Below are 115343 nucleotides of genomic sequence, written 5' to 3'. Positions count from 1 at the left end.
CAGGTGCGGTCTACCCCAATTTTCTTGTAGGCTGCATCCCAACGGTCGCCATAAGGCAGATTGAAAATCAGATCCATATCCGACTCACAGATCAGCCAGTCACCGCGGGTAATTTCCTCTTCAAGCTGGTTTTTGCTCCAGCTGGCATAACCCAGGGCAATCTGATAGCGACCCACCCCTTCATTATGCGCGATGGCGTCCAGAATATCCTTACTGGTGGTAATGCAGACGTTTTCGCCCACCGCAATAGACGAATGCCATGTCGGTTGACCGGTATGTAACACAAAACCAGCTTCCGGGCGTAATGGACCACCTTGTAATACCGCATGCGGATGCACATTATCGGCATCAATTTCTAAATCATTGAGCAATTCTTTGATCTGTAATTCAGAAGGGCGATTGATGATAATACCTTGAGCGCCATCTTCGTCATGGCGAGCTACGTAAATGACCGTATTGGCAAAGAAGTCATCGGCCATGTCAGGTGGGGCGATGAGACAACGGTGAGTTAGATATTGTTTCGTCACCTAGGCGGTTCTCCCTCAATGTATGGTGCTGATCTATCTATATAGGTTCTTTTTATCAACATACAAGAGTTAATCGGATTTCGCCAATTATTTTCTCATATTTTATGCCTTGGCTCAGGCCGACTGAAATTTTAGCTGTCGTAACTGTCTGGCATGTTGCAAAGTGGTCTCACTAATTTCAACGCCGCCCGACATGCGCGCCAGCTCTAAAATACGTTGCTCTTCGCCCAGTTCGATAATGGTACTGCTGGCTGGATCGGTTTGTTGTTTCTTCACCAGCAGATGTTGGTCCGACTGTGCTGCAACCTGAGCCTGATGGGTGATACATAATAATTGGACATGCTGGGCGAGATCCGCCAGTAAGCGTCCCACCACTTCAGCCGTACCCCCACTGATCCCGACATCAATTTCATCAAATACCAGCACTTCAGCATCTGTTTTTTCTGCATTCATGACTTGCATGACTAGGGCAATACGTGACAACTCACCTCCGGATGCTACACGCGCCAGTGGTTGTGGCGGAATGCCTTTATTGGCAGTAAATAACAGCTGAATAAAGCTTAAGCCTTCTGCATTGGCAGGTTCTAAGGGTTCAAACTTAAACTCGAAGTGTGCTTCAGGCAGCGCCAATGGTTTGACCTGTTCGGTGAGCTGTTTCGCTAAGGGAATCGCTGCTGCACGACGAATCTCATCTAAATGCCGGGCTTTTTGCATAAAGTCCTGATAGGAGACTTCAACCTGTTCCGCCAGTGTTTCTGGATCTTCCAACTGATGTAGCTGTTCTAATTCCTGTTGCCAGCTTTCATATTCCTGCTTGAGTAATTCGGGTTGGGTGCGATGCTTGCGGGCCAGACGATGGAATACCTCCAACGTCGCATTCAGTTGTTCCATCCGCTCTGGATCGAAGCTTTGACGGTCAATAAACTGACGCAGGCTTGCCGTAGCATCATCGATTTCACTTTGGGCATTTAACAAAGCATTATAGATATTGGCGAGCTGTTCACTACGACCCGCATGAGATTCTAGGCGACGAATGATCGATGCCACTTCCTGGGTAATATTCTGTTCCGCTTCATCTAACACATTCAGGCTATAGCTACAGTCCTGCATGATATGTTCATGATGGCTGAGTCGATCAAACTCCTGTTCAATATCCCGATAATCGGTTTGAACCACGTCTTCGAGTTCTTCAATCTGGGATTCGAGATTTTGTATTTTCTGAATGCGTGTTGCCTGTGCATCCAACGCTGCTTGATGCTGGCGGATATTCTTTTGCCAAGTACTATAGGCTTCACGAACAGCATTCGAGGGTTCAGCAAAATTGTGATAACGGTCTAGCCAGCGTTTTGGATAAGGTGGCTCTAATAACTGTTGCTGACTGTGCTGACTATAAAGTTGCACCAGTAAACGGCCGATTTCCTTGAGTTCGGCTAAACTGCTGGGACGACCATTGATCCAGGCCTTACTACGACCGGTGGCAAAAATCACACGTCTTAAATGGATTTCACCTGAATCATCATCTAGTTCATGTTCGGCGAGCCATTGTGCTTCGGCACTCTCTGCCTGATAGCTAAATACAGCAGTCACATCGGCTTTGTCAGCGCCATAGCGGACATAGTTGGTATCGGTACGTTCACCCAGACATGCAGATAGCGCATCTAACAATAATGATTTGCCCGCGCCAGTTTCACCAGTCAGCACATTGAAGCCTTGTTCAATATCTAAAGCCAAATGGTCGGCGAGTGCAAAATTAATTAAAGTTAAATGGGTGAGCATAAACGCATCCAATGCACAGAATCTTTTGCTTAAAGATAGAGAAGTTTTAAAGTTGCTACAAGAGTTGAATGGTGGAATTTCCTGATTTACTGTGCGGATAGAGGGTTATTTTGTGATGTGTTTGACCTCTTGGCTTTTTCTTCAACATTTATAGCGGGGGAGCTCAGGTTTTGCGTTGAGCAGATCCAATTTGTTTGTCCGACGCTATGTACAGTATATGAGTTATATATGATGCAAGGACTTATGCTCAGGTAAATATTATTAATGTTTGCTGTTCCTCGCCACTCGTAGCATATGAGCCATATATGGCGCAAGGTCTTGCGCTCAGGCAAAGTTTCACTTTGCTTATCTTCGCCACTCACAGCATAGCTGCTCGACTTGCGCCCAGACAAAGCGTTGCTTTACCTTCCTTCACTCACAGCACAGCTGTTCGTCTTGCGCTCAGGCAAAGTTTCACTTTGCTTATCTTCGCTCAGGTATGAAAATTGCTATGTTTAGCCCAGAAAATGGATTGATTAGTTGTCACGGCACAATTAAACTACGTCCAGCATAACCTAATATAAATGCGGCATTATTTGGAGAGTACGCATGAGTTCAGTGCAGTTTGATCATGTAACGGTCATTAAGAAATCGAATGTGTATTTTGGCGGGGCATGTATTAGTCACACCGTACAATTTGAAGATGGTACAAAAAAGACTTTAGGTGTAATTTTACCCACTGAACAGCCTTTAACTTTTGAAACACACGTGCCAGAGCGTATGGAAATTATTTCTGGCGAATGTCGTGTAAAAATCGCAGATAGTACAGAAAGTGAATTATTCCGTGCAGGGCAATCATTCTATGTCCCTGGCAATAGTACCTTCCTGATTGAAGCAGACGATGTCCTCGACTATGTCTGTCATTTAGAAGGCTAACCTATTCCTTTCTAAATCGAGTACACTAGAGCCAATAGAAATCCTGTAAAGTCATTTTGCAGGATTTTTTTATTAGGTAATCTTGCGGAGCTATAATCGCTCCTCACCTGTAAAGTCACTTTGCAGGATTCTTATTTTTCAATATTCCTAACACTCTTTTTTATACAAAAGAGAACGTGCTAAACGAGGTCGTTCATGGCAAAACCTGAATATTATTATGGCGTTCATTCGGTAGAGTCATTGTTGGAGTTAGAGCCTGAACGCGTTTTGACTTTATTTACATTAAAAGGTCGAGATGACCAGCGTTTGCAAAAGATCTTGCAACTGGCCGAACCTTTCGGGATCAGTATTCAAAAAGCCAGTCGCGACAGTCTGGAAAAACTGGCAGGTTTACCCTTCCATCAAGGGGTGGTTGCTGCGGTGCGCCCACATCCGACCTTGAATGAAAAAGATCTGGATGAACTCATGCAGCAGTCTCCAGATGCGTTGTTACTGGCGCTTGATCAGGTGACTGACCCGCACAATCTTGGCGCGTGTATCCGTACCGCGGCAGCGATGGGGGTGCAGGCAGTGATTGTGCCACGTGACCGTTCAGCTAGTCTGACACCGACAGCACGTAAGGTTGCCGCGGGTGGGGCCGAGAAAGTTAAGTTTATTCAAGTGACCAATCTGGCAAGAACTTTGGCACATCTGAAAGACAGCACGCATACCCGTGTAATTGGGACCATGCTGGATGAAAAAGCATTACCGATTCATCAGTGTGATTTTAAAGGTCCTGTGGTGATTGTGATGGGTGCTGAAGATACCGGTTTAAGACCGATTACCCAGTCACAATGTGATCATACCGTGTATATCCCGATGGCGGGTGACTTGCAAAGTTTAAATGTCAGCGTGGCAACAGGTATGGCATTGTATGAAGCCTGCCGTCAACGTGGTGTATAATTTAAGCTCATATTGTTCTATGTAAGCCCAGATGACTGCTCGTACGCAAGGCTATTTCTTTGTTCTGATCACCATGTGTATCTGGGGCGGATTTACCATTTTTTCCCGCCTCAACGCACATTGGCATGTCAGTGTCTGGGATCTGGTGGCCATGCGTTTTGCCATTGCTTCCCTGATTTTATTGCCAGTTTTGATCTATAAAAAAGATCTCGCTTTTTTATGGAATCCGCGACCCGTGATTTTGGCGCTGATTGGCGGACTCGTATATTGCCTTACGGTGTATAGCGCCTTTTTACATGCACCCGCTGCCCATGCAGCCATTTTCCTGAATGGCTGTATTCCGCTGTGTACCGCCGTCGCTGCCTATATCTTGTTTAGACAGCCTTTTGATAAGCATACTTGGGCCAGTCTGATCATCATGATGAGTGCATTGCTGCTGATGAGCTATTTGATGCTGCATGATCAAGCCTCAGGATTAGGTGTCGGGGATCTACTTCTATTTGTCAGTGCAATCTGGTGGGGGATTTTCACGGTTTTGCTGAAACAGTGGAAGCTCTCAGCCTGGCACGCAACCGCAGGTGTGGTGATCTGGTCTGCAATTATCTATCTCCCTATTTATCTTCTATTTATTCCCAAGCATTTCCATGAAGCAACGCCTGTACATTTATTGATTCAGGGGCTTTTTCATGGTGTGCTGGTTGTGATTGTGGCAACCCTGACTTATGTGGCAGCCATTGAGCGATTAGGGGCATTTAAAACAGGCAGTATTGTCACCTTGGCCCCCTTCATTGCTGCGCTTATTGCCGTGCCTTTACTCAATGAGCCGTTGAATGCTGCGATTGTGTGTGGCCTGATCGGGATGGGAATCGGTGCATTGCAGCCATGGCGCTGGTTGCGTAAAGATAGTCTGGCTGCACAATTAGCCCGGCAGAAACAAGGTTAGAAGGCGTGTTCTGCACGTTGTAAATAACTCAAGTGCAATGGTTTCAGTTGCTGATGCAGATGTTCTAATAAACCATCATTGACGACAATATCATTGGCAAGCTGTTGTTTTTGTGCACGGGGCATTTGTGCCGCAATGATTTTACGGATCTGTTCTTCGCTTTGTCCATCACGTTGACTGGCCCGTTGTAGCTGGGTTTGTTCATCAGCATCCACCAGTAAGGTATGGTGTGTGAGTTGATGCTGATTGGTTTCAAAAAGTAAGGGTGAAACCAAAATTACATAAGGACTTTCAGCCTGTTGTAATTGCTGGATGATGGACTGGCGAATGGCGGGGTGGGTGATTTTTTCCAGCGTTTGACGGGCTTCCGGAAACTGGAAAATATGCTCACGTAGTGCTCTGCGATTTAAATTGCCGTCTTCCAATAAGACCCAGTCGCCAAAGGCTTGCTGTATTGCCTGTAATGCAGGCTGGCCTGGCTCAACCACTTCTCTGGCCACGATATCGGCATCGACTACGCTAATACCTTGAGATTCAAACCATTGGGTCGCAGCTGATTTCCCACTACCAATACCGCCTGTAATCCCCAAGATAAAACCCATATTAACCACCTAAATAAACTTTCATGATTTGATCACCCCATAAAAAGGCGATCCAGCCTGCAATTGCAATATAAGGACCAAATGCAAATGGCTGATTTTCACCACGCATTTTCAGCAGAATAATACCAATAATCGCACCGACCATTGAAGAGAGTAGCACGATTAAAGGCAGCAGCATTGGTCCCATCCATGCACCTAAGGCGGCTAACAGTTTAAAGTCGCCATGGCCCATGCCTTCTTTATCTTTGAGTAATTTGTAAATATAGTACACGATCCAGAGACACAGGAAGCCAATGATATAACCCCAGATCGCCAGACTGGCTGAGGTATAAATGGCATAACTATTAATTCCTAAACCTAAGGCAGCGAGGGGAAGGGTAAAGCGATCGGGTAGCAATTGGGTATCAAAATCAATAAAAGTCAGAGTGATCAAAACCCAGGTCAACACTAAACCGAAGAGCATTTGTAGGGTTGGGCCATAGACCGCAACGACCACCAGCGAGCACAGCATGGTCAATAGTTCAATCAGCGGATAACGGATACTGATCGGATTCTGGCAGCTGCCACATTTACCCCGCAGCGCTAACCAGCTAATCACAGGAATATTCTGGTACCAGCGAATAGGAGCGTCACACTTGGGACAAGTCGAAGCGGGTTGACTCAGTGTCAGTTTGCTTTGGTCAATTATCGGCTGTTCAGGATGCAGGAGCATCTGGCATTCCTGCTGCCACTCTTGTTCCATCATCTTGGGTGTGCGGAAGATGACAACATTTAAGAAACTGCCGATACATAAACTCAAAAGCCCAACTGCAAGATACAGTGCAGTCGGGTTTTCGATAAAATAAGAAAGTAACGATTGCATTTAAACCCCAGATTACCCAACCACAGAACCCATTTGGAAGATCGGTAGATACATGGCAACAACCAAGCCACCGACTAAAATACCCAGTATAGCCATGATTAGCGGTTCCATCATAGAGGTTAAACCATCTACGGCATTGTCGACTTCATTTTCATAATGGGTGGCAACCTTATCCAGCATACTGTCTAAGGCACCTGATTCTTCACCAATCGCGACCATTTGAATGGCCATTGAAGGGAAGCGGTTCGAAACACGCATGGCGAACTGCAGTTGCTGACCTGTCGCAACATCTTCGCGAATTTTCATGACCGCTTCTTCATAAATCACGTTATTGGTTGCTCCCGCCGTTGATTCTAATGCATCAATCAGTGGGACACCTGCAGCAAACGTCGTGGCTAAGGTACGGCTATAGCGCGCAATAATGGCTTTATAAACCAGATCGCCAAAAATAGGCGCTTTCAAAGCCATTTTATCGAGCAGATCGCGGAATTTCTTGCTGCGCTTTTTCGCTTCCAGAAAGGCAGCAATAATGGCACCAATCACGATAATCAGGATAAACCAATACTCTTGCATCCATTTGGACATGTTCACCACCATTTTGGTGAAGGCCGGAAGGTCTGCGCCAAAAGAATTGAACAGGTCCTGGAATACGGGTACCACTTTCACCATCAGAATAATGGTCACAATCACAGCCACCACAATCACCGTAGCCGGGTATTTCATGGCCTTTTTAATTTTCTGTTTGAGCAGTTCACTTTTCTCTTTATAGATCGCAACGCGGTCTAACATGGTTTCGAGTGCACCTGATTGTTCACCAGATTCCACCAGCGAGCAGAACAGATTATCAAAATATTGCGGGTATTTTTTTAAGGCGCCAGCAAAAGTATTACCGCCTTCAACTTCGCCTTTGATCCCCAACACCACTTCACGCATAGAGGGATTTTCCAAGCCTTCGGCCACGATTTCAAAGCCCTGTACCAGTGGTACACCTGCTTTCATCATGGTGGCCAATTGACGGGTGAAAATGGTGATATCCAGCGTGGTCACTTTTTTCTTCATCAGGCCTTCAAGAATATTCTTGCGTTTTTCTCGAATATTCTTAATGGTGACCCCTTGTTTACGTAAGGTGACTTTCGCCAAAGCCATATTACGTGCCGGTAATTCCCCTTTAATTTTTGCCCCTTTCCGGTCAACCCCTTCATAAGCAAAAGTTGGCATCATTTGCGCTTTTTTAGCTGCCATGATTATTAATCCTTTTTATTGATTTTATTCACTTGTTACGCGGTTAATTTCTTGCAAAGAGGTAATTCCTTGCATCACTTTTTTTAAACCTGAACGGCGTAAATTATTAAAACCTGCTTGTTCGGATGCCGCTGCAATCTGTAACGCATTGCCGTCTTCCATAATAATTCTGGAAATTTCTGGCGTAACTTTCATGACTTCATAGACGCCGACACGGCCTTTATAACCTTCACGACATTCGGCACAGCCCACCGGTTGAAAAATCCTGAAATCGGGGTCGGCCATATCCTGTTCAGTAAAGCCAAGCTCTAACAGGCTCTGTTTTGGAATATCAATCGGTGCCTTACATTGCGAGCATAAGCGACGTGCCAGACGTTGTGCAATCACCAGATTGACCGAAGTGGCAATGTTGAAGGACGGCACGCCCATATTGCGCAAACGGGTCAAGGTTTCAGGGGCACTGTTGGTATGCAGTGTCGACATCACCATATGACCGGTTTGTGCGGCTTTAATGGCAATTTCTGCGGTTTCCAGATCCCGGATCTCACCGACCATGATGATGTCTGGATCCTGACGTAAGAATGCTTTCAATGCAGCAGAGAAGGTCAGTCCGGTTTTAGGATTGACGTTGACCTGATTAATGCCTTCCAGATTGATTTCGACCGGATCTTCGGCAGTAGAAATGTTGGTGTCTTCAGTATTGAGGATATTCAAACCGGTATACAAAGACACGGTTTTACCAGAACCGGTTGGGCCGGTAATCAGCAGCATGCCTTGAGGCTTATCCAGCGCTTCCATAAATAAGGCTTTTTGCTCGTCCTCGTAACCCAGCGCTTCAATCCCGAGCATGGCACTGGATGGATCAAGAATACGTAGCACCAGCTTCTCGCCAAACAGCGTAGGTAGTGAGTTGACACGGAAGTCGATGGCTTTGGTTTTGGATAGCTTTAATTTAATACGGCCATCTTGAGGCATCCGTTTTTCTGAAATGTCCATTTGCGACATGACCTTTAAACGGGAGGCGAGACGGGTTGCCATTTGTAAGGGCGGCGTGGCAATTTGACGCAGTACTCCATCTACACGGTAACGCACCCGATACATCTTTTCATAAGGCTCAAAATGTAAATCAGATGCACCCATACGAATCGCATCAATGAGGAGCTTGTTGATATATTTAACAATCGGGGATTCGTCGCCTTGTGGTGCATCCTCTTCTTCTTGGTTTGGATCTTGGTTTACGTCGATATCTAAATCAAAATCTTCACTCTCTCCAAAGTCGAAACTGCCTGAATCGCCAAATTGCTGTTCAATCAGTTTTTCGAGTTTGGTGTGCTCAACAATAATCGGTTCGATATTGAGCTTGGTGTTAAAGCGAATGGCATCCAGCGCTTCAATATTGGTTGGATTGCTGGTCGCAACGTATAAAATCTGACCCCGCTGCAGCAGGGGCGCGACTCTGTGTTTCTGAATCAGTTTGTTGTCAGCCAGATCACGCGGTAACAGGGCGGTATCGTAGACTGCCAGATCAAATAGCGGCTCACCAAACTCGGCTGCAATGGTTTCAGCAATGGTGAGTGGTGATAAACGATGATGTTCAATTAAATGTGCGACGATATCTTGTCGTGCTTTTTTAGCTGTATCAATCGCTGTTTGCATGGTTGTTGCAGACAGATGACTGTCTTCAACTAACCGTCGAATAAACCCCGAAAACTTTGGAGACGTATGTAATCCTGACATCTGTCCGCCTTATGACAATAAATGTTTATAATATGTATCCTAAAAATTATACTTTTGTTAGGCAAAAATGCCACTAGCTAAAGTGTCGTTTTTGCCTTGGTTCATCGTTAAACTTTGAACTGATCGAGTTTTTTTACAAATTAATTTTATCTAATACGTTCATTTCTAAACTGATCCGATACTTTTGCCCACCACCAGCCTGTTGTTTTTAAATAAATATAACAAGCTACTAGCGTATAAACAGTAACCAGGCTGAGGTGAAGATAAATTTTAAATTGATTTAGATCTAAACAATAGAAAAAAACTGAATTTTATAAAAATCCGTGTAAAATATGCAGCATTTTTGAAAATTAACAGTAGGCGGGCGAAGGATGTCGAATTCGACCATTACCCCTTGGGTTGTTGGCAATTGGAAGATGAATCCAATGCATGCGAATGCTTTCCAACTAATAGAAGAATTTAAGCAGTTATTACAGCAGGACAATATTGCTGCTGAACAATGCCATATTGGTGTCGCACCAACCAGCATTGCCCTGACTGGAGTTCAGGCTCAGTTAAAAGATGCAGCCAGAGCCGTATATACCGTGGCTCAGGATCTTTCGCGTGTAGCTGGCACGGGTGCCTACACAGGTGAAGTCAGTGCGGAACTGTTAAAAGACAGCCAGATTGAATATGTATTGATTGGACATTCTGAGCGCCGTGAGTTATTCGGTGACAATGTCGAAATATTAAAAGCCAAGCTGCAAAATGCCTTGAGTGCAGGTTTAACCGTGATTTATTGTGTCGGTGAAACTCTGGAACAGCGTGAGCAGGGTTCAGCAGAGCAGGTGGTATTACAACAGATTTGTGACATTGCAGCGGTGGTAAAAGCTGAACAATGGCAAAATATTGTGGTAGCGTATGAACCGATCTGGGCTATCGGGACGGGTAAAACCGCGTCACCCGCAGATGCTCAGGCGATGCATGCAAAAATCCGTGAAGGCTTAAAGCAGATTACGGCATTTGGTGCCACGACCGCGATCTTGTACGGTGGTAGTGTGAAAGCTGAAAATGCGGTCGAATTGGCGGCATGTCCAGATATTAATGGTGCTTTGGTAGGCGGTGCGTCTTTAAATGCACAATCTTTTTACCAAATCGCAAAAGCATTTGCGCAAAGCAAATAACGAGGAAGAGAGATGTATAGTTTTATACTCGTTGTCCACATCATTCTGGCAATTTTGATTATTGCTTTGGTGCTGGTACAACAAGGTAAAGGTGCAGAAGCAGGCGCATCCTTTGGTGGTGGCGGTGCTGCAACCGTATTTGGTGCGTCAGGCGCAGGCAACTTTTTAACTCGTCTGACCGCGATTTTTACTGCACTGTTTTTTGTCACCAGTTTGACACTCGCTGTGTTTGCCAAGAAACAAACCACAGATGCCTATAGTTTGAAATCTGTTCAAACGACAACATCTGCGCCGGCAACATCGCCTGAAACTTCATCAAATGCACCTAAAACGGCTGAATAAGTCGATTTAGGACTTTCCTTTTTGTATTGAAAGGAATAGAATGCGTCCCACAAACTGCGGTGGTGGTGGAATTGGTAGACACGCTACCTTGAGGTGGTAGTGCTTTCGGGCGTGGGGGTTCAAGTCCCCCCTTCCGCACCAAACTTAATAACCAGTTAAGTTCGGTGTATGCAGTGTTTGTGTTGTTGCGGGATGGAGCAGTCTGGTAGCTCGTCGGGCTCATAACCCGAAGGTCGTTGGTTCAAATCCAGCTCCCGCTACCATTTGATTAAGGTGCAACTTAATCAGACGGATATGAAGAAAACTTAGATTGACTTTTTTTCATATTTGTATATAATTTTTGCACGTTGATGCGGGATGGAGCAGTCTGGTAGCTCGTCGGGCTCATAACCCGAAGGTCGTTGGTTCAAATCCAGCTCCCGCTACCAAGTTTCTAAAAAGAGGCTCACAATAAGGTGGGCCTTTTTGCACAGTGGGCTAAGCTTTTCTGTGTAACATAGGGGCGATTTACGCCCTTTTTTATTGGTTGTTTAGCTATCGTGTAGTTGTTCGACATCAATTGGTCAAATAGTCGTGCTTCACTATACGGTTAAGATTGATTGGCTCGTATAAGAGCGACGAGAGTACATGAAATTATCAAATAAATCACAAGCATTGCATGATCTTATTGCGCCAGCTGTAGCTGCGTGTGGTGTAGATCTGTGGGGGATTGAATTCCTGCCACAAGGTAAGCGTTCTTTACTACGTATTTATATCGATAAAGCGGTAGATGAGAGTGCTGAACCTGTCCTCAATGAAGATGGTGAAGTTGAACTCGGGCGTGGTATTGGCGTTCAGGATTGTGTTCTGGTAACACAACAAGTGGGTGCAATGCTTGATGTCCATGATCCAATTTCCGGTGAGTATGCTTTAGAGGTGTCATCACCAGGTTGGGATCGTCCATTTTTCCAACTTAATCAATTACCTGCCTATATCGGGCAACAAGTGGCTTTACGATTAATTGCTGCTGTCGAGAACCGTCGCAAATTTCAGGCGAAATTACTTTCTGTAGACTTGGAAAATGAACTGATTCAGGTTGAAGTTGAAGGTAATCATGTGCTTGAAATTGATAGTAATAATATTGATAAAGCAAATTTAATCTATCAAGACTAATATTAACTTAATTTTATAAGAAATCGGTAGGTGACTTATGGGCCGCGAAATTCTTACCGTTGCAGAAACGGTTAGTAATGAAAAAGGTGTTAGTCGTGAAGCGATCTTCCAAGCGTTAGAGCAAGCACTTGTTGCGGCAACGAAGAAAAAGTTTTACGAAGGCACACATTCTGAAGAAGCTCAACTTCGTGTTGAGATTGATCGTAAAACTGGTGATTACCGTACCTTCCGTCAATGGACGGTAGTTGCGGATGAAGATCATGAAATGCCAGCATGCCAGGACGCAATTTCTGATGTAGACCCTGCGAAATGGTCAATCGGTGATGTGCGTGAACTTGAAGTTGAATCAATCGAGTTCGGTCGTATTGCTGCGCAAATCGCTAAGCAAGTAATCGTACAGAAGATTCGTGAAGCAGAGCGCGCATTGGTTGCGGATGCCTATGAATCGAAAGTCGGTGAGTTGATTTACGGTGAAGTGAAAAAGCAAACCAAAGATGGCTTTATCATTGATCTGGGTGACAACGCTGAAGCTTACTTGGCGCGTGAAGAAACCATTCACAAAGAAATTTTACGTCCTAAACAGCGTATCAATGCGATTTTGTACAACGTCAACCGTGAAGGCCGTGGTGCACAATTATTATTGTCTCGCGCACGCCCTGAAATGCTGATTGCCTTGATGAAGAAAGAAATTCCAGAAATTTCTGAAGAAATCATCGAAATTAAAGCAGCAGCGCGTCAGCCTGGTGTTCGTGCTAAAATTGCAGTGAAAACCAATGACCATCGTATTGACCCAGTAGGTGCATGTATTGGTATGCGTGGTACACGTATCCAGGCGGTACAGCAAGAGTTGAACGGTGAGCGTATTGATGTGGTGGTGTGGTCTGATGATCCGGCACAATATATCGCCAGTGCGTTAGAGCCAGCTGATGTATCAGGTATTGTCCTTGATGAAGATGCACGTAGTGCGGACATCATCTTCGCAACCAATGATCAGTTAGCGCGTGCCATTGGTTCGCAAGGGCAAAATGTTCGTTTAGCATCGGAATTGACGGGTTATAAACTCGACATGATGTTAGAAGAAGAGTATCGTGCTCGTCAGCAAAATGAAGCACAGCAATATTTAGACATGTTTATTACACGTCTTGATATTGAAGAAGACCTGGCAATGGCATTGGTTGAAATGGGCTTCACTTCATTAGAAGAGATTGCTTACGTTCCGGCTGAAACATTTGACGAAATCGAGCTTGAAGCCGATTTGGTTGAATTGCTACAGAGTCGTGCGAAAGAAGCTGCTTTGACGGATGCATTGAAACAGCAAGAAAATATTCAAGAGCCAAGTGCAGAACTTCTCGGTATGGAAGGTATGACAACCGAGATTGCATATGCATTGGCGGCGCGTGGTGTGGTTACTGTTGATGATTTGGCAGACCAGGCAACTGACGATATTTCTGATATCGAAGGTTTAGGTCATGACAAAGCGGGTCAATTAATCATGAAAGCACGTGAATCATGGTTTAACTAGGAGATAATAGATGACGGACAAGTCGATTCAAGAGTTAGCACTCAGCGTAGAACGTCCTGTAGAGAAACTCCTGGAACAGGTTCGCGAAGCAGGCTTACCACAGCGTAAAGCAGATGACATTATTACCACTGAACAGCAAGATACTTTGGTCAATCACTTGAAAAAAGTACATGGTCAGGAAAGTGGTAACACAGGAAAGATTGCGTTGAAACGTAAAACAACGAGTACTGCTAAAGTTACCAGTACTTCTGGTAAAGCAAAAAGCATTAATGTTGAAGTTCGCAAGAAACAGGTTTTTGCCAAGCCAAATCCAGAATTACTTGCAGCTGAAGCAAAAGCGCGTGTAGAAGCAGATGCGAAAGTCCGTGCTGAACAAAAAGTACGTGATGAAGCAGATCAAAAAGCTCGTCATAGCGCTGAACAAAAAGCCAATGCAACATTAGAAGCCATGCGTGCAGCGCATACTTCTGATAGTTCAGGTCAAAACACTGCGAAAGCAGCGGTTGTGGTGAAAAAGCGTAATAGCGACAAGGTGATTAAAGCACCAGTGGTTCGCCCGACTGAAACACCAGAACAGAAAAAAGCACGTGAAGAGCAAACTGCTCAGTTGAAAGCGACTGAAGAAGCAGTACGTCGTAAAGCCGCTGAAGAAGCGCAGCAACGTACGCTTGAGCAAATGCGTCAGATGGCATCAAAATATTCAAATGATGATGCCACTGCAACCATTCGTGTAATTGATGATTCACCTTTAGCTGCCGGTCTTGTTGGTCAGGCTTATGAAGATTCCTTCAACAAGGAAGACCGTGAAATCAAACGCGGTGGCGCGACTGCAAATACACGTGGTGGTAAGAAAGGCGGTCGTGGTGGCGATGCTCAGTCTGAGCAAAGCTTCAGCAAGAGCCATCACAAGCGTGGCTTGAAAACCAGCCAAGCCAACAAGCATGGTTTTGAAAAGCCTGTGAAGAAACAGGTTTATGATGTCGAGATCGGTGAGAAAATCATTGTTGCTGATCTTGCACAGAAAATGGCTGTTAAAGTTCGTGAAGTCATCAAGACCCTTATGAAAATGGGTGAGCTTGTAACTCAGAACCAGGCGATTGATCAAGATACTGCTGTACTTGTGGTTGAAGAATTGGGTCACAACCCGGTATTGGTTTCTGATACGCAAGCAGAAGATAACTTACTGGTTGCAGCTGAAGAAGCACGTGGTGAGCAAACAACTCGTCCGCCAGTGGTGACGATCATGGGTCACGTTGACCATGGTAAAACCTCATTACTGGATCGTATCCGTCGCTCTAAAGTGGCAGCGGGCGAAGCGGGTGGTATTACTCAGCACATTGGTGCTTACCATGTTGAAACTGAGAAAGGCATTATTACTTTCCTAGATACACCGGGACACGCAGCGTTTACGTCTATGCGTGCACGTGGTGCGAAAGCAACTGATATCGTGGTCCTTGTTGTTGCTGCTGATGATGGTGTCATGCCACAAACAGCTGAAGCCATTGACCATGCGCGTGCTGCGGGTACGCCGATCATTGTTGCAATCAACAAAATGGATAAAGAATCAGCTGATCCAGATCGCGTATTAAACGAATTGACCACCAAAGGTATCGTGCCTGAAGAGTGGGGCGGTGATGTTCCAATCGCGAAAGTATCTGCACATTCGGGTGAAGGTATCGATGGTTTACTTGACCTGATCCTGATCCAATCTGAATTGATGGAGCTTAAAGCTTCTGCTGAAGGTGCGGCACAAGGTGTTGTAATTGAAGCACGTGTTGATAAAGGCCGTGGTGCAGTCACTTCGATCCTGGTACAAAACGGTACATTGAACATTGGTGACCTGGTATTGGCTGGTTCATCGTATGGTCGTGTACGTGCCATGTCAGACGAAAATGGTCAACGTATCACGTCTGCAGGTCCATCAATTCCTGTAGAAATCTTAGGTTTACCAGAAGCGCCAATGGCGGGTGATGAAGTTCTTGTGGTGAATGACGAGAAGAAAGCACGTGAAGTTGCTGATGCTCGTGCAGACCGTGAACGTCAAAAACGTCTTGAGCGTGCAAGCTCAATGCGTCTTGAAAACATCATGGCGTCAATGGGCAAGAAAGATGTTCCAACCGTTAACGTGGTACTCAAAACTGATGTACGCGGTACTTTGGAAGCATTGCATGTTGCACTTGATGAGCTTGCAACTGATGAAGTGAAAGTCCGTGTAATCGGTTCTGGTGTCGGTGCAATCACCGAATCAGACGTTACTTTGGCTGAATCTTCAGAAGCAGTATTGTTAGGCTTCAACGTACGTGCGGATAATACAGCACGTCAAAAAGCTGACCAAGATGGTATCGATATTCGTTACTACAGCATCATCTATCAATTGATTGATGATGTAAAAGCTGCAATGAGCGGTAAGCTTGCACCTGAACACCGTGAGACAATCCTGGGTGTTGCTGAAGTGCGTGAAGTGTTCCACTCAAGCAAGTTTGGTGCAGCAGCAGGCTGTATGGTTCTTGAGGGTGTGTTACACCGTAACAAGCCAATTCGCGTATTGCGTGATGACGTGGTTGTGTTCCAGGGCGAGCTTGAATCTCTTCGTCGCTATAAAGAAGTGGTTGAAGAAGTTCGTGCCGGTATGGAATGTGGTCTTGCAGTCAAAGGCTATAAAGACATCAAGGCACAAGACAAGATCGAAGTGTATGATGTTCAATTGATTAAACGGAGTCTTTAATGGCGGGTAGCCAACGCTTAAAGCGCATGGCGGATTCGGTACAGCGTGAGTTGTCCGAGCTGATCCGTCAGGAGCTTAAAGATCCACGTCTGGGTGGTCTGGTGACCATCTCAGCCGTGAAAGTCAGTGCAGATATGGGATATGCTGAAGTATATGTCACTGTAATGGGCCGTGAACTGGGCGATGACCAAAGTGAAGCTGCAAATAAAGAAACCTTGGATGTCTTGAATAAAGCATCGGGTTTCCTGCGTCATGAGTTGAGTCGTCGTATCAAGACACGGATTACGCCAAGATTGCGTTTCCATTACGACAAGACCAATGCCTATGGTAACTATATGTTTGGTCTGATTGCTGAAGCGGTTAAAGATCTGCCTGAACAAGAGCAAGATGAACAGAAGTAAATAGATATAAAAAAGCCACCTTCGGGTGGCTTTTTATATTTTTGATTATCTACATGAAAATATTTAATTTTTTATAAAAATAAATGCTCTTATTTGCTCAAGAAATACTGCTTGTCAGATTGATGTATTGGATTCTTGACTCTATTTGAATGGAGTATTAGTGTTAAGTTGTGATTAAAAAATAAACAAAATATTGCATTATTTTTAGATAAATTTAAATCTGACTTCTATATCAATATTTAGAATCTTGTGTTGGTGGTGACAAATAAGATGAATTGATTGTCTTGTAGAATCTTTGGTTTTCTGACTCGCTACTATTAATAATAAATTCTAATTATTTGACTTAACGGAGATTATGAAATGAATGATACAAGAAAGTGGAAAGAACCAAACCCTAGTCTTGATAAAGATAAAGACATAGATAAGCATAAAGATAAGGTCATTCCAAATGAGACGACACAGGTTGATGCAAAAGCAGTAATCACTCCAAAAAATGCGAAAAGCATCTTTTTGCAGGCCATAGCTACAGATAAGCCATTCTTCACTAATCCGACTCATCCACCTCTGGTGGTTCCACCTGGTCATATCTTCTATTGGGCCTCGGCCACCTCCCCGCTTTGGACTGATAACAAGGATACCTCCTCTAATCGTCCTCTTTATGGTTGGGATTTTGAGCCATATGAACAAGTTGTCACTTGGCTTCGACGTGCGCAACTTATGGGGCTGTGTAGTTTGGGTAATGGAGAGTATTCAGCGGTTGGTTATGAGGAGAAATTTGACCAGTCTAAAGGTGGAACTTGGTATTACATAAACGACAGTGGAACAACGAGATATTATTATTGGTATATGAACGATAACTTTAATTACTACAGCGATAATGCTGGTGTTGCAAACATGACTTTTATCGTCATGCCATATTAGCTAAGTTATAAGTAGGTTTTTATATATCTGCGTAATTTAGCTTTATAAAGAAATACTAATCTGGTTGAAGCCATGAATTTACTGGTGGGGTTTATGATAAGTGGCTCATAGAAATTTAAAATAATAAAAATCATTTGTTATGGTTTTAAAATTATGAATGCATAAAAAAGCCACCTTCGGGTGGCTTTTTTATGCTCGGAATAAAAGAGTTAATCTTTCTTCAATGGATGGCGACGGTAGCGTTGCCAAGGAAGCGGACGATTTAAGGCTTCTGGTACCTCACCACTGGTTGAGCGTAAGCGTAAGTGGATGGCTGCCTGAGCCATCAAATTGGCGGATACGGGTGCAGTGATAAAGGCAAACAGGGTAATCAAAAGCTCGGCAAAACCAAAACGGCCTTGTGTCGCCCAGAAAATCATTGCTGCAATCAGGAAGCTACCAAGCCCTAAGGTACTAGATTTAGTCGGTGCATGGAGACGCATAAACAAGTCTGGCAGGCGGATCATGCCGATCGAACCGACCAGCATAAAGAAGGCGCCAAATACCACGAAGAATGAAATAATAATCTCAATAATCAGTTGCATGATGACGCTCCTTAATCAATCACGTGACCAGTAGTGAAATAGCGGGCGAGGGCAGCGGTCGAAACAAAGCCCAGCATTGCCACCAGAAGTGCACCTTCAAATAGATTGGTGCTGACCCAATAAATGCCCAACACGACGATTAAACAGGTGGCATTCAGGAACAGGGTGTCCAGGGCCAGCAGTCGATCAATGACCGAAGGACCTGCAATCAGACGGATCAGGCACATAAACATCGAGATGGTAATTGCAATTAAGCCAATACCCAATGCATAAGGGAGAATAGTCATTTGGTTGCTCCTTCTGCTGCAATCTTCACGTCAAAGATTTCGATTAAAGGCATTTCATAACGCTTTTTAATGTCCTGAATATCAAGCTCGGCATTATCGGTACTGAGCGCGTGTACCAGAATATCGCCACGCTCCTGATCAATACCAGCGGAAACCGTACCGGGCGTGGTAGTAATGATCATGGCCAGCAAGGTGTTGACCTGCTCGTGTTCGGTTTCCAGAGGAACGCGATACCATTTCGGATGCAGTTGATCCATAGGGCCAAGTACCATTTTAGCAACGCGGAAATTAGAGATCACGATATCCCAAAGCACCACAAAAAACAGTTTAATGGCAGGCATCCACTGAATATGCGGAGTTCTGTCAATAAAGGGACTGACCAGGCGCGCAATCCCGATGGCCAGAATCACCGCAATTAAAAGATCGGTTACATCCAGACTGTGAGCCAGCATCAGCCAGCTCACAAAAATCAGCACAGATACAAAGGGATGCGGAAACCAACGGTCAAGCAAAGATAATTTTTGCATCAGTGTTCCTCCATTGGTTTTAACTGTGTGCTATTCGGAATGGTCGGTGCTTCCAAAACCTGCCCAGCGATTTGACGCTGCTTGTATTCAGAAATATGCTCACCTTGCAGGGTTGGCTTGGAAATAATATCCGGAATCAACAGAGCATTATGATCGTCGACTTCACCACCATATTTGGTTTCAGGTAAATAACTCGGGTCATAAGGCTGGACACTGATCGGACGACCCTGCGCATCATTTTTCAGGATGGTCTGGTTATACAGGGCATGGTTCTGGATTTGCTGTGCCGTGGCTGTGGTATAGCTTTGGATAGGCGCAGCAAAGACTACATAGGCCATCAAGCTGGCCAGTAGAATATAGATGGCCTTGTCATTGCGTTTGGGTGCAACTTCAGGCAAAGCCTGATATTCAGCATAAGCAGCTTCTTTCTGGTCTTGTTCCGGTGGTGTTGCACGCCAGAACAGAATAAAACCCACTCGTGTCAGCGCGATAATGCTGAGCAAGCTGACGATCAGGATCACTGCAATGATCCAGCCCTGATAAGGCGTTTCCGCAGTGGCTTGTAAAATAAACACTTTACCGAGGAAACCACTGAACGGTGGTAAACCTGCCAGCATTAATGCAATGATGAAAAAGCTAAAGGCAGCGGCCTTTTCCTGCTTGATTTTAGGTGCAACTTTCAGATGGTCTTTGAAAGCTCCCCGTTGTGAGGTGATCCAGCCACAGAACAGATAGAATGCTGCCCCGATCAAGGTGCTGTGTACCAGATAATACAGTGCCGCTGCCCATGCTTCGGTATTAAACATGGCAATTGCGATCAGCAGGGTACCGATTGACGATAACACCATAAAGCCGACAAAACGACGTAAGCGTTCTGCGCCAATTGCACCGACTACCCCATACAATGAAGTAATCAAGCCAATAATCAGCAGGCAGTTCTTGAGAATACTCTGGGCCATGACATCATCAAACACGGTCCCGTTGACCCGTAAAATCGCATAGATGCCGACTTTGGTCATGATGGTAAACAATGCGGCAACGGGGGTGCTGGCAACGGCATAGGTTTTTGGCAACCAGAAGCCGACAGGCAGCATGGCAGCTTTAATACCAAACACCACAAACAGTAAAAAACCGCCTGCAATTGCAAGTTTATGCTGATCACCATCCAGAGTCGGAACCAGACGCCCGACATCGGCCATATTCAGGCTACCCACACTGCCATAGATCATGCCTAAGCCGATCAGGAACAGGGCAGAAGCGAGCAGGTTAATGGTGACGTAGTGAATCCCCAGTTGAAACCGTGGACGGCCCTGACCATGTAACAGCAGCACATAAGATGCCATCAACAGGATTTCAAAGAATACGAATAAGTTAAACAAGTCACCAGTGAGGAAAGCGCCCGCGATTCCCATTAGCAGGAAATGCACCATGGTATGGAAATAGCGTCCACGCGTGTCCCAGTTATCACTTGCAAACCAGATCACCGGTACCGCAAGCACATAAGTCAGCACCAGCATAAAGGCAGAAAGTTGGTCCAGTACCAGTACAATGCCAAAAGGTGCAGACCATTCACTGAGTTGATATACCGTGATCTGTCCTGTGCTGGCAATCCCCAGATAGCTCACCGCGGTGATGAGCCCCAGAATTGCTGAGCCCAGACTGATGCCGCGACGCCAAGGCTGGCGCCAATCTTGTTTTAACGAGCCTGAACCCGGGTTGCCGAGTAAGATCAATATAAAACTGGTAAAAGCCGGAATTAAGATACTGATAATCGGAGCATGAGCGTGCCAGAAATTATAAAAATCAAACATTATGGCTCATCCTCACGTGGGTCATAAGTCAAGGTGGGTTCTTCTTTGGAGTCGACATGATCAGTACCTGATTCATAGCGGCTACGTAAGGCAAGTTGCACAATAAATGCTGTGGTTGCAAAGCCAATGACAATGGCAGTCAAGACCAGTGCCTGCGGCAATGGATCAGTGACTTTAGTGGCTTGGGTCAAGACAGCAGGGGCATTGATTTGCAAGCGCCCCATTGCGAACAGGAACAGGTTGACTGCATAACCGATCATGGCAAGGCCAAGCACAACAGGAAAGGTTCTGGCACGGAGAATCAAATAAATACCTGTTGCGGTCAGTAAACCAATCCCTGAAGCGAGTAAAAATTCAATACTAACCATTTTCTTTATCTCCACTTGGGATCGGGCCTGACATACTGGAGTGACGTGAGTCCCCCAAGACCGAGATCAATAACATGGTGGCCCCTACAACGGTGATATAAACCCCTGTATCAAAGGCAACTGCCGATGCAAGATGCATTTTTCCGAGTAACGGTGCTTCTACATAAATATGTGCACTGGTCAGGAATGGACGTGCCCAGAACCAGGCTGCAATACCGGTTAAACCGGCAATGGTTAAGCCTGAGCCAATCCACAATTCATAAAGACGTCCAGATTTGGCTTTGATCATCTGTTCGGTCTGATCTTGTCCCAGCACGATGTACTGGATCACCAAGGCCATTGAGGTAATCAAGCCCGCGATGAAGCCGCCACCCGGTAGGTTGTGACCACGCATGAAAATATACACACTGACGACAAGCGCGAGTGGCAAGATCCATGACGCAGTAATACGTAGCATCAGTGGGGAAGGGTTGAAGCGATAAGTCAGGCCTTGGGTCATAGTAGTGCCATGTGCACGCATGCCATCCATCAAGCACAGTGCACCAATTGCCGCGATGCCCAATACGGTGATTTCACCGAAGGTATCGAATCCACGGAAGTCTACGAGGATAACGTTGACGACATTTGATCCACCGCCAAGTGGAATCGCCTGTTGCATGAAGAACCATGAAATTGAATTATGGTCACGTGTCAGTAACAACCATGCAATCCAGCCAATCCCTAAACCGCCTGCGATTGCCAGACTTGCATCTCTCCAGCGACGTGAACGACTTGATTCATATGGCGTCAGTTGCGGCAATAACGACAGACTCATTAACAGTAAAACCGTCGTAACAACGTCTACGGTAATTTGTGTTAATGCAAGGTCAGGTGCAGACATGGTCACGAAAACCATTGTCACAACTAAACCAACCGCACCACTGATTAGAACCGCTTTGATTCGTTCATGATGGAACCAAAGCATCATCCAGCAACCAGAGAACAAAGTGAGCCATAAAACGATAGCCACCCACGGTGCATGTGTCAGTTCTCGTGTACCTGTGGTGAGTCCCTGATTCAACAGCGGCAGTGCCACCATGACAATACTAAAGAGGACAATCCAGAGCAGATAGCTTTGCAGAGAACCATTTTCGGTGGTCTGCTTCATGCGGCGACTGCTGAGCAGTAAATGTTTCAGGAATAGATCGAATAGGACTCTGCCCTGAAATTTACCCAAATGAGGATCAAGATCAATCTTGCGAATGCGTCCGTCTTTGGCTAGTGCGAAATAGAACAATGCCCCACCAATCAAGGCAATCACACTCATTAGCAACGGTGCATTAACCCCATGCCAAATCGCCAGATGCACACCTTCAAATTCAGGTTGAGCCAGACTTGCACGCGTTACGCTATTCACGAGCGTGCCAGCGAGTAGGGCAGGGAGGATACCGACCAAGATACACAAAGTCGCAAGAATGATTGCAGGCAAGCGCATGCCTAATGGTGGTTCATGCGCATCTTTATTTGGAACCTGTTTACCAAGTGGGCCATCGAAGAAGACACCGTGAACCAGACGAATCGAATAACTCACCGCGAAAATACCTGCCAAGGTCGCAACGATCGCTGAGATCACCATGACGGGGCCAGATAGATTTGCCAGTAATTCAGTAAAGAACATCTCTTTGGAGATGAAACCATTGGTCAGTGGAACGCCTGCCATAGATGCAGCGGTGATCATGGTCAAGGTGGCAGTGAATGGAAGCAGTTGCCAGACGCCACTCAGCTTACGTAAATCACGTGTACCGGTTTCATGGTCGATAATCCCTGCAATCATGAACAATGCCGCTTTAAAGGTGGCATGGTTAATGATGTGGAATACAGCCGCTGCAACTGCGAGCGGTGAACCGATACCGAGTAAGCAGACAATCAGACCTAGATGACTGATGGTCGAATAAGCCAGTAGCCCTTTGAGGTCTTCTTTGAAAATCGCAAAACCTGCGGCCATACACAACGTGAATAAACCGACAAAAGTAACGATGTTGTGGTACAGCGCAGCACCAATAAAAATAGGCGCTAAACGTGCCAGCAGGAAAATCCCTGCCTTAACCATTGTTGCTGAATGCAGGTAGGCCGAAACAGGCGTGGGTGCCGCCATGGCATTAGGTAACCAGAAGTGAAACGGGAACTGCGCACTTTTGGTGAAAGCTCCAAGTAAAATCAGCAGTAAGGTCGGAACAAAAAGCTCATGTTGCTGAATGGTATCTTTCATCAGCACCAGTTGATCAATTTGATAGGTACCTGTGATTTGACCCAGTAAGACAAAGCCCCCCAGCATTGCCAAACCACCCATTCCTGTGATCGTAAGTGCCATACGGGCACCACGCTGGGCAGCATCATACTGACTCCAGTAACCAACCAGCAGGAAAGAGGAAATACTGGTTAACTCCCAAAACACCAATAACAGGATCAGGTTGTTGGAGAGTGAAATCCCGAGCATTGCTGCCATAAACAGCATTAATAATTGATAGAGTTTACTGAGCGAGTTCTTCGGGCTGAGATAATAATAGGCATAAATATAAATGAGTGTGCCGATACCGCTAATCAGCAGACCAAACAATAAACCTAATGCATCTAGGCGAAAACTAAGATTGATTCCAAGCTGCGGAAGCCAGTCCCAGCTTTGTTGCAGGGTATTGCCCTGAAGAACCGTTTCTGCCTGAGTAAGAAGTAAAATAAAACAGCTAAGGCTGATGCCAATCGCCCCAAGTGCCGTCACGCCCCGTGAAATACGTTGCAATTGTGAGACAAGGGTGGTGCCGAGTATGAGCGGTAATAGGATAATAATCGGTAGCACACTGGTATCCATGTCAATGATTTAGGTCGAGACCTAAGGGTGAATTTTTTTCAAGACTTACAGGCACTCAAAGAGAATACCAAAAACTTTAAATCTTGAAGCCCAATCAAGTTAACGGAGGCAGCAAGTTGTATTGCACAACTTGAAAATAAAAAATGAGATTTATTTTACTACAAAACATCAATAAAAATCTGATGTTATTACATGAAAATAACAACACTTTTTGTTTTAAACCACAGAATTATCCAGTTCGGGCAATCGATTAAAGTGGGCTCTCCTGAGGGGTGTCATCTATCTTGAGCAAGTTGATTAAATCGCTCTTTTCTTGTTCATTTAGACCCTGAATTTGATGAAATAAATCATCCACTTTGTTCGATAAAGGATCAGCTTGCAGCAAATTTTGTTGTTCGATTAAGCTCATTTCTTCTGCTTGCGCTAACTCTTGATACAAGGCAGAAAGTTGCTGCTGGGAGGCTTCCAGATCGATTTCATAAACGCCTTTTTGATCCAGTTTCAGGCATTGGTATTGCGCAGCATGCTCCAGCAAAGCATCACGGTTGCCTGTGCTAATAATTTGCAGACGAGGGAATGCTTCATGTAAGCGCGCCAGAATTTCAGCACACATATGCTGGTCGAGCTGATGATCAATCTGATCAATCAGCAAAATGCCTTCACCTTCCAGACAGGGATTAAAACAATGCTGATTCAATAAACACAATCGTCGGCTAATATCTCCCACCAGCGCAATCCATGCTTTCATCGAAGCAGACAGCAGTTGAAATGGCAGCGTCTTTTCCTGATAGCGCACCATCAACTGCAGTTTGGGTACGTATTGAATATAAATATCATTCAGTTCTGGAAAAACGGTTTGCAGACTGCTTTTCAAGGCATACAAATTCGGTGCAGACAGCTGTTTAGGATGATTGACCAGTTCCTGCTGCAATTCTTGCAAAATTTCTGACTGGTTTTGCTGATTAAAATCATTGCCCATTAAACGCCGGACTATGTGAGCCGAATGCGCATTCTCTACATCACTGATTTCACGCAACCATTCAAAAAAACGTGCAAAAGTGGTGTAAGGAATTGCAGTCAGATCATAGGCAGCAATCTCCTGCAAAGTCCCCGGTGTATTCTTACTTTGTAAATTAATATCTTGTACAAAGCGTTCAGCCGGATAGTAGGCAATCAGCGGCAAGCCGAGGAGCGGGTCCTGCTGATTGGTTTTCTGATACAGCGTAACCAGCTGGTCGAGTTGCTGGGTTTCCACCTGACTGATGCCAACACCTTGGGCATTAAAGGTTTTATACAACTTCCACATGCAGGTCTGGGTATCGGCGGTCTGGGCGGTGCTACTTTCCGGTAAGGCCGCATTCAGCTCACTGCTCATGCGCACATGCATCTGGATTTTGGCTTGAAGTCTATTTAACAGGATATCCTGATCGGCAATTACCACCCCTGCAGTACGTATATCTTTATAACGTGCAGAAAACCAGGTCAGGCTTTGGTAGATATTTTTTAAAATGGTGCTTTTACCAGTGGCCTGATCACCCAGAATCAAGGTAATGGGGTGTTGTTCAGGATAGAAATCGAGTTTTAAATCCCGAAACATGCCGATATGTTTAAAAAGAACCGATTCAAGTTGCATAAGCTGACCTCAATCATGAGCGCTTTAACCTGCTGACTGACGAAGACTTGAGGGCGCCCGCTGTTTTAATTGTTGTATTAAGTCGTATAAATGATGAATATTTAAACTTACTTTAGCACGCGTGCAGGCCACGTAAAGTAGTCTTAACTCTTCATCTGTAATTTTATGTTCCATTCCATTTATTTTAAACTGGTAGTCATCTTCGATATGAACACGGTTCCACTCCAGTCCTTTGGCTTTATGGGCCGTCGAGATGACATAATCTGCCTGCTCAATCGGCGTGATTTTTGCCAGTGCCCGTTTTAGTGGATCGGTACCATGATCATCGACCAGCTTGACTAAAGGCTTGATATCACTGCCATCATTGGTTTCACAATACTCATGTACATCATGCCATGAGTTAAACCAGGCCAGTTCAGGCACGTCGGTGATGCGTTTGCCTTGTTTCAGCAAACTGGCAGCATCGACAAAGCGGCTGAGTTTTTGATGATCGGCTTGCAGGCTGACTTTATCCCCATGCACCAGACCAGAAAGCAGTAACTCCATGGCACGGGCATTGGTCCGGCACAGGATCGCATCCCGCATTTTGGTGTGTGGCTTGTTGACGACACTCGATTTAACATTGGGATTGCCGAGTAAGGGCACGGTTTCATTCAATGCGCCCAGCAAGCTATTGGCCACATCGGCAATCGCGTCACCAAAACGGAAAGAAGTCGTGAGACGACTTTCCGGTAAGGGCATTTGCTGCATGGCATTGATTGCACCACGCCATGCATAGATTTGCTGATGCGCATCACCGACATAAATCACTTGGGTACTTTTTTGACGCAGTAAAATCCCTAGCATCAATGGGTCTGCATCCTGTGCTTCATCGAACAGCACATAATCTGCAGGAATATTTGGTTCTGATAAGGCCCATAGTTTCAGGTAAATATCATGCCCGATTCCAGCCTGATGATTCGGATCAATCGATTCCAGCCAACGGCGTTCTACCGCAGGATAAAGGTGCTGCTGTAAGGCTTCAATATCATCCAGATGTAACCAGCTCGGTGCCTGAATATGACGTGGGGCAGGGTATTGGGAACTGGTCGAACAAAAGTAGCTCACCGCATTGGCCACCAGACTGGCTAGACGGCTGGGCATCAATACATATTTTTCATAACGTCCGCCCATTAAGCGACGCAGAGTAATTGGCTCTAAGCGATATTCTTTGGCAATAAAACTTGGGCTGAGACGGGGCAGACGTAACTTGTCGGTGACTCCACGTGGAACACTGCGAAATGCCAGTGAGTGGAAGGTACGACAGTTTACGTTGCCATGAAATTTATTCTGTGCTTCTGAAGCAATCGCCTTGTTAAAGGCCAGATACATACCGCGCCGTTCAGGCATGGCATCACTGATCATTTGCAAAGTGGTGGTTTTACCTGTGCCAGCATACGCAATCACTTTAAAAGATTGACCTAAACGGGCATTGTCTATGGCAATCGCTTGCTCATAGGTGGCTTTTGGTTTTTCTATATTTGACACAGGCTCTATTTACGCTTCTTTACTACGGTTCGCTTTTTCAACTAAACCAGACAAACCTTGGCGACGTGCCAGCTCATCCAGTACCACTTGCGGATCAAGGTCGAAATAACCCAGCATGACAATACTGTGGAACCAGAGATCAGCGACTTCATAAACCAGATCGTGTTTATTTTCCAGTGAGGCATGCACCGCATAATCTTTGGCAGCGATAATGCTTTCGACACTTTCCTCACCGACTTTTTCTAAAATTTTATTGATGCCTTTTTTGTACAGGCTGGCAACATAAGAGTTATCTGCTTCGGCATTTTTGCGTTCTTGCATCAAACGCCCGAGATAAGCAAGCACATCAACCTGTTCACTTTGAACGTGATCATGTGCTTCAACTTTTGCAGATGCGCCGTAAATCGCTGTCGGATCTTTGAGTTGGGCATCTACGATTTCCCAACCTTGTGGGGTGAGCTTGCGATAGAAGCAAGATTCACGACCCGTATGACAGGCAATGCCACCATGCTGTTCAATTTGTAGAATAATGACATCGGCATCGCAATCGAGACGAATTTCATGCACGGTTTGAAAGTGCCCTGACTCTTCACCTTTGTGCCACAACTTTTGACGTGAACGCGAGTAATACACCGCCTGATTTTTTTCAGCAGTGAGTTGCAAAGCCTCACGATTCATCCACGCAACCATTAACACTCGACCAGTTTGATGATGTTGTGCAATGGCAGGAACAAGACCATTGGAATCAAATTTAACTTCATCTAACCAGTTTGACATGAGTGAAAATCCATTGGGTGGAAAGCAGCTAGTGTAGCGTTTGTGGCTGGGGTTGGCTATGCTTGTGGGTTAAAAAATCGTGGATAGGGCATTAAAGAGCGTTTGAGATTTCAATCAAATTCTGATCTGGATCACGAAAATAAATCGAAAGGATTTTGCCCATCGTACCTGTTCTTTGTACAGGACCTTCAATGATTTCAATCTGCTGTGCCTGAAGGTGTGCAATTACTTCATTGAGTGGTGTTTCCGCAATAAAACATAAATCGGCTGAACCTGCGGTTGGTCGAAATGCTTTAGGTTCAAACTCTTTGCCTGCTTGATGCAGATTAATTTTTTGAGTGCCGAATTGTAATGCCTTGCGGTTTTCACCGAAATCAATGACTTTAAAGTTCAGGGCTGATTGATAGAAATTACAAGTTGTCTCAATATCGGCAACGGTCAGAACCAAATGATCTAGATGGCTAATTTTCATATTTCACTGTGCTCATTCATATTCAGGGACAGATGCATTGGTATTTTTCAATGTATGGTTTGATCCAGCATAATGTGCCACTTGCTGATAATCCAGTTGCTGAAATAGTCCAGTTTTTAAACCTGAAATGGTGATTGCCATTTCTTTACGGAAATAGGGGATTTGATACATCCATGGGAAAGTCAGATCGCGTATGCCGCCCGCCCACCAATGATCAGATTGATACAATGGCGTTAATAATCGGCTGAGAAACTGGTAGAACTGGGTCGAAGAACGTCGATGTTGATGGTAGTGTTGCCAGAGCATCGGCCAGTCAGTTTGCTGATGATGGGTTGCAGCCTGTAAGGATTGAGAAAAGGCCCATGCATCCAGTAAAGCCATATTGGCACCTTGCCCCAGTTGTGGGCTCATGGCATGGGCAGCGTCACCGATCACACCGATTCGACCTTGTCCAAATTGTGACATCACCACATCACGATATTGAGCGGAAAGCCATTGGGGTTGATTCTGTTCATTCGTCAAAAGCTGTTTGAGCCATTCTGCAACCTCAGGCCAACGATCGCCGACTTGCTTTAACCATTGCTGTTTCGCTGATTCATCTTTTAGAAAAGTACCCAGTTGCGGGGTAGGCAAACTCCAGAACACGCTAGAAAGGCGTTGCTGTGGAGCGGTCGGGATTGCACCTGTAGGCAGCACACCCATCATGATTTTCGAGCGGTCATAAAATTGATGCAAAGTTTCAGGATTTAAGTTTGGGCATTCTGGCACGATACTCCATGCCGCACCCCACGGATAAGCCTGATCCACTTTTACCCATGCTTTAGGACGTAACTGGCTACGCGCACCATTGGCAACCAGTACAGCATCAAAATGTTCATCAAATTTCTGTTGCTGATACGTACCGAATAGCCGAACTGCATGAGTACTTTCCTGAATCTGGTCGATCGAGTGACTCATTCGCCAAGTGACATGACTAGAATATTCAGCCAGCTTTTGGGTGAGAACGTGACATAAAGTTGCACGATGAATGCCGAGTCCATATAGATTGCTGCCTGCCTCACGATAATGACTATTTACCAACAGTCGTTTATCTGCAAGCTGACCTTCTAATCCTGTGACTCTCGCGCCTAATTTTAGTGCAGATTCAAGTACACCAAGATGTTCAAATACGGCTAAACCTGCGGGTTGTAAAAGTAAACCTGCACCCATAGGGGAAAGTTCATCTACCTGTTCAAATAGCGTGACTTGATTGCCTGCACGTGCAAGTAAAATGGCTGTGGCAAGTCCAGCAGTACCTGCACCGACAATCGCAAAGTGTGGAGTTTTCATTGCTTATTCTTTTAAAGTCTTTATTGGAGCATTCAGTGATGATCTTAACTGATCTGCACGACTTTTTAAAAATGAAAATCTAAGCGCTTTTTTAAATATTAGATGGGTTTATTTAGGTTGATCTTGCCCAGTGGTCATTTTGAGGAGGGTGCGGTCTTTTTTGATAAAGTGGTGATACAGCGCTGCACCTGCATGCCCAAGGATCAACATCCAGATCAGCCATTGTCCAAGAATTTGCTTATGAATAAAATCAATCGGTTGCTCAAATTCTTCAAAGGTTAAGCCCAAGCCTTGTGAAATCCAGCTTTGGAACAGGGCTGTATGCTCAAATTGGGGGATCTCAAACAGGAAAAAGAATTCCGTATTTACACTAGTACCTAAATAGCCTGTTAATGGTGCAATGATCATAATGGCATATAAGGCAAAATGCCCTGCATGCGCTGCAAAAGTCATGAGCGGGCTGGCAGGTTCTAACTTCGGTTGTGGATTGCTGAGACGCCAGATCACGCGAAGGATGACAAGCACTGCAATACTTACGCCGACAGAAAGATGCATTTGTAGAGCAGTCCAGTTTTCAGCTGTACCTTTTTCGGTAAACCAATGGCGGTAATAAACACTGCAATAGGCACATAAAAATAGCAATGCTGTGGTCCAGTGTAGCCATTTTGCAATTGTGCCGTAATTCTCTGCGCTATTCCTTAAACTCAAATTTGCATCCTTTCACATCTGTTTTTAAATTTGATTGCCTTAGTCGTAGCTTCGATGAGCAATCAGCAAAAAAATGATCATCTACTTCTCAAAACAGGAAAAGGGCTTAGGTAAGGATGGCCTAAGTTCAATATAAAATTTTCCTGAAATGATTTTTAAATTGAAAATTGGCTGCGTTTTTGCTGGGTTTTAAGAAAAAATGAGTTTGAGGACAAAAAGAAAGGCCATATCTATCGATACAGCCTTTGTTTGATTTAAAGCAGAATTTATTTCGCAATACGCCAAAGTGCCAACAGGCTACTCAGCACAATCAGGACAATGGAAATAAACCATGGTGTAATAATGGCAATGGTCAGCAAAATCAGCATGGTGCTGCCAAACATCCAGCTGCGACGTTGCTGTTGCTGCATTTGCAAACGCATGTGCTGGATTTCACGGAGTTGCTTGTCATGCCATGCAGACTGGTTTTTTAATCCATTCAGACTATCAATCAACAGGCTTGGAATGTCTTGCGCGCCAAGTAACAGATCTGGGATTTGCTGTCCGAGCTCTTTGACATTCTTGACGGGGTTCATATTGGCTTTCACCCATTCGGTCAGAATCGGTTTTGCCAGTTTCCAGATATCCAGTTGCGGGTAAAGATCTGTTCCCAGACCTTCCACATGCACCAGTGTCTTGAGCAAGAGCATGAGTTGCGGTGGAATTTCCAGATGGAAACGACGCGCAATATCCATGACCTGAATCAGAATCCCGGCGAAATCCAGTTGGTCCATCGGCTTTGAGACCATTGGCCCGACCGTACGGCGCATTTCACGCGATAAGGCATCCTGATCTGTACCTGGCGGAATCCAGCCGGCCTGATGCACGATCTGGATCAGTTGCATAAAGTTGCTGTTCATTACGGCCAGCAACATACGTGCAACGGTCATCTGGTCATGCTTGGACAGCTCACCCATGATGGCACAGTCCAGCGCAATAAAGCGGGGATTGCTTGGGTTAATGGTCTCGACAAAGACATTGCCCGGATGCATGTCCGCATGGAAGAAGTTGTCGCGGAACACCTGGGTGAAGAAAATGGTCAGGCCTTTTTCTGCCAGATCGGCGCGATCCATGCCTAAACGGTCAAAGGTCGCGATGTCCGAGATCGGCACGCCGGTAATCCGTTCCGCCACCATCACATCTTTACTGTCCATATAGACTTCAGGCACGTACATCATGCTTGAACCGGTAAAGTAGTGACGCATACGTCGGGTATTGTCGGCTTCCAGACTCAGGTCCAGTTCATTTAAAATGATCTGGCGATAATCTTGAATGATTTCAGACAAATGTAAGGCACGGGCCGCTTCCAAGCGGTTTTCCAGCCAGTCGCCTAACCAGGCCAGAATTTCAAAATCTTGCAGAATCTGACTGCGAATATCCGGGCGCGTAACTTTCACTACCACTTCGCGACCATCATGCAACGCCGCTGTATGCACTTGTGCAATCGAAGCGGCAGCAAGCGGCTGTTCATCAAAGCGTGAGAACAGGGTGGTGACATCCGCTTTTAGTGATTCCTGAATCCGTTGTTTTGCCAGTTGCGTGTCATAGGGCTTAACCTGATCTTGTAATAACACCAACTGCGATAAGACTTCTGGTGGAATCAGGTCACGGCGTGTAGACAGCAGCTGTCCCAGCTTAATCGCCAGCGGCCCCATGTCTTCAAGTGCTTCTTTCAGTTTAAGCGGATTCTTTTTCTCACGACTCGACCAAGCCGCAGGATGCATTTTAATGATATTTAAGGCATGACGTGCTTTAACCGGTAATTCTTCCGCAGGGAACAGGGTATCAAGGCGATAGTGTGCTGCGATACGCCAGAGTTCATGTAACCGTTTAACATGCGGAATCATATAAAGTCTTACCTAGTCTTATGTGGGTTGCTTTGGTGGATTGAATTGAGTATTGAGCTGTTGAAGCTTGGCTTCCAGACGATCAATTTCCTGATTGAGTTGGCGGGTCTCCCGGTTGAGATCATCCATTTGCCAACGTGGGGCAAATAAACCGCTGTCTTCTTTTAAGGCATCTTCAACAAAAAATAAATGGCTTTGCAGGGAGCGTTTTAACTGTTTCGGTGCAAGTTGCACTTTACCCAATTCATGTGCCAGTTGTGGGCCGATCCACGGGGATAAATGCGCTGCCAGATCAGGCTCGGCCTGCTGCATGATTTTTTGGATATCCTGCAACAGGTGGTAGTCACCTTGCAATGGGATGTTGCCAATCTGATCCATATCACTGAGCAATAATTTAACCAGCTCAACGGTATTTTCAACATGCAAGGTTGCGGTTGCATCCTTGAGGGTCTGATGAGGATCAAAAGGGCGCTGTTCAAAAATAGAAGGGCTTTGACTTTGTCCCGTCACGGTCGGTTCGAGACGAACTCTATTCTCATCAAAAAACACATCAACCGAGAGTTGTGGGCTATCGATCACAACACGTAATAATTGACCTTGTAGCTGATTGAGCTGCATGCGGGTAATCGCATCCAGATCAATCACATGATGAATGATACGTTCGACTGCACCGAGTGCTAAAATCGACCACATATCTTAAACCTTAAAGTTTGAATCCACGATGAACCGCAACAATACCACCAGTTAAGTTGTGATAGTCACAGCTTTGGAATCCGGCATTTTCCATCATCCCTTTCAGGGTACGCTGGTCCGGGTGCATACGGATCGATTCAGCCAGATATTTATAGCTTTCCGAGTCATTGGCCACCAGTTTGCCCATGATCGGCAAGGCAGTGAATGAATACAGGTCATACAGTTTTGAGAATGGCTCAAACACGGGCTTGGAAAACTCAAGAATCAATAAGCGGCCGCTTGGCTTAAGCACGCGGTACATGGCTTGTAATGCAGCATCTTTATCAGTCACATTACGCAGACCAAAGCTGATGGTGACCAAGTCAAAGCTGTTGTCTGCAAATGGCTCTAAAGTTTCAGCATTGGCCAGTACGAAATCAACATTGGTACAGCCGGCATCAATCAGACGGTCACGGCCGACATTGAGCATCGATTCGTTGATGTCTGATAAAACCACATGACCCTGCGGCCCAACTTCACGGCTGAAGACTTTGGCCAAATCACCTGTACCACCGGCAATATCCAGTACGTGCTGACCACGACGAACGCCTGACATGTTAATCGCAAAGCGTTTCCAGAGACGATGAATACCAAATGACATCAAGTCATTCATGATGTCGTATTTGCTGGCAACGGAATGGAACACTTCGGCAACTTTTTGTGCCTTGTCATCACTACTCACGGTTTGATAACCGAAGTGTGTAGTTGCACCAACGTTGCCAGTATTGGCACCACGCGGCAAATTATATTTTGGGATTGAAGCTGTTGAGGTCGGTGCAGCATCTGGTTGTAAAGACTGTTGCTGACCTTGTGGGGTGCCTTGTGGCAGTGGCGTGTTTAAGAAAGGGCTGACTTTGTCTGAACTTGGGTTTTGCTCAACTTCTGGGGTAGGCTGTTGGTTTTCGTTAGACATTGTTTTCTCCTAAACTTTCGCTCTAGCGGCACGAATCAGCAAGCATGATGACAGATTTTGTATCTTTTTACAGGGTTTCGCATGTAATTGATATGAATAATATACAGAAAGTCACTTTCTCAAAAGGGTTTTAATTTTTCTTAAGATTTGAAAAGACTCATTTTTCTATTTCAGCCATAGGCAGGATGGCTGAAATAGAAGCAGACTTATCCTAGTCACGGAATGGATTTGGATGTCCTGCATGAACTTTATCAATAATTTCACGCTCTTTTTCACTGAAGGTGTTGATAAAGGTTGCCGCAGATTTCATGGGTTTCATCGCAGCGAAACCTTCCTGAATAAACTCATACATGCCATCGAACTGGTATTTATGTGCGATGCCTTTGCACATTTTAAAGGCAGCATACATCATGGTTGAACGCATATATTTATCAAGCGTCACGCCTAACTCATCAAGAAGCTGGAGTTGTTGATAACGTGCTTCACCCTGATCGAGTTTAATCAAGGTCTGGCGCATGATCTCATCCGTTAAAGGTGTTTCGAGGGGATAATCTTCTAAAAGTTGCTGGGCAACTTGCTCATCGAGTCGTGTCGCAAGCACGGCTAGGCTGACGGATTTAGTACCTGTTTTGATTGCATTTTCAGGGAGAAGGCTTTCGGCTTTATGTGCATATTTGAGCAGACGTTCGATTTGTTGCGCCATTGCATCAAAGTCTGGTCCGCCATATAAGCGATTTAAAAAGTACGCTGCCATAAGCTGGTTTTTCGGTTCGGCAAAGAATTCGGCATGTGTCTCGGCAATCCGTGCTTTCATCCATGCCTGTACTTCATGCAATCGCTGCGCAACCGCTGGATTCTGGTGGTAATTCAAAGATTGATATTCTAATAAAAGTTGATCAAATGCAGCGAGTTTTGACATGTTCGAACTCAAAGAAAATAAAACGATAAAATCATAGGCATCATCATAACGGAGAACCATGACAGCATAAACTTTAAATGCTTAATCATTGGTCAGTATGGCCGTGTCGTGGCAGTCAACATAAACTGTACACGGGTTTTTGCATGAACATTTATAGTTTGAACGATACCTATTTTAATTTTAATAATGAGCCAGTTAGAGCAGCACATGAGTAAACAACAACCGACATTTGAATTGCGTGATGAAGATGAACTCTCTTTGGACCTGATTGAGGCGCAATATGCCTTAAAAGAAAGCCGCGATAAAAAGAATGCCAAAAGTGTACTGGTTCTGGTCAGTGGTATTGAACTGGCAGGTAAAGGAGAGGCGGTTAAACAGTTACGTGAATGGCTGGATCCACGCTATTTACGGGTCAAGGCAGATGCACCGCAGTTTTTAACCAATAACCAGCCATTTTGGCAGTCCTATAGCCGCTTTATCCCGGCTGAAGGGCAGATCGTGGTGATGTTTGGTAACTGGTATAGCGATTTGCTCACCACGGCGATGCATGTATCCAAGCCCCTGAATGAACAACTGTTTGATGGCTATATTGAACAAATGCGGGCTTTTGAGCATGATTTGCAGAATAATCATGTCCATATTGTCAAAGTCTGGTTTGATTTATCCTGGAAATCACTGCAAAAACGCTTAGACCAGATCGATGCTTCGGAACAGCGCTGGCATAAATTACACGGACTGGATTGGCGTAATAAAAAACAATACGATACCTTGCAGGGCTTGAGCCAGCGCTTTACCGATGACTGGTTTGTGATTGATGGCGAAAACGAAAAGTTGCGCGATCAAAGTTTTGCCCAGTATCTTCTGCAAACCTTGCAGGAGTTGCCTGAACACCAGACCAAAGTGAGCCAGAAGTGGCAACAGGCCGAGATTCCCCAGCACTTGCTGGAACCAGCGCAAGTCAGCCTGGAAAAACAGGACTATAAAGCAGAACTACGTAAACTGAGCAAGAAAGTGGCAGAAAAGCTACGTTTTGATGAACGTAAAGTCGTGATCTGCTTTGAAGGTATGGATGCGGCAGGTAAGGGTGGAGCAATCAAACGCATCGTCAAAAAACTCGATCCGAGAGAATATGAAATCCATACCATTGCAGCGCCGGAACGTTATGAATTGCGCCGACCTTATTTGTGGCGTTTCTGGAATAGATTAAATGATAGCGGCAAGATCACCATTTTTGACCGGACCTGGTATGGGCGGGTACTGGTTGAACGCATTGAAGGTTTTGCCTCTACAGTAGAATGGCAGCGTGCCTATAACGAAATTAACCGTTTTGAAGAAAATCTGGTGGATAGCCAGACCGTGATCGTCAAAATCTGGCTAGCGATTAGTAAAGAGGAGCAGGCGCTCCGCTTCAAGGCACGTGAACAGACACCGCATAAACGTTTTAAGATCACAGAAGAAGACTGGCGTAACCGTGAGAAATGGGATGATTATCTCAAGGCAGCGGCGGATATGTTGGAACGGACCGATACCGATTATGCACCATGGTATGTGATTGCAACGGATAATAAATATTCAGCGCGAATTCAGGTTTTAAAGGCGATTTTGCAACAACTGAAGGCGGATTAATCCGCCTTTCAGCTAACTTCAATTAATTGTTATTTACCAATTGGGCGCTATAGCTGCGATGTTGGCGGAATACGATCAGTGTCGCGATTAAACTGGTGATCGCGGCAAACATCAGCCAGAAAGCAGGCATGCTCTTATTGCCTGAGCTCTGTACCAGATAGGTGGCGATCATGGGCGTAAGCCCGCCAAAAATCGAGGTGGCAAAGCTATAAGCCACCGAGAAACCTGCAATACGGACTGAACTTGGCATCATTTCAGCCAGTGAAACCACCAGTGCGCCATTGTAGAAGCTATACAGCAATGAGAACCACAATAACACCATCAGCATGTGCGACAGGCTAATGGTCTGGGTGAGCCAGCTGAGTAAAGGATAAGCACTGATAAAGATCAACAAGGTGGTTGTGATTAAAAGCGGTTTTCGACCAAATTTATCGGAAAGATGTCCACCAATCGGTAATAAAATAAAGTTACTCAGTCCAACCATAATGGTGGCGATCAAGCTTTCGGTACGGGTCAAATGTAGCACCTCTTTACCGTAAGTCGGGGTATAGACGGTAATGAAGTAGAACATGGTGGTCGTGGTTGCAACCATACACACACCAGCCAGCACGATTTTCCAGTTGGCTGCCAAGGTAGTTAGAATTTGTCGGGTACTTGGATGCTCTTTACGCGAGGCAAAGGCTTCTGTTTCAGCCAGTGACTTCCGTAGCCAGAAAATAAACGGAATGATGGCACAGCCGACAAAGAAGGGGATTCGCCATGCCCAAGCATCGACCTGGGCCTTGGTAAAGACCAGACTGACGATATAACCCAATACGGCGGCAAAAATTACCGCGACTTGCTGACTGGCAGATTGCCAGCTGGTGATAAAACCACGGTTATGCGGCTCGGCAATTTCGGACAGATACACCGAGACCCCACCCAGTTCTACCCCAGCCGAAAAACCTTGCGCAAGGCGTCCGGCAAAAATCAGGACAGTGGCTGCAAAGCCGATACTGGCATAGCTGGGGGTAAAGGCAATGATTAACGAGCCAAATGCCATAATGCTCAAGGTCACCATCAGGCCTTTACGGCGGCCGATCCGGTCGACATAGGGACCCAGTACCAGTGCGCCAATCGGACGCATCAGAAAACTGACCGCAAATACCAGAAAGGTTTTCATCAGTGCGGCATAACTGCTGTCGGAATGGAAGAATGTCTCGCCGATGGCCTGGGCATAAAGACCGAACAGGAAGAAGTCGTATTGTTCAAGGAAGTTCCCGCTGGTCACATTAAAAATGGCACGGACACGAGAGGGGGATTGGCTGGTTTGCACAACGACGCTCCATCATCTAATTATCTTCGAGATGTGGAGATTAAAAATACAATCTTTATGAAAGCTTAAAAAATTAAGTGAATATTAACGTAATTGTGGTGTTTTTTTATGGATCTGTTGGCCTGATGTAACTAAGCGCATCTAGGTGAGCAATAGACATGAAAGCTAATAAGCCGGATTCGGAACATTTTTTAATTCTATTTTGAAGCACTTAATTTCATTCATCAAACAGCAGGTATGCGAACCGCTACCTGCTGCGATAGAACTTACGCTACGATGGTGGTCCGGCTTTTCTGCTGAATCCGCTTGGCAAGGTTATAGCAATCCTGCACATGCGCTTCAGTGATTTTGCGCATCATGAAATAGCCCAGACTGGCCGCGACCAGTTGGCCGCCCAAGGGAATAAATTTAGTCACCTGTTTGGTGGCAATTTTAGTGAAAAAGCCATTAAACGACTTTTTCATCGCGGTGCGTGCTACTACAAAACCTGAAAACTCGAATCCGCGTTTACGTAATTCATCCCAGTGAACTTTTTTGGTTTGAGGGTCATACACACTGATATGTTCGGGTGCCAAACCAAAGCGGGCATTAATATCCGGAATGATCTGGGTCAGCATGCCCAGGTCGACCACCACATCAAAGAATGGAATCGGTACAATTGCTGCACCTGCTGACCAATATGCACGCTTTTTAGCCATTTCTAAACATTCGTCACGGATCTGTTCCAAGTTTAAGCTTGGGTCAATCGAATCAGGAATTTTTTCAATTTTCATAAAGTTATACCTAAAGTCTATCCCTTGATAGTACATTCAATACGATTGAATGGTGAATTTCAAAACAATTTTTTTGTTGGATTGTGTATTTAACGTGACTTCATGATATGAAGTTGAATGTTGTATAGTGAGCATTATGGACGGTTTCGTGCAACAAAATGATCATTTTTTGATGAGGTTATATTAATACATGGGTATTCATGTTATTCAAAGTCAACGCCTTGAAGTGTTATTGCAAGGTGTGATGGCATCAATTACCCAACCCGGCGATTCCCCCTTTCAGGTGTTTAAAACCCAGCATTTTATTGTTCCGAGTCCTGCACAACAACAATGGCTGACGCAGAAAATTGCGGAACAGCAAGGCATGACTGCCAATTACCAGTTTCATCAACGTATTCGTGGTTTCCAATGGTATGCCTATCAGCAGGTGCTTGAAAATAAAGAGCAGGTGCGCAAGGCCAATATTCCACGATTAATTTTAAAATGGCGTATTCATCAAGCCTTACAGCCCTTTATCCGTGCTGATCAGCTCGATCTCGCCACAGATCATCCCCTCTATTCGATAGTGCAGCGCATTTATGACAGCGCAGCCCAATTACCGCAAGGCACAGAAAAACAGTTAAAAAAGCAGAGCATGCTGTATTGGGTAGCGGAACAGGTATCGCACCTGTTTAATAACTACATGATTTATCGTGGTCATTGTCAAAAAGGCTGTCGTAGTGAATGCAGTTGCTCAAGTAACTGGCTCTCCACCTGGGGGCAGAATAAAGCACTGGATATTGAACAGCTGATTGCCAAGACGGATCAACAGACCTCAGCCTTTAGCTTAAACCAGACCGAGCAACTGGAAGCATGGCAGCGCTGGTTATGGCAAAACTATTTCCATGATGACTTTATCGAAATGCAGGGGATTGATGCGGATTTCTGGCAGACCTTAGCGCATGCGCAGACCCGGGAAAAAGCGCTGGCACAGTTACCGAATCAGGTGATCGTTTTTACCGTGCTGGATTTGCCACCCAGCCAGCTGCAGTTTTTACGCCGTTTAGGTCAATATCTGGATGTGGTGATTTTGCACTATAACCCGTCACAGGAATATTGGGCGGATAGCGTCGATCCGCTATGGAAACAACGTTATGATCTGGGGGTGAAAGAGCGGTTTATTGCCAAGCATCCCAAGGCAACCGATGCCGAAATTGCTGCTTTCTTTGAGCGCTTCAGTTTAGGGTTTAATGCCTTGAATCGTGAATCTCGCCATCCTTTACTGACCCGTCTAGGCAAGCAGGCACGCGATCACTTCTCCCTGTTATCGCAACTGGCAACCGGTGAAGAAGGCAAATGGATTGATGCGTTTGAGGATTATTTCCCAGAGACGCTACTGGGTAAAATCCAGTCGGATATTTTCTATCTGGCTGAACCTGTCCCTGAGCAATATGAGCTGGCGGCTGAAGATCATTCTATCCAGTTTCATGTCTGTCATTCCAGTTTAAGACAACTCGAAGTGTTAAAGGAGCAACTGCTACATTGGTTGTCACAAGCAGATCCAACACCGCGCCGTCCAAGTGATATTCTGGTTCTGACCCCGAATCTGACCGAGCTTGAGCCGCTGATTCGTAGCGCATTTCCTTCCGTGCCCAATGATCATGATGTGTTTTTACCGGTTAAGATTGCGGGTGTGGCGCAGCTGGATGCACTCAATGCCTGGCGGGCAGTCTTGGGACGTTTGCAACTGACGCAAACCCGAATGACCCAAGATGATTTTGCGGACTGGCTGAACCTGTCGGCAACCCAACAGCGTTATGGACTAGATTATCATCAGGCCCAACGTATCCTGAGCTTATTAAATGAAGCCGGTTTTAAACGCGGTCTGGATGAAGAACATCTCAAGCATAGTTTAAGTGCCGATGATAAGGACTACCGTTATAGCTTTAAATTTGCTTTAGACCGTCTGGCCTTGGGCATAGCCGTACCTGCTCATGTAATGGTGCAACAAACTTTAAGCTATGCACTGGTCCAGCCAAGTGATTTTGAGCTGATTGGCATCCTGATCCAGATTTATCAGGATTTGTCGTTGCGACGTCACTGGCTGGTGGCGCATGAGCAGGGACAGCGCTTGCCGGTAGTCACCTGGCTCAAACGCCTGAAAGCAGATGTTCAAGAATTTGAGCAGGCCGATATCGTTGCTTTAAAGGCGGTGCGTGAGATTATCCAGAAGCAGGAGCGTATGCTGACGCTGGCCAGTTATTATGAAGAGATGGAAAGCCAGTTACGTCAGATTTCTTTGCCCTTGCCTTATATTATTGAAGAAATTCAACGCACGCTGGAAAGCCAGTCAGCGCAGGTTGAACCTACCGGACAAATTACCTTTAGCCAGATCGGTCAGATTCGTCCGATTCCTTATCGGCTGATTGTGATGCTGAATCTGGATACCGGAAAGTTTCCAAACCGGGATAGTCATATTCCCTTTGACCTGATGGATGCATTACGTCAGCAACTGGGGGACCGTTCCCGTCTGGAAGATGATCAAGGTGCTTTTTTAGATGCGGTGTTGCTGGCACAGGAACAATTATGGCTGTTCTATAATGGCTTTGATGTGAGTGATGGGGAAGTGCGAGAGCCATCCAGTGTGTTACAGCATTTCCGTGAGCATTTGGCACTGATTATAAAGCCACCCCTTTCTAAATCTCTCTCCGAGGGAGAGTCTTCATTGGGTGAGATTTCTCTCAGCCCAGCTTTAAACAAGGGCGATTCTGGGATTGTGGCGGATTTGTCTAAGGAATTTGCAGCCTTGCAACTTCCGACACAGCTTTATCCCTTGTACCATATTCATCGCTTACAGCCCTTTGATCCATTAGGTTTTATGGCAGAACAGCGACATAAGCGTTTTCAGGATCAGTGGTTTAAGGTTGCTGCACAGATACAACAGGACAAAGGTGACCGGGCAGCTTGGGTCAATACGGCTTATCCGGTTGAGAATCATGAAATGCTGATTCTGGATGGCCAGCAATGGATTCAGGATGTCACTTTTCCTGCGCGTTTGTACTTAAAAACTTTGGGTGTAGAAAACCTGAGTGCAACAGAACTTGTTGATCAAAGCGAGCCATTATTGCTGGATGGTTTAGGTAAATATGCCATTCGCCATTTCCTCCAACAGCAGGAGCACAACCCTTCACCTCAGCTATTACAGGATCAGTTACCTGTCGGCAAAGTCCAGCAAAGTGCCTGGCAGCAAAGCTGTCTGGAACAACAGCGTTTACTGGAGCGTTTGCAGCAACATGCCGCAGCGCCCACTGTAACGACCCAGCGCGTTTGGCGTGTATCCAAATATTTACAGATCGGGTGTACCACTCCGAAACAGATCGGTCAGGACTGGATTAGTCTGGATGCCTCCAGTGCCCGAGCCAAGCGTCTTGCCAAAGTCTGGCTAGAATACCTGTTATGGCTGACGGTACTGGATCACGAGACTGCCGCTGAAAAACGCCGTATTGTGGTGTTTAGTGATCAGACCGTGATTTGTGAAGGCTTAAGTTCTCAGCAAGCACGCATTTATCTGCAAGACTGGCTGGAACTGTGGCAGCATGCCCAGCAACAGCCTGTGGTGCTACCTGCAGCCTTGATGTTAAAGCCACTGGAAAAAGGTAAACAGTATGAATGGTTTGAGCTGGATTCGAAACAGATTTTAGTCGAGGACAGTCAAAAGCAGCTACTCAAAGACTGGAATGATACTGGCGACTTTTCCGGCTTTGATATGAGCCAGAATGAAGCCTGCAAGTTACATCGGGACTGGCAGTTTATTTTGCAGGAACAGGATGCCGCAGCATTATTACAATATGCTTGTGATCACTATTCCTATAGTCTGTATCAGCCAGTGTTTGAATTTTTACGAGTGGAGTAAGGCATGAACGCGCGCTATCCTGTGTCTTTTCAACCGATTCGTGATATTCAATTTGAAGGCCTGCACCTGATTGAAGCTTCGGCGGGAACCGGCAAAACCTATACCTTGTCCAGTTTAATGGTACGAATTTTTTTAGAAAAATATCTGCCGAATCAGGTGATTGCCACCACCTTTACCCGTGCTGCTGCTGCCGAATTAAAAAGCCGTATCCGTTTACGTCTGGTCGAGATGCAACAGTATCTGGAACCGTTACGTAGCGTGCTGGAGCAGGATATCCAAGTTTTGGCTGCACAAGAGTCAGACCCGCTTAAACAGCAGGTTTTGCAGACTTTTGCACCGCGTATTGCCTATGCCTGCGAACGCTTGAAACTGGTGATTGACCAGCTGGATGAACTGTTTGTCGGGACGCTGGACAGCTTTAGCCAGAAGCTGCTCAGAGAGTTTGCTTTTGAAAGTGGCAAGATCGAAGCGGCTCAGATTACCGATGATGCAAAAAGCTATACCCGTCAATTGATTCATGATGTGTTGCGTGAGTGGATTCAAGCCCAACCGCAACAGGTGATTGATACACTTTATAGTGTAGGCGGTCTGAAGAGTGTGGATCATTTTGTATCCATGGTCGAAAGCTCCCTGAATTTTAGTTCGGCTCAGTTCAAGTTGCCGGCCATGCCCGAGATTGAGCTGGCGCAACTGCAGCAGTGGCAACAGCAAGCTGAACAGATTCAGCTGGAGACGCTTGCGGATTATTTTGATCTGGATGGTATGCATTATGCGCATATCAATGGCAGCTCTTTCCGTAATCATGCTTTCAACAAGCTGTTTACCGTGCATTGTCCAGCCCTATTAAATGCCTTGAAACAAGCCTCACCGTTACAGGTATTTGATGCTTATTTTGAGGCTGATCGCGATGCCATGTTCAAGTTTTTAGACAAGCTCGACAACCAGAAAATTTTTAAGAAATGTCCTGCAGATATCAGTGACGGTTTTTACCAGCATCCTGCGATCGTACAGCTACAGACACTCTGTCAGGCCCTACAACAGACACAGCAGCAATTTGAGCAGTTGCAGGTGTATCTAAAAGCCTATCTGTGTATTGAAGTCAGAAAAAGGTTGCCTCAGGTTTTACAGCAAAAGGGTGAAACCACATTTTCCCAGCAAATTAAAACCTTGTCCGAAGCTTTAAAAGGCGAGCAGGGACAACATTTCGCGGTATTTGTACAGGCCCGTTATCCATTAATTCTGGTGGATGAGTTTCAGGATACCAATCAGGATCAGGATGATATGCTGGCCAGTATCTGGCGACATCCGCAGCGCTATCAGAAGGGCTGTATGATCATGGTCGGGGACCGTAAACAGGCGATTTATGGTTTCCGTGGTGGGGATATGCTGACTTTCCTGAATGCCCATCAGGATATTATGGCGAAGCAGGGCTGCGTCTATAAACTGATTCATAACCATCGTTCAGTAAAAGAACTGGTAGAAGTGGTGGATGTGCTGTTCCAGCGGCAGACTGACTTTGGTGAGCAGGTACTTTATGACCCGATTCAGGCAGGGTCACGTCCACATCCTGCCCTGATTGAAAATAACCAGATCAATCCTGCACCATTACGCTGGTTACAGCTACAGGATGGCAATGAGCAGGCGACCCAAGTGGCCTGGAAAATCCAGACCCTGCTCAATCAGGCCCATGCCGCGGAATTATATTTGGAGGATGAACATCCTAAAGCCATTTGCGAAGATGATATTGCGGTCCTTTCCCGTAGCCATCGCCAGCTGGATGAAGTGCAATACGTACTGGAGCGTTTGGGCATTCGTGTCAATCGTCCTTCCAAACGCAGTGTGTTTGATTCAGCCATTGCACAAGATGTCGGGGCATTGTTGACTGCCATTCTTCATCCTTATGATGAAGCCAAATTGAAACGTGCCTTACTCAGTCGTTTATTCGGTTTTGACTTAAGCAGATTATTGGCGCTGGAACAGAGCGCAGCAGGCTTGAGTAGTTATATCCAGCAGCTGGATGAAATACGGGAAATGTGGCTCAATCAGGGTTTTCTGGCGGCATGGCAACGTTGTCTCAACCAGTTTGGTATCTGGCAGCAACTGGTGGCAACGCAAAGTAAGGGCAATGAGCGTGCGGTGGTCAATTTACGCCATCTCACCGATATTCTGAGTCAGCACAGCGAACATGTGCAAGGCATACAGAACCTGTATCACTGGTATCTCAAGCAACTACATTCACCCAGTGACCGTGAATGGGAGCTCGAACATAAACTGTCCAGTGAAGCCGGTGTGCAGTTGATGACGATTCACCAGTCCAAGGGACTGGAATATAAAATCGTGTTTCTGCTCGGTGCCAATAAAGCCTTTTCGGAAATGCAGAAAAGTTTAAATTTTTCCACTGCCGAGATTCAGCATCCGGAAACTGGACAGGTCCGCACACAACGGGTGGTTGCAGTCGCCGATAAAAACTTTCTGCAGCAGGCTGAACTCGATCAGCATCAGCAACGCGCGCTGGCGGAGCAAAACCGCTTATGGTATGTGGCGCTGACCCGTGCCAGCCATCGGGTCTATGCGGTATTTGAACCTGAGAAAGGCGATAAAAACAGGTTTTCCGGACTGGCATTCTGGAAGAACCAAGGCGATGCTTTCCAGCACCCTTGCTGCGCAGATGAGGCTTTGGTACTGGAACGACCTTATGCCACCTACCAGCAGCAAGGCAAACAGAAGTTCCCGCTTGCTGCCCAGCCCTTACCGGAGCAACGCTTTTACGCACGTGGCAAGACCAGTTTCAGTTATCTGGCACAGCATCTCAAACATAAGGCCAATCGTGTTGATCGCTTGGCGAATATCAATGCCGACTTTGAACAGGCAGAAGATGAACTGCATCTTGCCAGTAGCCAAGCCTTAGCGAGCTCTCAACCGATCGCCTGGATTAAACAGTATTTTCCGAAAGGTACCCTGGCCGGCAACTTTCTGCATGAAATCTTCGAGCAGATTGATTTTCAGCGTCCAGAAACGTGGATTGAGGAAATTCGCCGCCGTTTTAAAAATACTTATCAAAGTTTATGGGTCGAATTGCTTGAACAGTATCAGCAGCAATTTCCGGAGCAGACGCAGCCAGAACAGCAACTGTATGAATGGATCGCTGACTGGTTGCAAGATGTGCTGGTGACACCCCTCAATCAGGGCTTTCAATTAAAGCAACTGCTTGCGGGACAATATCTGTCGGAATGTCCTTTCTATCTGGCATTGTCGGATCGGGTACTGGCCATGCAGCGTGTACAGCAACTGTTTGAAGAGTACGGCATCCACATGCCCGAACTGCTTGAGGCCCGGTCTGCCCGCTATCTGAATGGTTCCATCGATCTGGTTTACTTTGATGGTCAGCGCTACCATATCGCCGATTATAAAAGTAATTATTTAGGCACGGCCCAAGCCGATTATCAACATGAGCAAATCGCAGAAAGTATGTCGCTTTCCAGCTACTGGCTACAAGCGGCTTTATATCTGGTGGCGTTGCATCGCTATCTCGGAGTGAAGTTGCAGAATTACAGCATTGAGCAGCATTTGGGTGGTGCATCTTACTTGTATTTACGGGGCATGAACGGGCAAGCACAACAGGGCTGTCTGTACTGGAAACCTGAAGACGAATTTATCTTGCGTTTAGACGCCATTCTTGGATACTTCTCTGAGGATAAAGCCGGAAAAACGGTGTAGATAAAATGTGTGAATTTAAACTAAACAAAAGCTTAACTTGTGGATAAGACTGTTTATAACCTTGTGGACAAGCGTGTGGGTAAGTTTGAGGATAACTCTGTGGAAAAGCATGTGGATGATCAGTCTGAGCAAATCACCTGGTTGAATATGTGGAGTCAGTACCTGACACAGGCAACTTTTTCTCAATCTGCCCAATCAGTGGGGGCTGCGCAAATATTACAGCAACTGGTTGAAGCCAGCTTGCAAGGCGACAGTTGTATTGAGGTCGATCCACTACAGCTTGAAGTACTTGGTGACCTTGCCGTTTCGAGTGAGGCTGCTACCAGTCAGGTGGCGCCGTGCGTCTATGATCAGCAGGGCTTGGCATTATACCGATATTGGCAACTAGAGCAACGCCTCGCGGAACAGATTTGTCGATTAAAGCGACAAACGATTCAAACCCTTCAGGCGGCGGATTATCATGACCTGCTCAGTGATGAGCATCAGCAGAATGCCTTGAAAATGGTGTTGCAACAAGGTTTGAGTATTATTACCGGCGGTCCTGGGACAGGTAAAACCTATACCCTGGCACGTATTATTGCAGCCCTGAACCAGATGATTCCTGATATTCGTATTGCCATGGCGGCGCCTACGGGGAAGGCTGCCCAACGCATGCAGGAAGCCTTACAGAACTCGTTTAATGATCCGAAGCTGTTGGCATCGGGGCTGATTAGCGATGAATTACGTCATCAAAATACCCAGACCTTGCATCGACTACTCGGCATGGGCAATCGGCAGATTCCACGTTTTAACCAGAAACAGCCTTTACCCTATGATGTGATTGTGGTCGATGAAGCCTCCATGCTGGATTTAAATCTGGCGACTGCTTTGTTTGAAGCCGTGCCTGATCATTGTCGTCTCATTTTATTGGGAGATGCCAATCAGCTGGCTTCGGTGGATGTGGGTTCGGTCTTGGCTGATTTACAGCAAGTCACTGCATTGGCCGAGAATCGGGTGCAACTGCAAACCAGTCGCCGTTTCTCCGGGGAGGCCAAGATTGGACAACTGGCAAGATTTATTCAGGCCCAGCAACATCAGACCGATGTGGATGCTGTATTGGAAAATCTGGAACGCCAGATCGTCGCTGCAACCGCCTTGCAACCCGTTGCATTGTCTAAAGACATGTCTGACCTGATTCAACTGGAATATCTACCCGAACAGCATGAGACTGATATTAGCAGTGCCCAGCAGAAACTGATGTATGGCTTTCAAGGCTATATAGATGCGCTAAAGCTGTATATAAAGGCAGACGAACCCGAGCAATATATTCAACAGGTGATACAGCGCTTTGATGATTATCGGATTTTAACCGCGATCCGGCACGGACAATTGGGGATTGAACAGTTAAATCGTCATGCCGAACAATGGCTAAACCAGCAACTCAGACAGATTGCTGTAGGGGACTGGTATATCGGGCATCCAGTAATGATGACCTATAATGATTACCAGCTTGGTATTTCCAATGGCGATATCGGGATTTGCTTTAAACACAGATCCCAGCCACAACAATTTGAAGTCTTTTTTCCTAGCCTGAATAAATGGATCGCGGCGCATCGCTTACCGCGTAACATGCAGACTGCTTTTGCCTTGACCATTCATAAATCGCAAGGTTCCGAATTTACCCATACCGCGATTGTACTGGATGCCGGTGCGGAGAAATTGCTGAGTCAGGAATTGATCTATACCGCAGTGACCCGGGCCAAAAAAGTGGTCAGTATTCTGGCTGATCCAAATGCTCTGTTACAGGCGCTTACCACCCGCACAGTACGCCGTAGTGGTTTAGTGCAAAAGATCAATTTGCTCATATTGTGAACTTTTACTTCAAAATATAAGCGTTTGTAAGTAAAAGCTTACAAGGATTCGAGATATTGTCGCTAGAGCAAATGAGTGCTTTTTGAGATTATGTATCCACAAAGAGCCTGGCATGGAATGCGAGGTAAATCGCAAAAATATAATAATAACGTCGTGATGACAGCGAACTTACAGTGAAGTAAGTGATAAGAGAGGAAACTTACAGCCGCTAAGCCTTGTAGTTTTGGGAGAGACTACAGGGCTTTTTTATTTTCGCTATTCAGGCACGACATATTTATCAACCTTCAGATCTGGCCGTCCTATGATTCAAAACGTGAACATTCATGTTTTTGTCACTTTATGCAGGTGTAATTTAGTCTGATAAAAACAAGAAATGAGAATTCTGTTGTAGAACAATTTTTTGTTATTATTAAGTTAAATGTTATACAGACTTGTACGTTTTTTCTTACACAGAGATAAGAAAAATGCTATTTTTCTCCATAATTGATTCTGACAGAATAGTCAGTATAGAAACAACACACATGCGATAACAGAGAACAAGTAAGAACATGATGTGGATAAAACATTCAGAGGGTATGAATGTGAAAGGAGAAGAAGAGTTAATAATAAAAACAAAGCAAAATGATAATAATAAAATCTCAGCGCAAAAGCCCAAGTTGAAACTTGGGCTTTTTTGTTTGGATGTGTTTAGTTTACTAGACCAGATCCGCCTCAGTACGATCTGTCGCAAATAGCGACCGACGCTGGTTTTTCGGAATTTTCGGGCAATTGCTAGAGATCTGGTATAGCGTTTTTGCCAGTGCAGGCAGATGTGTCCCTACGACTGATTTACCGGTGGTAAGCAACGATACGCTAATGTCACGTTCAGGGTCCGCCCAACACAAAATATTGGAGAAACCGATATGACCGAAGGCCTGTCCTGTCATTGGCCCAAATAAGCCAATCGGGTTGCTGCCCAGCATAGGCCCCAGCGCATAGCGCATCGGTGCCAGCAGGGTTCGATCCAGACTGACTCCCGAAGTCGGCAAGGTGGAACGGAATACGGTTTTGGCACTCATGATCTGCCTGCCTTGATACTCACCACCACTCAGCAGCATTTCAAAAAAACGGCCCGCCTGTTCAGCACTGGTATAAATGTTACCTGCAGGACAAATGGTGTCCATAAAGCGACGATCATTGGTGACATCCACGGCCAGTTGCAGACCGCCGCCTAATACGTGATTGAGATAGTAGTCGGTGCCCAGACTTGGATGAATCCCGGTGGCATAGTTGAGGGCAACATCGTCACGATATTCAGGTTTTAGGCCGTAGTTGAAATAGTCCAGTCCCATCGGTTTTTCGATATGCTCGGCGAGAAACTCACGAACACTTTGCCCTGTGACCCGCTGAACAATTTCACCCAGAATATAACCGGCAGTGACAGCATGATAGGCAAGGTGGGTACCAGAAGGGGAAACCGGTTTTGCAGCATACAGCAGCTTTAAGATGTCTTGCTGGTTAAATAGCAATTCTGGGGTGACTTCCTGATCAATACGTGGAATGCCGCCACGATGGGAAAGTAAATGGAAAATGGTGGCGCGGCGTTTGCCATTGACGCCATATTCAGGAATGTAATAGCTAATCGGATCAAGCAAATTCAGCTCGCCACGCTCATCCAGCATATGAATTAACATTGCAGTCACCATTTTCGAGGCAGAAAACAGGCAGACAGGCGTATCGGGTGTGGCAATCTTGGCATCTGCTGCCAAGCCCTCAGCGGAGTTGCCTTGCGCATAACCAATGCTACGATTAAGTAGAATCTGTCCCTGACGGCGTAAACATAAGGTGATGAGTGGGTAATTCCCTGTTTTATATAAAGATTCAACACTGTTCCAGATTTTTTGAAGCTGTCTTTCGGTCATGCCACCCAAGTCCGCTGACACTTCATCTTTGCTGCGAATTACCTGATTAAGGTCATCTGGCACGTAGCAGGTATTGGTCGATAAAATTTTCACGCATCCCTCGCAATTTTCATTTTCTTTTTTGTCTGCCATCAATCTAAACAGAGCAAGGCTAGTGTGCCTATTTTGTACAATGCTGTCAGCTGCCGAAATGCCGGCGAACATAAAACAATTTTGCAATATAGCGATAGATCACTTAAAATAGCGCCTTGCTGTAGTGATGCACGGCAGTCAGTTGGTTCCAACTGATCAATATCATTTTATTTTTTAAGCATCTCGGAGAAATCGAATGGCTTTAACTAACGCAGATCGCGCAGAGATCATTGCTAAATTTGCTCGTGCTGAAAACGACACTGGTTCACCTGAAGTACAAGTTGCTTTATTGTCTGCGCAAATCAACGATTTGCAAGGTCACTTTAAAGAACACAAACACGACCATCACAGCCGTCGTGGTTTGATCCGTATGGTAAACCAACGTCGTAAATTACTTGACTACTTAAACGGTAAAGATCACGGTCGTTATGTTGCTTTGATCGGCGCATTAGGTTTACGTCGTTAATTCGATTTTACTTTGTTTTCGCTATTTCGCATGTTGCAATGCCTTATCGCTGAAAAGAGAGTTTCACCTAATTTCCGTTAGGTGAGTTTAGAAGGGGCGCTTGTTCGCTCCTTCTTTGTGTTTAAATTTATTTAAAAATTTTGATCTAGTGCGATGGCTTCTAAGCTTTGTCATTTATCCACACGCTAGTGGTGGTCTGAATGCCAAACCTTAGGGGTCTCACTAGAATAAAACTAGGAAAATATAATACATGTCAATGTTTAATATCATTCGTAAAGAATTCCAATTCGGTCAACATCAGGTTGTTTTAGAAACGGGTCGTGTTGCACGTCAAGCCAATACCGTGTTAGTGACCATGGGTGGCGTAACTGTTCTTGTTGCAGTGGTTGCCCAACCTAAAGCAAAAGCGGGTCAAGACTTTTTCCCGTTGACTGTTAACTACCAAGAAAAACAATATGCTGCTGGTCGTATCCCGGGTGGTTACGGTAAGCGTGAAGGCCGTGCCTCAGAAGCTGAAACGTTGATTTCACGTCTGATCGACCGTCCAATCCGTCCGTTGTTCCCGGAAGGTTACTTCAACGAAATTCAAGTTACAGCAACTGTTGTTTCTTCTGACAAAACCATGGATGCCGATATTGCTGCAATGCTCGGTACTTCTGCTGCATTGTCAATTGCCGGTACCCCATTCCGTGGCCCAATCGGTGGTGCGCGTGTTGGTTTAATTAACGGTGAATACGTTCTTAACCCGAACTTTGAACAACTTGCACAATCTGACCTTGACCTTGTGGTTGCGGGTACTGAATCTGCAGTATTGATGGTTGAGTCTGAAGCGAAAGAGCTTTCAGAAGACCAGATGCTCGGTGCTGTTCTGTTCGGTCATGACGAAATGCAAATCGCAATTCAAGCGATTAAAGAATTTGCTGCTGCTGCGGGCGCAGTTGAATCAACTTGGGTTGCTCCAAGCAAAAACGAAGTGCTTCTTGAACAATTAAAAGCAGCTTTTGAAGCGAAGATTTCTGAAGCATATACCATTGCAGTCAAACAAGACCGTTATGCGGCACTTGATGCACTTTATGCAGAAGCAGTTGCTCAGTTCGTTCCTGAAAATGATGAAACGGGTATTGCTGACGAAGTTAATGAATTATTTGAAGACCTTAAATACCGTACCGTACGTGACAACATCTTGTCAGGTAAGCCACGTATTGATGGTCGTGATACCAAAACTGTTCGTGGTATCGACGTACAAGTAGGTGTATTAGACCGTGCACACGGTTCTGCATTATTTACACGTGGTGAAACTCAGGCGTTGGTTACAACCACTTTGGGTAACACGCGTGATGCGTTGATGGTAGATACCCTTGCGGGTACCAAAACTGACAACTTCATGTTGCACTATAACTTCCCAGCATATTCTGTCGGTGAAACCGGTCGTGAATCTGGTCCTAAGCGCCGTGAAATCGGTCATGGCCGTTTAGCACGTCGTGGTGTTCAAGCCGTTCTTCCAGCAGCTGACCGCTTCCCGTACGTGATTCGTATCGTTTCTGACATCACTGAATCTAACGGTTCATCTTCAATGGCTTCTGTATGTGGTGCTTCATTATCACTTATGGACGCAGGTGTTCCGCTTAAAGCACCAGTTGCAGGTATTGCAATGGGCTTGGTGAAAGAAGGCGAGCGTTTTGCAGTTCTTTCTGACATTTTGGGTGATGAAGATCACTTAGGTGATATGGACTTTAAAGTTGCCGGTTCTGCAAACGGTATTACTGCACTTCAAATGGATATCAAGATCGAAGGTATCACTGAAGAGATCATGGAAGTTGCATTAAACCAGGCATTTGCGGGCCGTATGCACATCCTCAATGAAATGAATAAAGTCATTTCACGTGCACGTGCTGAAATCAGTGCCAATGCGCCAACATTTGAAGTGATTAACATCAATCCAGACAAGATCCGTGACGTGATTGGTAAAGGTGGCGCTACGATTCGTGCCATCACAGAAGAAACCAAAGCTGCGATTGATATCGAAGACAATGGTACCGTGCGCGTATTTGGTGAAACTAAAGCTGCTGCGCGTGCTGCGATTGCAAAAATCCAGGCGCTTACTGCAGAAGTTGAACCAGGCAAGATCTATGACGGTAAAGTAATCCGTATCGTTGAATTTGGTGCGTTCGTTAATATCATGCCAGGTACTGATGGCTTGCTTCACATTTCGCAAATCTCGAATGAGCGTATTGCGAATGTGACCGACGTATTGAAAGAAGGTCAGGAATTGAAAGTACAGGTTGCTGATGTCGACAACCGTGGTCGTATCAAGTTGACAATGAAAGATATCGAGCAAGCATAAGCTAGCTGAGTCTTTTGACTCAAAAAGCGCATTGTTTACACAATGCGCTTTTTTTATTAACTGGATGATTACTATGAACATAATTTTTAAACATTTTAGGCATAAGCTGTAGAAATTATGAACATAAGTGGCTTTTATATTAGACATTAGTCTAAGGTTTTAATTGTGTGCCCTGCAATTAACGTAGAATTCCCCAAATTTCCGTGCCTGCCGTATTTATGTGGTCTTAGATAGACAGTCGGAAGTCTATTTGTTCATCTCAATATGAAGGAATATTGCACATGCTTGTCGATCATGTAGCCGCAGGTCAAGATGACCAACAGCCTCCCAAAAAACCAAAGTTCTATCAAATTCTCTATGTACAGGTGATCTTCGCAATTGTTGCGGGGATACTACTCGGTCATTTTTTTCCTGAGTTTGGTGAAAGCTTGAAGCCGCTGGGCGAAGCCTTCATTAAAATGGTGAAAATGATTATTGCCCCGGTGATTTTCCTGACCGTTGTCACAGGGATCGCGGGCATGAAAAACATTGGAAGTGTTGGACGGGTGACCGGGAAGGCAATGATTTACTTCCTGACCTTTTCAACCTTAGCTTTGATTGTTGGTCTGATTGTCGGAAATGTGATTGAACCAGGTCATGGTTTAAATATTGATCCAAGTACCTTACACAGTACCAAAGTTGACGAATATGCAGCCAAAGCACATGAGTCTTCAATCACCGGCTTCTTAATGAATATTATTCCAGATACTTTGGTCAGCCCATTCGTATCGGGACAGATTCTTCAAGTGCTATTCGTTGCCGTATTATTTGGTTTGGCTTTGGCAAAATCAGGTGATTTAGGTCGTCCAGTCACAGACTTTCTTCAACAACTGACCAATCCTGTGTTTACCTTGGTGGGAATGTTGATGAAGTTCGCGCCAATTGGTGCATTTGGTGCCATGGCCTTTACCATTGGTGCGTACGGCATTAGTTCGATTGGTAATCTGATGTTACTGATCGCGACCTTCTATATTACCGCATTACTGTTTGTGATTGTCATTCTGGGCGCTGTTGCACGCTATAACGGTTTCTCGATTATTGATCTGATCCGTTATATTAAAGATGAACTCTGGTTGGTACTCGGGACCAGTTCATCGGAAGCCGCATTACCTTCATTGATGGCGAAAATGGAAAAGGCAGGCTGTGAGAAATCAGTGGTCGGTCTGGTGATTCCGACAGGCTATTCCTTCAATCTGGATGGCACCAATATTTACATGACCTTGGCAGCCTTGTTTATCGCGCAGGCCTGTAATATCGAATTGACGCTGACTCAGCAGATCACCATTCTATTGGTGGCGATGTTGAGCTCTAAAGGTGCAGCAGGGATCACCGGTGCAGGCTTTATTACCTTGGCAGCGACACTTTCAGTGGTACCCGCGATTCCAGTCGCAGGGATGGCACTGATTCTAGGAATTGACCGTTTCATGTCTGAATGTCGTGCATTAACCAACCTGGTCGGAAATGCATGTGCAACGATCGTGGTTGCGAAATGGGATAAAGCATTAGATAAAGAACAACTTGATCTGGCGTTAAAGCACGGGATCGTTAAAGAAGATGCATAATCTTTGATCTGTTCAAAAAGCCTCCCTGTGAGGCTTTTTTTATGGCATGGTAAAGCAGTGGTTTGAATAGCGATAGCTTTTTATGACGCTTCATGGCAGCATTTCAATAGCTATCCAAATTCATCTTGTCCTATGCAGCTTTATTATTTTTATCGTCATAACAGCGAAAATACAATTTTTATTAGTACAGAACAACAAGCAGAACATGCGCTGGAATTTTTGTGGGTCGATAGTTTAAGACAGGATCTGGTCAATCATACCGAGACCTGGCAAAGCGATATTGGTCAGTATACCGGATTGGTCTTGAACGAATTTCATATGCGCGATTTACTCAATATCGAGCATCCTTGTGCTTTTGATACGGTAGAAGAATATGACCTGCTGGTGTTCCGTAAACTCATTAGCCCAGATGACCAGATTCTTGAAAGCGAGAATGTGCTGGAATCCCATGAGAGCGTATTTGGACTTGCCACCACACCAATGAGTTTTATCCTGACCCCTACGATTCTGGTCAGTGTCAGGGAGCAGGGCAATCAGGCAGTAGAGAGTTATATTCAGCGTATTCAGACCATTATGGGACGTCCGATCGCCGAGCAGAATAAACCGCGTAAATTACCTGCTACACCCGCAGATCTGTGCTTGCGTTTACTGAATAGCATGATTGATGGTTATCTGAATCTACGGACTCCGCTCACCCGTCGGGTGGAGTATTGGCAACAGCAATTGTTACAGGGCAATCGTCGTTTTAAGCAATGGCATCAGTTATTTCATGAAGACATGGCATTCCAGCAAATCGAAAATTTATGTGAGGAACAGATTGAAACCTTGCAGGAGTTTAGAGATGAGCTGGTGGATAATTATCATCATGTCGTGGGTGAGCATAAGCATAAGGCGCAAGATATCTTGCTGGTACGTTTGAATGATCTGATGAGCCATGTCGAGCGGGTACAGAAACATAGCTTACGCTTGCGTAATGCGATTCAGTCGGCTATCGATTTGCATTTTTCCGCGATTGCCAACCAGACCAATGAAAACATGCGTATCTTGGCGATTATCACCGCCATTTTTGCGCCATTGACCTTGTTAACGGGTATCTATGGGATGAACTTCGAGTTTATTCCCGGGCTGAAATCACCGGTTGGGTTCTGGATCATGCTGGGCGTGATGCTCATGAGTACCGTGTTGCTGCTGTATTATTTCTATCGTCAGCATCTGGTCGGACGCGGTGAACGGAGTGTGATTGATTTGCTGGCACAGCAACATAAGCAGCGTAATCTGAATTTGCTATGGTTTCTGGACTACGAACCGATTAAGCAAACGCTGAAAGAAGTGGAGAAAATGACCAAGTTAAAATAGTTTGAACTTGGTCATACTAAATCCTTTAATGAAAATGTTTGAGCTGTTTACGTAGTTGCTGAACTTCATCGATTAAATCCAGCATCACGGCCACAGCTGACAGGCTTGCATCAAAGTCGCGTTGCAGGCGATAGGCACGTCTGGCACGGCTGACATCTTCACCAATAAACTGATAGTTTTGTGGGTCGACAGAGATCTGCAAAATATCATAATCAATCAGCTTGAGGACCCAGTCGGTACTTTGACCACATGCTTCGGCAAAGTGTTCAAGATCAAGTGCCAATTGTTCATCAATGATTTCAACTTGGCAGTGACCGTCATATTGAATTTCTTTGTATTGAATCGTTGTCATGATCTTACTCCTTATGAGGCACGAGGTTTAAATGCAGCAAAGGCATCGGCAAATTGTTGATAAGCCTGTTGCTCTTGCTCACTGTGCGCTGGCGGTAAAACAATATTGATAATCAGGTACAGATGTCCTGCAGTCTTGTTTGGAATGCCTTTTTCTTTTAAACGTAATTGCTGCCCGTTCTTGGCATTTTTCGGCAAGTTGACCTTGAGCTGTCCAGCAGGGGTATTGACCTCGATACCTTGTCCCAAACCCGCTTCCCAAGGGCTGACGTCAATGGTTTGATAGACGTCAGCGCCTTCAACCCGAATCCGATCAGTATCTTTATACTGAATTTCGATATAAAGATCGCCATTTGCACCGCCATTGATGCCACTCTGGCCTTGACCATTGAGACGGATTTGCTGACCTTCCTTCATGCCTTTTGGAATTTTAACTTCCAGGGTTTTGCGTTGTACTTCAGGTTCACCATAGACGTTATAAGTCGGAATTTGTAGCGTGATTTGCTGGGTTGATCCGTGATAGGCAATCTCTAAATCGACCTGAATGCTGGCATGTTGATCTTCACCACGATAGCTACGCTGTTGGCGTTGAGAGCGTTGTTGCCCGCCGCCAAAGCCTGAGCCGAAACGACCAAACAGGTCTTCAAAGCCACTAAAATCTGCCCCATCTCCTGAACTCTGGCGATAGAACTGCGAACCATCGAAACCGCTTTGGTTAGCTTGACCAAAGTTGGAAAAACCTTGTGGATGATCTAGCATCTGATCATATTCGGCTTTTTTGCTGCTATCGCTTAAGGTGTCATAGGCGACATTAATCGCCTGCATTTTGGCTTCCGCATCCGCTTCTTTACTAATGTCAGGATGATATTTACGCGCCAGTTTTCGATAGGCTTTTTTGATTTCATCTGCTGAGGCATCTCTGGAAACACCTAGCTCTTCATAATAATTTTTTGCCATGATCTTTAAATATAATAATGTTGTGTTTCTTTCATTATGAAACGAATCCAAGAGATTTCAATGGATTCGATTGTATAAGACTTGTTCTGTTTGAATTAGAAAAGAGCGTGTAAATAATTTTATTTGGCTTGGTTGAACGTCTAGATAAAGGTTTCGATCAGACCATACAGTGCAATCAAGACCAGCAAGGCACCGCATAAACCGAGGATTTTTGGATAAACACTGCTTTGCGATAAGCGACGGAAGAACAGATACACCAAAGATAAGGTCAGGAAATCCAGAATAATCCAGGTCACTGTCAACAGACTGAGACTAAAATTGATATTGGGTGAAATTGAAATAAACTGCGGGAAAAATGCCGAAAAGAAAATAATATCTTTGGGATTGGAGATGCCGACCAGAAAGCCTTTGTTAAAACCGCCATTTTGTGCCGATACGGTTTGAATCGCAGTTGGATGCGGCGCCTGAATGACTTCTTTAATAATGCTATAACCGAGATAGGCAATATAAAGGCAACCTAGTACCCGAATGGCTTTCAGATAGTTTTCATCAATAATCAGAAAGCCTTTGAGAATAAGCACTGAGATAAAAATCAGGATTAAAGAGGCAAAGTTGGTTCCAAAGATGGTCTGTAAAGCTTTTTTATAACCGCCTTTGAGTCCGGCACTGGCCACCAGAATCATGACAGGCCCCGGCGTGGCGATCAGTACCACCACACTCACAATAAACAGTACATATTCGAAGTAATTCATAGATTAATCATAAGGTCGGTATTATAAGGAGATTTGAACATTGTTTTATCGGGTAGACCTTAATACAAAATAAAAAAAGACGGAAGCCCGTCTTTTTTTATTTTCAACATTGAATGAATTAACTTAAATGTTCACCAAATAAAGCCAAAGCTTCTTCTGCCGTAAATTCATAGCGTGTATTACAGAACTGGCAATCCATCTGGATCGGATTTTGTGCTTCTAAAGTTTCATGGACTGCATCTACACCAATCTGAATCAGGGCATTGGCACAGCGCTCTTTTGAACAGGTACAACCAAACTTTAACTGCTCAACTTCAGGCAAACGCACTTCTTCTTCGTTATACAAACGATAGAGGATTTCATTGGCTGACAGGTCGGTCAGTTCTTCCGGTTTCAAGGTTTCAGTGAGCATGGTCAGACGAGGCCATAGGTCTTCGTCGACCAGTTTTTGCTCTTCTTCATCATTCCGAGGAAGCAACTGAATCAATAAGCCACCTGAACGTTTGCTGTTGGTCGCCAAGACAATATGCGTCGGAATCTGCGCCGATAAATCGTAATATTGGGTCAAACAGCCAGCCAAGGTCGGTTGATCAAGCGGTACGATCCCTTGATAGCGTTCGCCATGTTCAGGTTCAATATTAATGAACAGAACCGGATTGGTTAAGGCTGCCAGTACCGTACGGCTATCATGGCCTTCGACAAATCTTGGATCTTCTTCATAATCAGCCAAGGCACGGACTTCACCTAAATGGTTACATTCAGCCATGGCCCATTTAAAGGTACCGCTTGCCTGAATCTGTAAGCTAATACGACCACGGATTTTCAGTGTGCTGGCAAGTAATGCAGTCGCACTTAACATTTCGCCCAACAGGCTTTGTACTGCAGGCATATATTCGCGTTGCGCCAAAATGGTTTGTAATGCTTCTTCCAGATGCACCACTTCACCGCGAACAGGGCAGTCCTCAATAAAAAAGCGTTGGCGTAAATCAGACATATTTTTCTCCAGTATCCCGCACAGGGAAAACAAAGCAATGCGCTGCTTTGAAAAGCACTGAGGGCTTTATAAAAAGGTGCATGTATGCAGTCAATAATGGTGTCAGTTTGCTAAAACTCAAGATGTTTCATTGAGTGAATTTGCATCACTTTGTGTGTTTTGATCACTGCGCGTGCGATCTGGCTGCAAAGTTTTTGTGTTTTCAAATAAATACTCAAGTTCTGCAATTGCACTCGGATAATATTCAATAACCTCTTGCTGTTCCTGTACCCAATGTTGCTGGATCAGCAGCAGCTCATCCTGTTGCTTAAAACGCTCTATCTGCATTTGTGCATCAAGATTTGACAGCCCCGTTTCAAGCAACGCCTGCTGGGCCATCTCCAGTGAAGCGGCATAAGTTTCACGCCAGATATATTGAATGCCTAAAGCATTGAGCAAATGCGCATGATGACGGTCGCGTGCCCGCACAAACAGGGTCAGGTCCGGATGATTCAAGCGCAGATAACGTGCCAGATTCATACTGTCTTCAACATCATCAATGGCGAGGATCAGGAGTTTGCAATATTCGATTCCGGCAGCACGTAAGTTCTCAACCTGGGTCACATCGGCATCAAAAAACCGATGTCCATATTGTTCAATAAAATCAGCATCAGGCTGGTTGCTGTCAATCACGCTAAAGTGTTTACCCTGTGCATGTAAAGCGCGAGCAACCACTTGCCCAAAGCGTCCAAAACCGACAATCAGAATCGGGTGTTGCGGCACATCTTCAGGTGCAACAGGTACTTTTTTCTGCAACCGTGGCAAAATTTCTGTATCAAACAGCCAGTACAGCAGCGGCGTCAATAACATCGAGCCGAAGACGATGAGCAAGGCAGGCTGTAATAAAGCCTTGCCAAGTAAATTTTCACTTTCTGCCAGTTTGAGCAAGATAAAGCTCAGTTCACCAATTTGTGCCAAGGTGATGGCAAACAGGGTACTGAGTCGGGCATGACGTTGCTGGTAATAACTGATTGCTGCAATCACACCGGACTTGATCAGGATCAGCCCAAAGATTGAACCCAGGATCAGTAAAGGGGTTTGAGTTATAGGTTCTAATGAAAGGCCTAAACCCATCGCCAGAAAAAATAACCCGATGGCCGCATCTTTAAAAGGTTCAAGAATACGTTCAACTTCAGCTTTAAATTCGGTTTCTGCCAGTAATAAGCCTGCCAAAAATGCACCAATCAAGACATGAATATTCAAAACATCCATAATCAGAATGACCGAGACAATGATCAGAGCGCTCAGTACAGGGATGAGTTGAATACTATTTTTTTGTGCTAAAAAGCGGAAGGCTGGACGCACCAGATAGCGACTGGCGAGAAACAGACCTGAAATCGTGGCAATGATTGCTGCAAAATAAGCAATCCCGTGTCTTGTCGATGCCGTATCTTCCAGCAAAGGAAACAGCGCAATCAGAATCACGGTAATAAAAATCTGAAATTGCAGTGTTGCCAAACAGGCTTGCCCCAACGGGCTATGCAGTTGCTGTTTTTTCTGTAGCAGTTGCTGCACTAAAGTCACTGCGGAGAGTGCCAGTGCAAAGCCAAGAATGAGACTGCTCTGCAACTGGTGAAACAGCAGGAAAGCTGCACCGGCTAAAAGCGGGAGGGTGACTGCAAGTTGTAGTCCCGTACTTTTAAGGATAGGTTTACGTTCCAGCCACAGTTGTACAGGTCGAAAGCTTAGACCTAGAAACAGCATGACCGCCATCATGCCAAGATTGAGCAGTGACTGGATCAGTTGAGGATCTTCAATCAGCCCAGAAACATGTGTACCGAGTACAAGCCCTGCGATGAGATAACCTAAAACTGTTGTGCCCATGTAGCGCTTGGCCAAGGGCACAAAAATTAAAGTCGCAGCCAGTAAAAAAATAATGGGGAGCAGTAAGGACATCGAATGCCTCAATTTTTCTATTCTGTTTAGACGAACCCAAATGAGTAAAGCTTAAAAAGACCAATCCGTGATGGGGCTTTTATAAGGTGCGCCTAAACTAGTTTAACTAAACTCTTGTGGATCAACATCAATGGAAAGCCTGAGTTGATGCTGTCGTGGTAAATGTACCACTTGTTGCCACCATTGACGCAAATAAAAGTGCAGTTTTGCCCGATCGGTAGATAAAATCACCATGTGTGCACGATAACGGCCTGCTTTACGCTCCATCGGTGCAGGGATTGGGCCCCAGATATCGACCAGATCGCCAGCCATGCTCCTGAGTTGCTGGGCAATCTCGGCCAGAAAGTGTTGGCTATAGTCGCGATCTTTCGATTCCACCCGAACCAGTACCGTATAACGATAAGGTGGCAACATGGCAATTTTGCGATCAGCCAGCATTTGTTTGGCGACGGTACGATAATCATGCTCAATCAGCATGGTTAGCATTGGATGGTCAGGACGTAAACTTTGTAAATAGACACTGCCTTTATGCTCACCACGTCCAGCACGTCCGGCCACCTGCACAATCAATTGAGCTGTCCGTTCAGGCGCACGCGGATCAACACTGAGCAGGCCTGCATCAATATCCAGAATCGCAACCAGCGTCACATGCGGAAAATGATGGCCTTTCGCCAGCATTTGCGTCCCCAGCAAGATACTTGGTTTGTTTTGCTGGATCCGGTCATAAATTTTCTGCCAGCTACCGACCCGGCTGGTACTGTCGCGGTCAACCCGTATCACTTCATTGTGCGGGAACAGTTCCTGTAAATGTTCCTCAAGCTTTGCCGTTCCTGCCCCAATGGTTTTCAAACTCTGTTTCTGGCATGCCGGACAATGGTCTGGCAAGCGGTTAATGGTTCCGCAATGATGACAATGCAAATAGTGGTAAGGCTGTGAATGCAGGGTAAAGTGTGCATCACAATGTGGACAGTTGGCTTGCCAGCCGCAGCTTTCACACATCAGGATCGGTGCATAACCGCGTCGGTTTAAAAAGATCAGGACTTGTTCTTTGCGCTCTAATGTAAGCTTAATTTGCTGAATCAAGGTCTGGCTGAGACCATGCTGCTTTTTTGCAATCTTTAAATCCACCACATGCATTTTCGGTAAAACCGCCACACCTGCACGTTGATTCAGTTCAAGCAGTTCCAGCTTTCCAGACTCAACCAGATGATAACTATCGATACTTGGCGTTGCAGAGCCAAGTATCACCGGACAGTTCTGCAAATGTCCGCGATATAAGGCAACATCACGGGTATGGTAACGGAAGCCTTCTTGCTGTTTATACGAGAGGTCATGTTCTTCATCCAGGATGATCAGTCCCAGATTGGGCAATGGAGTATAAATTGCAGAGCGTGTCCCAATTATGATCGAGGCTTTGCCAGTTTGTGCATGTTGCCATGCCTGTAACCGTTTTGAGTCATTCAGCCCTGAATGCAGTAAGGCAATATCACAATGAAAGCGTGACTTAAAACGTGAAACGGTTTGCGGGGTGAGGCCAATTTCTGGCACCAGCACCAGTACTTGCTTGCCTTGTTTTAATACCTCATGCATCACTTGCAGATAAACTTCAGTTTTGCCGCTACCCGTCAAACCATCCAGTAAAAAAGCCTGATAATGATGCTGTGCCTTGAGAACATGTTGAATGGCTTTTTTCTGGTCTTCATTCGGTGTTAAGGGAACTTGCGCCAGTTGCACCGGTGTCGGGGTAAAATCGTGTGGCTCCAGACAGCACTCAACCAGACCTTTCTTTTCCAGCGCTTTCAGGGTCGAGGTTTCCACCCCGCTCAGGTTTAAGACATTTTCAGTGGTGCCATGCGGATGCAGTTTTAATACCTGATAGGCTTCATATTGTTTTTGCGAACGTTTTAATAATGAGGCTGGGTCATCATGGGGGGTGATTTTCCATAGATGAAACAGGATATCTAAGGCACGACCTTGTCTGAGTAAGGTCGGTAAGGCACTTTGCATGACCTCGCCAATCGGAAATTGATAATATTGGGCTGACCATGTCAACAAAGTTAAAACTTGTTGGTCTAAAATCGCTTCCTGATCGAGTAATTCCGTAATGGCTTTAAGTTTGAACTGACCGGTAAAGACTTCGTCCGGATTGACTTTTTCAGTAATGATCCCGACCAGGTTTTGCCGCCCAAATGAAATTGCAACACGCGCGCCAACCTGTGCCTGAGCGTATTGCGCTGCGCTCACCGTATAATCAAAGGTATCATACAGATACACCGGTATGGCAACGCGAATACGGTAAACAACAGTGCTAGAATTTTGGGTCGGCATATCGGCTTCATTCATATAAAGTGTATGTTGATAGTTTCAGCCTTTTAAGTTGTATGATCGCTTAAAACAACTTAAATAAGGCATGACGGCATCTCATAGAATTATGCTAAAGTGCTATGCGTTATGTCGATGAATTTCATGTGGAACCACGTTCCTCAGGCCATACACGGATGCACTTAACAACGACTATTTTGGGACAATTAGAACAGAACCATGCCTGCTTATCAATTTACTGCGCTTGATGCCTCTGGAAAGCAACAAAAAGGTGTGCTGGAAGGGGATTCCGCACGCCAGATTCGCCAACAGTTACGCGATAAAGCCTGGACCCCGATCGCGGTCGATGCGGTCGAGCAAAAAGACAAACAGCAACAGCGTTCGTGGTTTAAAAAAAGCTTTAGTGCCTATGATCTGGCCTTGATGACACGTCAACTCTCGGTATTGGTGGCGGCTGGGATTCCGCTGGAAGAAGCCCTGCGTGCCGTCAGTAAACAAAGTGAAAAAGCGCATGTCCGCAATCTACTGATCGCGGTACGTTCCAAAGTTCTGGAAGGTCATTCACTGGCAAAAGCGATGCAGCAGTCAGGACGCTTTCCCGAACTATATATTGCAACAGTGGCGGCAGGCGAACGTTCAGGCCACCTGGACCTGATTCTGGATCAGTTATCGGACTACACTGAAAACCGTTTTGCCATGCAGAAGAAAGTTCAGGGTGCGATGATTTATCCGATCGTACTGATGTTGATGTCTTTCGGCATTGTGATGGGCTTGATGACCTATGTGGTGCCTGAAATCGTCAAGACCTTTGAACAAAGTAAAGAAGCTTTGCCTTGGATTACGGTTGCCTTGATGAAGGCCAGTGCCTTTATCCGGCATACCTGGATCGGTATGCTCATTCTTACTGTCGTATTCATTATTTTATTTACCCGGTTTTTAAGAACGACGGCAGGGCATTATGCATTTGACCGATTAACGCTCAGATTGCCACTATTTGGTAAACTTTCGCGTGGTATAAATGCAGCACGTTTTGCCAGTACCTTATCCATTTTGACCCGCTCAGGTGTACCTTTGGTGGAAGCCTTACGTATTGGCGCCGAAGTCAGTAATAACTGGGTCATTCGTGATGCCATTGAAGTGGCGATGGAACGTGTAACAGAAGGGGGGAATTTGGCAACACAACTGGAACGTTGCGGTTATTTCCCGCCGATGATGGTACAAATGATCCGAAGTGGAGAAGCTTCTGGTGAACTGGATCGTATGCTGGATCGTGCATCGACCATGCAGGACCGTGAGGTGACCACCTTTATTTCTACGTTACTAGCCTTGCTTGAACCCTTGATGCTGATTTTTATGGCAGCAATTGTATTGGTGATTGTGATTGCGGTAATGTTGCCAATTATTAATATGAACAATATGATCTGATGAGTGACATGAAAGAGATGAATATGAATAATTCAATGAATAAGCACAATGTTGAACAAAGCTTGAATCCTTGCACTCAAAGCACAGTTTCTCGTCTTGCGGAATCGTGTGACTCAGAGCATAGCTCTTCGTCTTGCGCTCGGACAAAGTTCCACTTTGTTAACCCTCGCTCAGGATTTACCCTCATTGAGGTGATGGTGGTTATTGTAATTTTAGGTGTTCTCGCTGCACTGATCGTTCCGAACGTGATGGGGCGTGGTGAAAAGGCTAAAGTCGATACCACCAGCATTACCTTAAAGGGTGTTGCGGGTGCACTGGATCAATATAAGTTAGATAATGGCCGTTACCCATCCATGCAAGATGGCGGTTTAGATGCGTTGGTGAACCAGCCAGCCACAGCGAAAAACTGGTTACCCGGTGGTTATGTGAAAGGTGGTTATCCAAAAGACAGCTGGGAAAATGATTTACAGTATGTGATTCCAGGCCGTGAAGGTCGTCCATTTGATTTATATTCGTTTGGTGCGGATGGTAAAGAAGGTGGTGAAGGCAACGATGCCGATATTTATTATCAGCCTTAATCGTTAGATAAAAATATCACTTCACTTTTGAGTTACTAAATCGAGAGTGAAGTGATAATGTTTCTTAATTCGTAATTAATCTATAAGTTGTTGAAAAATAAAAATAGAATAAAATATTGAATATGTGAGAGTTATAATAAGAATTATTCCCATATTTAATAGTTACAAGAAAAAGAAATTATGCAGAAAAATAGACTGTTTCTTTAGATCAAAGCTTTGCATAATAAATCAGACCTTTGAACACAAGTGTGAGAAATCAGATGAAAGCATTTTTTATGTTGGATGAACTGAATCAGTTTCATTGGGCAATGCTTAAATCTGTATTGCTCATTTTAGCGTTATTGCCGATGAGTGAAGGTGCATTGACCTTATGGCAAGCCACTGAGGGCAGTAGCCAGATTATGATTGGTTTCTTTGCATTAAGCATGTTCAGTGCGTGGTTAGTACTGTGCTTTTTAAGTGCTTTAAAAACCACGCTCTGGCATCGGGCTGACCTGATTTCTAAATATGAGCAATTTTTATTTAAGGCTTATCGTTATATTCCGATGCTATTTTTATCCAGTCTGGTGGCTTATTTAAGCCTGCAATTCTCGATCAGCTTTTAAATCATTTAAAACTGAAGCGTTAAAAACGTAGATTTTAAATCTACGTTTTTTTATTGCCTGAACTTAGCCAGCCTAAACAAACAGAAAGCTAATTTTGCGTATGATGGGTAAGACCAGCAGCAGAACAGGAAAAATAATCAGCCAGAAAAGTCCCCAGACAGAAAGCCAGATGTCAGTCGAAAATTGTTCTAATCCCATGCGATGTATCGTACTCATGCGCGACACCCTCAATGCAATGATGATCGACAGGTACAAAGCTAAAACAACTACGGCATAATAATTTGGAATCTGTTAAAAACCAAAAGAAGACTTTTTGAAGTTTTGTATTTTTTACTTTGTAAAGCGACCAACGCGAATTCCTGATCAAAAGATGAAATATCCTGATTAAATAGTTCCAGGTATTGTTGAAGAGATGTTGGCACGTTAATTGACCTAAACCTATACGGCTTTATAAAGAGCATAATTCATTAAACAGGCAGGGTTAGAATGGAGAGTGAAAAATAAGCATCTTTATTTAAAAATAGAGATCCTCTATATTCCATAGGACTTGGAAAACCGCAGAGAATAACTAGATGCAACAAATTGAATGGAATGATTTTACTAAAGTTGAATTACGTGTCGGCCGGATTATACAGGCTGAGGTATTTAAACAGGCACGAAAACCCGCCTATATCTTGCAGGTCGATTTTGGTGAGGAATTAGGCATCCGGAAATCCAGCGCACAAATTACCAAACTTTATCAGCCTGAAGAGTTGATTGGAAAACTGGTGGTGGCTGTGGTGAACTTTCCGAAGAAACAGATTGGTCCAATTCAATCAGAATGTCTGGTCACAGGATTTTATAATGCGGAAGGAGAGGTGGCGCTTTGCGTCCCAGAGTTTGAGGTTCCCCTGGGCACAAAGTTGTTGTGATTTATCGACGCGATTTAAAGGAAATATCGACTTTACGTGGACGGTAAATCCAGCCAATGATCAATAACAGTACTGAGAAAATCAGGATTGGATAATCACTTAAGCGGTTATACAAGGTTTGTCCCTGCATGGCAGGCAGTTCACCACGCAGCACAGCTTCCTCATCCATGGGCGCCTGTTTCACAATATGACCATTCTGGTCGATAAATGCTGTCACACCGGTATTGGTGGCACGAATAAACCAGCGGCCATTTTCCTTGGCGCGCATTTGTACCATTTGCAAATGTTGCCAAGGTCCAGCAGTGCCTGTAAACCAGGCATCATTGGATACCGTGATGAGAAAGTCACTATCCGATGCATTACGGCGGGTCAGGTTGGGATAAGCCACCTCATAGCAAATGGCGGCTGCCAGTGCATGACCTTTAACGGCTAAGGGCTTCTGATTGGCCTCACCACGAGTAAAACCGCTCATGCTGACATCATTCTGCATTGCAGGCAAAACCCATTTCAGCATGCCAGATAGTGGAATATATTCGCCAAACGGTACCAGACGCTGCTTTTTATACAAACCATGCGAATCGCTGCCTGAGGCCATAATACTGTTGTAATACAACGGCTCACCGACCTGCTGTGACTTGGCCATATCCCAATATGGGATGCCCGTTACCCAGGCGCTGTCTGTTTTTTTGGCTTGAGCAGCCATCGCATCCAGAAATTCCGGAATATCGGTCTGGAACATTGGAATGGAGGATTCCGGCCAGACAATCAGGTCACGGCCCCATTCAGCACGGGTCAGGTTGGCATAAATTTCTAAAGTCTTGATCTGGTATTCAGTCAACCATTTCAGGTCTTGGGGAATATTGCCCTGAATTAAAGACACACTGAGGGGCTTGGCGGCTTTGGGTTGCACGAACTGAATCAATCCAGCACCCCATGCACCTAAAACTAGAACTGCGGAAGGCACCGCCCAAAACCAGCGACGGTTTAAAATCTCCACTAGAGCACAGGCCAGTACAATCACCACGAAAGAAACTGCATACACACCAAACAGTGGTGCATAACCATCTAATAGACGTTCAGTAAAGGCATAACCAGCGAATAACCACGGGAAACCGGTGAACACCCAGGTCTTGGCCCACTCAAACAGCACCCATAGGGGTGCAAATGTAAGCGGTGTCTCGGGGAAAAAGCGACGATACAGCCAGGTTTGAAAGGCTGTAAACAAGCCCATTGCCGCCGCCATAAAGGCAATCATCAACACGCTTAAAAAGGCATTGGTATCGCCATAGGTATGGATAGAGGTATAGAGCCAGAATGCCCCGACAAACCATAAACCAAAGCCATAGGCCCAACCGAGCGCAAAGGCCTGACGGGGACTCCGCTGGCGCAATACGGCATACAGTAATGCAGGCGATAAAATTGCCAGCCACCAGAAATAGTAAGGGGCAAGCGCCAAACTAAAGATTGCACCCGAAATGAGTGCAATCAACAGTGGAAAAATAAAAGGGAGCTGTTTTTGTGGTTGAGACGAATTTAACAGCTTCTCAAAATAGGTTCTCATTGACGGACAGCTCGAATCAGATGAATAGTGCGTGCATCTGCTTCAATAATGGTAAATTGCCAATCGCCAAGCTCAATGGTTTGACCTTGTAAATCGCTCACTAAACCAATTTCTTGCAGCAGTAAACCGCCCATAGTTTCAACTTCATCGTCAGAAAAATCTGCATTTAAAATAGTGTTGAAATGTTCGATTGGTGTAAGTGCCTGCACAATCCACGTATTTGCTGTGGTCGGGTCATTATCTGGAACGATATATAACGCTTCTTCATCGGCAATATCATGTTCATCTTCGATTTCGCCGACAATCTCTTCAAGAATATCTTCAAGGGTGACGAGACCAGAGGTTGAACCATATTCATCAATCACGATGGCAATATGGGTTTGCGTATTTTTCAACATACGCAGCACCTGATCTGAACGTGCACTTTCAGGCACAAACACAGGCTGGCGCATCAGTGAACGAATATCAACTTTGACATTACGCTCAGTTAAAAAGGGTAACAGGTCTTTCGCTAACAGGATGCCCACCACATTATCGCTTTGATCCGCTGAGAATACCGGGAAGCGCGAATGTGCAGAGTCGATCAGTACATGCAGGATATCAAGTAATTGATCGTCTTCCTGCAAGCTGATGATTGCTGTACGCGGTGTCATGACTTCTCGAATCTTTGTTGCTGGCAGGTCAAGAACACCCTCAAGCATGGCAACAGTATCTGGCTCTAAAAAGCGACGTGAGTCTTGAACTAACTTGAGTAATTCATCGCGGGTTTCAGGTGCGGTACCTAACCATTTTCTTAAGCCACGCATACCCCACGACGGACTGGATTCCTCGACCATGATCTTTCCTAAAGACTCTCTATATCAATTAGATGATTTTCATCATACCGAAGATAAAGCGGATATGCATCAACAATACTATGTAAAAAACGTACAGTTTTCCAAAACAGGCCGGATGATTTTTATATGAGCAGTTTATGCTAAAATGTGAAAATTCGAATATTTGAGTTTTATGATGTCTGAACAACCAAAACTTCCCGCTGTTCAAATCAATACGCGAGGTTTACGTTGCCCTGAACCTGTGATGATGTTGCATCAAGCCATTCGCAAAGCCAAGTCAGGTGATGTGGTTGAAGTGCTTGCCACAGATCCGTCAACCTCATGGGATATTCCAAAATTCTGTATGCATCTTGGACATGAGTTATTGCTCAAAGAAGAAAACCTGGATGAAAACAGCAATACTGAATACCGCTATCTGGTGCAGAAAGGCTAAGTTTAATTTTTGTCTTTTAAATTGCATGGCACATAAAAAAATCCGAGTCTAAACTCGGATTTTTTGTTTTGAATTACATATTTGGATATGAGAAGCGACTAAAGCTTCGCAAGGTGAGACCCACCAAGACAGCGTCTTAGTGGGTCGCAAGGAATTACATATTCGGATAGTTCGGACCACCGCCACCTTCTGGCGTTACCCAAGTAATGTTCTGTGATGGGTCTTTAATATCACAGGTCTTACAGTGAACACAGTTGGCAGCATTGATCTGGAAGCGTTTAGAACCGTCATCATTTTCCATGATTTCATAAACACCCGCAGGGCAGTAGCGTTGCGCTGGCTCATCCCATTTTGGTAGGTTAACGTTCACTGGAATTGAAGGATCAGTCAACTTTAAGTGTGCTGGCTGATTTTCTTCATGTACCGTATTGGATACGAATACTGAAGATAAACGGTCAAAGGTAAGCTTGCCATCCGGTTTTGGATAGTTTGGCTTAAACGTTGATGCATCTACCGTTTTCAGTGCAGCAAAGTCTTGTTTAAGATCATGCAAGGTGAACGGTACTTTAAGGATGTTTTGATCGATAAAGTTAAATGCACCACCAATCCACTGACCAAACTTGTGCATGGCAGGACCAAAGTTGCGTGAGTTATATAACTCTTCTTTTAACCAAGAATTGTTATATTTATCGGTATAAGAAGTGAGCTCTTTGTCGAAATGATCGTCGCCTTCAAGCACACGTGCAATCGCCAGATCGCCACCTTTGGCAACACCCGCAGCAATGGCTTCGAATAGTGCTTCACCACACAACATACCTGACTTCATTGCAGTGTGTGAGCCTTTGATTTTTGAGAAGTTCAAGAAACCGGCATCATCACCAATCAAGCAACCGCCTGGGAAAGTGAGTTTAGGCAATGCATTAAAGCCACCTTTTACAACAGCACGTGCACCGTAAGAGATACGTTTTCCGCCTTCAAGGAATTGCTTGATGGTTGGGTGGGTTTTCCAGCGTTGCATTTCCATGAATGGATACATATGCGGATTTTCATAGGATAAATCTACGATCATGCCCAGAGTCACCTGGTTGTTTTCAGCGTGATATAACCACCAGCCACCCGATGAACCGGTTTCAGACAATGGCCAGCCCGCACCGTGCATGACTAAGCCTGGCTTATGTTTAGCAGGGTCGATTTCCCAGAGTTCTTTAATCCCGATACCGTAGTGTTGCGGATCAGCATCTTTATCAAGGTTATATTTTGCAATCAGGCGTTTACCGAGGTGACCACGGCAGCCTTCAGCGAATAAGGTGTATTTGGCATGAAGTTCATAGCCAGGTGTGAAATTATGTGTTGGCTCACCATTTTTGCCAATGCCCATATCACCTGTTTGAATGCCTTTTACGGTACCGTCTTCATGGTACAGAATCTCGGATGCAGCAAAGCCCGGGAAAATTGAAACTTCCAGCTCTTCTGCTTTCTGGCCTAACCAGCGCACGACATTACCGAGGGAAATCACATAGTTTCCTTCGTTATGCATTGATTTTGGAACCATCCAATACGGCATTTTTTGTGCTTTGGTATCAGACAATAAGAAGTAGGTTTCATCACCCGTTACAGGAACATTGAGTGGCGCACCTTCTTCTTTCCAGTTTGGAAATAGTTCATTGATGGCACGTGGTTCAAGTACAGCACCTGAAAGGATATGCGCACCAACTTCGGAGCCTTTTTCAACAACACATACAGAAAGGTCAGGTAGGTTGTTTTCAATCGCTAATTGACGAATTTTAATCGCAGCAGATAAACCAGCAGGTCCTGCGCCTACGATCACTACGTCAAACTCCATCGCTTCACGTTCGATGTGTTCCATGTAGGACTCCTCATATTTTTAAGGGTGGCAACCGTAATATTGCGATTCGGCGCTGCCATGAGTGTTCTTAATTGCCAAACACAAATGATACTATTGTGCTTGCAAACGTTTGGGATAGTATAGTTTTAAACCTTGATCTCGCCAATTGGCTGAGCGGTCATATTTTCTCGTCAGCAAGGCATAAACTATGATAAATGAAAATGATTCTCCACAAAACTCTTTAGAAAATCAGGGAAAAGTCATGTTTTCTGATGATAAAAACTTAATGAACATTGCACAATACTTAAATGATGTACAGCAAAGTCACAAAAGGTCAATTCCGCCTTTAGAGCAGTGGCATCCAAAGCATTGTGGCAAAATGGATTTACGCATAAAAGCCAATGGAGAATGGTGGCACGAAGGTCAATTGATCAAACGTCAGGCGCTGCTGGATCTGTTCAGTAGGGTATTGTGGAAAGAAGACGGCAAATTCTACCTCAAAACCCCGGTGGAACAGATTGAAATCGAAGTTGAAGACGAACCATTACTGATCAATCAGGTGGATCAGGTTGAAATTGAAGGCAAGACCTACCTGCAATTGATAACACCTAATCAGGACGTGGTGATCGTGGATGAGCAGCATCCGATTTTTATGCGTGAATTTGCAGGTGAGTTACGGCCGTATGTGCATGTGCGTTTTGGCATGAATGCCTTGATCCAGCGGCAGAGTTTTTATCATCTCGTCAACTACGGGACTTTGTCTGAAAATGCACAGGGTGACACGGTTTTGACGCTAAAAAGTGGTGATTTGGTCTTGCATTTGAGCCCCTGAGGTTTAAGCTTAAACGAGTAAATAAACCAGTGTCCATGTGCAATATGACAGCCGTTCAATCCATGCCTCTTTTACTTGATCCCATGCCACATGCATCTGCTGATGCACCCATAGGGGTTTTTGACTCAGGTATTGGCGGATTATCGGTTGCACAGGAGATTGCAAGACATTTGCCCAATGAACGCATTCTTTACTATGCCGATACGGCGCATGTGCCCTATGGCGCACGTTCAGATCAGGAAATCCGTCAACTGACGGCTCAGGCAATCGAATGGCTCTACCGTCAGGGCTGTAAAATTGCCGTGGTGGCATGCAATACTGCCTCTGCTTTTAGTCTGGATTATTTACGTGATCACTATGGAGAGCGGTTTCCGATCGTGGGACTGGTGCCTGCATTGAAGCCCGCCGTGATCCAGACCCAATCCAAGGTTGTAGCTGTGCTGGCGACACCTGCCACCTTCCGTGGACAGCTCATAAAAGATGTGATGGCAAACTTTGCCCAGCCTGCGGGCGTCAAAGTGTTGACCGTGACCAGTCTGGAACTGGTGCCATTTGTTGAGGCCGGACAGCAGATGAGTCCGGCATGTCTCGACGTACTACAACAAATTTTACAACCTGTAGTGGAACAGGGGGCTGACTTTCTGGTCTTGGGCTGTACCCATTATCCTTTCCTGAAAGATGCGATTCGTCAGGTTTTTGCTGAAAAATTAAAATTAATTGATTCTGGACAAGCAGTTGCGCGACAAACTGCCTATCTTTTAATTAAAAATGGGTTATTATGTGACAAATTGCGTCATAACATTACCCGTATTCAATGTTATGTCAGTGGTAACAATGCGCAAGAACTGCAACCGGTTCTTCAGCACCTTATACCCGAACAATTAACATGGAAGATTCAAAATCTGGCCGAGATTGAGATAGGAAATCACTAAATCGAGCCATATTGATATATTTATTGGGGTTAGTTGTTAATAAAAATCAAGATAGATACTTGATATTATTGATCAATGAATTGGGGCCTGGCCTATGCAAGATACTCGTTATCAAGTCTTTATTTCTACCTCTGGCAATGAAATGCAGCCAGAGCGAGCGGTTCTGGCACAAACATTAGTTGGAATGGGATTCCTGTCATGGGGGCTGGAACAGCGCACCCCGCTCAGTACCTCGATTGCCCGTCGGCAAATTGACGATTGTGATTATGTGGTGATTCTGCTGGGGAGCCAATATGGCGAGCAATCGGTTTCAGGTGTGGGCTATATGCATCTGGAATATATTTATGCCATGACCAAACAGAAGCCTGTGATTGTATTTATGCATGAAGACCCCGAGTCGCGTGATGTTAAATTGCATGATCACAAGCCAGAACTGAAAGAAAAATTCAAAGAATTTAGAAAACAGCTCCAACACGAAGTGGATCAGGTGTTTTGTTATCGTACCTTAAGAGATCTGGAGCTGGCGGTACGTTCCAGTATGCCGCAGATGCTCGAGCGTTATCCGGTGGTGGGTTGGGTCCGTCCACAAAACACACAGGTATTGCGTGATGAAATTGACGCATTACGTGCCAAGGTGAAACAGCTGGAAACGGAACTGGGTAATCGTGAAGCGGATCCGCTGACCAATGTACCTAAAGTTTCCATGCATGAACTCTATTCATTTGAATACCGTATGCATGCCTATCAGGATGGTAACTTCAAGGAAGTCAAACCCCATCGCAAGATGACCTGGGCGCAATTGCTGAATGTGCTCGGCTCAGCCTTTGTGATTCCGACCCCGGAAGAATATTTTTCCAAGCGCATCAATGAATACCTGAATGAAACCGGTCTGGACGACGCACGTCAGGAAATGCCAAGGGCGCATGCCGTATCTCGTGCCCAAGTCAATATTCGTGCCTTGCATGAAATCAAATTACAAATGCGTCAAAACGAATGGATTATGCCAACAGGGCGAGATGATCGACAACGCATGTTGTGGCAGCTCACTGCAAAAGGACAAAAACTACTGGAAAGTAATATGCTGGATAGCAATCGGGTTTTCCAATTTAAAACCATGCACTAATCCAATTTATAAAACGTGACTAAAACTGCTAAAGTAATTGTATGAACTCAATAAAAAGCGGATACGGTCTATGTTAGCGACACAAAAACCAAAAGTGACTGTGATTCTGGCCAATTTAGGCACGCCCGATGCAGCCACTGTGCCAGCAGTACGACGTTTTCTGAAACAGTTTTTATCTGATAGCCGTGTGATTGAGATCCCCAAATTATTATGGTGGATCATTCTGCACCTCTTTGTTTTGACCTTCCGTCCAAAACGTGTGGCTGAAGCTTATGCTTCGGTCTGGTCCAATGATTCACCGATGCGTGAAATTGTGCTGGAACAAACCCTGCTGGTTAAACAGCGCCTGCAAGAAGAAAATCACCAGTTTGATCTGACGGTTGTGCCGGCCATGACCTATGGCCAGCCGAGTATTCATGATGTGCTGGCGCAGCTGGCAAAGGACCCACAAGAACATGTGATTTTATTGCCATTGTTCCCGCAATATTCAGCGACCTCGACAGCACCACTCTATGATGCCTTTGCCAGATGGATTCCACAGCAACGTCATTTACCCGGCCTGACCATGATCAAGGATTACTATCAACATCCTTTATTTATTCAGGCACTGGCAGATAGCGTACTGCACTATCAGGGACAGCATGGCAAAGCTGAAAAACTGTTGATGTCCTTTCACGGGATTCCCCAACCGTATGCCGATAAAGGTGATCCCTATGCTGACCGCTGCCGAATCACAGCACGTCTGGTGGCAGAAGCCTTACATCTGAAAGAGGATGAATGGGCGATCAGCTTCCAGTCACGTTTCGGCAAGCAGGAATGGGTCAAGCCTTATACCGATCAACTGTTACAGCAATGGGGTGAGCAAAAAGTCCAATCGGTACAGGTGATTAGTCCAGCCTTTTCAGCAGATTGTCTGGAAACCTTAGAAGAGCTGGCGATGCAGAACAAGGAAATTTTCCAGCATGCCGGTGGTGGCGACTATGCCTATATTCCAGCCTTGAATGCGGATCAGGCCCATATAGATTTGCTTGCCGGTCTGGTTCAGGCTAATCTTGATGCACTTACCCATACCTTAGCCCATCGTTAAATCGACGCTTTATTTCGCCAGAGGTTGCTATGCTCCAAGTCAAAATTGTCCCCGTTACTGCATTTGCCCAAAACTGCTCAATCTTGTGGGACAGTGAAAGTAAAGAAGCGATTTTGATTGATGCAGGTGGCGATGCGGCGGTACTGAAAAAAGAAGTCGAGGCTTTGGGACTAAAAGTAAAAGCTTTGTGGTTAACGCATGGGCATCTTGATCATGCAGGTGCAGTTGGCGAACTGGCTGAAACATGGCAGATTCCGGTGATTGGCCCGCATAAGGAAGACCAGTTCTGGCTGGAAATGATTCAGGAGGTCTCAGCGCGTTATGGCTTTCCAATTCCACAGCCAGTCAAGGTCGATCAATGGTTGGAAGGGGGCGAAGTCTTAAAGCTGGGCGATGATGAGTTCGAGGTGCGTTTTGCTCCTGGGCATACCCCCGGTCATGTGATGTTCTATAATGCCAAACATGGCTTATTGTGGACAGGTGACGTGTTGTTTAAAGGCTCGATTGGCCGGACCGATTTTCCAAAAGGCAATCACCAGCAGTTGCTTGATTCGATTCAGCGCGAATGCTTTAGCTTGCCGGATGAGACCCAGTTTATTTCAGGTCATGGCCCCATCAGTACCATTGGTTATGAAAAGCAATTTAATCCTTTTGTGGCCAGTAAAGCAGGCTAATCGGATGTTTCGCTGGTGTATATGAGGGCTTGTACACCAGCTTTTATACTGGGTGTCATCATGACTGCCCCTTTGAGGTGCGTAAAAATAGAATGATCATTACCGAAATTTAGTCAAAACTCACAATTATCGAACAATATCTTAGGCTGGGTAGGTCTACAAAGCGATTATTTTTATTTAGAATCAAATGTGAAACGCTTTATTGATGTTGAATTAATTGTTTAATTTCACCTGATGAATACCAATTGGAGACGATTTCATGCAATGGACTAAACCTGCTTTTACCGATGTACGTATTGGTTTTGAAGTGACGATGTACTTTGAAGTACGTTAATCATTCCGATTCAAATTCAAGATGAGCCCTAGTTATGTCTAGGGCTTATCTTTTTCTAACAAGAAATTAACTTATGTATATTCATGTTCTAGGTTCAGCTGCGGGTGGGGGATTTCCGCAGTGGAATTGTAATTGTCCAAACTGTCATGGCGTACGTAACGGTACCATACAGGCCAAGGCGCGGACCCAATCCTCAATCGCGGTTTCCGAGAATGGCATCGATTGGGTACTGCTGAATGCCTCGCCCGATATCCGTCAGCAATTATTTGATTTCAAGGCGGCTCAGCCGGCGCGCAAGTTGCGTGATACTGGCATTCGTGATGTGATCCTGATGGACAGTCAGCTGGATCACACCACCGGACTGCTGACGTTACGTGAAGGCTGTCCAATCAAGGTTTGGTGTACCGAGATGGTCTATCAGGACCTGACCACAGGTTTCCCGGTATTTAATATGTTGAAGCACTGGAATGGCGGTCTGCAATATCAGCAAATCAATCCGAAAAAGGCCTTTAAGATTACGGGTTTTCAACATCTGGAATTTATGCCTCTGATTATTCAGAGTGCGGCACCGCCGTATTCACCGCATCGTCATGATCCACATGACGGTGACAATATTGCGCTGATCATTCGCGACCATCAAACCCAAAAACAGTTGTTCTATGCCCCTGGACTTGGCAAGATTGATGAACGGGTCATGCAGATTATGCGCGATTCAGATTGTGTCATGATTGATGGTACGCTGTGGACAGATGATGAAATGCAGCAGACGGGTGTCGGCAGCAAAACCGGACGTGAGATGGGACATTTATATATTAGTGGCGAGGGTGGTTCATTGTCTTATCTGAATCAGCTCAGCCGTCCTAAAAAAGTGCTGATTCATATCAACAATACCAACCCGATTTTAGATGAAAACTCGGCTCAGTGTGCTGAACTCAAGGCTCACGGTGTGGAAGTGGCTTTTGATGGCATGCAGATTGAACTTTGAGGTGAATGATGATGCCCACTGATGTATTAAGTGTTGAACAGTTTAAGCAGGCCATTCTGGATAAAGGACAGTACTACCATATTTATCATCCTTTTCATGTGATGATGTATGAGGGTAAAGCGACCCAGCAGCAAATTCAGGCCTGGGTGGCCAACCGTTATTATTACCAAATCAATATTCCGCTGAAAGATGCCGCGATCATGGCCAACTGTCCAGACCAGCGCGTGCGTCAGGAATGGATTCAGCGCATGCTGGATCAGGATGGTGAATATCCTGATGGCGGTGGACGTGAAGCATGGTTACGTTTGGCCGAAGCCGTTGGCCTGACCCGCGAACAGGTGATTTCAGAAGAACTGGTGCTGCCAGGCGTACGTTTTGCCGTAGATGCCTATGTCAATTTTGCCCGCCGTGCCACATGGCGTGAAGCTGCCAGTAGTTCCCTGACCGAACTGTTTGCGCCACAGATTCACCAGTCCCGTCTTGACTCATGGCCCCAGCATTATCCGTGGATCGATGATCAGGGCTATGACTATTTCCGTTCGCGCTTAAGTCAGGCACGTCGTGATGTGGAGCATGGTCTGAGCATTACGCTGGACTCGTTTACTACTTATGAACAGCAGCAGCGTATGCTGGAAATCCTGCAGTTCAAGCTGGATATTCTATGGAGTATTCTGGATGCACTGACTCTGGCCTATGTGCATCAGCAGGCGCCGTATCATACCGTGACCACACAACCAGTCTGGCATAAGGGGTTATTCCGTGAGTAATGCAGCATTTGATTTAAACCTGATTCCGACTTGGCGACAAGGCTACCGTTTTCAGTTTGAGCCTGCACAAAATGCCTTCGTGATCTTATATCCGGAAGGCATGATCAAGCTGAATGACAGTGCAGGAGCAATTGGACAGCACATCGACGGACAACAGAGTGTGGCTGCCATTGTGGGGCTGCTGAAACAGCAGTTTGGTGACATTGCAGAAATCGAGCAGGATGTGGTCGATTATATGCAGGTTGCACAGCAACAATACTGGATTGATTTGCGATGACAGCAGGCGTTGGTTTACCGCTCTGGCTTTTGGCAGAGTTGACCTACCGTTGTCCCTTGCAATGCCCGTATTGTTCGAATCCGCTGGATTATGCCCAGCATAAAAATGAACTGAGCACGCAACAATGGTGTGATGTGTTTGATCAGGCACGGCAGATGGGCGCGGTGCAACTGGGTTTTTCTGGCGGTGAGCCACTGGTTCGGCAAGATCTGGAACAACTGGTTGCGCATGCGCATCAGCAAGGTTTTTATACCAATTTAATTACCTCGGGTATGGGTCTGAACGAGCAACGTATTGCCCAACTCAAACAGGCTGGTCTGGATCATATCCAGATCAGTTTCCAAGCCAGTGATCCTGTGGTGAATGATGCTTTGGCTGGCTCAAAACATGCCTTTGAACAGAAATATGAGATGTGCTGTCTGGTCAAGCAATATGACTATCCGATGGTGCTGAATTTCGTGATTCATCGGCATAATATCGACCAGATTGAACAGATTATTGAGCTGTGTCTGGAGCTGAATGCCGATACGGTTGAACTGGCGATCTGTCAGTTTTATGGCTGGGCTTTTTTAAACCGTCAGGGCTTATTACCGACGCAGGAACAGTTGACCCGTGCCGAACAGGTAACCAATGCCTATCGAGAAAAGCTGCGTCAACAGAATCATCCGTGTAAGTTGATCTTTGTAGTGCCTGATTATTATGAGGAGCGACCAAAAGCCTGTATGAATGGCTGGGGCAAGATTTTCTTTACCGTAACGCCTGATGGCACCGCATTGCCTTGTCATGCAGCACGTCAGCTCCCGATCGTATTTCCCAATGTGCGTGACCAATCTTTATCGGAGATTTGGTACACATCCACGGGTTTTAACCATTTCCGTGGCGATGCATGGATGCCGGAAAGTTGCCGAAGTTGCCCAGACAAACAGCGCGACTTTGGCGGCTGCCGTTGTCAGGCCTATATGCTCACCGGTGATGCGGCCAATGCCGATCCGGTGTGTGGTAAATCTGAGTATCACCATCTGATTGAACAGGCGCGTAGCGAGAGTGAGCAGGCTGCATCTCTTGAACAACTGGTATTTCGCAATAGCAAAAATTCAAAACGATTGGCGCTTCAGCAAAAAATTCCTGTACAAAGCATTCAGGATGAACCTTCTTCATGAATCATCACAATGTTGCAGTTTTCGATGGACATAATGATCTACTGACACGTTTGTGGCTCAGCGATCAGGCGGACTCTGTACAGGCTTTTATCCATGAACAGTTGTCTGGACAACTGGATTTAAAGCGCTGCCAGCAAGCTGGCTTTGCAGGTGGCATGTTTGCGATTTTTCTTCCGCCATTTGCCTATGTGAAACAGCATCATCCCGATAAATTATTTGATCACCATGTGGATGATTTTACCCAACCGCAGGTTGAGCAGATTTGTCTGGCGCAACTCGAGCTGGCACAGCAGATGGTGCAAGCTTCCGAGCAGATTCGACTATGTACCTCGGTGCAACAGATACAGGATTGTCGGGCTCAAGGTCAATTGGCGGTGGTGCTGCATATGGAAGGGGCAGAAGCTCTACAAAATAATCCGGACTTGCTCGATATTTTTTATCAGGCTGGCCTACGGAGTGTTGGTCCTCTCTGGAACAGGGTCAGCCGATTTGGCCATGGCTTAAATGCGCGCTTCCCACATTCGCCTGACACAGGTGCAGGCCTGACTCCTCAAGGTAAAGCATTGGTTAAACACTGTGCTGACAAGAAAATGCTGGTGGATGTATCGCATATGAACGAACGGGCATTTTGGGACACGGCGGAAATTTTGCAGCAACCGATTATCGCCACCCATTCCAATGCACACGCTTTATGTCCCCAAGCGCGTAATCTGACTGATTCGCAACTTCAGGCAATTGCTGAGACTGGGGGCATGGTCGGGGTCAATTTTGATGTGGCCTTTTTACGCGCCGATGGACAGCGCAATGCGGACACACCACTTACACTCATTCTCGATCATCTGGAATATATGATGGAACGTCTTGGAGAAGACCATATCGGTCTGGGTTCAGATTTTGATGGTGCCTTGATCAGTGCCGAACTGCAGGATGTGACGGGTTTGCCCCTGCTCATTGCCGCCATGCAGCAGCGTCATTATTCTGCTGAGCTGATTGAGAAACTCTGCTGGAACAACTGGCTCAAGGTAATGCACCGAATCTGGACTTAGCGGCAAAGCAGAAGATGATTAATCTTCATAATCATCTTCATGGCGTTTGAGGTCTGCTTGCGGTGCATCTTGCGTTGGTAATTTATATTCATCACTGGCCCAGGCCCCCAGATCAATCATCTTGCAACGTTCTGAGCAGAATGGACGAAATGCATTACCTTCCCAAGTGCTGGTTTCTCCACAACGCGGGCAGGGGAATGTACGTGGCATAGAAAATTCCTAAAACAAAGAGGGTTTGTTGACATTTCAACCATGCATTGCGTTATTAGCTAAAACGACATAAACAAGGCATGAAACGTAGACAATGGCGATTCCCTTGTCAAGTTTCATAACGAAGTTTAGGGAGGTTTTAGCCATAACCCTATGGGACAGGAGCATTTTTTGCTGCTACTGTATTATGCCTTATTCATTTAGAATAGCTAAACTTCATAAGTCATGCCTTGTATCAGCTAAAAAATGCTCTCTGTCGCAAGCATTTGTGAAATGTTAACAAACCCTAAATAGATTAGGCAAAAGTAAGGTGACTTGTTAGACTTATGCCGATTTCTAGATAGTTTGATGAGATTATGTCGATTCGTCAATTTCAAGCACAACGTATGCAAGCCCCTCGTGATTTTAAGGCCATTCCTCACACCCCGATTTGTGTAGAAATCGGCGCAGGCAAAGGTAAACATGCCTTGTTATTTACGGGACAAAACCCGCAGACCACGTTGTATGCAATTGAGCGAACCAAAGAAAAATTTTTGGCGATGCAAAAGCAGCATCAACTGGAACCGCGGGAATATTTAAACCCGGTTCATGCCGATGCTTTACCTTGGGTGGTGCACGCCTTGTTTCCGGCCCAGGTACAACAATTTTTTATTCTCTATCCGAATCCAGAACCGCATAACCCGGCGCAGCGCTGGCTCAATATGCCATTTTTCGAATTCCTGCTTTCACGCCTGCAACCGAATGGAACCATTACCTTAGCCAGTAATATTCCCGAATATATTGATGAAGCAGAGCAACAGTTGCTTGAGGTATGGAAATTACCTTATGAAAAACAAAAAATTGCAGCGGACTCGGCCCGTACCCATTTTGAAATTAAATATCTGGAACGTGGTGAACTTTGCCAGCAATTGATCATTGGCAAGCCAGAAGGTTACCCAACCCGTTTTGATGATTTTGCACCGTTGCAAGGTCAAAATGCCCAAGAGAACCGCGATGCCTAAGCGGGTTGCTATTATTGGTGCAGGCCCAGCAGGTTTGATGGCTGCCGAGGTGCTGAGTCAGTATGATTATGAAATTGACGTGTTTGAGCAGAAACCTTCGGCAGCACGCAAGTTTCTAATGGCAGGTAAAACCGGATTAAATATCTCTCATGCTGAGCCAGTCGAGCAGTTTATCCAGCGTTATGATCAACCTGAATGGTTAGGTCCATGGGTCAGGCAATGCGATGCTCAATGGATTCAGAGCTGGATGCAAGGTCTGGGCATTGAGTCCTATGTCGGCAGCTCAGGGCGTGTCTTTCCTGTAGAAATGAAAGCTGCACCGTTATTGCGTGCCTGGCTGAAACGTTTAATGGCTGATGGCGTGAAGTTTCACTATCGCCATCGTTGTGTGGATTTATCCAGTAATCAACTCACTCTGGAAAACCAGACGCAACGTTTTCATGCCACTTATGATGCGATTGTATTGGCTTGTGGTGCGGTGTCATGGTCGCAATTGGGCAGTGATGGGGCATGGCAGCAATGGCTCGCAAAAAATGAGATCGAGCCTTTTCAGGCCAGTAATGCCGGGGTTTTGAAAACATGGTCGCCGTTTATGCAGGATTGCTTTGGTCAGCCATTGAAACGCGTCAATGCCTGGGTAACCCCCGATCAGCAAACCCATGGCGATATCATCATTACCCACTATGGTTTTGAGAGTGGGGTCATTTATAAACTGGGACGTGAGCTCAGAGCACACATTGCCCAACAGCAGCATTTACACTTGCATCTGGACTTATTGCCCGATGTCGGTATTGATCAATTAGAAAAGAAGCTAAACGGTAATAAAAAGCAGTCCTTGACCAATCTTTGGCGTAAAGCAGGATTGGACAATGTTAAAATTAATCTGTTGCGGGAAATCGTTGAAAAAAGCTTGTGGTCAGATGCCAGACAAATGGCACAGCAGATCAAACAGCTCAGTATTCCTTTGGCAGGCTTTCGCCCGATTGAAGAGGCGATTAGCTGTGCGGGTGGGGTAAAGCAAGAGGTGTTATCTCCACAACTGCAATTGCAATCTAATCCTTATGTATTTTGCTGTGGCGAAATGCTGGATTGGGATGCACCAACGGGGGGCTATTTGCTAACGGCCTGTTTTGCGACAGGAAGAGCAGCAGCAGCAGGGGTCAATGCAGTGATCCGCGAGTAAAATAAGCGATATGACTTAAATAAAAACAAACTCAATCAAATTGTTAAGAGGGTATATGAATATTCAACCAACAGTGGAAACACAAAATAACGAGATCATCAAACCATTTCAGCCCAAGCAGATATTCAGCTTGTTTTTTCAACCGAAAAGGTTTTTTTCTCAGTCTAAAAGCTATCATCATCAAAGCATTATCGTGATTGCCTATCTGATTGGTATGGTCAGTGTGATGGATCGAATCGATCAGCATCTTTTACGGGCCGAGACCTCTAATAGAACTGGGTTTTTGAGTTCAGCTGCCGACACTTGGTCAGGTTACTGGTTATGGGTATTAGGCATGGGGATTATTTCTGCTGCATTTGCATGGCTGATTCAAGGTTGGTGGTATAAGAAAAGACTGCAGTTTTCAGGCGCCAAGGAAGCGGATCCACAACTTGCCCGACATGTGTTTGTATTGCAATCTTTAGTCTTTGTACTGCCGATTGTGCTTACTACTGTCATTCAAACGTTTTTATATCCAAATTATTTAGAGGCCTACCATTACTCTACCGTGTTAGGTCTTATTCCGGTGCCATTTTTATTCTGGTCTTGTTGGGTCAGTTATCGCGGGGCAACTGAGGTATTCAAAACCAATAGCTGGGCAAAACTGTGGTTCTTAGGCCTGCCGATTCTGTTCTATATTTTAATCATTGGTGCATTTACGGCCCTCATCAGTTGATTTTAAAAGGGTTGTCTGATTTTCACTAAAATCCCGTGGTATTTCCTGAGCAGATTTGCCTTGTGATCCGGCATTTAAAAATGCTAGTTTTGAGTAAAAGTTCATCAGGAATAGGGAAATGTCTCAAGCTTTACCGGTGTATCGCGGCAGTTGTTTATGTGACGGAATTCATTATGAGATTCATGGCGACATTGGCGAGATCATACAGTGCCATTGCCAGCGTTGCCGTAAGGCCAATGGTACGGCCTATGCCACCAATGCACCAATTAGCAGTGCAGCGTTTAAAATTGTACAAGGTGAAGCGCTGGTTAAAAAGTTTGCTGCCTCTGGCGTGTACCGCTGGTTCTGTGGCGAATGTGGCTCTCCACTGATCAGTTCACGGGATGCACAGCCTGAGCTGTATCGCTTAAGAATCGGAACGCTGGATACGCCATTACAGCAAAAACCCAGCATGCATATTTTTGCTGCATCGAAAGCAGAGTGGGATTGTATCGCGGATGATTTACCGCAATATGCTGAACGTCCTTAAACAGGATGTATGATTGCGATGATTTTTGAAACCTCAGATTTAGAGCCTAATGACATCTACCGACTCTTAGTCGGTGGAATTTCACCTCGGCCGATCGCCTGGATTAGCACCGTCTCTGCGGATGGCGTAGCCAATATTGCACCTTATTCATTTTTTAATGTGGCCAGCTGTAATCCACCTATTTTATGGTATTCACAGGTCAATCCCAGAAATGGGCAGGATAAAGACACGATTCGTAATCTGATGGAGACCCGAGAGTGCGTGGTGCATATCGTGAATTCACAATTGCTGGAGCAGATGAATTTATCCTGTGCTTTATTGCCAGCAGCACAAAGTGAATTTGAGTTTGCCGAGATTGAGTCTGAACCAAGCCATTCAGTTGCTGCATTATCTGTCAAACATGCACCGATTCGGTATGAATGTCAGTTAAGGGAAGTGTTGCAATTGAGTACGCTACCATCGGGTGGTACGGTGGCTTTGCTGGATGTGAAAGCAATCTATGTCGATGACCGACTCTGGGATGGACAGATGATTGACCAGCAACAACTGGATAGTGTCGGGAAAATGGGAGGAGACTTTTATAGTTTAAGCACCGATTTACGAAAACTTGCCCGACCTGTTGTCACACCAGCAGATGAGCCAAAAAAAGGCGGTTAATGACCGCTTTTTTTGCAGTTAAAACCTGATTTTCCAGGTTTAGATCCTTTTGTTATTTTGAATCCTTATTTTCATATTGGTACGGGCATCCCAGCCACGCATAATCTCGGTTACGGCATGGTTCAGTACAGTGCCTGATACCCCGTCCCGTGCTTGTACAGATAGGCCGAGTAAAAAACAATACAAACTTGTTGCGTAAGCACAGACATCCGTATCGACTGCTAATTCACCTGCATCTACAGCACGTTGAACACATTGTGTAAATCTTTCGCGAGTTTTCAGGCGGTGTTGGGTTAAATATTGTTGAATATGGATATTTTCGGGGGAACAGGTCGCGGTTGAAAGTACCAATAAGCAGCCTTTAGGATGACCAGACTCAGTTTGCATTTTTGCCGACCGGCGTAGAGCGCGTTCAATCGCTTCTCTGGGTGCAAGATTTTCATCGCAGAGGCTTTGAGTCACCTGACCATGCGTTGCGATGTAATGCTCAATTACTTCTCGAAACAACGCTTCTTTTGAGCCAAAGGCTGCATAGAAACTTGGTGCCTTAATTCCACCGGCAATGTTGGATTTCAATAAAGAGAGTGAAGTCGAATCATAGCCATATTCCCAAAATAAAAGCATCGCTTGTTCAATCGCCTGATTACGATCAAAGGTACGTGGCCGCCCCATTTGCGCCATTAAGAACTCCTCTTATTCATGAGATCTATGCTAGTCGATACAAAAGTCATTGACAAGCTTGAAAGGTCAACTTACATTTGTATCGATTGATACATATATTGAGATTTAGAATCGACATTTAATAGGTTTAGATCATTGTGGATAGCTATTCATGCGCCTATCCACCGCTGAATCTCCATGTTAAGCCTAAAACAGGAATTTCATTATGAAGACACTTACAGGTAAAGTTGCTTTGGTTACGGGAGGGAGTCGGGGTATTGGCGCTGCGATTGCTCGAAGCTTAGCCGCACAAGGTGCAGATGTGGCAATCACTTATCATCGTGCAAAAGATCAGGCACAGACAGTTGTCGAGCAGATTCAGACATTAGGCCAGCGTGCTGAAATGATTGTGGCCGATGCCGCTGATGCAGCACAGGTCATTGCTGCGGTGGATCTTACTGTGGAACAGTTTGGTCGCCTAGATATTTTAGTCAACAATGCAGGTAACTTCTTGGTCGGAGAAATTGATCAGCTCACACTTGAGGATTATGACCGCACCATGTCGGTTAACTTGCGAGCAGTGTTTGCTGCAACAATGCAGGCGAGCAAATATCTGCCTGAGGGTGGGCGTATTATTTCGATTGGGAGTTGCCTTGCTCCAAGAGCAGGACGAAGTGGCATCAGTTTATATGCTGCCAGTAAAGCTGCCTTAGTTGGCTTAACCAAGGGTGTAGCACGTGATCTTGGCAAGCGCAATATTACGGTCAACCTGATTCATCCCGGTCCGACAGATACGGATATGAATCCTGCAGATGGTCCACGTGCCGATGCGACGCGGGCGAGCTTGGCAATAGCCGATTATGGTCGTCCTGAGGATATTGCTGCCACTGTGCTGCATTTAGCTGGTGAAGGGGGACGTTATATTACAGGCGCAGAGATCGCGGTAGATGGCGGATATAACGCTTAAAAACATAATCAGAAAAAGATCGTGATTGAGTACAGGCAAAAAAAAGGAGGTTAAACACCTCCTTTTTATTATTTGGCCGTTAAAGCCTTACCGTCGAACTTGACCCCATCCCAGCCATGTTGCATAAACTGACGGATATTCTGGTGGTCAGTGGCTTCAGGCGTTGCCAACACAGAGGCATAATGTTCTGCGAATAAACTGAGCGTGTCGGCCTGATTTAAGCCTTCAATTTGTGCAAAACTGAGCACTTTGGCACTGCCTTGGTTTTCAGTCGCAGCATTGGATTGCGCGCCATTTTGGAATGCAGTCGGGGTATGCTGATAACGAGCTTCGATAAATGCCAATACATCCGCAAACTTTGCCGAGCCATCTTTCAGTTGTGCCAATAAGCTTTGAGCCATTTCAAAATTCCATGTTGATTGAATCAATAGCAGCATCATAACATTGAAAATGCAGAAGAGAAGATGATCGAACTCTGAACTGGACGTTGCCGTATTCGCAGTTTATGCTCAAAGTCGTCATTTATATATTGACGAATCATGTATAGGCACAAGCCTTTGATTTCGTCACCTTCGCCTTAGATTTCTATGTGGTTGGGGAAAAAGTTTTAACTGGCTTTGGCTAAACTGTGGATAACTCGATGTTTATACACAGTGTGATTCTGCTTAAAAACAGCGGTTGAGTTGCCTAAAAAATATGTTATTTTAAAGCAAAGGAGATGGCATTCCTCCTGTTACAAACCGCCAGAATGGCTAATGATGCCTACGTTACCCTGAACAGGGGACGTAGGTTCGTGCGTGCTCTGTTCCCATTTTTGGAGTTCGCCCATGAAATATCTTCAGAATAATCTTTACAAATCCATGTCTTATCATTCTTTCGCTCCAACTTTGTTCTTGGGGTAAATCATGTACTATCCATTACTTTCAATCGCTTTAGGCTCGGTATTAGGTGCTTGGTTACGCTGGTTTTTGGGCTTAAAACTCAATCCTATATTTCCGAATATTCCTTTGGGAACAGTGACCGTTAATTTTGTCGGTGGCTTTATTATTGGTTTTGCCATTTCATATTTTTCTCAAAGTTCACTTAGTCCCAATTACAAGCTGTTTGTGATTACAGGTTTTTGTGGCGCGCTTACGACATTTTCGACTTTTTCTGCCGAGATCATTGCCTTATTGCAAAGTGGTAAATTGGGCTATGCCTGTGCCGCGATCATGATTCATGTGCTTGGATCGCTATTGTTTACGATTTTAGGTATGAGCCTGCATCAATGGCTCAGTGCTGCATAGTTGGGGAGTCATTGTAATGCATGGATTTTTAATGAGCTTTTATACCGCGCAAAATCGTTCCTATCAGGGACAGCCGATCAGCGAGTGGTTGCTGACTGTGGCAAAACAGATGAATTTACGTGGCGCGACGATATTGGCGGGTTTACAAGGCGTTGATCATCAAGGTCTATTTCATTCGGCCAGTTTCTTTGAACTGGCGGATCGACCGGTACAGATTCAATTTGCGGTTACAGAAGAGCAGGCGACTGAATTATTGAGCTATCTCAATAGCAAAGAGATTTCACTGTTCTATGTGAAAACACCGATTGAGTTCGGGGTGGTGGGACAGCAAAAGACAGACTCCTAAAGCTGGAATCAAGACATAAAAAAAGAAGTCTAAGTGGAGGAGAGTTAACCTTAGACTTCTAATGCTTTCAGCTTAATGGGTGAAACTTAAATTAAAATTAAGCTTTGCGGTTAAAACGTGCAAAGCGTTTATTAAAGCTTGCAACACGACCTTCATTGCTGGCCTGACGTTGCTCACCGGTATAAAACGGATGGGACGCACTTGAAATATCAAGCGTCACGTAGGGATAAACTTTGCCTTGATATTCCTTGGTCTGTTTGGTTTGCAGGGTACTGCCAATTAAAAAGTAGGCATCTGCATTGGTATCGTGGAATAAGACTTGTTGATAAGCAGGATGGATATTTTTACGCATGTTGAATGACTCCTATTGTTAATAGAAATGTTATAACATAACAATATATGAAGTCAATTCATGTCTTTTCAAGTCAGTTGTATATATAAATTGATTAAAGTAGATAGCCCTCTGACTTGTTGTGACAAGACCAGAGGGCATTAGACAGATTAATTTGGCACTAATTCTTCAAATAAATCATTGAGGTTGTCATGTACTTTGAGATGAATCAGGTTCCAGTAATGTCCGGAAATGGTTCGGTTGACCATAAGCGTATCTGGTGAAGGTTTAAACACATCCCAGTATTTCAGCGATTTTTTCACCAGTAACATACCATCATGATGTGATGAGTTTTCGGCAAAATCATAATTGGTGGTTAGTGGACGCAATAAAATTTCAATCCATTGGGTATATAGCTCACTCGGGAACTTGTGTTTTTCGGCAATGGAATGCAGTTCTGCCAGCAAGTCTTCAACTTGAGCAATATTTTCCTGACGCGCCGCATTCACCAGCGCCTTAAAATGCTGAACGATTTCAGGCGATAAGGTTTTGACGCTGCCGTAGTCGTAAATAATCACACTGCCATCTTCACGAAAAGCAAAATTGCCCGGATGTGGGTCACAGTGGAAGCGTTTTAAGAAAAACATTTCCTGTCCCAAGGCACGGATCAGGCGGCGTCCAATCTGATTGCGAGTCTCGACTGACCATGTACTTGCGGTTTCGATGGATTCACCTTGTTCCAAACTTAGGGTCAGGACGCGACGAGAGGAATAGTCTTTATAAACGGCTGGAATAATCACTTGAGAATCAAGCTTTTCATGGAAGGTTTTAAAGACTTCCAGATTTTGTGCCTCGATTTCATAATTCAATTCGGCTGAAAGACTGTCCTGAATTTCTTGAAACAGTTGATCTTGCAGTTTCTTGTCGATTTTTAAGACGCCCATCAATCGTAAAGCCAGACGCACTTGTTTTAAGTCACTTTCACAGGCCTGATCGACACCCGGATATTGCACCTTGACTACAACGGCTTGCCCATTTGGCAATACTGCACGATGCACTTGTCCGATTGACGCGGCAGCAAAAGGTTCTGTTTCAAAAGAGCTAAAAATCTGCTTTAACGGTTTGCCGAGTTCTTTCTCAACCTGTTGCTGAATCGCGGAAAAAGGCATTGCAGGGGCCTGACGTTGCAGCTTGGCAATGGCCTTAGCGACTTCTGGTGGGAAAATATCCTTATATTGCGAAGCAATTTGCCCGACTTTCATCACTGCGCCTTTCATTTCTCCGAGGGTATCGGCAATCTGTAGACCAATGTCCTGAAACAGCTGGCTACGCGCTGCATTTTTCTGTTCTTCATCGGCGGTAAAATTGCGGATCGAATTCGCTACGCTTTTGCTGGCAATACTTGCGGTCATACCAGCCAGTTTGAGAAAACGCTTACTGGGAGAGCTTGCATGTTTTGCCATCAGGACTTGACCTCATACGATCTAGTTTTAAAGTGATGCCTTGATCATAGGTGACAAAACTTAAATTGCCTATAACAAAATGTTAAGTGATGTAAGCATGTATAAGCGAGCTGTTATCCGTACTTTAACTGGGTGAAGGTGATACGGGCTAAGTAAAGCGTTTTATCAGGTTGTCACCTGTGTATCTACTCGTCCTATGCTGCCTATGAATAAAAAAATATTTAAAATCAGGACAGGCCAAGTCAAATTCGGGGGGCATCCATGCCCCCAAAGCATTGCTTGATTGGATAAAGACGATTCGCTAGGAAAGGGGAAGGGACATCTTGGCCAAACGTTTATTATTGAGGTATAAACGGCTGATCAGTAAGACACAGGCAATGCTTAACCCGATAATTAGGCCAAGCCAGACTCCCGCCACGCCCCAAGAAGTATAGCGGGCAAGATATAAACCAATCGGGAAAGCAATCACCCAATATGCCATTAAGGTAATCCACATTGGCGCTTGCGTGTCCTGCATGCCGCGTAGGCAACCTGCCGCGCTCACTTGCCACGCATCCATCAACTGATAAGCCATGGCAAACCAGAGCAGATACATGGCTACAGGAATCACATCCACATCCGTGGTGTAGATTGCCACGATATAAGGGCGTGCCAGAGCGATCAGCGTCATAGTCAAAGCTGCAAAAATGGTGGCACTGATCAGTCCTACGGTTTGAACCTGACGCATGGCGTGCCAGTTCTGTTCGCCGTAATACATGCCGACACGAATGGTTAAGGCAATCGCCAAAGACAGCGGAATCATAAATAATTGTGAAGTCACTGAAATCGCAATTTGATGGGCTGCAATGGCATTTTCACCCAATGGGCTGAGCACAATTGCGCCTGTACTAAAAATACTGACTTCAAAGAACACCGCCAGACCAATGGGTAAGCCCAGTTTTAAAATACGTTTGATCCAGACCGGATCAAGTTTTTCCCATTTGGTAAAAATAGGCGCCTGCTTATAGGCTTTGGCTTTGGAGACATAGATGGCCAGTGTAATAAACATCAGCCATTGCAAGATGGCTGTTGCAAAACCGCAACCTGCACTGCCGAGTGCCGGAATTGGCCCGAAGCCATACATAAAAATAAAGTTGAGCGGAATCAGGACCAGCAGGGCGATCAGGCTGATAGCGGTGACGGGGCGTGGATGGCCCAAGGCTTCAGAATAGCTGCGTAATGCGGCATACATCATCACTGCCGGCATACCAAAGCCGATGGCATGTAAAAACAGGCTGGCTTTGGGTAATAAGCTCTCCGGTACACCAAATAAAGGCAAAAATTGGGGCATGCACTGCAGGATCAACATCGCCACAAAGCCCAGAATCACGGCGACCCATAACGACTGACGGGCAATGGTCGGTATTTTCTCTGGTGTTTTTGCCCCGCGTGCTTCAGCGACCAAGGGCGTGGTTGCCAGCATGATGCCTGCAAATAACAGCATAATGGGAATCCATAGGCCAACGCCTACAGCAATCGCCGCCAGATCTGTTGCAGAAAGATGCCCGGCCATAATGGTATCAATCAAACCTAATCCTGCCTGGGCAAACTGGGTGATCAGGATCGGAAACATCAAATGAAATAGCTGTTTGAGTTCAAACCGCTTGGTTGTGACATGGGACACAAAAAATACTCTTATTAAAATGAGGAAGAATCAGCGTTGCAGGGTCAATAACACCCCAATAAAAATCACAATACTGCCGAGCAGGCGTTGCCAGTTAATCGGTGTTTTTTCTGTACCTAACCAGCCAAAGTGATCAATAAACATCGAGATCACCAGTTGCCCGAAAATCACTAAACCTGAAAACGTTAATAATCCGAGTTTGGGAGCAGTATAAATGCTCAAACTAATCGCATAAACCCCAAGAAAGCCGCCGAGCCATAGAAACCAGGGAATTTGTGAAATTCCACTTAAACTGGGTTTACTGGCACTTTGAAAACACACCAGTAGCGCCAGCACAATGGTGCCAATGAAAAAAGACAATAGCGCCGCTTGCAGGGGAGAATTCAGATACTCTCGAAGTTGTGTATTGATTGCGGTTTGAAAGGCCATGGCGATACCAATGCCTAGAGTCAGGGGAAGAATAAACAGTAACTGGCTAGAAATTTTCATCATATTATCGGTCTAATTGTTGTTGGTTGTCCCCAGTCTAACTGAATACGTAGATGATGATAAGCCGAACGGGCGAGTCATGTTAAAATGGCGGGGTTCTGTCATTGAGCTGCGATTTTGAGTCATTTAAACCCTGCAAATATTCCACTTTCCCTGTATATCCATATGCCGTGGTGTGTACGTAAATGTCCTTATTGTGATTTTAACTCCCATGCGGTGCCTGATGGTCAGTTGTCCTTGGAACTGGAACAGCAATATCTGGCTGCCTTGGTGGCAGATTTTGAAACTCAGATTGAAATGGCGCAAGGCCGATCGATTCACAGTGTCTTTATTGGTGGTGGAACACCTTCGCTGATTTCTGCATCGGGCTATCAATGGCTCTTTGAACAACTGAAAGCGCGTTTAGCGTTTGAGGAAGATTGTGAAATTACCTTGGAAGCCAATCCGGGAACCGTGGAGCATGATCCATTTGCGGATTATCTGGCGGTAGGGATTAATCGTTTATCCTTGGGCGTACAAAGTTTTGATCCCGAGCATTTACAGCGTTTAGGGCGGATTCATACCGCCAATAATGCACTGGATGCGATTCAGCAGGCACGCCAGGCCGGCTTTGAGCGTGTAAATGTGGACTTGATGCACGGTTTACCTCAGCAAACAGAACAACAGGCCTTAACCGATCTTCAATTGGCAGTAGAGCACGGCGCAACGCATATTAGCTGGTATCAGCTGACCATTGAGCCCAACACGGTGTTCTTCCGTACCCAGCCTGTATTGCCGCAAGACGAGGTGCTAGAGCAGATTCAGGAGAAAGGTGAGGCGTATTTGAAAGCCAATGGTTATGTCAATTATGAAGTTTCGGCCTGGCGTAAGGAAAAGCCATCGGCACATAATCTGAATTATTGGCAATTTGGTGATTATCTGGCGATTGGAGCCGGTGCGCATGGCAAGGTCACGCGTCCTGACGGGATTTACCGTTTCCAGAAAACCCGTTTACCTAAAGATTATTTAGCCAAAGTTCCTGCTGAACATGTGCAAATGAAACGCATTGAAGCAGATGAATTGCCTTTTGAATTTATGATGAACGCATTGCGTTTAAATGAAGGTGTAGCGACCGAGTCGTATACCCAGCGCACAGGACTTGCGTTGCAAGATTTGAATGAGACATTGCATGACTTACGTGAGAAAAAACTTCTCATCGCTGATCAGGATCGAATTGCCTGTACCGAGCAGGGGCATATCTTTTTAAATTCGGTGCTGGAAAGATTTTTATAGTTTAAAAATTATGTGTGCTTTGAGCAGGGAGGCTTAAAGCACTAGTTTTGGATTTTGTCATCGTTTGGAAAGATATCAATGACAAAATAAAAAAGCCTCATCACATGATGAGGCTTTTTCGAATCTGGTGGGTCGTCCGCGACTCGAACGCGGGACCAACGGATTAAAAGTCCGCTGCTCTACCAACTGAGCTAACGACCCTGAAAGAATTTTAGAGTAACACTCTAAAATTATTGCAAGACAAGCAAAGCGCGTAGTCTTACAAATCTCGATAACTTTAGGTTATCAATCCTTTTCAGGAGTATCAAAACATTAGATGGTGGGTCGTCCGCGACTCGAACGCGGGACCAACGGATTAAAAGTCCGCTGCTCTACCAACTGAGCTAACGACCCTAAGCAAGTATTTCAACTAGCTTCGCAAGAAAAACTAATGAGTTCTAAATGCGTCTTCGTTTTGATGTTGCGTATTCTAGCAAGTTATTCAGCTAACACAAGAGGAAATTTAAAAACATGTGCATGATTGTTTATAAAAAGCACGATTTCCTCTTATTTAGCTAAAAAATAAACTAGAAACGGTATTGATAGCTTTGAATATTGTCAAAGATCTCAGTATTTACATCACAATAGCTGCTTGCACCAGGCAATAACACCAGTAAACGTTCAGAGGTTTTGCTCGGATCGAACGAATCTTCTTTCAGTTTATTTTTCTGGTATTTGAATGTACCGGTGGTTTCAACCTTTTCCTGAACGCGCAAGAACACCGGAATGGCATAGGAAGGTAAACATTTTTTAAATACATTCACCATTTCGCTTAAATCTGCATCATTCAGCGCTGTACCATCCACCAAGGTGATGGCTGCCATACCAGCACGGCCATTGGTATTTGGAATTTCTACGCCATAAACCACGGCTTCTGCGATTTTTTCATACTCACAGACCATGTTTTCAACTTCGGTGGTCGACACGTTTTCACCTTTCCAGCGGAACGTGTCGCCGAGGCGGTCCACAAACTGGGCATGACGGAAGCCGATATCACGGACCAGGTCACCGGTATTGAAGTATGAGTCGCCTTGGGTGAACACATCTTTCATGATCACAGACTTGTTCTTTTCAGGGTCGGTATAACCATCAAAAGGCGAACGGCTGGTGATCTTGCCAATTAACAGGCCAACTTCACCGGTTTTGACTTTCTTGCAATAGCCTTTTTTGTCGCGGACCAGCTCATTCTTTTCTTTATCGAACTCAACGATGGCATAAGGGGTAGGTGAGAAGCCGACGGTATTGTCAAAGTTAAAGATATTGCTGAAACCGACATTACCTTCGCTTGAAGCATACAGTTCAAGCACTTCTTCAACCCCGAAACGCTCTTTGAACTTGCCCCAGATATTTGGGCGCATGCCATTGCCAATCATTTTGGTCACGCGATGTGCACGGTCCAGTTCAGTTGCTGGTGCATCAATCAGGTAACGGCACAGCTCACCGACATAACCGATCGCAGAAGCATTGAATTTCTGTACATCTTTCCAGAAGGCACTGGTTGAATATTTACGACGTACAGCCAGTGTCGCACTGCCTGCAATCACACCACACCAGCACACCACCACACCTGTGGCATGGTAAAGCGGTAGGGTGACATACATCACATCATCTTTACCAAGATTGAGAATGTGACCATAGGTACCGTATGCCAGTGTCCAGCGGCTGTGCGTGAAAATCACCGCTTTTGGCAAACCAGTGGTGCCTGAGGTATAGATATAGAACAGGCCATCTTTACCCGTCACGGTACGTGTGGTGGACGGGTTAAATTTCGGGAACTGGTCAATTTGCAGGGCTAGATTGACGTAGCCTTCTGGTGCTGTGCCCGCATTTTTACGTGTTTCCTGATCAGCAAACCAGTGGAAACGGTCTTCTGCAACTTTTAAATCCTGACGTGCTTCATCGATTGCAGCACGGACTTCTTCACCGGCAATCACTGCAATCGGGTTGACCAGATTAATGCTATGTGCGAGTACCTTACCTACCTGAGAGGTATTGACAAGCGCAATGGTGACCCCAATTTTGGCTAAAGCCACAATGCTGGCAATCAATTCAGGACGGTTCTCAACCATCACTGCAATCACATCACCTTTTTTTGCACCCAGAGATAAATAGTAATGGGCAATCTGGTTGGCCCACTCATTTAAAGCCTGATAGCTGTAGCTTTGATCTTCAAATAACAGAGCGATGCCTTGAGGGTTACGCTTGACTGCTTTTTCAAAGGCAATACCTAAACCAGCAGGAGAAGATGGCGTTCGTAAATATGCCTGTTTAAGACCATTAAGGATATGAGGTACTTTAGTGATGAAGTTTGGAAGTCGAGTAGCGACATCACCAAGGGTAATAATATCGGTCTGCGTAGTTTGGCTCATATCAATCCTGTTTTATTTTTCGATCAATCCAAAAATGGCTATCCGTAAGAACACAACCATTCACACCATTGTCGTTGATGCTGTTTTGTAATGGTAAGTTCCTAGAGCAATCAACCTAATTTGACAAAATAACAAAAAAGCCTAGTCACCGAAATGACTAGGCTTAGCCTTATTGAGTGCAATTTAGCAAATTATTCATTGCTAGCTGCAGCCTTTTTCGGTGGACGTCCACGTGGACGGCGCGGGCGGCTTGATTTTTCTTTCTCTGCTTTTGCAGCTTCATCTTCTGATTCTGCTTCGGTTGCAGCTGTTGCCTGTTCTGCTTTTTCAGCAGCTTGAGCTTTCTCAGCAGCTTTGCTCGCAGCTTCAGGCTTGGCCTCAGCTTTAGCCGCTGGTGCTTTCACCGCTTCAACCGGTGCTACTTCTGCCGGAGCAGCCACTGCTTCTTGAGCAAGTTCTAAAGGTTGTTGCTCTGGCGCTGCAACCACAGTTTCTTCTGCTGGCTTAGCGACTTCTTCTGTTTTCACTTCTTCTTTCGATTCAGTATTTTCAACAGGAGCAGGCGTTGCGTTTGAAGCAATATGCGCTTCTTTGGCTTGCTCTGCAGCAAGTTTGGCTAAACGACGACGTTCACGCGGGTCATTTGCAACTCGAACAGTAGCAGCTTCAGGTGGTGTTAATGCTAACACTGGCGCTGGTTCAGCTTCTTCCGTTACTTTTTTGCTTGGAAGTTCGGCATCACGTGTTACCGGACGCTTTTCTTCTTCAACCACGGTGTCTACCACTAGCGTGCTGGCATATTGCTCGGCAAACTTTTGCAGGGCACGGTTAAACGTGGTGATTAAACCAAATTGCTCAATCAGGATAGTGCAGTCTTCACCATAAACATGGCGAATCAGGCTACCGATCGTGTATTGACCCAGCGCTGGAATCTGCGATGGTGCAATTTTTGGTGCCGCTGCTTTCTGCGGTGCTTGAGCACCACGTTGACGACGACGCGAACGTGGGTCATTGCTGGCACGTTTTACCGGTGCTTGGGCTGCTTCTTCAGCAGTTGCAGCAGGTGCTTCTTTCGCAATCACTGGTTCTGCTTGAGCCGCAGGTTTGCTCTCGGTCTTTTCTACAACAGCAGGCACAACTTCCGCTTTTGCGGCAGGTGCAGTAGCTTGTTGTGGATTCAGTGCCACGATCTCACTTTGACCTTGATCAATGTTCACGATCAATGCCGTGTTCATTGGCTCTGAACGTGGTGCATCCACCACATCAACTTTAACCTGTTGCGGGTTCGCAGGCGCTGCAGTTGCAGCGGGTGCGTCATTCAATACGCTTTGGTCACGATGACGGTTTGGTCGATTCGGACGTTGCTGGTTACGGTCACGACGTGGTAATGGCGCATTGTCATTCGCTTGCGCAGCCTCATGATGTTGCTGCTGGTTTTGAGACTCTTGCGACTGCTGACGTTTTTGTTGACGTTTCAGTTCACGTTGCTCTTGACGCTGTTCCTGACGTGACAGTTGAACCACTTCTTCGTGCACCTGATTTTGTTGTTCATGTGCATGCGCGTGCTGTTCACGTTGCTCTTTGTGCTTGCGTTTCTTCTGGTTTTGATTTGGACGATGTGGTTTTTCGTCTTTCTCAAACGTTTCACGCGGTTCCTGTTTCACAGGATTCTGTGAAATATAGGCATTGTTTGCCGCTGGTGCAGCAGTTTCAGTGGCAACAGATGCAACAGGTGCATTGACCTGACCAAACTGGCCACGGCTTACTGCGCCATTGTTGACCATTTGCTCAATCGCCGCTGCCGCATTTTGTGCCGAGCGCGATTGATCTGTGGTTTGTGCCTGTTTTTGAACAAACAGGTTTTCTAACCATGCACAAGGACTTGCTGACTTTTGCGCAACAGCCTGTTGAGTTTGTTTTGCTTGCGCAGCCTGTTGCTGAGCAGCTTTCTTCTGTGGCGCAGCTGCTTGATTTTGTGCAGGTGCATGGTGATGCTCTGCATCTTCCAGATGCCAGTCAGAAGACTCGTAACCGAGTTCTTTTTCACTTGAACGGGTCGCTTCAGTACGTTCATAACTAGACGGTGCAAAACCATCCGGATTGAACTGGATTTGATAGTGTGGTGTTTCCAAGTGCGGATGCGGTAATACCGTTACACGAACATTTGAGGTTTGTTCCAAATACACCAGGCTATGACGCTTTTCATTTAATAAGAATGCTGCGATTTCAACAGGCACTTCAACTTGAACTTCACCTTGACGTTCGCGTAATGCAATTTCTTCTACCTTACGCATGATCGAAAGTGACAATGAACGTAAGTCACGCACCATACCGGTACCATGACAGCGTGGGCACACGTAACCTGTCGCTTCTTCAAGAGAAGGGCGTAAACGTTGACGGCTCATTTCCATCAGGCCAAAACGTGATAGTTGACCGAACTGGATACGTGCACGGTCGCTTTGCGTTGCTTCACGTAATTTGGCTTCAACCATACGCTGGTTACGGTCTTTGGTCATGTCGATAAAATCGATGACCACCAAACCGCCGATATCGCGTAAACGCAGTTGACGTGCGATTTCTTCGGCTGCTTCCAGGTTGGTGTTGAGTGCTGTTTCTTCAACATCGTGACCGCGAGTTGATTTCGCCGAGTTAATATCAATCGATACCAAAGCTTCGGTCTGGTCAATCACGATTGAACCGCCAGAAGGAAGTTTGACTTCACGCTCATAGGCAGTCTGGATCTGGCTTTCAATTCCGAAGTGAGCAAATAAAGGCTCATTCATGGTGTAGGTTTTTAATTTGTCGAGCTGACGTGGCATCACTGCTTTTACGAAGTTATAGGCTTCGTTGTAGGCTTGCTCACTATCAATCAGGATTTCAGCAACATCGTCACGTAAATAATCACGAATGGCACGTGTCACCACGCCTGCTTCCTGATGAACCAGCATTGGTGATGGACCTGAACTTGCCGAACCCTGGATTTGTGCCCACAGGTCAAGTAAGTGTTGCAAGTCAAGTTGCAGTTCTTCCTGAGTACGACCAATCCCGGCGGTACGAACGATGACGCTCATGCCACGCGGCACATTTAAAGAGGCTAAAATTTCTTTCAGTTCTTCACGGACAGAACCTGAAATCTGACGGCTGATACCGCCACCTTTCGGGTTATTCGGCATAAGCACTAAATAACGGCCTGCAAGCGAAATGAAAGTCGATAGGGCAGCACCTTTGTTGCCACGCTCTTCTTTTTCAACCTGAACCAGTAATTCAGTGCCTTCAGTGATCAGTTCACGAATATTTGAAGTTTGACGAGGGTCAGCTTTGAAATACGAGTTTGCAATTTCCCGCATAGATAAAAAGCCTTGACGCTGTGCGCCGTACTCAACGAAAACCGCCTCTAAAGAGGGCTCAACGCGAGTGACATGACCTTTATAAATATTTGATTTTTTTTGTTCGCGAGTACGATTCTCTAAGTCGAAATCGTAAAGACGATTACCAGTGATAAGTGCAACGCGAACTTCTTCGGCGTGGGTTGCATTAATCAACATACGTTTCATGGGTGTGACACCTAATAGTGATGCACACAAACAATAAGCCCAATATTTTTAAGCAAACATCTCATTGGCACGATCAAGACTCAGAAGCAACGTTGTGTAGGAAGCTCTGAAACCACTGGCTGTAAATATCCAGCTGGAGGCTTTGATCCGGTTATTTCGATGTTAGCAATACTGCTTCAATCTTGAATCCGTTGATATTTCATGGCATGTCTGACATCTGTGAAATATCACTAGATCCGACATAATCAAAGTTTCCTGTACGCTTCACTGGCGGGTGAGCGGTGCATTGGATGGTGACTTTCACTGTCATTAAGCATTGAAGTCGATCCATCTGGAAGTCTTGATACGGAATGATCATCGTATCTCTGCTTGGCAGTTCCAATGCATCAACGCTTTAGCCTGAATGCGACATCAGGGAGCAAATTGTCTGATGTGGATCAGTTTACGTTTAATAACCAGCAAATTGCTGGCGACATATTTTTTCTGAACAAACTGTATGTGCTGATGCACAATTAAACGCAACAGTTTGCCATTTTGCCGATATAATAAGCCTTCGGCGTCGGCATAATTCTTTAGGACCTATCCGAGTTATTGGTGAATATCTCATCGATTTAAAATTTTATCTAAATAAAATTTCTGATTTGATGCTCACTTACGGTGGTATCCGTGCGCTGAATATACCAAACCTTGCAGCATCTGCCTATGGGCTAAGTTTAGGTTTCTTGTGAAATAACTTAGCTAAATGATCATTTTTTAATCATATTTAGCAAATCTTGGATTAATCGAGCGTATGAATTCTACACAACAATGGCAAAGTGTCACTTGGTTTGACGTGGATGAGCATCAAGACGGGCAGCGAATAGATAATTTTTTATTTACCCGATTAAAAGGTGTTCCAAAAAGTCGCATCTACCGTTTGATTCGTGAAGGACAAGTACGCGTAAACAAAAAAAGAATAAAAGCAGAAACACGTTTGAACATTGGCGACCAGATTCGTGTCGCACCAATCCGTTATGAACAGAAGGATGAAACGGCTGCACCTGTCAGCGATAGCGTCGCGCAAAGCCTGTTGAGCCGAGTGGTGTATGAAGATGAAGGCTTGCTGGTAATCAATAAGCCTTCGGGAATTGCCGTGCATGGCGGCAGTGGTGTGGCCTATGGCCTGATTGAAGCATTACGTGCGGCCACAGGCAAAAAATATCTGGAACTGATTCACCGGATTGACCGTGATACCTCAGGTCTGGTGATGGTCAGTAAAAAGCGCAGTACCTTAAAATTGCTACAGGACCTGCTACGTGAACATAAGATCCAGAAAACCTATGCCGCTATTGTTAAAGGTCAGGTCAGTCTGGATCGCCAAATGATTGATGCGCCTTTATTGCGTTATGAACTGGCCAATGGCGAGCGTCGTGTCCGTGTTACTTCTGAAGGTAAGCCAAGTAAGACCGACTGGAAAGTAGTTGAGCGTTTTAAAACAGCCACCTTGGTTCATGCTTCACCCTTATCAGGCCGTACTCATCAAATCCGAGTACATGGTTTAAGTATTGGTCATCCATTGGTGGGGGACGATAAATATGGACATAATACGGTGTATAACGGCCCGGCAGCGCGCCGTTTGTGCCTGCATGCCATGCGTCTGGAAATTCCGAATTATCCAGTGATTGAAGCTCCGATGCCTGAAGATATGCAGCAGGTGATTGACGAATTGAGAAAGCAGAAATGAAGCAGAAGATTGAACTCGTCATTTTCGATTGGGATGGCACCCTGTTCGACTCGGTGGGCCAGATTGTGGCGAGTTTGCAATATGCAGCGCAGCAATTCGAACAGCCACTGACGGATGAAGCCGCGAAAAGCATTATTGGTTTAGGTTTACCTGAAGTGATGCAGATCCTGTTTCCGCAAGTCCCGCATTTGCATCAGGATCTTTTGCAATGTTATGCCGATCATTATGTGGCAAACTCGAAAGGCGATGTCTGGTTTAATGGGGTCGCTGAGCTATTGATGGATTTAAAGCAGCAAGGTCTCAAGCTTGCGGTCGCAACCGGTAAAAGCCGTAAGGGCCTGGATCGTGTATTGGCGCAAACCAATAGTCATGCATTGTTCGATATTACCCGTGCTGCGAGTGAAACCAAGTCCAAGCCAGATCCACTGATGTTGCAGGAAATTCTGGCCGAGATGGATGTGGCAGCTGAACGTGCGATTATGGTTGGGGATACCAGTTACGATCTGGAAATGGCGCAAAATCTGAATATGCCGCGTATCGGGGTCAGTTATGGGGTGCACAGTATTGAAACGTTACAGCAATATCAGCCTTTAACCATTGCCCATCATGTGCAGGACTTGCATCATTATTTACAAAGCCTGCTCAAGGTTGCTGATTTAACCGAAAGTTAATCCACTGAAGATCAAATGACAAAATGAGGGGAGAGTTCGCTTTCCCGTCATCCATAATAACAATAGGGACTATATGAGCCGATCGATCCGTTTGCTCAATTTATTACAACTACTCCGAGAATATCGCTATCCAGTCACTGCGCAGGTATTGGCAGAGCGATTGCAGATTAGTCAGCGCAGTGTCTATCGGGACATTGAGACATTACGCGCCCAAGGTGTGAGTATTGATGCGGCAGCAGGGCTGGGGTTTCAGCTCAAAGAAGATTTCCTGTTACCGCCAATGAGCTTGAATGAAACCGAGATCGAGGCCATCTTTCTGGCCTTAAACTGGTTGAGTGAAATTCCTGATCTGGCTTTAAAATCAGCTTCCACGTCGGTTCTGGCCAAGCTCAATGCAGTATTGCCTGAACATTGCCGACATTTACTTCAACACACTACCTTACGCTCTATCAATGCCTGGCTTCCTGTAGATGCACAACTGGTAGAGCAGGTGCGTTTGGCCATCCGTCAGCAAGTTAAAATTGTGGTGGATTATGCTGATGAGCAGCAGCGTATCAGTTCCCGTACCGTGTGGCCTTTTGCTTTAGGTTATTTTAATGATCGGATTGTACTGGCCGCATGGTGCGAGTTGCGACAGAGTTTTCGACACTTCCGGATTGATCGTATCCGGCAGCTCAGCCTGAGTCAGGAGCTTTATCCGCAATTCAAGCAGCAACTATTTCAACAATGGTGGAGGCAAGAGATATGTTCGACTACTGACAGAAACTGACAATCCAGACAATTACATTGAAATAAGAATAACTCACTAAGGACATATCAACATGGCACTTAAACTTTATACCAATAATTTCTCACGTGGCGTTGTAGTGGACTGGTTGCTGATTGAACTGGGCGTGCAATGTGAGCGCATCGAAGTGGCCTTTGAAACTGAAATGAAAGCGCCTGAATATTTAAAAATCAATCCCTTTGGCAAAGTCCCTGTGCTGGTGGACGATGATATTGTGGTCTATGAGCTGGATGCGATCTGTGCCTATCTGGCAGATAAGTTCGCAGACAAAGGTCTGGCGCCTGTACTCAATGATCCGAAACGCGGTCTTTATTATCGCTGGCTGTTCTTTATTTCAGGGCCTTGGGAAGCGGCTTCAACCAATAAAATGCTGGGTGTTGAGGTCAAGCCAGACCAGAAAGGCTCGGTTGGCTATGGAGACTATCAGGATGCCTACAATGCCTTTGTACAGGGCCTGAGTGAAGCCGATCCGTATTTATGTGGCAAACAGTTCACTGCTGCGGATGTGACCGTTGCTGCCATGCTGTTCTGGCAGCTCAAGATGGGAGAGGTTGAGTCTCATCCTGCGATTGAACGCTATCTGGACAATATTAAGCAGCGTCCGAGCTATCAAAAGTTTGCTGCCTTTTTTAGCAATGTTTAAGATTTCATCACTATAAAAAGCCGACTTGTTCGGCTTTTTTATTTTGTCATGCCGATGAATCTTCAATCCAAGACAGAAAAACGTGTTGCAAAAACGTCTGGTTTAACCTTTCACTACAATTGTCACTGAGCCTTATTAGTTCAGTAAAATTGTGTTGACTCAGCTCTAGAAAATCAGCATAACTGAATACCTTATGTTAGGATCAAGGTCCGATTATGCTGTGATGAAATGTGCTCGCTCTAGTCAAAAAATCATGATGATTTAAAACGCGATAACATTGAAAACACGTCGTAATCTCAGGGATATAACATAATGGACCTCATGCGATTAGATTCCACCACAGAAGAAGTACATGAAAGATAAGCCGACATTAACCTATCAATTGCCGACACAATCTTGCTTGAGTCATACTTGGGTGAAACCGCCGTTTCCACATGAGGCTTCTGATCATTGCGGCATAGACCGGTTCTATAATTTGCAGAAACCGTTAACCCCGTTTGATCGTAAAGGGCTGTTAAAGTGGCTGGCGACCCGTCAGTCCTATACCTGGAATGTTGATCGTGTTCATGAGTCCAATTTACGCAACCAAATGCTGGAACTGCCCCAAAACCGACCGCATGCCGACTTAAATGACTGGCAAATCTGGTTTGTGGGACACGCCACAATTTTAATTCAAATCGGCCCTTATAATTTCCTCACCGATCCGGTCTGGTCGGAATATGCCAGCCCGAAACAGGGCAATGGACCACGCCGTGTCTGTCCCGCAGGCATTGCACTGGAACATCTTCCGACCATTCACGGGGTCTTGCTCAGTCATAATCATTATGACCATATGGATCTGGCAACGCTGGATTGGTTACATCAGAAATTTGAAATGCCGATTTATACCGGTTTAGGCAATGGCTATTATCTGCCGAAACATCTGCATGTAATCGAAATGGACTGGTGGCAGGAAATTCCGTTTCATGATGAGTTAAAGATTGCCTATACCCCTGCACAACATACTTCCGGGCGAGGCGTGCGCGATCAGAATCGTGCCTTGTGGGGCGGTTTTTCTGTGCTTGCCAAGACCGGACACTGTTTCTTTGCAGGGGATACCGGTTATTCAGGGCATTTCAAGCAAATCCATGAGCGCTATGGCGATGCCAGAATTGCCTTATTACCGATCGGGGCTTATGAACCGCGGATGTTGATGCGTTATGTGCATATGAATCCACAAGATGCCTTTCAGGCACATTTAGACTTGCATGCGCATCGCTCACTGGCAATTCATTATCGTACCTTCCAGTTGACAGATGAAGAGCGCGATTCGCCTGAACATGAATTGCAGTATGCCATGAAATCTTCTTCGAAACTGGTCAATCCTTTCTATTGCATTCGCGAAGGTCACTTTTTAAGGGCTTAGCATCAGCCTCGGCATTCAGGCACCAGATTGCGATCAGTGAAAGACTGGCTAGTGCAATATTCATGACCACAGGATTAAACGCTTGGTAAAGCTGATTCGGATCAATGAATAGAATAAAAATAAATAACCCGGTCAAACTCACGATACTGAGCCAGTGTAAACAGGGATGTTTGATGAACAGAAACAGAACACCAAAAATGACTTCACTGATTCCGGATAGCATGACTAACCATCCTATATAGAAATGAGCTATCGGTAATTGTTGCCAGATGGCTTGTTCAGTCGGTGACTGAAAAATCAGTTTAGGAATTAGGCCTTGATAGATCCAAAGCAAGGCGATCATCGACTGACAAAATTTTAAAATCTTGTGGATGGTCGGGTGACGCTGCTTCATCTCAAGACATCATCCTGAAGGAAATGTTGCTGAATATCCGCAGTCACCACATAACATTGTTCAGTTTTACCAAACAGATCATAGCGATTTAATGCAATGCGCCGATAAGCAAAATCACGGAGGGTTTTAGGAACAAGGCGGGCATATTTTAAGCTGCTATAAGGGAAATCCAGCCGCTGAATAATACGCAAAAAGGCCGTCGATTCTGTATAACATTGCTCTTTTTCCAGCAATAGCATGGTTTCAAAATGATCGGTCGGGAAATGGTAATGCTTTAACAATTGCTGCCCTAGACTGGATTGTACCGACACCAGTTTGAATTGGCAGCGTCGATCATGTTTGATCATAAAATCTGCCCAGGCTGAACAGAGTACACATACCGCATCGAACAGGATGATGTTATGGTTTTGAATCAGGTGTCGTAAAGGTTTTGCCATATTTATTCTTCTTATCGGGTGTTGAATAAATTGTCCCTCAAAGGCATTAAAAAAGCCATCCGAAGATGGCTTTTTATTAAGTATTTGCTGGCTTAGAGAAAGCTTGGTAAATGACGCGCCGGATCAGTTTCACGCGCAGCTTGTGCATCAGCAACGGTCATGCCCAATGCTTTTGCAACCCCTTCACCGTAGGCCGGGTGGCAAGCGTAGCAATTACGGATATGACGATACTTGATAAAGTCCAAAGCATCGCCCATGGCACGTGCTGTATTGCCAAATAATGCATCTTGTTGCTCTGGTGTCATCAGTTCGAACAAGGCACGTGGCTGACTGAAGTAATCATTGTCATCTTCACGGTAATCCCAGAAATCGGCATCACCATTAATTTTTAATGGTGGCTCTTTATACTGAGCTTGCTCTTGCCACTGACCAAAGCTGTTTGGTTCGTAGTGCGGTAAACCCCCATAGTTGGCATCGATACGGCCTTGACCGTCACGGTGATTACTGTGTACAGGGCAGCGTGCCGCATTGACTGGAATTTGCTGGTAGTTCACACCTAAACGGTAGCGTTGTGCATCGGCATAGTTGAATAAACGCGCCTGCAACATACGGTCGGGTGAAGCACTGATGCCTGGCACCAGATTGCTTGGTGCAAAAGCAGATTGCTCTACATCAAGGAAGAAGTTTTCAGGATTACGGTTCAGTTCAAATTCACCCACCTCAATTAACGGATAATCGCCGTGTGGCCATACTTTGGTCAAATCAAACGGATGATATGGGACTTTTTCCGCATCTTGTTCTGGCATAACCTGAACAAAAAGGGTCCATTTTGGATAGTCTTTGCGTTCAATGGCATCGAATAAATCACGTTGATGACTTTCACGATCCTGGCCAACCAGTTCACCTGCTTCTGCATCCGTTAGATTTTGAATACCTTGTTGGGTTCTGAAGTGGAATTTCACCCAGAAACGCTCATTGGCGGCATTAATGAAACTATAGGTATGGCTACTGAAACCATGCATATGACGGTAGCTTGAAGGGATACCGCGGTCTGACATGACGATGGTGACCTGGTGTAATGCTTCTGGCAATAACGTCCAGAAATCCCAGTTATTGGTGGCACTACGCAGGTTAGTTTTTGGGTCACGTTTGACCGCTTTGTTTAAATCCGGGAATTTACGTGGATCACGCAAGAAGAAGACCGGGGTGTTATTCCCGACCATATCCCAGTTACCTTCTTCGGTATAGAATTTTAGGGCAAAACCACGAATGTCACGTTCTGCATCTGCTGCACCGCGTTCACCGGCAACGGTGGTAAAACGGGCAAACATTTCAGTTTTTTTGCCGATTGCGCTAAAGATTTTAGCGCGGGTATATTGGGTAATATCATGGGTAACGGTGAAAGTACCAAATGCACCAGAACCTTTGGCATGCATGCGGCGCTCAGGAATCACTTCACGGACAAAGTTGGCAAGTTTTTCGTTTAGCCATAAGTCCTGGGCTAATAATGGTCCTCGCGCACCCGCGGTCATACTGTTCTGGTTATCGACAACTGGCGCACCAAAATCAGTGGTAAGGTGGCTATAAGGACATTTTTTTTCGTCTTGGCTCATGTTCTATCTCCATCAAGAGGACCTGTAAGTGAGGTCATCTCAATCATTTGACCGTTCAAAGATATGAATGCTTCGCTGGGACATATACAAATTGGGTATCAAAATTTTAGATGCCTAAGTGAGATTTGCAATGAATCAGTTCAGCCTTTGTATTTTTACTCTAGGTTGATGAAAGCTTTTTTTCCAATGGATTAAAGTTGATGTCATAAATGCTTTATTCGATTGAAGCTGTTTATAGCTTAAGCTTGAGCTGAGTGTTTGTAGATATAAAAATTGTTAAAAAAACAAGAAAGCTTATGAAAAATATAAGTTTTATTCTTATTTTTTACAACCCTGTCAAGAGTTGTAAAGGCTAAAAAAGCACAGATAAACCAGAGCCCGGGTTCACTTGAAAAACTGCTGTTTTCCCTGTTGCAGTTGTGTAAAGCGGCCTGTAGCGACCAAAAGCCATGCCGGCATACCACTGGTTGAGGAAAAGACGTCACTGGACTGGCCACAAAGGATTGGGTTGAAAATATGTAAGTGTTCATGATTTTAATGCAGGACATGTTATGTTGGGCGTTTTCTTGATGAGATAACCACAATGAAAAAATTAGTAATGGGTCTTGGTTTATCTTTCACTTTACTGACAGGTTGTAGCTCCATGTCGCAAAACTCTGAACTGAATGCCAGTCAACCGACAGCCCTGACCGTTGAGTTTGTGGGAACAGGCAACCATGCGGTGCAGCCGCAACAGGGCACGATCAGCTTATATGCTGTGGAAAGTCGTATGGCCGATGTGCCTGCGACATTGATTGAGAAAAAGACAGTGCAAGTCTCTCAAGTACCTTTCCGGGTTGAATTTATCATTCCAGCAGACCATCGTCAGCGTATTCAGCCACAAGTCCATGATGATGCCGAAGTAAGCTATTATGTGACCTGGCAATCAGACAGCAAGAATTTAACGGGTAAAGATGCGATTGCGATTGATTATGACCGTCAATTTCCGAAGGTGAGTCTGGGGCAAGGAAAGCAACAGGTTTATTTAAAATAAGCTGATTTATCCATAAAAAAGAGCGACGCTTGCCAGAGAGTCGCTCTTTTTTATGGGCAGTGTATATATTGTTTACACACTGACCAGTCGATTCGATTTCACCATATCGGCAAGACCATGGGTTCTGAAATAATGTTCCAGCCAGCTTTTAATCACCAGCGGATTGTTCATTTTCAGCACATCTTCCAGCAGTTTTTTGGCGTCGCTCATCGGCACATGGCAAATGGCTTTGCGGACACGCAAAATATTGCTGGAACTCATCGAGAGCGTGTTGAAGCCCATCGCCATCAATAAAATCGCAGACAATGGATCACCGGCCATTTCACCACAGACACTGACCGGCTTTTGGTGGGTATGGCAGTCTTCAGCCAGACGTTTCAAGGCCCGTAGAATCGATGGGTGGAAGTGCGAATAGACGTTGGCAACATGTGGATTATTACGATCCACCGCCAGTAAGTACTGGGTTAAATCGTTCGAGCCCACCGAGAAGAAATCAACCAGTTCGGCAAACTCATCAATTTGCAGTAGCACGCTCGGAACTTCGACCATGATCCCGATTTTTGGCTTGGTGATCTTGACCTGTTCTTCTTCCTGTACCGCTACCCAGTCACGCTCAAGCAGATATAGCACTTCTTCCACTTCACTAACACTGGTCACCATCGGCAGCAGGATATGCAGGTTATTCAGGCCAATACTGGCTTTGAGCATGGCACGGATTTGCGCAGAGAAAATCTCAGGATGATCCAGTGTAAAACGCAGTCCACGCCAGCCCAGCGCCGAGTTTTCTTCTTCAATACTGAAATAAGGTAAGTCTTTATCCGCCCCAATATCCAGGGTACGCATAATCACCGGTTTATTTGCAAAGTGGCTGAGCTGCTGACGATAGATGGCACGTTGTTCTTCTTCGCCAGGGAAGCGCTCACGTAGCATGAAGGGAATCTCGCTACGATATAAGCCTACGCCTTTGGCACCGCGCTGAACGCCACGCACCACATCAATCATTAAACCGGTATTGACGAATAACGGGATAGAGATGCCATCAGGCGTGATCGCATCTTTGGTTTCATATTGCTTTAGATCTTTGGCGATCTGTTCTTCTTCTTTCTGGACTTCTTTATAACGTTGGCGTAAGCGACGCGGTGGATTGACAAAGACACGACCTTGATAGGCATCGACAATCATTTCAATGTCATCCAGTGTAGTGATTGGTAACTCGGTTACACCGACTACAGTTGGAATGCCCAAGGCACGTGCCACAATCACCATATGCGAATTGGCAGCGCCTTCAGAAGTGACAATCGCCGCAATATTATCCACTGGTAATTCTACCAACGCGGCGGTACTGATTTCTTCACCAATCAAAATACTGTCAGGGCTGAGTTCACGATGGCTGGAATCCGCTTCCTGCAAGCAGGCTAGAATGCGACGGCCCAGATCTTTCAGATCAGAAACACGTTCACGCAGGTAGTCATCTTCCATTTGCGCAAATAGCGCCACATGCTTGTCGATGACTTTACGTACCGCGCCCTGGGCCCAGCTTCCAGCACGAATATGGTCTTTAATTTCATTGGGTAAGGCATTTTCATCCAGCATGCGTAAGAACACGCTAAATAACGCGCGTTCTTCCGACATGAGGGAGTCTTGCATTTTTTCATCTAAAGACTGGATTTCCTGACGAACCGAGGCAATGGCCTGATCCAGTAAATCCAGTTCTTCGCTGATATCTTCTGCTTCACGATCTGGAATGGCAGCCAGATCGGCAGGCGGGTAGAGCACGATGGCACGGCCCAGTGCAATACCACCGGCCCCTGAAACGCCCTGAAAGGTCTTATAGGTTGAACCAGTGCTTGGCTTGCGGAATACATCAATATTACCAACCGCATGGGCATGGGCGATCACACCAGAAAGTTGTGCGCATAGCGTCACTAAAAAGGATTCGGCAGCTTCGCTAAAGTCCTGGGATTCCTTATTCTGAACCACCAGTACGCCCATTACCTTACGGCGATACATCACCGGAACGCCAAGGAAGGAGTTAAACAGTTCTTCGCCAGTTTCTGGTAAATAGGCGAAACGGTCATGCTTTGGCGCATTATCGAGGTTCACGATCTCTTCGCGTTGCCCGACCAGACCAACCAGACCTTCACCAATATTCAGGGAAACATTGCCGACGGCTTCTGGTTTGAGGCCTTTGGAGGCCATCAGCACATAGCGACGATTGCGTTCATCCAGCAAATAAATCGAGCAGACATCCACATGCATGGCTTCGGCCACATGATTGACCATAATGTCCAAAGAATCATGCAAACTGACGGACGCATTGATTTCTTGCACAATGCGTCTAAGGGTGTCGAGCTGCATGTTTGACATGGATGTTTACTCCAGTTTATTGAATCGTTATAGGCCTAGTTATAACAGCTCTCTTGCCAAAAATCATTGCTTAAAATGATGATTTTATGACAATTAACGCTGAGGTAGTTGTAAACATAATTCCATCATGGCTTTACGGTAAACATCACGTTTGAAGTTGACCACTTGACCCAATGGGTACCAGTAACTCACCCATTGCCATTCATCGAACTCGGGTGGGTCTGACAGGTTTAACTGAATATGATGAGGCGAGGCCGTTAACTTCAGTAAAAACCATTTTTGCTTTTGTCCAATACATACCGGATCTGAATCTGACCGAATGTACCGATGTGGCAAACGATAACGCAGCCAACCTTTTGTTTGCGCTATAATCTGGACGTGTTCGGGCAATAAACCGACTTCTTCTCTCAGTTCACGAAAAAGTGCCTGTTCAGGGGTTTCACCAAATTGGATCCCTCCTTGTGGAAATTGCCAAGCATTGTGACCAATGCGTTTTGCCCATAAAACCTGTCCATCATCGTTTGCCAAAATGATCCCGACGTTGGGTCGGAAACCTTCTGAGTCGATCATTTGGCTACCTAAATTTTATCTATATCGTTGACTTTGATCTCGGGGACAGACTATCTTCCATGTCCAACTCGAAAAAGGTCAAAGTAAAATGTTTAAATTGCTATGATCTTAACGAATTTTTAGTGACTTACGGAAATAGATTTACGTTTTTTTTCTTTAATTTGCATTTAAATGAGCATTTATATGAAATTGGCTTTGTTTGATTTAGATCATACCCTGTTAAATACCGATTCTGACCATTCCTGGGGTGAATTTCTGGTCAGTGAAGCGTTGGTTGATCCAGTTCATCATCGTCAAATGAATGACAAGTTTTATGAAGACTATAAAGCAGGGCAACTGGATCCGATTGCCTATAATGAATTTGTGTTTGAATTTCTTACCCAACATGACAATGCCTATTTAACTGAGTTACATCAGTTGTTTATGCAAAAAGTCATTCGTCCACAAATGCGACCAAAAGGATTTGAGGCGATTAAAAAGCATCAGGATCTAGGCCATGCGATTGTGGGAATTACCGCGACCAGTGATTTTATTACCGCGCCGATTTTCCGGGAATTTGGTATTACCGAAATTATTGCCACCAGTGCTGAAGTCGTTGAGGGTAAATACACAGGCAAGGTAACAGGGATCCCGTGTTATCAACAAGGCAAGCTGGCCCGTCTGGATCAATGGCTGGCTGGACGTACGGTGGCTGAGTCTTGGGCTTATTCAGATTCGATCAATGACCGTTTCTTACTGGAATACGCGACTCATGCGATTGCAGTCAATCCAGATGAGCGTTTAGAAAAACTGGCGCAAGCGCAGGCTTGGGACATTCAGGACTGGTCAATCTAAAGCCTCCTTATCGGTGTCTATTTTGAAGACAATAAAAAACCTCCTAGCCATGGAGGTTTTTTTTATTGTGTATATTTTTAACAGTAAACAGGTTTTATTCTACCTGCATCATCCGAATCAGCTCCTCAGCCGCCTTAGACTGGATACGGGCTGGATGCCAGACCATACCCAACTGACGTTGCATATCCAGCTGTAAATCCAGTTGTTTTAAATCCTGATTGACCAGTGTCTTGGGCAAAACAGACCAGCCTAAACCGATCGAAACCAACATGCGGATGGATTCTAACGGATTGTTGCTCATGGTGATTTTGGGCTTGAGATTATTCTTTTCAAATTCAGCCAAGGTAATCTGGCTGGTATAGGTTTGTGCGGCTGGCAATAAGCTCGGGTAAGCAATCAGGTCTTCAAGCTTGAGCTGGGTTTGCTGTGCCAAAGGATGGAAGGGGGCGGCCACAAATACCAACGGATCATTCCAGATGGTGACATAGTTGAGCCGATCATCCCCAACTGGAGGTAGGGTTAAAAAGGCCAGTTCCAGTTCACCTGCCAGCACCTGTTCATGCGCCTGTTCAGAATCGACAAAATGCACATCGAGAGTGACTTGGGGAAAATGCTGTACAAAGTTTTTAAGTGGCTCGGCCAGATGATGTAAACCGATATGGTGACTGGTGCCAATCTTGAGACGACCTTGTACCTGCGCCTGCTCATGGCTCAAGGTATGGTGAATCTCTCCCAGATTATTTAGCCAGCTTTGAACTTTGGGCAAAAGTGAGTGTGCCGCATGGGTCGGTTGAATGCCCCGGCCTGCGGATTCAAAGAGCTTGACGCCAAAGTAGTCTTCAAGACTATGAATCCGTTTGGTCACTGCAGGCTGGGTAATAAATAATTGTTCTGCTGCAATAGAAATGGAACCGGTTTCCATCACTTTTACAAATGCTTCAAAAGCTGCGAGGTTCATACACGCCTATCCAGGGGGAGATTTTAAATTGGTTTTATGTGCAATTTTTTTGAATTAGAAATAATTCCAGACTTTCTCATGAAAGAAAAAAGCGAAGGCTTGTACGGTCGGTTCGATTAAACTCAACGTTGCTGCCATCATCAGATTCCCTGTAATGACATAGGCAACCATCATCGCCACACTAATATGCATAATGTAATAACTCAAGGTTTTTTTCAAAGTCCGCCGATTGTTGAGTACAAATTGTTGGATATTGGCCATTGTCGTCACCCGAATAAATCTCTATTTAATTAAATAATAATCATTATCATTTGAATTGTAAAAAAGAAATTTCAATTTATGACGATTGTTTTTATAAATAGAATGAAGATTCACTTAAATTTGATCAAAAAAACCATATTAACGCTAAGATAAGACCGGATCAGATTGATTTGGCATGCTTTTTATTAAACAAGCACAATCTTGAACTTGGCAGAAATTTATCATTCCAAAAAGTTTGTTAATTTATAAAAATGATAAATTAGATTTATGTGAAGCAGTTGCTATAATCAATTCAAGAGAAAAAATACCCAGTCCGATGGCAAGCACGATGGAGAGCGACGACATGGCAGGCAAAACTTTGTACGACAAATTGTGGGATGACCATTTAGTAAAACAACGTGATGATGGTTCTAGCCTGATTTATATTGATCGTCATTTATTGCATGAAGTTACCAGTCCTCAGGCATTTGAAGGCTTACAACTTGCCGGACGCCAGCCGTGGCGTTTAAGTGCCAATGTCGCAACGCCTGACCATAACGTACCGACCTCTAAAAAAGAGCGTGAACAGGGGATTGCCGGCATTGAGGATGATACTTCGCGTATCCAGGTTCAGACGTTAGACGATAACTGTAAAACATTTAATATCGTTGAATTCGGTATTAATGACATTCGCCAAGGCATCGCCCACGTGGTTGGCCCAGAGCAGGGCTTGACTTTACCGGGTATGACCGTCGTGTGTGGTGACTCGCATACCGCAACGCATGGTGCCTTTGGTTGCTTGGCACATGGTATCGGAACTTCAGAAGTTGAGCATGTCTTGGCAACGCAATGTTTGGTACAGAAGAAATCAAAAAACATGTTGGTACGTGTCGATGGCGTATTGGGCAAGGGGGTGACCTCTAAAGATGTGGTCTTGGCGATTATCGGCAAGATTGGTACTGCAGGCGGTACAGGTTATGCCATCGAGTTTGGTGGTCAGGTATTCCGTGACATGTCAATCGAAGGCCGTATGACGGTATGTAATATGGCGATTGAAGCGGGCGCACGTGTGGGCATGGTGGCTGTTGATGACAAAACCATTGCCTATGTCAAAGACCGTAACTATGCCCCAACAGGTGAACAGTGGGATCAGGCGGTTGAGTACTGGAATACCTTGCATTCAGACGAAGATGCAGTATTTGATGCGGTAGTGGTATTGAACGGTGCCGAGATTGAACCGCAAGTGTCTTGGGGCACCTCGCCAGAAATGGTGATCCCGGTGACACAAGCCGTGCCGACTTTAGAGCAAGCTAAAGATGACGTACAACGCAATGACTGGACTCGTGCTTATCAATATATGGGTTTAACCGCTGGACAGGCCTTGGCTGATATCCAGCTGGATCGCGTATTTATTGGTTCATGTACCAATTCACGTATTGAAGATATCCGTGCAGCTGCCGACGTGGTAAAAGGTCGTAAAGTGGCTGCGAGTATCAAGCAGGCCATGATCGTTCCAGGTTCTGGCTTGGTGAAACAGCAGGCGGAACAGGAAGGTTTGGATCAGATTTTCTTGGAAGCAGGCTTTGAATGGCGTGAACCTGGTTGTTCAATGTGCTTAGCGATGAATGCTGATAAATTGCAACCGGGTGAGCATTGTGCCTCGACTTCAAACCGTAACTTTGAAGGCCGTCAAGGCAATGGTGGACGTACGCATTTGGTGAGTCCGGCAATGGCGGCTGCGGCAGCAATCGCAGGCCATTTTGTTGATGTTCGTTCATTCTAAGGGAGCAGAGTCATGGAAAAATATACTGTAGAGCAAGGTATTGTTGCGCCTTTAGATCGTGCCAATGTTGATACCGACTTGATTATTCCAAAACAGTTTTTGAAATCAATCAAACGGACAGGTTTTGGCGACAATTTATTTGATGAATTGCGCTATCTGGATGAAGGCTATTTGGGACAGGACATTAGCAAGCGTCCAAAAAATCCTGATTTCGTGTTAAACCAGCCGCGTTATCAAGGTTCAAGCATCTTATTGGCACGGACCAATTTCGGTTGTGGCTCAAGTCGTGAGCATGCGCCTTGGGCTTTGAGTGAATATGGCTTCCGTACCGTGATTGCACCAAGCTTTGCCGATATTTTCTTTA

General features: G+C 45.3%; 103 protein-coding genes, 5 tRNA genes and 1 riboswitch (2 of these 109 running past the window's edge). Of the genes, 55 read left to right on the top strand and 53 right to left on the bottom strand.

Annotated features, from left to right (window positions below):
• Positions 1-527, bottom strand: the 5' portion of a protein-coding gene (locus MSG93_RS10735) for a YqgE/AlgH family protein (RefSeq protein ID WP_004774079.1). It extends 28 nt beyond the left edge of the window; only the first 527 of its 555 coding nucleotides appear in the window; it begins with the start codon at positions 525-527; its stop codon lies off the left edge, out of view.
• A gap of 114 nt (positions 528-641) precedes the next feature.
• Positions 642-2303 (bottom strand): DNA repair protein RecN, encoded by a 1662-nt coding sequence (recN, locus tag MSG93_RS10730; RefSeq protein ID WP_324621811.1) that lies wholly within the window; start codon positions 2301-2303, stop codon positions 642-644.
• Positions 2304-2891: 588 nt separating this feature from the next.
• Here recN and MSG93_RS10725 point away from each other — a divergent pair.
• The 3 genes from MSG93_RS10725 (at position 2892) to MSG93_RS10715 (ending at position 5103) form a co-directional block, all read left to right on the top strand.
• Entirely contained in the window at positions 2892-3218 is a 327-nt protein-coding gene (locus tag MSG93_RS10725; protein WP_004774082.1) for a pyrimidine/purine nucleoside phosphorylase, read from the top strand.
• A gap of 195 nt (positions 3219-3413) precedes the next feature.
• On the top strand, positions 3414-4160 hold the full coding sequence (rlmB, locus tag MSG93_RS10720) for a 23S rRNA (guanosine(2251)-2'-O)-methyltransferase RlmB (protein ID WP_005280893.1): 747 nt from the start codon (positions 3414-3416) through the stop codon (positions 4158-4160).
• Positions 4161-4191: 31 nt separating this feature from the next.
• The gene (locus tag MSG93_RS10715; protein ID WP_324621810.1) at positions 4192-5103 is read left to right on the top strand and encodes a DMT family transporter; all 912 of its coding nucleotides are present in this window, start codon (positions 4192-4194) and stop codon (positions 5101-5103) included.
• On the opposite strand, the gene coaE is transcribed toward MSG93_RS10715, so the two are convergent.
• Genes coaE through pilB form a run of 4 tightly spaced genes read right to left on the bottom strand, consistent with a single transcriptional unit; the run spans position 5100 to position 9546 of the window.
• The gene (gene coaE / locus MSG93_RS10710; protein ID WP_324621808.1) at positions 5100-5705 is read right to left on the bottom strand and encodes a dephospho-CoA kinase; all 606 of its coding nucleotides are present in this window, start codon (positions 5703-5705) and stop codon (positions 5100-5102) included. The two genes, MSG93_RS10715 and coaE, sit on opposite strands and share 4 nt — an antisense overlap.
• Before the next feature lies 1 nt (position 5706).
• The gene (locus tag MSG93_RS10705) at positions 5707-6567 is read right to left on the bottom strand and encodes an A24 family peptidase (protein ID WP_324621806.1); all 861 of its coding nucleotides are present in this window, start codon (positions 6565-6567) and stop codon (positions 5707-5709) included.
• Between the two features lie 12 nt (positions 6568-6579).
• Positions 6580-7809: a type II secretion system F family protein gene (locus MSG93_RS10700; RefSeq protein ID WP_324621805.1), complete on the bottom strand. Its 1230-nt coding sequence runs from the start codon at positions 7807-7809 to the stop codon at positions 6580-6582.
• Positions 7810-7833: 24 nt separating this feature from the next.
• Positions 7834-9546, bottom strand: a complete 1713-nt coding sequence (pilB, locus tag MSG93_RS10695; RefSeq protein ID WP_005280880.1) for a type IV-A pilus assembly ATPase PilB — start codon at positions 9544-9546, stop codon at positions 7834-7836.
• Between the two features lie 371 nt (positions 9547-9917).
• Here pilB and tpiA point away from each other — a divergent pair, with 371 nt between their 5' ends.
• The 10 genes from tpiA to MSG93_RS10645 all read left to right on the top strand — a co-directional run bounded on the left by tpiA (position 9918) and on the right by MSG93_RS10645 (position 17772).
• A complete protein-coding gene (tpiA, locus tag MSG93_RS10690) occupies positions 9918-10709 on the top strand; it encodes a triose-phosphate isomerase (protein ID WP_324621804.1) in 792 nt (263 codons plus the stop codon).
• A 12-nt stretch (positions 10710-10721) separates the two neighbouring features.
• On the top strand, positions 10722-11051 hold the full coding sequence (secG, locus tag MSG93_RS10685; RefSeq protein ID WP_005226447.1) for a preprotein translocase subunit SecG: 330 nt from the start codon (positions 10722-10724) through the stop codon (positions 11049-11051).
• Positions 11052-11107: 56 nt separating this feature from the next.
• Positions 11108-11192 (top strand) — tRNA-Leu (locus MSG93_RS10680).
• 45 nt (positions 11193-11237) lie between these two features.
• Positions 11238-11314 (top strand) — tRNA-Met (locus MSG93_RS10675).
• Positions 11315-11402: 88 nt separating this feature from the next.
• Positions 11403-11479: transfer RNA gene (locus tag MSG93_RS10670), tRNA-Met, on the top strand.
• Positions 11480-11678: 199 nt separating this feature from the next.
• Positions 11679-12203, top strand: a complete 525-nt coding sequence (rimP, locus tag MSG93_RS10665) for a ribosome maturation factor RimP (protein ID WP_032875420.1) — start codon at positions 11679-11681, stop codon at positions 12201-12203.
• A 37-nt stretch (positions 12204-12240) separates the two neighbouring features.
• Complete coding sequence (nusA, locus tag MSG93_RS10660) at positions 12241-13725, top strand: transcription termination factor NusA (protein WP_004774096.1); 1485 nt, start codon at positions 12241-12243, stop codon at positions 13723-13725.
• 10 nt (positions 13726-13735) lie between these two features.
• A complete protein-coding gene (gene infB / locus MSG93_RS10655; RefSeq protein ID WP_005226452.1) occupies positions 13736-16450 on the top strand; it encodes a translation initiation factor IF-2 in 2715 nt (904 codons plus the stop codon).
• Positions 16450-16851 carry a ribosome-binding factor A gene (locus tag MSG93_RS10650; protein ID WP_004774100.1) on the top strand — a complete coding sequence of 134 codons (402 nt, stop codon included), beginning with the start codon at positions 16450-16452 and terminating at the stop codon, positions 16849-16851. The genes infB and MSG93_RS10650 overlap by 1 nt, the downstream gene beginning before the upstream one ends.
• Positions 16852-17211: 360 nt before the next feature.
• Entirely contained in the window at positions 17212-17772 is a 561-nt protein-coding gene (locus tag MSG93_RS10645) for a hypothetical protein (protein WP_005280868.1), read from the top strand.
• A 209-nt stretch (positions 17773-17981) separates the two neighbouring features.
• On the opposite strand, the gene MSG93_RS10640 is transcribed toward MSG93_RS10645, so the two are convergent.
• The 16 genes from MSG93_RS10640 to MSG93_RS10565 form a co-directional block, all read right to left on the bottom strand.
• Positions 17982-18356, bottom strand: a complete 375-nt coding sequence (locus MSG93_RS10640; RefSeq protein ID WP_005226454.1) for a Na+/H+ antiporter subunit G — start codon at positions 18354-18356, stop codon at positions 17982-17984.
• Between the two features lie 11 nt (positions 18357-18367).
• Complete coding sequence (locus MSG93_RS10635) at positions 18368-18643, bottom strand: monovalent cation/H+ antiporter subunit F (protein WP_005226455.1); 276 nt, start codon at positions 18641-18643, stop codon at positions 18368-18370.
• Positions 18640-19170 carry a Na+/H+ antiporter subunit E gene (locus tag MSG93_RS10630; RefSeq protein ID WP_005280861.1) on the bottom strand — a complete coding sequence of 177 codons (531 nt, stop codon included), beginning with the start codon at positions 19168-19170 and terminating at the stop codon, positions 18640-18642. Before MSG93_RS10630 ends, MSG93_RS10635 begins: the two co-directional genes overlap by 4 nt.
• Entirely contained in the window at positions 19170-20981 is a 1812-nt protein-coding gene (locus MSG93_RS10625) for a monovalent cation/H+ antiporter subunit D (protein ID WP_324621800.1), read from the bottom strand. The genes MSG93_RS10630 and MSG93_RS10625 overlap by 1 nt, the downstream gene beginning before the upstream one ends.
• A complete protein-coding gene (locus tag MSG93_RS10620; protein ID WP_004774108.1) occupies positions 20981-21349 on the bottom strand; it encodes a Na+/H+ antiporter subunit C in 369 nt (122 codons plus the stop codon). The genes MSG93_RS10625 and MSG93_RS10620 overlap by 1 nt, the downstream gene beginning before the upstream one ends.
• A complete protein-coding gene (locus MSG93_RS10615) occupies positions 21342-24194 on the bottom strand; it encodes a monovalent cation/H+ antiporter subunit A (protein ID WP_324621799.1) in 2853 nt (950 codons plus the stop codon). Before MSG93_RS10615 ends, MSG93_RS10620 begins: the two co-directional genes overlap by 8 nt.
• A gap of 250 nt (positions 24195-24444) precedes the next feature.
• Positions 24445-25827 carry an ATP-binding protein gene (locus MSG93_RS10610; protein WP_324621798.1) on the bottom strand — a complete coding sequence of 461 codons (1383 nt, stop codon included), beginning with the start codon at positions 25825-25827 and terminating at the stop codon, positions 24445-24447.
• Positions 25828-25851: 24 nt separating this feature from the next.
• Positions 25852-27354, bottom strand: coding sequence for a UvrD-helicase domain-containing protein (locus MSG93_RS10605; protein ID WP_324621797.1), 1503 nt, complete (start codon positions 27352-27354; stop codon positions 25852-25854).
• Positions 27355-27363: 9 nt separating this feature from the next.
• On the bottom strand, positions 27364-28131 hold the full coding sequence (gene hisIE, locus MSG93_RS10600) for a bifunctional phosphoribosyl-AMP cyclohydrolase/phosphoribosyl-ATP diphosphatase HisIE (protein WP_062848138.1): 768 nt from the start codon (positions 28129-28131) through the stop codon (positions 27364-27366).
• Positions 28132-28222: 91 nt separating this feature from the next.
• The gene (locus MSG93_RS10595; protein WP_005255453.1) at positions 28223-28603 is read right to left on the bottom strand and encodes a VOC family protein; all 381 of its coding nucleotides are present in this window, start codon (positions 28601-28603) and stop codon (positions 28223-28225) included.
• Between the two features lie 12 nt (positions 28604-28615).
• On the bottom strand, positions 28616-29932 hold the full coding sequence (locus MSG93_RS10590; RefSeq protein WP_324621796.1) for an NAD(P)/FAD-dependent oxidoreductase: 1317 nt from the start codon (positions 29930-29932) through the stop codon (positions 28616-28618).
• A gap of 108 nt (positions 29933-30040) precedes the next feature.
• Positions 30041-30640, bottom strand: coding sequence for a cytochrome b (locus tag MSG93_RS10585; RefSeq protein ID WP_004774120.1), 600 nt, complete (start codon positions 30638-30640; stop codon positions 30041-30043).
• A 266-nt stretch (positions 30641-30906) separates the two neighbouring features.
• Positions 30907-32526, bottom strand: coding sequence for an ABC1 kinase family protein (locus MSG93_RS10580; RefSeq protein ID WP_324621794.1), 1620 nt, complete (start codon positions 32524-32526; stop codon positions 30907-30909).
• An 18-nt stretch (positions 32527-32544) separates the two neighbouring features.
• A complete protein-coding gene (locus MSG93_RS10575) occupies positions 32545-33219 on the bottom strand; it encodes a hypothetical protein (RefSeq protein ID WP_324621793.1) in 675 nt (224 codons plus the stop codon).
• A gap of 10 nt (positions 33220-33229) precedes the next feature.
• Positions 33230-34171 (bottom strand): bifunctional demethylmenaquinone methyltransferase/2-methoxy-6-polyprenyl-1,4-benzoquinol methylase UbiE, encoded by a 942-nt coding sequence (ubiE, locus tag MSG93_RS10570; protein ID WP_324621792.1) that lies wholly within the window; start codon positions 34169-34171, stop codon positions 33230-33232.
• Between the two features lie 211 nt (positions 34172-34382).
• Positions 34383-35090 carry an FFLEELY motif protein gene (locus MSG93_RS10565; RefSeq protein ID WP_324621790.1) on the bottom strand — a complete coding sequence of 236 codons (708 nt, stop codon included), beginning with the start codon at positions 35088-35090 and terminating at the stop codon, positions 34383-34385.
• Positions 35091-35297: 207 nt separating this feature from the next.
• Here MSG93_RS10565 and MSG93_RS10560 point away from each other — a divergent pair, with 207 nt between their 5' ends.
• The gene (locus tag MSG93_RS10560; protein WP_324621789.1) at positions 35298-36716 is read left to right on the top strand and encodes a phosphate--AMP phosphotransferase; all 1419 of its coding nucleotides are present in this window, start codon (positions 35298-35300) and stop codon (positions 36714-36716) included.
• A 22-nt stretch (positions 36717-36738) separates the two neighbouring features.
• Here the strand turns inward: MSG93_RS10560 and MSG93_RS10555 are convergent, their stop codons facing one another.
• Both MSG93_RS10555 and MSG93_RS10550 read right to left on the bottom strand, forming a co-directional pair.
• The gene (locus MSG93_RS10555; RefSeq protein WP_202741155.1) at positions 36739-38031 is read right to left on the bottom strand and encodes an MFS transporter; all 1293 of its coding nucleotides are present in this window, start codon (positions 38029-38031) and stop codon (positions 36739-36741) included.
• A 266-nt stretch (positions 38032-38297) separates the two neighbouring features.
• Complete coding sequence (locus MSG93_RS10550; protein ID WP_005226490.1) at positions 38298-38804, bottom strand: hypothetical protein; 507 nt, start codon at positions 38802-38804, stop codon at positions 38298-38300.
• 190 nt (positions 38805-38994) lie between these two features.
• On the opposite strand from MSG93_RS10550, the gene MSG93_RS10545 reads away from it, so the two are divergent.
• The 3 genes from MSG93_RS10545 to recD all read left to right on the top strand — a co-directional run bounded on the left by MSG93_RS10545 (position 38995) and on the right by recD (position 48264).
• Positions 38995-42696: an exodeoxyribonuclease V subunit gamma gene (locus tag MSG93_RS10545; RefSeq protein WP_324621788.1), complete on the top strand. Its 3702-nt coding sequence runs from the start codon at positions 38995-38997 to the stop codon at positions 42694-42696.
• Between the two features lie 3 nt (positions 42697-42699).
• Positions 42700-46413 (top strand): UvrD-helicase domain-containing protein, encoded by a 3714-nt coding sequence (locus MSG93_RS10540; RefSeq protein ID WP_324621787.1) that lies wholly within the window; start codon positions 42700-42702, stop codon positions 46411-46413.
• Between the two features lie 147 nt (positions 46414-46560).
• Positions 46561-48264 carry an exodeoxyribonuclease V subunit alpha gene (gene recD / locus MSG93_RS10535; RefSeq protein ID WP_420714311.1) on the top strand — a complete coding sequence of 568 codons (1704 nt, stop codon included), beginning with the start codon at positions 46561-46563 and terminating at the stop codon, positions 48262-48264.
• Positions 48265-48959: 695 nt separating this feature from the next.
• On the opposite strand, the gene MSG93_RS10530 is transcribed toward recD, so the two are convergent.
• A complete protein-coding gene (locus tag MSG93_RS10530; protein ID WP_324621786.1) occupies positions 48960-50258 on the bottom strand; it encodes a serine hydrolase domain-containing protein in 1299 nt (432 codons plus the stop codon).
• Between the two features lie 235 nt (positions 50259-50493).
• Between MSG93_RS10530 and rpsO the strand changes: the two genes are divergently transcribed.
• From rpsO to MSG93_RS10510, 4 genes are all read left to right on the top strand, one after another.
• Positions 50494-50763 carry a 30S ribosomal protein S15 gene (gene rpsO, locus MSG93_RS10525; protein WP_004774141.1) on the top strand — a complete coding sequence of 90 codons (270 nt, stop codon included), beginning with the start codon at positions 50494-50496 and terminating at the stop codon, positions 50761-50763.
• 256 nt (positions 50764-51019) lie between these two features.
• Positions 51020-53107, top strand: a complete 2088-nt coding sequence (gene pnp, locus MSG93_RS10520; protein ID WP_171062215.1) for a polyribonucleotide nucleotidyltransferase — start codon at positions 51020-51022, stop codon at positions 53105-53107.
• Positions 53108-53388: 281 nt separating this feature from the next.
• Positions 53389-54708 carry a dicarboxylate/amino acid:cation symporter gene (locus tag MSG93_RS10515; RefSeq protein WP_005226497.1) on the top strand — a complete coding sequence of 440 codons (1320 nt, stop codon included), beginning with the start codon at positions 53389-53391 and terminating at the stop codon, positions 54706-54708.
• A gap of 132 nt (positions 54709-54840) precedes the next feature.
• Positions 54841-56064 carry a magnesium transporter CorA family protein gene (locus MSG93_RS10510; RefSeq protein WP_032882857.1) on the top strand — a complete coding sequence of 408 codons (1224 nt, stop codon included), beginning with the start codon at positions 54841-54843 and terminating at the stop codon, positions 56062-56064.
• A 25-nt stretch (positions 56065-56089) separates the two neighbouring features.
• Here MSG93_RS10510 and MSG93_RS10505 read toward each other — a convergent pair whose 3' ends face one another.
• From MSG93_RS10505 to MSG93_RS10480, 6 genes are all read right to left on the bottom strand, one after another.
• Positions 56090-56416, bottom strand: coding sequence for a chaperone modulator CbpM (locus tag MSG93_RS10505; RefSeq protein ID WP_262476410.1), 327 nt, complete (start codon positions 56414-56416; stop codon positions 56090-56092).
• Positions 56417-56427: 11 nt separating this feature from the next.
• Positions 56428-57372 (bottom strand): DnaJ C-terminal domain-containing protein, encoded by a 945-nt coding sequence (locus MSG93_RS10500; protein WP_324621785.1) that lies wholly within the window; start codon positions 57370-57372, stop codon positions 56428-56430.
• A 140-nt stretch (positions 57373-57512) separates the two neighbouring features.
• Complete coding sequence (locus MSG93_RS10495) at positions 57513-58124, bottom strand: LysE family translocator (protein WP_005280811.1); 612 nt, start codon at positions 58122-58124, stop codon at positions 57513-57515.
• A gap of 118 nt (positions 58125-58242) precedes the next feature.
• Positions 58243-59118 carry an Hsp33 family molecular chaperone HslO gene (gene hslO, locus MSG93_RS10490; protein ID WP_005280808.1) on the bottom strand — a complete coding sequence of 292 codons (876 nt, stop codon included), beginning with the start codon at positions 59116-59118 and terminating at the stop codon, positions 58243-58245.
• Positions 59119-59235: 117 nt separating this feature from the next.
• Positions 59236-61053, bottom strand: a complete 1818-nt coding sequence (locus MSG93_RS10485) for a cation:proton antiporter (protein WP_324621784.1) — start codon at positions 61051-61053, stop codon at positions 59236-59238.
• A 102-nt stretch (positions 61054-61155) separates the two neighbouring features.
• On the bottom strand, positions 61156-63396 hold the full coding sequence (locus MSG93_RS10480; protein ID WP_324621783.1) for a primosomal protein N': 2241 nt from the start codon (positions 63394-63396) through the stop codon (positions 61156-61158).
• Between the two features lie 198 nt (positions 63397-63594).
• Between MSG93_RS10480 and gspF the strand changes: the two genes are divergently transcribed.
• The 3 genes from gspF to MSG93_RS10465 all read left to right on the top strand — a co-directional run bounded on the left by gspF (position 63595) and on the right by MSG93_RS10465 (position 65983).
• Positions 63595-64800 carry a type II secretion system inner membrane protein GspF gene (gene gspF, locus MSG93_RS10475; RefSeq protein ID WP_324621782.1) on the top strand — a complete coding sequence of 402 codons (1206 nt, stop codon included), beginning with the start codon at positions 63595-63597 and terminating at the stop codon, positions 64798-64800.
• Positions 64800-65378, top strand: a complete 579-nt coding sequence (gene gspG, locus MSG93_RS10470; RefSeq protein ID WP_079281826.1) for a type II secretion system major pseudopilin GspG — start codon at positions 64800-64802, stop codon at positions 65376-65378. The genes gspF and gspG overlap by 1 nt, the downstream gene beginning before the upstream one ends.
• A 260-nt stretch (positions 65379-65638) precedes the next feature.
• The gene (locus MSG93_RS10465) at positions 65639-65983 is read left to right on the top strand and encodes a hypothetical protein (RefSeq protein ID WP_032870628.1); all 345 of its coding nucleotides are present in this window, start codon (positions 65639-65641) and stop codon (positions 65981-65983) included.
• A 72-nt stretch (positions 65984-66055) separates the two neighbouring features.
• Here MSG93_RS10465 and MSG93_RS10460 read toward each other — a convergent pair whose 3' ends face one another.
• Positions 66056-66271, bottom strand: a complete 216-nt coding sequence (locus MSG93_RS10460) for a DUF2798 domain-containing protein (protein ID WP_324621942.1) — start codon at positions 66269-66271, stop codon at positions 66056-66058.
• Between the two features lie 284 nt (positions 66272-66555).
• Here MSG93_RS10460 and MSG93_RS10455 point away from each other — a divergent pair, with 284 nt between their 5' ends.
• Positions 66556-66894, top strand: a complete 339-nt coding sequence (locus tag MSG93_RS10455; protein WP_324621781.1) for a tRNA-binding protein — start codon at positions 66556-66558, stop codon at positions 66892-66894.
• Position 66895: 1 nt separating this feature from the next.
• Here the strand turns inward: MSG93_RS10455 and lnt are convergent, their stop codons facing one another.
• Both lnt and MSG93_RS10445 read right to left on the bottom strand, forming a co-directional pair.
• The gene (gene lnt / locus MSG93_RS10450; RefSeq protein WP_262766496.1) at positions 66896-68455 is read right to left on the bottom strand and encodes an apolipoprotein N-acyltransferase; all 1560 of its coding nucleotides are present in this window, start codon (positions 68453-68455) and stop codon (positions 66896-66898) included.
• Complete coding sequence (locus MSG93_RS10445) at positions 68452-69291, bottom strand: HlyC/CorC family transporter (RefSeq protein ID WP_004774169.1); 840 nt, start codon at positions 69289-69291, stop codon at positions 68452-68454. The genes lnt and MSG93_RS10445 overlap by 4 nt, the downstream gene beginning before the upstream one ends.
• 175 nt (positions 69292-69466) lie before the next feature.
• Here MSG93_RS10445 and tusA point away from each other — a divergent pair, with 175 nt between their 5' ends.
• A complete protein-coding gene (gene tusA / locus MSG93_RS10440; protein ID WP_005226520.1) occupies positions 69467-69724 on the top strand; it encodes a sulfurtransferase TusA in 258 nt (85 codons plus the stop codon).
• 154 nt (positions 69725-69878) lie between these two features.
• Here the strand turns inward: tusA and MSG93_RS10435 are convergent, their stop codons facing one another.
• Positions 69879-71591 carry an electron transfer flavoprotein-ubiquinone oxidoreductase gene (locus tag MSG93_RS10435; RefSeq protein WP_324621780.1) on the bottom strand — a complete coding sequence of 571 codons (1713 nt, stop codon included), beginning with the start codon at positions 71589-71591 and terminating at the stop codon, positions 69879-69881.
• 187 nt (positions 71592-71778) lie between these two features.
• Between MSG93_RS10435 and MSG93_RS10430 the strand changes: the two genes are divergently transcribed.
• The 11 genes from MSG93_RS10430 to MSG93_RS10380 all read left to right on the top strand — a co-directional run bounded on the left by MSG93_RS10430 (position 71779) and on the right by MSG93_RS10380 (position 80787).
• Positions 71779-72402, top strand: coding sequence for a DUF1285 domain-containing protein (locus MSG93_RS10430; protein ID WP_324621779.1), 624 nt, complete (start codon positions 71779-71781; stop codon positions 72400-72402).
• Between the two features lie 44 nt (positions 72403-72446).
• On the top strand, positions 72447-73334 hold the full coding sequence (gene murI / locus MSG93_RS10425; protein ID WP_262755758.1) for a glutamate racemase: 888 nt from the start codon (positions 72447-72449) through the stop codon (positions 73332-73334).
• Positions 73335-73428: 94 nt separating this feature from the next.
• Positions 73429-74457, top strand: coding sequence for a DUF4062 domain-containing protein (locus tag MSG93_RS10420; RefSeq protein ID WP_005226528.1), 1029 nt, complete (start codon positions 73429-73431; stop codon positions 74455-74457).
• A 70-nt stretch (positions 74458-74527) separates the two neighbouring features.
• Positions 74528-75544, top strand: a complete 1017-nt coding sequence (gene hemH, locus MSG93_RS10415; protein ID WP_009514320.1) for a ferrochelatase — start codon at positions 74528-74530, stop codon at positions 75542-75544.
• Between the two features lie 29 nt (positions 75545-75573).
• A complete protein-coding gene (locus MSG93_RS10410; protein ID WP_324621778.1) occupies positions 75574-76218 on the top strand; it encodes an MBL fold metallo-hydrolase in 645 nt (214 codons plus the stop codon).
• A 259-nt stretch (positions 76219-76477) separates the two neighbouring features.
• Positions 76478-76552, top strand: a complete 75-nt coding sequence (pqqA, locus tag MSG93_RS10405; protein WP_009514286.1) for a pyrroloquinoline quinone precursor peptide PqqA — start codon at positions 76478-76480, stop codon at positions 76550-76552.
• Between the two features lie 73 nt (positions 76553-76625).
• Positions 76626-77537 (top strand): pyrroloquinoline quinone biosynthesis protein PqqB, encoded by a 912-nt coding sequence (gene pqqB, locus MSG93_RS10400; protein WP_324621777.1) that lies wholly within the window; start codon positions 76626-76628, stop codon positions 77535-77537.
• Between the two features lie 8 nt (positions 77538-77545).
• The gene (gene pqqC, locus MSG93_RS10395; RefSeq protein WP_005226534.1) at positions 77546-78304 is read left to right on the top strand and encodes a pyrroloquinoline-quinone synthase PqqC; all 759 of its coding nucleotides are present in this window, start codon (positions 77546-77548) and stop codon (positions 78302-78304) included.
• Complete coding sequence (gene pqqD, locus MSG93_RS10390) at positions 78297-78581, top strand: pyrroloquinoline quinone biosynthesis peptide chaperone PqqD (RefSeq protein ID WP_005280757.1); 285 nt, start codon at positions 78297-78299, stop codon at positions 78579-78581. Before pqqC ends, pqqD begins: the two co-directional genes overlap by 8 nt.
• A complete protein-coding gene (pqqE, locus tag MSG93_RS10385; RefSeq protein ID WP_324621776.1) occupies positions 78578-79741 on the top strand; it encodes a pyrroloquinoline quinone biosynthesis protein PqqE in 1164 nt (387 codons plus the stop codon). The genes pqqD and pqqE overlap by 4 nt, the downstream gene beginning before the upstream one ends.
• Positions 79738-80787 carry a dipeptidase gene (locus MSG93_RS10380; RefSeq protein ID WP_324621775.1) on the top strand — a complete coding sequence of 350 codons (1050 nt, stop codon included), beginning with the start codon at positions 79738-79740 and terminating at the stop codon, positions 80785-80787. The genes pqqE and MSG93_RS10380 overlap by 4 nt, the downstream gene beginning before the upstream one ends.
• 18 nt (positions 80788-80805) lie before the next feature.
• Here MSG93_RS10380 and MSG93_RS10375 read toward each other — a convergent pair whose 3' ends face one another.
• A complete protein-coding gene (locus MSG93_RS10375) occupies positions 80806-80997 on the bottom strand; it encodes a DNA gyrase inhibitor YacG (protein ID WP_005226540.1) in 192 nt (63 codons plus the stop codon).
• Positions 80998-81353: 356 nt separating this feature from the next.
• Here MSG93_RS10375 and MSG93_RS10370 point away from each other — a divergent pair, with 356 nt between their 5' ends.
• The 5 genes from MSG93_RS10370 to MSG93_RS10350 all read left to right on the top strand — a co-directional run bounded on the left by MSG93_RS10370 (position 81354) and on the right by MSG93_RS10350 (position 85082).
• Positions 81354-81998, top strand: coding sequence for an SAM-dependent methyltransferase (locus MSG93_RS10370; RefSeq protein ID WP_324621774.1), 645 nt, complete (start codon positions 81354-81356; stop codon positions 81996-81998).
• A complete protein-coding gene (locus MSG93_RS10365; RefSeq protein ID WP_324621773.1) occupies positions 81991-83181 on the top strand; it encodes a TIGR03862 family flavoprotein in 1191 nt (396 codons plus the stop codon). The genes MSG93_RS10370 and MSG93_RS10365 overlap by 8 nt, the downstream gene beginning before the upstream one ends.
• 55 nt (positions 83182-83236) lie before the next feature.
• Positions 83237-83896 (top strand): hypothetical protein, encoded by a 660-nt coding sequence (locus MSG93_RS10360; protein WP_032870664.1) that lies wholly within the window; start codon positions 83237-83239, stop codon positions 83894-83896.
• Between the two features lie 118 nt (positions 83897-84014).
• Complete coding sequence (locus MSG93_RS10355) at positions 84015-84425, top strand: GFA family protein (protein ID WP_202741171.1); 411 nt, start codon at positions 84015-84017, stop codon at positions 84423-84425.
• An 18-nt stretch (positions 84426-84443) separates the two neighbouring features.
• Positions 84444-85082 (top strand): flavin reductase family protein, encoded by a 639-nt coding sequence (locus MSG93_RS10350; protein ID WP_324621941.1) that lies wholly within the window; start codon positions 84444-84446, stop codon positions 85080-85082.
• A 39-nt stretch (positions 85083-85121) separates the two neighbouring features.
• Here MSG93_RS10350 and MSG93_RS10345 read toward each other — a convergent pair whose 3' ends face one another.
• Complete coding sequence (locus MSG93_RS10345) at positions 85122-85763, bottom strand: TetR/AcrR family transcriptional regulator (RefSeq protein ID WP_324621772.1); 642 nt, start codon at positions 85761-85763, stop codon at positions 85122-85124.
• Between the two features lie 205 nt (positions 85764-85968).
• Between MSG93_RS10345 and MSG93_RS10340 the strand changes: the two genes are divergently transcribed.
• Entirely contained in the window at positions 85969-86709 is a 741-nt protein-coding gene (locus MSG93_RS10340; protein ID WP_324621771.1) for an SDR family NAD(P)-dependent oxidoreductase, read from the top strand.
• 68 nt (positions 86710-86777) lie between these two features.
• On the opposite strand, the gene MSG93_RS10335 is transcribed toward MSG93_RS10340, so the two are convergent.
• Complete coding sequence (locus MSG93_RS10335; protein WP_005280732.1) at positions 86778-87110, bottom strand: HopJ type III effector protein; 333 nt, start codon at positions 87108-87110, stop codon at positions 86778-86780.
• A gap of 304 nt (positions 87111-87414) precedes the next feature.
• Positions 87415-87481, top strand: a riboswitch (Fluoride riboswitch).
• A 133-nt stretch (positions 87482-87614) separates the two neighbouring features.
• On the opposite strand from MSG93_RS10335, the gene crcB reads away from it, so the two are divergent.
• Positions 87615-87995 carry a fluoride efflux transporter CrcB gene (crcB, locus tag MSG93_RS10330; protein ID WP_009514114.1) on the top strand — a complete coding sequence of 127 codons (381 nt, stop codon included), beginning with the start codon at positions 87615-87617 and terminating at the stop codon, positions 87993-87995.
• Between the two features lie 16 nt (positions 87996-88011).
• The gene (locus MSG93_RS10325; protein WP_324621770.1) at positions 88012-88341 is read left to right on the top strand and encodes a DUF190 domain-containing protein; all 330 of its coding nucleotides are present in this window, start codon (positions 88012-88014) and stop codon (positions 88339-88341) included.
• 97 nt (positions 88342-88438) lie between these two features.
• Here the strand turns inward: MSG93_RS10325 and MSG93_RS10320 are convergent, their stop codons facing one another.
• From MSG93_RS10320 to MSG93_RS10305, 4 genes are all read right to left on the bottom strand, one after another.
• Positions 88439-88693: a type B 50S ribosomal protein L31 gene (locus MSG93_RS10320; protein WP_324621768.1), complete on the bottom strand. Its 255-nt coding sequence runs from the start codon at positions 88691-88693 to the stop codon at positions 88439-88441.
• 149 nt (positions 88694-88842) lie between these two features.
• A complete protein-coding gene (locus MSG93_RS10315; protein WP_199974142.1) occupies positions 88843-90135 on the bottom strand; it encodes an ABC1 kinase family protein in 1293 nt (430 codons plus the stop codon).
• A gap of 301 nt (positions 90136-90436) precedes the next feature.
• Positions 90437-91798 carry an MATE family efflux transporter gene (locus MSG93_RS10310; RefSeq protein ID WP_324621766.1) on the bottom strand — a complete coding sequence of 454 codons (1362 nt, stop codon included), beginning with the start codon at positions 91796-91798 and terminating at the stop codon, positions 90437-90439.
• A 30-nt stretch (positions 91799-91828) separates the two neighbouring features.
• A complete protein-coding gene (locus tag MSG93_RS10305) occupies positions 91829-92290 on the bottom strand; it encodes a DMT family transporter (protein ID WP_324621764.1) in 462 nt (153 codons plus the stop codon).
• A 114-nt stretch (positions 92291-92404) separates the two neighbouring features.
• Here MSG93_RS10305 and hemW point away from each other — a divergent pair, with 114 nt between their 5' ends.
• A complete protein-coding gene (hemW, locus tag MSG93_RS10300; RefSeq protein ID WP_324621763.1) occupies positions 92405-93559 on the top strand; it encodes a radical SAM family heme chaperone HemW in 1155 nt (384 codons plus the stop codon).
• A gap of 125 nt (positions 93560-93684) precedes the next feature.
• On the opposite strand, the gene MSG93_RS10295 is transcribed toward hemW, so the two are convergent.
• The 4 genes from MSG93_RS10295 to MSG93_RS10280 all read right to left on the bottom strand — a co-directional run bounded on the left by MSG93_RS10295 (position 93685) and on the right by MSG93_RS10280 (position 99521).
• Positions 93685-93760 (bottom strand) — tRNA-Lys (locus tag MSG93_RS10295).
• Between the two features lie 116 nt (positions 93761-93876).
• A tRNA-Lys gene (locus MSG93_RS10290) sits at positions 93877-93952 on the bottom strand.
• A gap of 173 nt (positions 93953-94125) precedes the next feature.
• Complete coding sequence (locus MSG93_RS10285) at positions 94126-95967, bottom strand: long-chain-acyl-CoA synthetase (protein WP_324621762.1); 1842 nt, start codon at positions 95965-95967, stop codon at positions 94126-94128.
• Between the two features lie 191 nt (positions 95968-96158).
• Positions 96159-99521, bottom strand: coding sequence for an Rne/Rng family ribonuclease (locus tag MSG93_RS10280; protein ID WP_324621761.1), 3363 nt, complete (start codon positions 99519-99521; stop codon positions 96159-96161).
• A 790-nt stretch (positions 99522-100311) separates the two neighbouring features.
• On the opposite strand from MSG93_RS10280, the gene MSG93_RS10275 reads away from it, so the two are divergent.
• From MSG93_RS10275 to MSG93_RS10255, 5 genes are all read left to right on the top strand, one after another.
• The gene (locus tag MSG93_RS10275) at positions 100312-101244 is read left to right on the top strand and encodes an RluA family pseudouridine synthase (RefSeq protein WP_005226581.1); all 933 of its coding nucleotides are present in this window, start codon (positions 100312-100314) and stop codon (positions 101242-101244) included.
• Positions 101241-101915: an HAD-IA family hydrolase gene (locus MSG93_RS10270; protein ID WP_262766536.1), complete on the top strand. Its 675-nt coding sequence runs from the start codon at positions 101241-101243 to the stop codon at positions 101913-101915. Before MSG93_RS10275 ends, MSG93_RS10270 begins: the two co-directional genes overlap by 4 nt.
• A 73-nt stretch (positions 101916-101988) precedes the next feature.
• Positions 101989-102684, top strand: a complete 696-nt coding sequence (locus tag MSG93_RS10265; protein WP_324621759.1) for a YafY family protein — start codon at positions 101989-101991, stop codon at positions 102682-102684.
• Between the two features lie 52 nt (positions 102685-102736).
• On the top strand, positions 102737-103345 hold the full coding sequence (locus MSG93_RS10260) for a glutathione S-transferase family protein (protein WP_312050453.1): 609 nt from the start codon (positions 102737-102739) through the stop codon (positions 103343-103345).
• A gap of 352 nt (positions 103346-103697) precedes the next feature.
• Positions 103698-104750: an MBL fold metallo-hydrolase gene (locus MSG93_RS10255; RefSeq protein WP_324621756.1), complete on the top strand. Its 1053-nt coding sequence runs from the start codon at positions 103698-103700 to the stop codon at positions 104748-104750.
• On the opposite strand, the gene MSG93_RS10250 is transcribed toward MSG93_RS10255, so the two are convergent.
• From MSG93_RS10250 to MSG93_RS10240, 3 genes are all read right to left on the bottom strand, one after another.
• Positions 104704-105144 carry a DoxX-like family protein gene (locus MSG93_RS10250; protein ID WP_324621754.1) on the bottom strand — a complete coding sequence of 147 codons (441 nt, stop codon included), beginning with the start codon at positions 105142-105144 and terminating at the stop codon, positions 104704-104706. The genes MSG93_RS10255 and MSG93_RS10250 overlap by 47 nt on opposite strands.
• Entirely contained in the window at positions 105141-105581 is a 441-nt protein-coding gene (locus MSG93_RS10245) for a thiol-disulfide oxidoreductase DCC family protein (protein WP_324621753.1), read from the bottom strand. Before MSG93_RS10245 ends, MSG93_RS10250 begins: the two co-directional genes overlap by 4 nt.
• A gap of 92 nt (positions 105582-105673) precedes the next feature.
• A complete protein-coding gene (locus MSG93_RS10240) occupies positions 105674-107194 on the bottom strand; it encodes a catalase (protein ID WP_324621752.1) in 1521 nt (506 codons plus the stop codon).
• A 583-nt stretch (positions 107195-107777) separates the two neighbouring features.
• Here MSG93_RS10240 and MSG93_RS10235 point away from each other — a divergent pair.
• On the top strand, positions 107778-108227 hold the full coding sequence (locus MSG93_RS10235) for a hypothetical protein (RefSeq protein ID WP_324621751.1): 450 nt from the start codon (positions 107778-107780) through the stop codon (positions 108225-108227).
• A 72-nt stretch (positions 108228-108299) separates the two neighbouring features.
• On the opposite strand, the gene ptsP is transcribed toward MSG93_RS10235, so the two are convergent.
• Positions 108300-110594: a phosphoenolpyruvate--protein phosphotransferase gene (gene ptsP, locus MSG93_RS10230; protein WP_005226596.1), complete on the bottom strand. Its 2295-nt coding sequence runs from the start codon at positions 110592-110594 to the stop codon at positions 108300-108302.
• Between the two features lie 93 nt (positions 110595-110687).
• Positions 110688-111164 carry an RNA pyrophosphohydrolase gene (locus MSG93_RS10225; RefSeq protein WP_004656060.1) on the bottom strand — a complete coding sequence of 159 codons (477 nt, stop codon included), beginning with the start codon at positions 111162-111164 and terminating at the stop codon, positions 110688-110690.
• 183 nt (positions 111165-111347) lie between these two features.
• Between MSG93_RS10225 and MSG93_RS10220 the strand changes: the two genes are divergently transcribed.
• Positions 111348-111998: an HAD family hydrolase gene (locus tag MSG93_RS10220; protein WP_324621750.1), complete on the top strand. Its 651-nt coding sequence runs from the start codon at positions 111348-111350 to the stop codon at positions 111996-111998.
• Positions 111999-112092: 94 nt separating this feature from the next.
• Here MSG93_RS10220 and MSG93_RS10215 read toward each other — a convergent pair whose 3' ends face one another.
• Together MSG93_RS10215 and MSG93_RS10210 are read right to left on the bottom strand one after the other, a co-directional pair.
• Complete coding sequence (locus MSG93_RS10215; protein ID WP_279696362.1) at positions 112093-112956, bottom strand: LysR family transcriptional regulator; 864 nt, start codon at positions 112954-112956, stop codon at positions 112093-112095.
• A gap of 54 nt (positions 112957-113010) precedes the next feature.
• A complete protein-coding gene (locus MSG93_RS10210) occupies positions 113011-113217 on the bottom strand; it encodes a DUF2061 domain-containing protein (protein ID WP_005226599.1) in 207 nt (68 codons plus the stop codon).
• A gap of 343 nt (positions 113218-113560) precedes the next feature.
• On the opposite strand from MSG93_RS10210, the gene leuC reads away from it, so the two are divergent.
• Complete coding sequence (gene leuC, locus MSG93_RS10205) at positions 113561-114979, top strand: 3-isopropylmalate dehydratase large subunit (RefSeq protein ID WP_004774237.1); 1419 nt, start codon at positions 113561-113563, stop codon at positions 114977-114979.
• Positions 114980-114991: 12 nt separating this feature from the next.
• Positions 114992-115343: the 5' portion of a 3-isopropylmalate dehydratase small subunit gene (gene leuD, locus MSG93_RS10200; RefSeq protein ID WP_324621749.1), read on the top strand. The gene runs 299 nt beyond the window's last position; only the first 352 of its 651 coding nucleotides appear in the window; it begins with the start codon at positions 114992-114994; its stop codon lies off the right edge, out of view.

Origin of the sequence: Acinetobacter sp. IK40, from assembly GCF_035615075.1 — a bacterium.
Taxonomy (GTDB): Bacteria; Pseudomonadota; Gammaproteobacteria; order Pseudomonadales; family Moraxellaceae; genus Acinetobacter; species Acinetobacter courvalinii.
Note: the sequence above shows the minus strand (reverse complement) of the source record. Positions and strands in the feature narration are given on the sequence as shown.

Excerpts from the sequence above, each read along its gene's own strand:
- recN (WP_324621811.1), bottom strand. The coding sequence starts at position 2,303 with ATGCTCACCCATTTAACTTTAATTAATTTTGCACTCGCCGACCATTTG.
- MSG93_RS10725 (WP_004774082.1), top strand. The coding sequence starts at position 2,892 with ATGAGTTCAGTGCAGTTTGATCATGTAACGGTCATTAAGAAATCGAAT.
- rlmB (WP_005280893.1), top strand. The coding sequence starts at position 3,414 with ATGGCAAAACCTGAATATTATTATGGCGTTCATTCGGTAGAGTCATTG.
- MSG93_RS10715 (WP_324621810.1), top strand. The coding sequence starts at position 4,192 with ATGACTGCTCGTACGCAAGGCTATTTCTTTGTTCTGATCACCATGTGT.
- coaE (WP_324621808.1), bottom strand. The coding sequence starts at position 5,705 with ATGGGTTTTATCTTGGGGATTACAGGCGGTATTGGTAGTGGGAAATCA.
- MSG93_RS10705 (WP_324621806.1), bottom strand. The coding sequence starts at position 6,567 with ATGCAATCGTTACTTTCTTATTTTATCGAAAACCCGACTGCACTGTAT.
- MSG93_RS10700 (WP_324621805.1), bottom strand. The coding sequence starts at position 7,809 with ATGGCAGCTAAAAAAGCGCAAATGATGCCAACTTTTGCTTATGAAGGG.
- pilB (WP_005280880.1), bottom strand. The coding sequence starts at position 9,546 with ATGTCAGGATTACATACGTCTCCAAAGTTTTCGGGGTTTATTCGACGG.
- tpiA (WP_324621804.1), top strand. The coding sequence starts at position 9,918 with ATGTCGAATTCGACCATTACCCCTTGGGTTGTTGGCAATTGGAAGATG.
- secG (WP_005226447.1), top strand. The coding sequence starts at position 10,722 with ATGTATAGTTTTATACTCGTTGTCCACATCATTCTGGCAATTTTGATT.
- rimP (WP_032875420.1), top strand. The coding sequence starts at position 11,679 with ATGAAATTATCAAATAAATCACAAGCATTGCATGATCTTATTGCGCCA.
- nusA (WP_004774096.1), top strand. The coding sequence starts at position 12,241 with ATGGGCCGCGAAATTCTTACCGTTGCAGAAACGGTTAGTAATGAAAAA.
- infB (WP_005226452.1), top strand. The coding sequence starts at position 13,736 with ATGACGGACAAGTCGATTCAAGAGTTAGCACTCAGCGTAGAACGTCCT.
- MSG93_RS10650 (WP_004774100.1), top strand. The coding sequence starts at position 16,450 with ATGGCGGGTAGCCAACGCTTAAAGCGCATGGCGGATTCGGTACAGCGT.
- MSG93_RS10645 (WP_005280868.1), top strand. The coding sequence starts at position 17,212 with ATGAATGATACAAGAAAGTGGAAAGAACCAAACCCTAGTCTTGATAAA.
- MSG93_RS10640 (WP_005226454.1), bottom strand. The coding sequence starts at position 18,356 with ATGCAACTGATTATTGAGATTATTATTTCATTCTTCGTGGTATTTGGC.
- MSG93_RS10635 (WP_005226455.1), bottom strand. The coding sequence starts at position 18,643 with ATGACTATTCTCCCTTATGCATTGGGTATTGGCTTAATTGCAATTACC.
- MSG93_RS10630 (WP_005280861.1), bottom strand. The coding sequence starts at position 19,170 with ATGCAAAAATTATCTTTGCTTGACCGTTGGTTTCCGCATCCCTTTGTA.
- MSG93_RS10625 (WP_324621800.1), bottom strand. The coding sequence starts at position 20,981 with ATGTTTGATTTTTATAATTTCTGGCACGCTCATGCTCCGATTATCAGT.
- MSG93_RS10620 (WP_004774108.1), bottom strand. The coding sequence starts at position 21,349 with ATGGTTAGTATTGAATTTTTACTCGCTTCAGGGATTGGTTTACTGACC.
- MSG93_RS10615 (WP_324621799.1), bottom strand. The coding sequence starts at position 24,194 with ATGGATACCAGTGTGCTACCGATTATTATCCTATTACCGCTCATACTC.
- MSG93_RS10610 (WP_324621798.1), bottom strand. The coding sequence starts at position 25,827 with ATGCAACTTGAATCGGTTCTTTTTAAACATATCGGCATGTTTCGGGAT.
- hisIE (WP_062848138.1), bottom strand. The coding sequence starts at position 28,131 with ATGTCAAACTGGTTAGATGAAGTTAAATTTGATTCCAATGGTCTTGTT.
- MSG93_RS10595 (WP_005255453.1), bottom strand. The coding sequence starts at position 28,603 with ATGAAAATTAGCCATCTAGATCATTTGGTTCTGACCGTTGCCGATATT.
- MSG93_RS10590 (WP_324621796.1), bottom strand. The coding sequence starts at position 29,932 with ATGAAAACTCCACACTTTGCGATTGTCGGTGCAGGTACTGCTGGACTT.
- MSG93_RS10580 (WP_324621794.1), bottom strand. The coding sequence starts at position 32,526 with ATGATTCCGCATGTTAAACGGTTACATGAACTCTGGCGTATCGCAGCA.
- MSG93_RS10575 (WP_324621793.1), bottom strand. The coding sequence starts at position 33,219 with ATGTGGTCGATTTTAGCACTCGGTGCAGTCGAACGTATCATTCATCAT.
- ubiE (WP_324621792.1), bottom strand. The coding sequence starts at position 34,171 with ATGTCTAACGAAAACCAACAGCCTACCCCAGAAGTTGAGCAAAACCCA.
- MSG93_RS10565 (WP_324621790.1), bottom strand. The coding sequence starts at position 35,090 with ATGTCAAAACTCGCTGCATTTGATCAACTTTTATTAGAATATCAATCT.
- MSG93_RS10560 (WP_324621789.1), top strand. The coding sequence starts at position 35,298 with ATGAGTAAACAACAACCGACATTTGAATTGCGTGATGAAGATGAACTC.
- MSG93_RS10550 (WP_005226490.1), bottom strand. The coding sequence starts at position 38,804 with ATGAAAATTGAAAAAATTCCTGATTCGATTGACCCAAGCTTAAACTTG.
- MSG93_RS10545 (WP_324621788.1), top strand. The coding sequence starts at position 38,995 with ATGGGTATTCATGTTATTCAAAGTCAACGCCTTGAAGTGTTATTGCAA.
- MSG93_RS10540 (WP_324621787.1), top strand. The coding sequence starts at position 42,700 with ATGAACGCGCGCTATCCTGTGTCTTTTCAACCGATTCGTGATATTCAA.
- recD (WP_420714311.1), top strand. The coding sequence starts at position 46,561 with ATGTGGAGTCAGTACCTGACACAGGCAACTTTTTCTCAATCTGCCCAA.
- rpsO (WP_004774141.1), top strand. The coding sequence starts at position 50,494 with ATGGCTTTAACTAACGCAGATCGCGCAGAGATCATTGCTAAATTTGCT.
- pnp (WP_171062215.1), top strand. The coding sequence starts at position 51,020 with ATGTTTAATATCATTCGTAAAGAATTCCAATTCGGTCAACATCAGGTT.
- MSG93_RS10515 (WP_005226497.1), top strand. The coding sequence starts at position 53,389 with ATGCTTGTCGATCATGTAGCCGCAGGTCAAGATGACCAACAGCCTCCC.
- MSG93_RS10510 (WP_032882857.1), top strand. The coding sequence starts at position 54,841 with ATGCAGCTTTATTATTTTTATCGTCATAACAGCGAAAATACAATTTTT.
- MSG93_RS10505 (WP_262476410.1), bottom strand. The coding sequence starts at position 56,416 with ATGACAACGATTCAATACAAAGAAATTCAATATGACGGTCACTGCCAA.
- MSG93_RS10500 (WP_324621785.1), bottom strand. The coding sequence starts at position 57,372 with ATGGCAAAAAATTATTATGAAGAGCTAGGTGTTTCCAGAGATGCCTCA.
- MSG93_RS10495 (WP_005280811.1), bottom strand. The coding sequence starts at position 58,124 with ATGAATTACTTCGAATATGTACTGTTTATTGTGAGTGTGGTGGTACTG.
- hslO (WP_005280808.1), bottom strand. The coding sequence starts at position 59,118 with ATGTCTGATTTACGCCAACGCTTTTTTATTGAGGACTGCCCTGTTCGC.
- MSG93_RS10485 (WP_324621784.1), bottom strand. The coding sequence starts at position 61,053 with ATGTCCTTACTGCTCCCCATTATTTTTTTACTGGCTGCGACTTTAATT.
- MSG93_RS10480 (WP_324621783.1), bottom strand. The coding sequence starts at position 63,396 with ATGAATGAAGCCGATATGCCGACCCAAAATTCTAGCACTGTTGTTTAC.
- gspF (WP_324621782.1), top strand. The coding sequence starts at position 63,595 with ATGCCTGCTTATCAATTTACTGCGCTTGATGCCTCTGGAAAGCAACAA.
- gspG (WP_079281826.1), top strand. The coding sequence starts at position 64,800 with ATGAGTGACATGAAAGAGATGAATATGAATAATTCAATGAATAAGCAC.
- MSG93_RS10465 (WP_032870628.1), top strand. The coding sequence starts at position 65,639 with ATGAAAGCATTTTTTATGTTGGATGAACTGAATCAGTTTCATTGGGCA.
- MSG93_RS10455 (WP_324621781.1), top strand. The coding sequence starts at position 66,556 with ATGCAACAAATTGAATGGAATGATTTTACTAAAGTTGAATTACGTGTC.
- lnt (WP_262766496.1), bottom strand. The coding sequence starts at position 68,455 with ATGAGAACCTATTTTGAGAAGCTGTTAAATTCGTCTCAACCACAAAAA.
- MSG93_RS10445 (WP_004774169.1), bottom strand. The coding sequence starts at position 69,291 with ATGGTCGAGGAATCCAGTCCGTCGTGGGGTATGCGTGGCTTAAGAAAA.
- tusA (WP_005226520.1), top strand. The coding sequence starts at position 69,467 with ATGTCTGAACAACCAAAACTTCCCGCTGTTCAAATCAATACGCGAGGT.
- MSG93_RS10435 (WP_324621780.1), bottom strand. The coding sequence starts at position 71,591 with ATGGAACACATCGAACGTGAAGCGATGGAGTTTGACGTAGTGATCGTA.
- MSG93_RS10430 (WP_324621779.1), top strand. The coding sequence starts at position 71,779 with ATGATAAATGAAAATGATTCTCCACAAAACTCTTTAGAAAATCAGGGA.
- murI (WP_262755758.1), top strand. The coding sequence starts at position 72,447 with ATGACAGCCGTTCAATCCATGCCTCTTTTACTTGATCCCATGCCACAT.
- MSG93_RS10420 (WP_005226528.1), top strand. The coding sequence starts at position 73,429 with ATGCAAGATACTCGTTATCAAGTCTTTATTTCTACCTCTGGCAATGAA.
- hemH (WP_009514320.1), top strand. The coding sequence starts at position 74,528 with ATGTTAGCGACACAAAAACCAAAAGTGACTGTGATTCTGGCCAATTTA.
- MSG93_RS10410 (WP_324621778.1), top strand. The coding sequence starts at position 75,574 with ATGCTCCAAGTCAAAATTGTCCCCGTTACTGCATTTGCCCAAAACTGC.
- pqqB (WP_324621777.1), top strand. The coding sequence starts at position 76,626 with ATGTATATTCATGTTCTAGGTTCAGCTGCGGGTGGGGGATTTCCGCAG.
- pqqC (WP_005226534.1), top strand. The coding sequence starts at position 77,546 with ATGATGCCCACTGATGTATTAAGTGTTGAACAGTTTAAGCAGGCCATT.
- pqqE (WP_324621776.1), top strand. The coding sequence starts at position 78,578 with ATGACAGCAGGCGTTGGTTTACCGCTCTGGCTTTTGGCAGAGTTGACC.
- MSG93_RS10380 (WP_324621775.1), top strand. The coding sequence starts at position 79,738 with ATGAATCATCACAATGTTGCAGTTTTCGATGGACATAATGATCTACTG.
- MSG93_RS10375 (WP_005226540.1), bottom strand. The coding sequence starts at position 80,997 with ATGCCACGTACATTCCCCTGCCCGCGTTGTGGAGAAACCAGCACTTGG.
- MSG93_RS10370 (WP_324621774.1), top strand. The coding sequence starts at position 81,354 with ATGTCGATTCGTCAATTTCAAGCACAACGTATGCAAGCCCCTCGTGAT.
- MSG93_RS10365 (WP_324621773.1), top strand. The coding sequence starts at position 81,991 with ATGCCTAAGCGGGTTGCTATTATTGGTGCAGGCCCAGCAGGTTTGATG.
- MSG93_RS10360 (WP_032870664.1), top strand. The coding sequence starts at position 83,237 with ATGAATATTCAACCAACAGTGGAAACACAAAATAACGAGATCATCAAA.
- MSG93_RS10355 (WP_202741171.1), top strand. The coding sequence starts at position 84,015 with ATGTCTCAAGCTTTACCGGTGTATCGCGGCAGTTGTTTATGTGACGGA.
- MSG93_RS10350 (WP_324621941.1), top strand. The coding sequence starts at position 84,444 with ATGATTTTTGAAACCTCAGATTTAGAGCCTAATGACATCTACCGACTC.
- MSG93_RS10345 (WP_324621772.1), bottom strand. The coding sequence starts at position 85,763 with ATGGCGCAAATGGGGCGGCCACGTACCTTTGATCGTAATCAGGCGATT.
- MSG93_RS10340 (WP_324621771.1), top strand. The coding sequence starts at position 85,969 with ATGAAGACACTTACAGGTAAAGTTGCTTTGGTTACGGGAGGGAGTCGG.
- MSG93_RS10335 (WP_005280732.1), bottom strand. The coding sequence starts at position 87,110 with ATGGCTCAAAGCTTATTGGCACAACTGAAAGATGGCTCGGCAAAGTTT.
- crcB (WP_009514114.1), top strand. The coding sequence starts at position 87,615 with ATGTACTATCCATTACTTTCAATCGCTTTAGGCTCGGTATTAGGTGCT.
- MSG93_RS10325 (WP_324621770.1), top strand. The coding sequence starts at position 88,012 with ATGCATGGATTTTTAATGAGCTTTTATACCGCGCAAAATCGTTCCTAT.
- MSG93_RS10320 (WP_324621768.1), bottom strand. The coding sequence starts at position 88,693 with ATGCGTAAAAATATCCATCCTGCTTATCAACAAGTCTTATTCCACGAT.
- MSG93_RS10315 (WP_199974142.1), bottom strand. The coding sequence starts at position 90,135 with ATGGCAAAACATGCAAGCTCTCCCAGTAAGCGTTTTCTCAAACTGGCT.
- MSG93_RS10305 (WP_324621764.1), bottom strand. The coding sequence starts at position 92,290 with ATGATGAAAATTTCTAGCCAGTTACTGTTTATTCTTCCCCTGACTCTA.
- MSG93_RS10285 (WP_324621762.1), bottom strand. The coding sequence starts at position 95,967 with ATGAGCCAAACTACGCAGACCGATATTATTACCCTTGGTGATGTCGCT.
- MSG93_RS10280 (WP_324621761.1), bottom strand. The coding sequence starts at position 99,521 with ATGAAACGTATGTTGATTAATGCAACCCACGCCGAAGAAGTTCGCGTT.
- MSG93_RS10275 (WP_005226581.1), top strand. The coding sequence starts at position 100,312 with ATGAATTCTACACAACAATGGCAAAGTGTCACTTGGTTTGACGTGGAT.
- MSG93_RS10270 (WP_262766536.1), top strand. The coding sequence starts at position 101,241 with ATGAAGCAGAAGATTGAACTCGTCATTTTCGATTGGGATGGCACCCTG.
- MSG93_RS10265 (WP_324621759.1), top strand. The coding sequence starts at position 101,989 with ATGAGCCGATCGATCCGTTTGCTCAATTTATTACAACTACTCCGAGAA.
- MSG93_RS10260 (WP_312050453.1), top strand. The coding sequence starts at position 102,737 with ATGGCACTTAAACTTTATACCAATAATTTCTCACGTGGCGTTGTAGTG.
- MSG93_RS10255 (WP_324621756.1), top strand. The coding sequence starts at position 103,698 with ATGAAAGATAAGCCGACATTAACCTATCAATTGCCGACACAATCTTGC.
- MSG93_RS10250 (WP_324621754.1), bottom strand. The coding sequence starts at position 105,144 with ATGAAGCAGCGTCACCCGACCATCCACAAGATTTTAAAATTTTGTCAG.
- MSG93_RS10245 (WP_324621753.1), bottom strand. The coding sequence starts at position 105,581 with ATGGCAAAACCTTTACGACACCTGATTCAAAACCATAACATCATCCTG.
- MSG93_RS10240 (WP_324621752.1), bottom strand. The coding sequence starts at position 107,194 with ATGAGCCAAGACGAAAAAAAATGTCCTTATAGCCACCTTACCACTGAT.
- MSG93_RS10235 (WP_324621751.1), top strand. The coding sequence starts at position 107,778 with ATGAAAAAATTAGTAATGGGTCTTGGTTTATCTTTCACTTTACTGACA.
- ptsP (WP_005226596.1), bottom strand. The coding sequence starts at position 110,594 with ATGTCAAACATGCAGCTCGACACCCTTAGACGCATTGTGCAAGAAATC.
- MSG93_RS10225 (WP_004656060.1), bottom strand. The coding sequence starts at position 111,164 with ATGATCGACTCAGAAGGTTTCCGACCCAACGTCGGGATCATTTTGGCA.
- MSG93_RS10220 (WP_324621750.1), top strand. The coding sequence starts at position 111,348 with ATGAAATTGGCTTTGTTTGATTTAGATCATACCCTGTTAAATACCGAT.
- MSG93_RS10215 (WP_279696362.1), bottom strand. The coding sequence starts at position 112,956 with ATGAACCTCGCAGCTTTTGAAGCATTTGTAAAAGTGATGGAAACCGGT.
- MSG93_RS10210 (WP_005226599.1), bottom strand. The coding sequence starts at position 113,217 with ATGGCCAATATCCAACAATTTGTACTCAACAATCGGCGGACTTTGAAA.
- leuC (WP_004774237.1), top strand. The coding sequence starts at position 113,561 with ATGGCAGGCAAAACTTTGTACGACAAATTGTGGGATGACCATTTAGTA.